Annotated in this window: 105 protein-coding genes, 1 tRNA gene and 1 pseudogene (1 of these 107 running past the window's edge); 63 read left to right on the top strand and 44 right to left on the bottom strand. The window is 68.3% G+C overall.

Features of this window, described 5'->3' with window-relative positions; genetic code table 11:
• Positions 1-194: the 3' portion of a prephenate dehydratase gene (gene pheA / locus M1M07_RS08295; protein ID WP_248673843.1), read on the top strand. The gene continues 721 nt to the left of window position 1, outside the view; the window shows 194 of its 915 coding nt (coding positions 722-915); its start codon lies off the left edge, out of view; it ends in the stop codon at positions 192-194.
• Positions 191-853, top strand: a complete 663-nt coding sequence (locus tag M1M07_RS08290; protein ID WP_248673842.1) for a histidine phosphatase family protein — start codon at positions 191-193, stop codon at positions 851-853. The genes pheA and M1M07_RS08290 overlap by 4 nt, the downstream gene beginning before the upstream one ends.
• A 1-nt stretch (position 854) precedes the next feature.
• Here the strand turns inward: M1M07_RS08290 and M1M07_RS08285 are convergent, their stop codons facing one another.
• The 3 genes from M1M07_RS08285 to M1M07_RS08275 are packed head-to-tail and all read right to left on the bottom strand — an operon-like array spanning position 855 to position 3,317.
• Positions 855-1,706 carry an ESX secretion-associated protein EspG gene (locus M1M07_RS08285; protein ID WP_248673840.1) on the bottom strand — a complete coding sequence of 284 codons (852 nt, stop codon included), beginning with the start codon at positions 1,704-1,706 and terminating at the stop codon, positions 855-857.
• Complete coding sequence (locus M1M07_RS08280) at positions 1,703-2,968, bottom strand: PPE domain-containing protein (RefSeq protein ID WP_248673839.1); 1,266 nt, start codon at positions 2,966-2,968, stop codon at positions 1,703-1,705. The genes M1M07_RS08285 and M1M07_RS08280 overlap by 4 nt, the downstream gene beginning before the upstream one ends.
• Positions 2,969-3,008: 40 nt before the next feature.
• Complete coding sequence (locus M1M07_RS08275; protein ID WP_197250621.1) at positions 3,009-3,317, bottom strand: PE family protein; 309 nt, start codon at positions 3,315-3,317, stop codon at positions 3,009-3,011.
• A gap of 162 nt (positions 3,318-3,479) precedes the next feature.
• Between M1M07_RS08275 and M1M07_RS08270 the strand changes: the two genes are divergently transcribed.
• The gene (locus tag M1M07_RS08270; RefSeq protein WP_197250622.1) at positions 3,480-4,112 is read left to right on the top strand and encodes a TetR/AcrR family transcriptional regulator; all 633 of its coding nucleotides are present in this window, start codon (positions 3,480-3,482) and stop codon (positions 4,110-4,112) included.
• A 39-nt stretch (positions 4,113-4,151) separates the two neighbouring features.
• On the opposite strand, the gene M1M07_RS08265 is transcribed toward M1M07_RS08270, so the two are convergent.
• Both M1M07_RS08265 and M1M07_RS08260 read right to left on the bottom strand, forming a co-directional pair.
• Complete coding sequence (locus M1M07_RS08265; protein WP_248673838.1) at positions 4,152-4,934, bottom strand: enoyl-CoA hydratase; 783 nt, start codon at positions 4,932-4,934, stop codon at positions 4,152-4,154.
• A 16-nt stretch (positions 4,935-4,950) separates the two neighbouring features.
• Positions 4,951-5,922, bottom strand: coding sequence for an NADPH:quinone oxidoreductase family protein (locus tag M1M07_RS08260; protein WP_248673837.1), 972 nt, complete (start codon positions 5,920-5,922; stop codon positions 4,951-4,953).
• 176 nt (positions 5,923-6,098) lie between these two features.
• Between M1M07_RS08260 and M1M07_RS08255 the strand changes: the two genes are divergently transcribed.
• The 7 genes from M1M07_RS08255 to M1M07_RS08225 all read left to right on the top strand — a co-directional run bounded on the left by M1M07_RS08255 (position 6,099) and on the right by M1M07_RS08225 (position 12,619).
• On the top strand, positions 6,099-6,899 hold the full coding sequence (locus tag M1M07_RS08255) for a crotonase/enoyl-CoA hydratase family protein (RefSeq protein WP_197250624.1): 801 nt from the start codon (positions 6,099-6,101) through the stop codon (positions 6,897-6,899).
• 78 nt (positions 6,900-6,977) lie between these two features.
• Positions 6,978-8,171: an acetyl-CoA C-acyltransferase gene (locus M1M07_RS08250; protein WP_197250625.1), complete on the top strand. Its 1,194-nt coding sequence runs from the start codon at positions 6,978-6,980 to the stop codon at positions 8,169-8,171.
• Between the two features lie 28 nt (positions 8,172-8,199).
• Positions 8,200-8,961 (top strand): 3-hydroxyacyl-CoA dehydrogenase, encoded by a 762-nt coding sequence (locus M1M07_RS08245; RefSeq protein WP_197250626.1) that lies wholly within the window; start codon positions 8,200-8,202, stop codon positions 8,959-8,961.
• 27 nt (positions 8,962-8,988) lie between these two features.
• Entirely contained in the window at positions 8,989-9,615 is a 627-nt protein-coding gene (locus M1M07_RS08240) for a TetR/AcrR family transcriptional regulator (RefSeq protein ID WP_248673836.1), read from the top strand.
• Positions 9,616-9,631: 16 nt separating this feature from the next.
• Complete coding sequence (locus M1M07_RS08235; RefSeq protein WP_308200784.1) at positions 9,632-10,615, top strand: nitronate monooxygenase; 984 nt, start codon at positions 9,632-9,634, stop codon at positions 10,613-10,615.
• 23 nt (positions 10,616-10,638) lie between these two features.
• A complete protein-coding gene (locus M1M07_RS08230) occupies positions 10,639-11,796 on the top strand; it encodes an acyl-CoA dehydrogenase family protein (protein ID WP_197250630.1) in 1,158 nt (385 codons plus the stop codon).
• A 64-nt stretch (positions 11,797-11,860) separates the two neighbouring features.
• On the top strand, positions 11,861-12,619 hold the full coding sequence (locus M1M07_RS08225; protein WP_248673835.1) for an SDR family NAD(P)-dependent oxidoreductase: 759 nt from the start codon (positions 11,861-11,863) through the stop codon (positions 12,617-12,619).
• A 21-nt stretch (positions 12,620-12,640) separates the two neighbouring features.
• On the opposite strand, the gene M1M07_RS08220 is transcribed toward M1M07_RS08225, so the two are convergent.
• Positions 12,641-13,702, bottom strand: coding sequence for a phosphotransferase family protein (locus M1M07_RS08220; RefSeq protein WP_248673833.1), 1,062 nt, complete (start codon positions 13,700-13,702; stop codon positions 12,641-12,643).
• A gap of 130 nt (positions 13,703-13,832) precedes the next feature.
• On the opposite strand from M1M07_RS08220, the gene M1M07_RS08215 reads away from it, so the two are divergent.
• The gene (locus M1M07_RS08215) at positions 13,833-14,120 is read left to right on the top strand and encodes a putative quinol monooxygenase (protein WP_197250633.1); all 288 of its coding nucleotides are present in this window, start codon (positions 13,833-13,835) and stop codon (positions 14,118-14,120) included.
• Between the two features lie 59 nt (positions 14,121-14,179).
• Here the strand turns inward: M1M07_RS08215 and M1M07_RS08210 are convergent, their stop codons facing one another.
• On the bottom strand, positions 14,180-15,157 hold the full coding sequence (locus M1M07_RS08210; protein WP_197250634.1) for a nitronate monooxygenase family protein: 978 nt from the start codon (positions 15,155-15,157) through the stop codon (positions 14,180-14,182).
• A 40-nt stretch (positions 15,158-15,197) separates the two neighbouring features.
• Complete coding sequence (locus M1M07_RS08205) at positions 15,198-15,599, bottom strand: nuclear transport factor 2 family protein (RefSeq protein ID WP_248673832.1); 402 nt, start codon at positions 15,597-15,599, stop codon at positions 15,198-15,200.
• Positions 15,600-15,772: 173 nt separating this feature from the next.
• Between M1M07_RS08205 and M1M07_RS32690 the strand changes: the two genes are divergently transcribed.
• Positions 15,773-15,901, top strand: coding sequence for a hypothetical protein (locus M1M07_RS32690; RefSeq protein ID WP_269437518.1), 129 nt, complete (start codon positions 15,773-15,775; stop codon positions 15,899-15,901).
• A gap of 75 nt (positions 15,902-15,976) precedes the next feature.
• Here M1M07_RS32690 and M1M07_RS08200 read toward each other — a convergent pair whose 3' ends face one another.
• Together M1M07_RS08200 and M1M07_RS08195 are read right to left on the bottom strand one after the other, a co-directional pair.
• Positions 15,977-16,327 carry a metallopeptidase family protein gene (locus M1M07_RS08200; protein ID WP_197250636.1) on the bottom strand — a complete coding sequence of 117 codons (351 nt, stop codon included), beginning with the start codon at positions 16,325-16,327 and terminating at the stop codon, positions 15,977-15,979.
• Positions 16,324-17,403, bottom strand: a complete 1,080-nt coding sequence (locus M1M07_RS08195; protein ID WP_197250637.1) for a septum formation family protein — start codon at positions 17,401-17,403, stop codon at positions 16,324-16,326. Before M1M07_RS08195 ends, M1M07_RS08200 begins: the two co-directional genes overlap by 4 nt.
• Before the next feature lie 96 nt (positions 17,404-17,499).
• On the opposite strand from M1M07_RS08195, the gene M1M07_RS08190 reads away from it, so the two are divergent.
• Positions 17,500-17,844: an ankyrin repeat domain-containing protein gene (locus tag M1M07_RS08190; RefSeq protein WP_197250643.1), complete on the top strand. Its 345-nt coding sequence runs from the start codon at positions 17,500-17,502 to the stop codon at positions 17,842-17,844.
• 11 nt (positions 17,845-17,855) lie between these two features.
• Positions 17,856-19,118 (top strand): serine--tRNA ligase, encoded by a 1,263-nt coding sequence (gene serS / locus M1M07_RS08185; protein ID WP_248673831.1) that lies wholly within the window; start codon positions 17,856-17,858, stop codon positions 19,116-19,118.
• 133 nt (positions 19,119-19,251) lie between these two features.
• On the opposite strand, the gene M1M07_RS08180 is transcribed toward serS, so the two are convergent.
• A complete protein-coding gene (locus tag M1M07_RS08180; protein ID WP_248673830.1) occupies positions 19,252-19,734 on the bottom strand; it encodes a PaaI family thioesterase in 483 nt (160 codons plus the stop codon).
• 91 nt (positions 19,735-19,825) lie between these two features.
• Here M1M07_RS08180 and M1M07_RS08175 point away from each other — a divergent pair, with 91 nt between their 5' ends.
• Positions 19,826-21,016, top strand: a complete 1,191-nt coding sequence (locus tag M1M07_RS08175; protein ID WP_197250640.1) for an MFS transporter — start codon at positions 19,826-19,828, stop codon at positions 21,014-21,016.
• Positions 21,017-21,037: 21 nt separating this feature from the next.
• Here the strand turns inward: M1M07_RS08175 and M1M07_RS08170 are convergent, their stop codons facing one another.
• Positions 21,038-22,588, bottom strand: a complete 1,551-nt coding sequence (locus M1M07_RS08170; RefSeq protein ID WP_248673829.1) for a Rieske 2Fe-2S domain-containing protein — start codon at positions 22,586-22,588, stop codon at positions 21,038-21,040.
• 155 nt (positions 22,589-22,743) lie between these two features.
• Here M1M07_RS08170 and M1M07_RS08165 point away from each other — a divergent pair, with 155 nt between their 5' ends.
• The gene (locus tag M1M07_RS08165; protein WP_197250642.1) at positions 22,744-23,547 is read left to right on the top strand and encodes a lysophospholipid acyltransferase family protein; all 804 of its coding nucleotides are present in this window, start codon (positions 22,744-22,746) and stop codon (positions 23,545-23,547) included.
• A gap of 4 nt (positions 23,548-23,551) precedes the next feature.
• Entirely contained in the window at positions 23,552-24,376 is an 825-nt protein-coding gene (locus tag M1M07_RS08160; RefSeq protein ID WP_248673828.1) for an HAD family hydrolase, read from the top strand.
• A 10-nt stretch (positions 24,377-24,386) separates the two neighbouring features.
• Here the strand turns inward: M1M07_RS08160 and M1M07_RS08155 are convergent, their stop codons facing one another.
• On the bottom strand, positions 24,387-26,426 hold the full coding sequence (locus tag M1M07_RS08155; RefSeq protein ID WP_248673827.1) for an N-acetylmuramoyl-L-alanine amidase: 2,040 nt from the start codon (positions 26,424-26,426) through the stop codon (positions 24,387-24,389).
• A 309-nt stretch (positions 26,427-26,735) separates the two neighbouring features.
• On the opposite strand from M1M07_RS08155, the gene M1M07_RS08150 reads away from it, so the two are divergent.
• From M1M07_RS08150 to M1M07_RS08080, 15 genes are all read left to right on the top strand, one after another.
• The gene (locus M1M07_RS08150; RefSeq protein ID WP_248673826.1) at positions 26,736-28,292 is read left to right on the top strand and encodes a SpoIID/LytB domain-containing protein; all 1,557 of its coding nucleotides are present in this window, start codon (positions 26,736-26,738) and stop codon (positions 28,290-28,292) included.
• Between the two features lie 137 nt (positions 28,293-28,429).
• The gene (locus tag M1M07_RS08145) at positions 28,430-29,206 is read left to right on the top strand and encodes a MerR family transcriptional regulator (protein WP_248673825.1); all 777 of its coding nucleotides are present in this window, start codon (positions 28,430-28,432) and stop codon (positions 29,204-29,206) included.
• Between the two features lie 71 nt (positions 29,207-29,277).
• Positions 29,278-30,498 carry a UDP-galactopyranose mutase gene (gene glf / locus M1M07_RS08140; RefSeq protein WP_248673824.1) on the top strand — a complete coding sequence of 407 codons (1,221 nt, stop codon included), beginning with the start codon at positions 29,278-29,280 and terminating at the stop codon, positions 30,496-30,498.
• A 2-nt stretch (positions 30,499-30,500) separates the two neighbouring features.
• A complete protein-coding gene (locus tag M1M07_RS08135; protein ID WP_307846243.1) occupies positions 30,501-32,429 on the top strand; it encodes a glycosyltransferase in 1,929 nt (642 codons plus the stop codon).
• Entirely contained in the window at positions 32,416-32,973 is a 558-nt protein-coding gene (locus M1M07_RS08130; protein WP_231610686.1) for a phosphatase PAP2 family protein, read from the top strand. The genes M1M07_RS08135 and M1M07_RS08130 overlap by 14 nt, the downstream gene beginning before the upstream one ends.
• Positions 32,970-33,875, top strand: a complete 906-nt coding sequence (locus tag M1M07_RS08125; protein WP_197252612.1) for a decaprenyl-phosphate phosphoribosyltransferase — start codon at positions 32,970-32,972, stop codon at positions 33,873-33,875. The genes M1M07_RS08130 and M1M07_RS08125 overlap by 4 nt, the downstream gene beginning before the upstream one ends.
• Before the next feature lie 82 nt (positions 33,876-33,957).
• Positions 33,958-35,805, top strand: coding sequence for a flagellar motor control protein ZomB (gene zomB / locus M1M07_RS08120; protein WP_308200785.1), 1,848 nt, complete (start codon positions 33,958-33,960; stop codon positions 35,803-35,805).
• Positions 35,806-36,087: 282 nt separating this feature from the next.
• Entirely contained in the window at positions 36,088-37,098 is a 1,011-nt protein-coding gene (locus M1M07_RS08115; RefSeq protein ID WP_197252613.1) for an alpha/beta hydrolase family protein, read from the top strand.
• 250 nt (positions 37,099-37,348) lie between these two features.
• Positions 37,349-39,211, top strand: coding sequence for an alpha/beta hydrolase-fold protein (locus tag M1M07_RS08110; RefSeq protein WP_197252617.1), 1,863 nt, complete (start codon positions 37,349-37,351; stop codon positions 39,209-39,211).
• 191 nt (positions 39,212-39,402) lie between these two features.
• Positions 39,403-39,972, top strand: coding sequence for a DUF732 domain-containing protein (locus M1M07_RS08105; RefSeq protein WP_197251575.1), 570 nt, complete (start codon positions 39,403-39,405; stop codon positions 39,970-39,972).
• An 18-nt stretch (positions 39,973-39,990) separates the two neighbouring features.
• Positions 39,991-40,950, top strand: a complete 960-nt coding sequence (locus M1M07_RS08100; RefSeq protein WP_197251609.1) for a cutinase family protein — start codon at positions 39,991-39,993, stop codon at positions 40,948-40,950.
• A gap of 147 nt (positions 40,951-41,097) precedes the next feature.
• The gene (locus M1M07_RS08095) at positions 41,098-42,099 is read left to right on the top strand and encodes an LLM class F420-dependent oxidoreductase (RefSeq protein ID WP_197251576.1); all 1,002 of its coding nucleotides are present in this window, start codon (positions 41,098-41,100) and stop codon (positions 42,097-42,099) included.
• A 188-nt stretch (positions 42,100-42,287) separates the two neighbouring features.
• Positions 42,288-44,177: a long-chain-fatty-acid--AMP ligase FadD32 gene (gene fadD32, locus M1M07_RS08090; RefSeq protein WP_197251577.1), complete on the top strand. Its 1,890-nt coding sequence runs from the start codon at positions 42,288-42,290 to the stop codon at positions 44,175-44,177.
• Between the two features lie 50 nt (positions 44,178-44,227).
• The gene (pks13, locus tag M1M07_RS08085) at positions 44,228-49,201 is read left to right on the top strand and encodes a polyketide synthase Pks13 (protein WP_248673851.1); all 4,974 of its coding nucleotides are present in this window, start codon (positions 44,228-44,230) and stop codon (positions 49,199-49,201) included.
• A gap of 7 nt (positions 49,202-49,208) precedes the next feature.
• Positions 49,209-50,750, top strand: coding sequence for an acyl-CoA carboxylase subunit beta (locus tag M1M07_RS08080; RefSeq protein ID WP_248673823.1), 1,542 nt, complete (start codon positions 49,209-49,211; stop codon positions 50,748-50,750).
• 160 nt (positions 50,751-50,910) lie between these two features.
• Here the strand turns inward: M1M07_RS08080 and M1M07_RS08075 are convergent, their stop codons facing one another.
• Together M1M07_RS08075 and M1M07_RS08070 are read right to left on the bottom strand one after the other, a co-directional pair.
• Positions 50,911-54,177 (bottom strand): arabinosyltransferase domain-containing protein, encoded by a 3,267-nt coding sequence (locus M1M07_RS08075; RefSeq protein ID WP_231610327.1) that lies wholly within the window; start codon positions 54,175-54,177, stop codon positions 50,911-50,913.
• Positions 54,178-54,283: 106 nt separating this feature from the next.
• Entirely contained in the window at positions 54,284-57,562 is a 3,279-nt protein-coding gene (locus tag M1M07_RS08070; protein ID WP_248673822.1) for an arabinosyltransferase domain-containing protein, read from the bottom strand.
• 119 nt (positions 57,563-57,681) lie between these two features.
• On the opposite strand from M1M07_RS08070, the gene M1M07_RS08065 reads away from it, so the two are divergent.
• Complete coding sequence (locus M1M07_RS08065) at positions 57,682-60,528, top strand: FAD-binding and (Fe-S)-binding domain-containing protein (RefSeq protein WP_248673821.1); 2,847 nt, start codon at positions 57,682-57,684, stop codon at positions 60,526-60,528.
• A gap of 87 nt (positions 60,529-60,615) precedes the next feature.
• Here the strand turns inward: M1M07_RS08065 and M1M07_RS08060 are convergent, their stop codons facing one another.
• The 5 genes from M1M07_RS08060 to M1M07_RS08040 all read right to left on the bottom strand — a co-directional run bounded on the left by M1M07_RS08060 (position 60,616) and on the right by M1M07_RS08040 (position 63,691).
• Positions 60,616-61,062, bottom strand: coding sequence for a hypothetical protein (locus M1M07_RS08060; protein ID WP_248673850.1), 447 nt, complete (start codon positions 61,060-61,062; stop codon positions 60,616-60,618).
• Positions 61,063-61,277: 215 nt separating this feature from the next.
• Positions 61,278-61,781, bottom strand: coding sequence for a hypothetical protein (locus M1M07_RS08055; RefSeq protein ID WP_231610323.1), 504 nt, complete (start codon positions 61,779-61,781; stop codon positions 61,278-61,280).
• Positions 61,782-61,941: 160 nt separating this feature from the next.
• Positions 61,942-63,102 carry a hypothetical protein gene (locus M1M07_RS08050; protein ID WP_248673820.1) on the bottom strand — a complete coding sequence of 387 codons (1,161 nt, stop codon included), beginning with the start codon at positions 63,100-63,102 and terminating at the stop codon, positions 61,942-61,944.
• Positions 63,099-63,374 carry a hypothetical protein gene (locus M1M07_RS08045; protein WP_197251584.1) on the bottom strand — a complete coding sequence of 92 codons (276 nt, stop codon included), beginning with the start codon at positions 63,372-63,374 and terminating at the stop codon, positions 63,099-63,101. The genes M1M07_RS08050 and M1M07_RS08045 overlap by 4 nt, the downstream gene beginning before the upstream one ends.
• Entirely contained in the window at positions 63,371-63,691 is a 321-nt protein-coding gene (locus tag M1M07_RS08040) for an SAV_915 family protein (protein WP_248673819.1), read from the bottom strand. Before M1M07_RS08040 ends, M1M07_RS08045 begins: the two co-directional genes overlap by 4 nt.
• Positions 63,692-63,816: 125 nt before the next feature.
• On the opposite strand from M1M07_RS08040, the gene M1M07_RS08035 reads away from it, so the two are divergent.
• Complete coding sequence (locus M1M07_RS08035; RefSeq protein ID WP_248673818.1) at positions 63,817-64,248, top strand: DoxX family protein; 432 nt, start codon at positions 63,817-63,819, stop codon at positions 64,246-64,248.
• On the opposite strand, the gene M1M07_RS08030 is transcribed toward M1M07_RS08035, so the two are convergent.
• Complete coding sequence (locus M1M07_RS08030; RefSeq protein WP_248673817.1) at positions 64,226-66,178, bottom strand: arabinofuranosyltransferase; 1,953 nt, start codon at positions 66,176-66,178, stop codon at positions 64,226-64,228. The two genes, M1M07_RS08035 and M1M07_RS08030, sit on opposite strands and share 23 nt — an antisense overlap.
• A 204-nt stretch (positions 66,179-66,382) precedes the next feature.
• Between M1M07_RS08030 and M1M07_RS08025 the strand changes: the two genes are divergently transcribed.
• Positions 66,383-66,703: a hypothetical protein gene (locus M1M07_RS08025; RefSeq protein ID WP_197251588.1), complete on the top strand. Its 321-nt coding sequence runs from the start codon at positions 66,383-66,385 to the stop codon at positions 66,701-66,703.
• Between the two features lie 55 nt (positions 66,704-66,758).
• Here the strand turns inward: M1M07_RS08025 and M1M07_RS08020 are convergent, their stop codons facing one another.
• Genes M1M07_RS08020 through M1M07_RS08010 form a run of 3 tightly spaced genes read right to left on the bottom strand, consistent with a single transcriptional unit; the run spans position 66,759 to position 69,372 of the window.
• A complete protein-coding gene (locus M1M07_RS08020; protein ID WP_197251589.1) occupies positions 66,759-67,520 on the bottom strand; it encodes a decaprenylphospho-beta-D-erythro-pentofuranosid-2-ulose 2-reductase in 762 nt (253 codons plus the stop codon).
• Complete coding sequence (locus tag M1M07_RS08015) at positions 67,520-68,944, bottom strand: FAD-binding oxidoreductase (RefSeq protein ID WP_248673816.1); 1,425 nt, start codon at positions 68,942-68,944, stop codon at positions 67,520-67,522. Before M1M07_RS08015 ends, M1M07_RS08020 begins: the two co-directional genes overlap by 1 nt.
• A 50-nt stretch (positions 68,945-68,994) precedes the next feature.
• Complete coding sequence (locus M1M07_RS08010) at positions 68,995-69,372, bottom strand: VOC family protein (RefSeq protein WP_197251592.1); 378 nt, start codon at positions 69,370-69,372, stop codon at positions 68,995-68,997.
• Here M1M07_RS08010 and M1M07_RS08005 point away from each other — a divergent pair.
• The gene (locus M1M07_RS08005; protein WP_269437587.1) at positions 69,371-69,916 is read left to right on the top strand and encodes a GtrA family protein; all 546 of its coding nucleotides are present in this window, start codon (positions 69,371-69,373) and stop codon (positions 69,914-69,916) included. The two genes, M1M07_RS08010 and M1M07_RS08005, sit on opposite strands and share 2 nt — an antisense overlap.
• Before the next feature lie 24 nt (positions 69,917-69,940).
• On the opposite strand, the gene M1M07_RS08000 is transcribed toward M1M07_RS08005, so the two are convergent.
• From M1M07_RS08000 to rfbA, 3 genes are read right to left on the bottom strand one after another with little or no spacing between them, the layout of a single operon-like run.
• The gene (locus M1M07_RS08000) at positions 69,941-70,414 is read right to left on the bottom strand and encodes a GtrA family protein (RefSeq protein ID WP_197251593.1); all 474 of its coding nucleotides are present in this window, start codon (positions 70,412-70,414) and stop codon (positions 69,941-69,943) included.
• Positions 70,411-70,998, bottom strand: a complete 588-nt coding sequence (rfbC, locus tag M1M07_RS07995) for a dTDP-4-dehydrorhamnose 3,5-epimerase (protein WP_197251594.1) — start codon at positions 70,996-70,998, stop codon at positions 70,411-70,413. Before rfbC ends, M1M07_RS08000 begins: the two co-directional genes overlap by 4 nt.
• A 2-nt stretch (positions 70,999-71,000) precedes the next feature.
• Positions 71,001-71,873 (bottom strand): glucose-1-phosphate thymidylyltransferase RfbA, encoded by an 873-nt coding sequence (rfbA, locus tag M1M07_RS07990; RefSeq protein ID WP_197251595.1) that lies wholly within the window; start codon positions 71,871-71,873, stop codon positions 71,001-71,003.
• A gap of 65 nt (positions 71,874-71,938) precedes the next feature.
• Between rfbA and rfbB the strand changes: the two genes are divergently transcribed.
• A complete protein-coding gene (gene rfbB / locus M1M07_RS07985; RefSeq protein WP_248673815.1) occupies positions 71,939-72,955 on the top strand; it encodes a dTDP-glucose 4,6-dehydratase in 1,017 nt (338 codons plus the stop codon).
• Here rfbB and M1M07_RS07980 read toward each other — a convergent pair.
• Complete coding sequence (locus M1M07_RS07980) at positions 72,913-73,881, bottom strand: NAD(P)-dependent oxidoreductase (protein ID WP_197251597.1); 969 nt, start codon at positions 73,879-73,881, stop codon at positions 72,913-72,915. The two genes, rfbB and M1M07_RS07980, sit on opposite strands and share 43 nt — an antisense overlap.
• Before the next feature lie 2 nt (positions 73,882-73,883).
• The gene (locus tag M1M07_RS07975; RefSeq protein ID WP_197251612.1) at positions 73,884-74,885 is read right to left on the bottom strand and encodes a glycosyltransferase; all 1,002 of its coding nucleotides are present in this window, start codon (positions 74,883-74,885) and stop codon (positions 73,884-73,886) included.
• Positions 74,886-75,041: 156 nt separating this feature from the next.
• Here M1M07_RS07975 and M1M07_RS07970 point away from each other — a divergent pair, with 156 nt between their 5' ends.
• Entirely contained in the window at positions 75,042-75,881 is an 840-nt protein-coding gene (locus tag M1M07_RS07970; protein WP_197251598.1) for a glycosyltransferase family 2 protein, read from the top strand.
• A gap of 6 nt (positions 75,882-75,887) precedes the next feature.
• Here M1M07_RS07970 and M1M07_RS07965 read toward each other — a convergent pair whose 3' ends face one another.
• Positions 75,888-78,125 (bottom strand): hypothetical protein, encoded by a 2,238-nt coding sequence (locus M1M07_RS07965; RefSeq protein ID WP_248673814.1) that lies wholly within the window; start codon positions 78,123-78,125, stop codon positions 75,888-75,890.
• 194 nt (positions 78,126-78,319) lie between these two features.
• Between M1M07_RS07965 and M1M07_RS07960 the strand changes: the two genes are divergently transcribed.
• Both M1M07_RS07960 and M1M07_RS07955 read left to right on the top strand, forming a co-directional pair.
• On the top strand, positions 78,320-80,221 hold the full coding sequence (locus tag M1M07_RS07960) for a glycosyltransferase (protein ID WP_248673813.1): 1,902 nt from the start codon (positions 78,320-78,322) through the stop codon (positions 80,219-80,221).
• Between the two features lie 3 nt (positions 80,222-80,224).
• A complete protein-coding gene (locus tag M1M07_RS07955) occupies positions 80,225-81,736 on the top strand; it encodes a glycosyltransferase family 39 protein (RefSeq protein ID WP_197251601.1) in 1,512 nt (503 codons plus the stop codon).
• An 18-nt stretch (positions 81,737-81,754) separates the two neighbouring features.
• Here the strand turns inward: M1M07_RS07955 and M1M07_RS07950 are convergent, their stop codons facing one another.
• On the bottom strand, positions 81,755-82,603 hold the full coding sequence (locus M1M07_RS07950) for an ABC transporter permease (RefSeq protein ID WP_248673812.1): 849 nt from the start codon (positions 82,601-82,603) through the stop codon (positions 81,755-81,757).
• Between the two features lie 53 nt (positions 82,604-82,656).
• A complete protein-coding gene (locus M1M07_RS07945) occupies positions 82,657-83,220 on the bottom strand; it encodes a TetR/AcrR family transcriptional regulator (protein WP_197251603.1) in 564 nt (187 codons plus the stop codon).
• An 88-nt stretch (positions 83,221-83,308) separates the two neighbouring features.
• On the opposite strand from M1M07_RS07945, the gene M1M07_RS07940 reads away from it, so the two are divergent.
• From M1M07_RS07940 to M1M07_RS07915, 6 genes are all read left to right on the top strand, one after another.
• Entirely contained in the window at positions 83,309-83,755 is a 447-nt protein-coding gene (locus M1M07_RS07940) for a DUF1772 domain-containing protein (RefSeq protein WP_248673811.1), read from the top strand.
• Positions 83,756-83,830: 75 nt separating this feature from the next.
• A complete protein-coding gene (locus M1M07_RS07935) occupies positions 83,831-84,448 on the top strand; it encodes a hypothetical protein (RefSeq protein ID WP_248673810.1) in 618 nt (205 codons plus the stop codon).
• Positions 84,449-84,637: 189 nt separating this feature from the next.
• Positions 84,638-85,927, top strand: coding sequence for a TerD family protein (locus M1M07_RS07930; RefSeq protein WP_248673809.1), 1,290 nt, complete (start codon positions 84,638-84,640; stop codon positions 85,925-85,927).
• Between the two features lie 392 nt (positions 85,928-86,319).
• Positions 86,320-86,646 (top strand): hypothetical protein, encoded by a 327-nt coding sequence (locus M1M07_RS07925; RefSeq protein WP_248673808.1) that lies wholly within the window; start codon positions 86,320-86,322, stop codon positions 86,644-86,646.
• 210 nt (positions 86,647-86,856) lie between these two features.
• Complete coding sequence (locus M1M07_RS07920; RefSeq protein ID WP_197251608.1) at positions 86,857-87,069, top strand: molybdopterin-binding protein; 213 nt, start codon at positions 86,857-86,859, stop codon at positions 87,067-87,069.
• Between the two features lie 79 nt (positions 87,070-87,148).
• Entirely contained in the window at positions 87,149-87,295 is a 147-nt protein-coding gene (locus M1M07_RS07915; RefSeq protein ID WP_248673807.1) for a hypothetical protein, read from the top strand.
• 9 nt (positions 87,296-87,304) lie between these two features.
• Here M1M07_RS07915 and M1M07_RS07910 read toward each other — a convergent pair whose 3' ends face one another.
• Positions 87,305-87,895: a PDDEXK nuclease domain-containing protein gene (locus M1M07_RS07910; RefSeq protein WP_248673849.1), complete on the bottom strand. Its 591-nt coding sequence runs from the start codon at positions 87,893-87,895 to the stop codon at positions 87,305-87,307.
• Between the two features lie 64 nt (positions 87,896-87,959).
• Positions 87,960-88,355, bottom strand: a pseudogene (locus M1M07_RS07905) (DUF1016 N-terminal domain-containing protein); the annotation flags it as partial.
• A gap of 447 nt (positions 88,356-88,802) precedes the next feature.
• On the opposite strand from M1M07_RS07905, the gene M1M07_RS07900 reads away from it, so the two are divergent.
• The gene (locus M1M07_RS07900) at positions 88,803-89,090 is read left to right on the top strand and encodes an anthrone oxygenase family protein (protein ID WP_248673806.1); all 288 of its coding nucleotides are present in this window, start codon (positions 88,803-88,805) and stop codon (positions 89,088-89,090) included.
• Positions 89,091-90,232: 1,142 nt separating this feature from the next.
• Here the strand turns inward: M1M07_RS07900 and M1M07_RS07895 are convergent.
• Entirely contained in the window at positions 90,233-91,573 is a 1,341-nt protein-coding gene (locus M1M07_RS07895) for an APC family permease (RefSeq protein WP_248673805.1), read from the bottom strand.
• Between the two features lie 554 nt (positions 91,574-92,127).
• On the opposite strand from M1M07_RS07895, the gene M1M07_RS07890 reads away from it, so the two are divergent.
• From M1M07_RS07890 to M1M07_RS07865, 6 genes are all read left to right on the top strand, one after another.
• The gene (locus M1M07_RS07890) at positions 92,128-93,582 is read left to right on the top strand and encodes an APC family permease (RefSeq protein ID WP_248673804.1); all 1,455 of its coding nucleotides are present in this window, start codon (positions 92,128-92,130) and stop codon (positions 93,580-93,582) included.
• Entirely contained in the window at positions 93,579-94,025 is a 447-nt protein-coding gene (locus M1M07_RS07885; RefSeq protein ID WP_248673803.1) for a hypothetical protein, read from the top strand. Before M1M07_RS07890 ends, M1M07_RS07885 begins: the two co-directional genes overlap by 4 nt.
• 3 nt (positions 94,026-94,028) lie before the next feature.
• Entirely contained in the window at positions 94,029-95,375 is a 1,347-nt protein-coding gene (locus M1M07_RS07880) for a dipeptidase (RefSeq protein ID WP_248673802.1), read from the top strand.
• A 258-nt stretch (positions 95,376-95,633) separates the two neighbouring features.
• On the top strand, positions 95,634-96,026 hold the full coding sequence (locus M1M07_RS07875) for a hypothetical protein (RefSeq protein ID WP_248673801.1): 393 nt from the start codon (positions 95,634-95,636) through the stop codon (positions 96,024-96,026).
• A gap of 59 nt (positions 96,027-96,085) precedes the next feature.
• Entirely contained in the window at positions 96,086-96,373 is a 288-nt protein-coding gene (locus M1M07_RS07870) for a hypothetical protein (protein ID WP_308200783.1), read from the top strand.
• A gap of 178 nt (positions 96,374-96,551) precedes the next feature.
• Positions 96,552-99,053, top strand: a complete 2,502-nt coding sequence (locus M1M07_RS07865; protein WP_248673800.1) for a response regulator — start codon at positions 96,552-96,554, stop codon at positions 99,051-99,053.
• Between the two features lie 72 nt (positions 99,054-99,125).
• Here the strand turns inward: M1M07_RS07865 and M1M07_RS07860 are convergent, their stop codons facing one another.
• From M1M07_RS07860 to M1M07_RS07845, 4 genes are all read right to left on the bottom strand, one after another.
• The gene (locus M1M07_RS07860) at positions 99,126-100,907 is read right to left on the bottom strand and encodes a long-chain fatty acid--CoA ligase (RefSeq protein ID WP_248673799.1); all 1,782 of its coding nucleotides are present in this window, start codon (positions 100,905-100,907) and stop codon (positions 99,126-99,128) included.
• Between the two features lie 243 nt (positions 100,908-101,150).
• On the bottom strand, positions 101,151-102,047 hold the full coding sequence (locus M1M07_RS07855; protein WP_197251802.1) for a glycosyltransferase family 2 protein: 897 nt from the start codon (positions 102,045-102,047) through the stop codon (positions 101,151-101,153).
• Positions 102,040-102,897 carry an ABC transporter ATP-binding protein gene (locus M1M07_RS07850; protein WP_197251813.1) on the bottom strand — a complete coding sequence of 286 codons (858 nt, stop codon included), beginning with the start codon at positions 102,895-102,897 and terminating at the stop codon, positions 102,040-102,042. Before M1M07_RS07850 ends, M1M07_RS07855 begins: the two co-directional genes overlap by 8 nt.
• 78 nt (positions 102,898-102,975) lie before the next feature.
• The gene (locus tag M1M07_RS07845; protein ID WP_197251803.1) at positions 102,976-103,545 is read right to left on the bottom strand and encodes a bacterial proteasome activator family protein; all 570 of its coding nucleotides are present in this window, start codon (positions 103,543-103,545) and stop codon (positions 102,976-102,978) included.
• A 155-nt stretch (positions 103,546-103,700) separates the two neighbouring features.
• Between M1M07_RS07845 and M1M07_RS07840 the strand changes: the two genes are divergently transcribed.
• Positions 103,701-104,906, top strand: coding sequence for a cysteine desulfurase-like protein (locus tag M1M07_RS07840; protein WP_248673798.1), 1,206 nt, complete (start codon positions 103,701-103,703; stop codon positions 104,904-104,906).
• A gap of 12 nt (positions 104,907-104,918) precedes the next feature.
• Here M1M07_RS07840 and M1M07_RS07835 read toward each other — a convergent pair whose 3' ends face one another.
• A complete protein-coding gene (locus M1M07_RS07835; RefSeq protein WP_248673797.1) occupies positions 104,919-105,902 on the bottom strand; it encodes an NAD(P)H-quinone oxidoreductase in 984 nt (327 codons plus the stop codon).
• Between the two features lie 186 nt (positions 105,903-106,088).
• Between M1M07_RS07835 and M1M07_RS07830 the strand changes: the two genes are divergently transcribed.
• Positions 106,089-106,493: a MarR family winged helix-turn-helix transcriptional regulator gene (locus tag M1M07_RS07830; protein WP_248673848.1), complete on the top strand. Its 405-nt coding sequence runs from the start codon at positions 106,089-106,091 to the stop codon at positions 106,491-106,493.
• A gap of 25 nt (positions 106,494-106,518) precedes the next feature.
• Positions 106,519-106,603: transfer RNA gene (locus M1M07_RS07825), tRNA-Ser, on the top strand.
• A 63-nt stretch (positions 106,604-106,666) separates the two neighbouring features.
• On the opposite strand, the gene M1M07_RS07820 is transcribed toward M1M07_RS07825, so the two are convergent.
• Entirely contained in the window at positions 106,667-107,782 is a 1,116-nt protein-coding gene (locus M1M07_RS07820; protein WP_248673796.1) for a site-specific integrase, read from the bottom strand.
• On the bottom strand, positions 107,769-108,302 hold the full coding sequence (locus M1M07_RS07815; RefSeq protein WP_248673795.1) for a helix-turn-helix domain-containing protein: 534 nt from the start codon (positions 108,300-108,302) through the stop codon (positions 107,769-107,771). Before M1M07_RS07815 ends, M1M07_RS07820 begins: the two co-directional genes overlap by 14 nt.
• 128 nt (positions 108,303-108,430) lie before the next feature.
• Between M1M07_RS07815 and M1M07_RS07810 the strand changes: the two genes are divergently transcribed.
• From M1M07_RS07810 to M1M07_RS07780, 7 genes are all read left to right on the top strand, one after another.
• Positions 108,431-108,628: an AlpA family transcriptional regulator gene (locus M1M07_RS07810; RefSeq protein ID WP_248673794.1), complete on the top strand. Its 198-nt coding sequence runs from the start codon at positions 108,431-108,433 to the stop codon at positions 108,626-108,628.
• Between the two features lie 13 nt (positions 108,629-108,641).
• Entirely contained in the window at positions 108,642-109,658 is a 1,017-nt protein-coding gene (locus tag M1M07_RS07805) for a hypothetical protein (RefSeq protein WP_248673793.1), read from the top strand.
• 1,088 nt (positions 109,659-110,746) lie between these two features.
• The gene (locus M1M07_RS07800) at positions 110,747-110,923 is read left to right on the top strand and encodes a hypothetical protein (RefSeq protein ID WP_248673792.1); all 177 of its coding nucleotides are present in this window, start codon (positions 110,747-110,749) and stop codon (positions 110,921-110,923) included.
• A complete protein-coding gene (locus tag M1M07_RS07795) occupies positions 110,920-111,204 on the top strand; it encodes a hypothetical protein (protein WP_248673791.1) in 285 nt (94 codons plus the stop codon). Before M1M07_RS07800 ends, M1M07_RS07795 begins: the two co-directional genes overlap by 4 nt.
• Entirely contained in the window at positions 111,201-111,422 is a 222-nt protein-coding gene (locus M1M07_RS07790; protein WP_248673790.1) for a hypothetical protein, read from the top strand. The genes M1M07_RS07795 and M1M07_RS07790 overlap by 4 nt, the downstream gene beginning before the upstream one ends.
• Positions 111,419-111,784 carry a hypothetical protein gene (locus M1M07_RS07785; protein ID WP_248673789.1) on the top strand — a complete coding sequence of 122 codons (366 nt, stop codon included), beginning with the start codon at positions 111,419-111,421 and terminating at the stop codon, positions 111,782-111,784. Before M1M07_RS07790 ends, M1M07_RS07785 begins: the two co-directional genes overlap by 4 nt.
• 229 nt (positions 111,785-112,013) lie before the next feature.
• Complete coding sequence (locus M1M07_RS07780) at positions 112,014-113,147, top strand: phage major capsid protein (protein WP_248673788.1); 1,134 nt, start codon at positions 112,014-112,016, stop codon at positions 113,145-113,147.
• Between the two features lie 73 nt (positions 113,148-113,220).
• On the opposite strand, the gene M1M07_RS07775 is transcribed toward M1M07_RS07780, so the two are convergent.
• Positions 113,221-114,048 carry a hypothetical protein gene (locus tag M1M07_RS07775; protein WP_248673787.1) on the bottom strand — a complete coding sequence of 276 codons (828 nt, stop codon included), beginning with the start codon at positions 114,046-114,048 and terminating at the stop codon, positions 113,221-113,223.
• Positions 114,049-114,373: 325 nt separating this feature from the next.
• Positions 114,374-115,153 (bottom strand): enoyl-CoA hydratase/isomerase family protein, encoded by a 780-nt coding sequence (locus M1M07_RS07770; RefSeq protein WP_197251805.1) that lies wholly within the window; start codon positions 115,151-115,153, stop codon positions 114,374-114,376.
• Between the last annotated feature and the right edge of the window lie 190 nt (positions 115,154-115,343).

Genomic DNA, 115,343 nt, shown 5'->3' with positions numbered 1-115,343 from the left:
TCTTCCACTTGGACTGCGTGGGACACATCGACGACGCGCTCGTCGCCGAGGCACTCAAGGCCCTGCACCGATTCGCGCAGGTCCGGTTCCTCGGGTCGTGGGCGGCGGTCGCCGACAACGGTGTGCCACCGGTGTCGGACGAGGCGGATGCGCAGTGGCTCGACGCGCTGCGACGGGGAGAGGAAGACCGGTGAGCGGCAGATTGATCCTGGCCCGGCACGGGCAGACGGTGGCGAACGTGGCGCGGCGGCTGGACACCAAGCTGCCCGGCGCCGAACTGACGGAACTGGGTATCGCCCAGGCACACACACTCGGCACCAACCTGGCCGACCGGCCCCCGGTGCTGCTCGTCGCCTCCCGGGCGATCCGCGCCCGGCAGACCGCCCACCAGATCGAACTCGCAGCCGGGGTCGCCGCGACCGTCCGCGAGGGACTGCACGAGGTCCAGGCCGGCGACCTCGAGGACCGCAGCGACGAGGAATCCCACAAGCTGTTCATGAAGGTCTACGAGGCCTGGCACAGCGGCGACCTGCGCTCACGGGTGCCCGGCGGTGAATCCGGCCTCGACGTGATCGACCGCTACGTGCCGGTCGTCGAAGACCTGCGCGAGCACTACCTCGGCGACGGATCGGGTGACGTCGTGGTGGTCAGTCACGGTGCCGCGATCCGGCTGATCGCCGCGTACCTCGGCAAGGTGCCGGGCAGCTTCGCGACCAGCAACCACCTCGCGAACACCCAGACCGTCGAACTGGTGCCGCGTCCCGGGGGCGGCTGGGAATGCGTGCGGTGGGGTACCTTCCAGGCGCCCTTCCACGAAACCGGAGGCGCGGGCGCCGACGACCCGATGGGCTGAGCTACCGGTCCGGCCGGTCGCGTCCGAGCCGGGCCACCAGGTCGCCGAGCGCCTGCCGCAGGAACCCGGCGGTGCCGGAACTCAGCGTCGTCCACGCGGTGCCGTCGGGAGCGACCGACGACGTGCCGACGACCCGCCCCGCGGTGGTCTCGAAGACCGTGACGGGCCCGCCGGCCGGGGCCGTGGACCCGTCTCCGTGTCGGAACCCGACGATCTCGGCGAACGTGCTGCACCGCCCGAGCGCCGGCCCGAGGACAGCGGCTTCCGCCGCCGGCACCCCGGCCTCCGCCAGCAGTCGGGTGGTGCGCGCACCGTCCCCGGCTCCCTCGTTCAGTGCCGCGGACAGTCGCGCGGTGGGCAGGCTGACCCCGGTGGTGCGCGCCGGTTCGGCCGGGCCGAGCATCTGCACGATCGGGGACACGGAACCGGCGTCGACGTCGTCGAGGACGAAACCGCCGGGCACGGCCCGCACGGTCACCGTCCGCGAGCCGGCGCCGGACACCCCGGCCTCGGCGCTGCCGTGCGCGAGGCACAACCGGTCGACGGCGCCGTCGTGGAGTCGCCGCACCGCGATCTCCCACGCCGGCCGGCCCAGGGTGCGCAGCCGGTCGACGATCACCGGGTGCGCCACTCCGGCCCGGACCAGCCCGCGCGCGGCGAGTCCGTCGGCGGCCCGGGTGAGCGCGACCTGCCGCTCGGTGTCGCTGTCGTGGTGATGACGATGCATCAGCACGACCGGCACCTCCGGTACCGCCGCCATCCCGAGCAGGGCGTGCAGTTCGTCGTCGCTGACCGGGACCGGTCCCGGCGACGCGGATCCGGCGAGGACGCCGAGCGTGTCGATGGCGATCACCGGCCCGGTTCCGGGTCGGCGCCGAGCACGGCGGGGATCACGGTGCGGCCGTCGGCGAAGTGCTCGACGGTGGGACGGAAGTCGGTGCGGGTCTGCTCGCCTCGGTCGTCGTCACTGCCGCCGTCCGCCGCTCGGGCGGCCGCCGATCCGATGCCGTGTGCGGGAGCGGCCGGGCCGCCGATCGGGTCGCCGGAGACCCGGAGGTCGCCGCGGACCGGGCCGGTCGCGGTGCCGGTCGCGGTTCCGCCGCCGGCGGCTCCGATCGAGGAGATCCCGGCCGCGGTTCCGCCCGCGGCGGCGAGCCCTCCTGCTGTCGGAATCGCGCCGAGCCCCGAAGGACCGGCGATCGTTCCGGATCCGGTGATCGTCGCGGAGTGCACCGCGGCCGGTGCGGACCCGGCGCCGAGACCGGTGCCCGGCGTGTACGTCGACGTCGCGACGGTGGATGCGTGTCCTTGCCCGAACAGCGATGTGACCTGCGGCGCCGCCGATCCGGCGACACCGCCCCCGCCGGACGCCGCGACCTCGGCCGCGACCCGTCCGGCCTCTCCGCCGACGCTGCGGAGCACATCCCCGTTGCCCAGGGCGTCGCCGACGCGCGATGCCACCGAGTGGGCACCGTCGACGACGGACTGCACCGGATCGGAGAACTGCACGTGCTCGGTGCGTCCCGCGCGGGAGGCGACCGCCGCGAGTTCCTGCACACCGATCGATACGGGCGCGTCGGCGGTCAGCGACGGCGGGGCGGTGAACCGGTCCGGGACCGCGGCGAACACCGTCGCCGCCTCGTAGGCCTCCATCGCGGCGGCCGCCCGCAGATCGAGCGCCTTCTCCGCGGCCTCCGCGGCCGCAGCAGCACCGTTGACCGCGCCGCCCGCCGTGTAGGCGGTGGCCTTCGCGGCCTGGACCGCGGCGATCTCGGGCAGGCTCGGCATCGCGATCAGCGCGGTCGCGTACGCCGCCGACCCGACCGCGGCCTTCTGCGCCGCCGCGGTGGCCTCCCCGACGACCGATTGCGTCCACGCGATGAACGGGCCGAGAGAGGTGATCGCGGAACCGCCGGTCGTGCCCTCCCAGCCGAGACCCAGTTCCGCCGCGACCCGGGTGAGGGTGAGGTCCGCGTCCGCGAAGGCCGCGGCGACCGCGGCCCAGGCCGGTCCGGCCGCGCCGATCGGCAGCGGTCCCGTCCCCGTGGTCAGGCTCGTCGAGTTCACGGTGGCGCCCCGCGGCAGCCACACCACCCCGGTCATTCCGAGCGTCATCGGTTCTCTACCTTTCTGACTGCGCGTCCGGAGAAGTCGGTCACATCGTGGCGTGCAGGGCGACGACCCGGCGTGCCTCGAGATCGGTGTAGTGCGCGGCCTGGCTGCGGATGGTCAGCGCTGCGGTCCGCAGTTCCTCGATGCCCTGGACGGCCGCCGGCCTGAAGCTCGCGGCAAGCCCGCCGAAGTGCTGCGAGATCAGCCGCGACACCTCTTCCGAGCCGGGTGGGGACACATCCAGAGCCGGATCCGCGGCCTGGACGGACGCTTCGAGACGCAGCGCGAGCGCCTCGAGTTCGGCGGCGGCGAGGAGCAGAGCGTCGGGATCGACGCGAATGTGGTCGGGCACGGGCCGTTCTCCTGACATCTCGGGTGCGTGTGTGGGCGCGGGTGGCGATCCCTGCGCCGTCGAAGGGTTGGACGCGTCGCGGTCCGGATCGGTTCCGTTCGATTTGTGCCGGTATCCTCGAGCCCGTCAGTGACAGAGCGATCGATAGGTTGGGATGCGGTAATGGGAACTTCCACCGGCGACACCGTCACCGACGGGGTGGCCGTGCCGGATTGGCGGAAGCTCGAGGAGACCGAGCTGACCCCGATCCTGTCCGCCGCGCTCGACGCGTTCTACGAGACCGGCTTCCACGGCACGTCGGTGCGCGAGATCGCGCGGCGCGTGGGCGTGACGGTTCCGGCCCTGTACTACCACCACGAGAACAAGGAAGGGCTGCTCATCGCGCTGCTGGAGCTGTCCACCAGCGATGTGCTCGCGCGGGCGCACGCCGCGGATGCCGACGGCGGCGACGATCCGGTGAAGCGGCTGTCCAACGTCATCGAGGCCATCGTGCTGCGCATGACGCTGCGCGCGCGCCTCGCGGCCCTCGAGGGCGAGTCGCGGTACCTGAGCCCGGAGAACCGGCAGCGTTATCGCGCGGTCCGCAAGGGTGTCGAGCAGCTGGTCCGGAGCATTGTCGAGGAAGGGGCCGCGGCCGGCGTGTTCGACGTCGACGACCCCGCGGAGACCACCCGCGCGCTCCTCGGTATGTGCCAGTCCATCCCGCGCTGGTACCACTCCCAGGGCACACTCACCCCGGAAGAGGTCGCGGCGAAGTACGTGGCGATCGCTTTGAAAACGGTCGGGGCGGCCTGACCGTCGCCGGCCCGGCCGCCCCGTGACCCGATCGCCGGGTCAGCGTTTGCGGTAGACCGCCGGTCGCTTCTCCATGAACGCGGTCGCGCCCTCGCGGAAATCGTCGGCGGCGAGCAGAACGAGCTGACCTGCGCGCTCCCGCGCGAACGCGGCGTCGAGTTCGGTCAGCGTCGCATCGTTGATCGCGGCCTTCGTGGAACCGAATGCATCCGAAGGCCCGTCGGCGATCCGCTGCGCCAGCGCCTCGATCGCGTCGGCGTATCCCTCGTCGGGGTAGGTGTCGGCGATCAGGCCGGCCGCGACGGCCTCGGGGGCGGGCAGGCGCTCGGCCAGCAGCGCCATCTTCAGCGCGCGGGCCCGCCCGATCGACGCGGCCACCAGCGCCGACGCGCCGCCGTCCGGCATGAGCCCGACCTTGGTGAACGCGAGCAGGAAGTACGTCGACTCGGCGGCGACCGTCAGATCACACGCCAGAGCCAGCGAGACGCCGACACCGGCCGCGGGTCCGTTGACGGCCCCGATCACGGGACGCGGGAACGCACGAATGGCCGCGACCGCGCGGTTCGCGGCGTCGATGATCGCAGGGCTCGGAGGACCTGTGAGGTCCCTGCCCGAGAGGTCCGCGCCGGTGCAGAATGCCCGGCCCGCGCCGGTGAGGACCGCGACGCGCACGGACGCGTCGTCGGCGTGCTTCTCGAACGCGTCGGCGACCGCCTCGACGGTTTCGGTGGTGACCGCGTTCATGCGGGCGGGGCGGTTGATCGTGACGCGCAGGACGCCGTCGTCGACGAGGCTGTCGACGCCGGGGATGTCGGTGCTCATGAGGGCTCCTGTCGGTTCAGGGTTGGAGGGAGAGCGCGACCTTGCCGGTCGCGGTCCGGTCGGCGAGGGACAGCAGTGCGTCGGCTGCGCTGGTCATCGGGTGGAGCGTAGGTTCGGGGAACTGCAGTGCGCCGGATCGCAGCAGCGGTTCGAGCTGCGACCACTGCCGGGCCGGGTAGTCCGGGAACGTGCGGACGTATTCGCCCCAGCCGGCGCCGACCACCGACGTGTTGCGCAGCAGAAGGCGATTGACCTTGACGGTCGGGATCTCCCCGCCGGTGAAACCGAGCACGACGACCCGCCCGTTGGGGGCGAGGCTGCGCAGGCTGTCGGTGAAACGGTCGCCGCCGACGGGGTCGAGGATGATGTCGACGCCGCGGCCACCGGTCAACTCGAGGACACGGTCCTTGAAGCCGTCCGCCGGGACGACGTGGGTGGCGCGATTGGCCCGGGCCACTTCGGCTTTCGCTTCGGTGCTCACCACTGCGACGGTCTCGAGACCCAGCGCCGCCGCGACCTGGAGGGCGGCGACGCCGACGCCGCCCGCGGCGCCGTGCACGAGCACGGTTTCACCGGGGCGGTAGCGGGCGCGTTCGTCGAGCGCGAAGTGGACGGTCAGGTAGTTCATGAGGAATCCCGCGCCGGCGGTCAGCGACACCGAATCCGGCAGGGGGAACACGGAATTCACGTCCACGGCGACGGTCTGCTGCCAGGCGCCGCCGACGGCGAGGACGGCGACGCGCTGTCCGGCGGTCAGGCCGCTGTCCGCCGGTGCGGAGCGCACGATGCCGGCGCCCTCGACGCCGAGGACGAACGGCAGGGGGCGCACCACCTGGTAGGAGCCGCTGGTCTGCAGCAGGTCGGGGAACGAGACGCCCGCGGCGTGCAGATCCACGATCACCGAGCCGGCCCAGGCGTCGGGTTCGGGGATGTCGACCAGGCGCAGGCCGTCGGGGCCGGTCGTCTCGGTCAGTTGAACTGCCTGCATCGGGGTCTCCTCGTCGATGGGTCGACCGTCGCGGACGTGCACCGTGGTCCGCGACACAAGGCTCATCCTTACCAGAGCCCACCGATCGTGCGCTAGGTAAGCCGAGCCGTTGACCGAGCGATCGATCCGTGGTAGTCCTTTTAGCGATCGATAAGTAGAGCCTGGGAAGGAAATCGATGGCCGACGAAGCGACCACCACCGAACCCGCCGCGCTGTACGAGCGCCGCGGCAACGTCGCCCTCATCACGCTCAACCGCCCCAAGGCGCTCAACGCCGTCAATGCGGCGCTGTCCACCGCCGTCGGCACCCTGCTCGAGCAGGCCGAGGCGGACGACGACGTGCGCGTCGTCGTGATCACCGGTGCGGGCCGCGCGTTCTGCGCCGGTGCGGACCTCAAGGCGCTCGCCGCGGGCGAGAACACCGCCGCCGACGGGCATCCCGAGTGGGGCTTCGCCGGCTACGTCCAGCACTGGATCAGCAAGCCGACCATCGCCGCCGTCAACGGATTCGCGCTGGGTGGCGGCACCGAGCTGGTGCTCGCGTCCGATCTCGCCGTCGTCGACGAGGAGGCCAAGCTCGGCCTGCCCGAGGTCAAGCGCGGCCTGTTCGCCGCCGCGGGCGGTGTCATCCGCCTGCAGCAGCAGATCCCGCGCAAGATCGCGCTCGAACTCGCCCTCACCGGCGAACCGATCACGGCCGCAGAGGGCAAGGAGCTGGGCCTGGTCAACCGGATCGCTCCGGCCGGCACCGCGCTCGAGGTCGCCCTCGAGCTCGCCGAGAAGATCGCCGCGAACGCGCCGCTGTCGGTGCGCGAGTCGAAGGCGATGATCCACCGGACCGCGCACGCCGACGACTGGGGTTCCGCCGCGTGGGACGCCAACATCGCCTCGATGAAGGTCGTCTTCACCAGCGAGGACGCGAAGGAGGGCCCGACCGCCTTCGCCGAGAAGCGTGAACCGGTCTGGAAGGGCCGCTGATCCCACGAACCCGGTCCGGCGTCACGTCCCCTGCCGAGGCGCCGGACCGTATCCAACTTTCCCCGAAAGGAATTCGTCATGACCACTGCTGTCATCGTCGACGTCGTCCGCACCGCGGTCGGCAAGGGTAAGCCCGGCGGCGCCCTGTCCGGCACCCACCCCGTCGAGCTGCTCGCGCACGTGCTGCGGGAGATCGTGCAGCGCAACGGCATCGACCCCGCGCAGGTCGACGACGTCATCGGCGGCTGCGTCCAGCAGGTCGGCGAGCAGGCGCTGAACATCTCGCGCTCCGCTCTGCTGTCCGCGGGCTTCCCCGAGTCGGTCCCGGCCACCACGATCGACCGCCAGTGCGGCTCGAGCCAGCAGGCCGCCCACTTCGCCGCGCAGGGCGTCATCGCCGGCGCCTACGACATCGCGATCGCGTGCGGTGTCGAGTCGATGAGCCGCGTCCCGATGGGCACGGCCTCGATCGGCAAGGACGCCAACGGCCCGGGTGTCGCTGCCCGCTACCCCGAAGGCCTGGTCAACCAGGGCATCTCCGCCGAGCTGATCTCCGCGAAGTGGAAGTTCGACCGCGACGCGCTCGACGCGTTCTCCGCGCAGTCGCACCAGCGCGCCGCCGCCGCGATCGCCGCCGGGCACTTCGACAAGGAGATCGTGCCGATCACGGTCACCAACGCCGCGGGTGAGCAGGTCGAGCACAAGGTCGACGAGACGGTGCGCGCCTCGACCACGGTCGAGGGCCTGGCGGGCCTGAAGCCGTCGTTCTACACCGAGGAGTACGCGGCCCGGTTCCCCGAAGCGCAGTGGATCATCACCCCCGGCAACTCCTCGCCGTTCACCGACGGCGCGTCGGCCGCCCTCATCATGAGCGAGGAGATGGCGAACAAGCTGGGCCTGACCCCGCGTGCCCGCTTCGTGTCGTTCTCCGTCCTCGGCGACGACCCGCTGTTCATGCTCACCGCGCCCATCCCGGCGACGAAGAAGGTGCTCGCCAAGGCCGGCCTGACCATCGACGACATCGACGCCTACGAGGTCAACGAGGCCTTCGCGCCCGTCCCGCTCGCCTGGGCGCACGAGCTGAACGCCGATCCCGCCAAGCTCAACCCGTGGGGCGGTGCCATCTCGCTCGGCCACGCCCTCGGCTCCTCGGGCACCCGCCTGCTCTCCACCCTGGTCAATCACCTCGAGGCCACGGGCGGACGGTACGGTCTCCAGACGATGTGCGAGGGCGCGGGCATGGCCAACGCCACCATCATCGAACGACTCTGATCCGCAACACGATTCGAAAGGTGTGAACATGATCGTCAACGACAGCGTTGCCGTCGTCACCGGCGGTGCCTCGGGCCTGGGCCTGGCCACCGTCAAGGCTCTGGTCGCCGACGGCGCCCAGGTCGTCATCATCGACCTGCCGTCGTCCAACGGTGAGACCGTCGCCAAGGAACTCGGCGACCGCGTGCGTTTCGCCGCCGCGGATGTCACCGACGAGGCCGCCGTCGCCGAGGCGCTCGACCTGGCGGAGTCGCTCGGCCCGCTGCGTGTCGCGGTGAACTGCGCCGGCATCGGCAACGCCATCAAGACCGTCAGCAAGAACGGCGCGTTCCCGTTCGACGACTTCAAGAAGGTCGTGAACGTCAACCTGTTCGGCACGTTCAACGTCATCCGCCTCGCCGCGGAGCGCATCGCCAAGACCGAGCCGATCGACGGCGAGCGCGGCGTCATCATCAACACCGCCTCGGTCGCGGCCTTCGACGGTCAGATCGGCCAGGCCGCATACTCCGCGTCCAAGGGCGGCGTCGTCGGCATGACCCTGCCGATCGCCCGTGACCTCGCGTCGCTGCTGATCCGCGTCGTCACCATCGCGCCGGGCCTGTTCAAGACCCCGCTGCTCGGCTCGCTGCCGGAGGCGGCCCAGGCTTCGCTCGGTGCGCAGGTTCCGCATCCGGCCCGCCTCGGCGATCCCTCCGAGTACGGCGCTCTCGCCGCGCACATCGTCGCCAACCCGATGCTCAACGGCGAGACCATCCGTCTCGACGGTGCCATCCGCATGGCCCCGCGCTGATCAGACGAATGTGAGAGGACGGGGCCGATGACTGCGCAACCCGAACCGGAGTTCTCCGTCGACTGGCGGGTGTTCGAACCGCTGCAGCTCGGCCCCATCCTCGAACATGCCCTGGAAGCCTTCGGCGAGAACGGCTTCCACGGCACCACCGTCCGCGACCTGGCCCGCCGGGTCGGCGTGACGGTACCCGCGCTGTACTACCACCACGAGAACAAGGAAGCCGTTCTCGTGACGCTGCTCGACGCCGCCGTCCTCGACCTCATCGACCGTGTCCGCGCCGCGGTCGAGGACGGCGGCGCCGACGCGGTCGCCCGCTTCGCCAACGCGGTCGAGGCGATCGTTCTCAACATGACCTACCGCGCCAAGCGCTCCAGCCTGGATTCCGAACTACGGCACGTGTCCCCGGAGAACCGGCGCACCTACGCGGCAACCCGGAAACGGCTCGAGCTCATCGTGTTCGACCTCGTCCGTGACGGCGTGGAGCAGAACGTGTTCGACGTCGACGGCATCGAGGAAACCGTGCGCGCGCTGCTCGGCATGTGCCAGTCCATCGCCCGCTGGTACCAGATCGACGGGCCGCTGACGCCGGACGAGGTCGCCGACCGATACCGAAACATCGCGCTGCGCATCGTCGGATACCGCAGCCCCGCCTGATCCCAGGAGAACCACTGTGCTGTCCACCGCCTTCACCGAGACCTTCGGAGTCCGCCACCCCATCGTCCAGGGCGGCATGCAATGGGTCGGCCGCGCCGAACTCGTCGCCGCCGTCGCCAACGCGGGCGCGCTCGGTATGATCACCGCGCTGACCCAGCCCACGCCCGAGGATCTCGCGAAGGAGATCGCCCGCACCCGCGAGCTCACCGACCAGCCGTTCGGCGTGAATCTGACGATCCTGCCCGCGATCACCCCGCCACCCTACGACGAATACCGCCAGGTCATCATCGAATCCGGTGTCAAGATCGTCGAGACGGCCGGTTCCAATCCGGGCCCGCACCTGCCCGACTTCCATGCCGCCGGTGTGAAGGTGCTGCACAAGTGCACCAGCGTCCGGCACGCGGTCAAGGCGCAGGACATCGGGGTCGACGGCATCAGCATCGACGGTTTCGAATGCGCCGGTCACCCCGGTGAGGACGACGTGCCGGGCCTGGTGCTCATCGCCGCCGCGGCCGAGCAGATCACCATCCCCATGATCGCGTCGGGTGGATTCGGCGACGGCCGCGGTCTCGTCGCGGCGCTCGCGCTCGGTGCCGACGGCATCAACATGGGCACCCGGTTCATGTGCACCGCCGAATCCCCGATCCACCAGCGGATCAAGGAAGCCATCGTCGCGGGGAAGGAAACCGACACCGAGCTGATCTTCCGCCCGCTGCGCAACACCGCGCGCGTCGCGAGCAACACCGTCAGCCGGGAGGTCGTCGAGATCCTCGACCGCGGAGGGAAGTTCGAGGACGTGCGCGAACTGGTCGCCGGTGCCCGCGGCCGCCTCGTGTACGAGAACGGTGACCCCGAGGCGGGCATCTGGACCGTCGGAACGGTCCAGGGCATCATCCACGACATCCCCACGGCCGGTGAGCTCGTCGAGCGCATCGTCACCGAGGCCGAAGCACTGATCTCCGAGCGTCTCGCGGGCATGATGTCGCGCGTGAACGCCTGACCACAGAAATATTGGGGGACACCATGAAACGCACACTGTTCGAAGCCGACCACGAGGCGTACCGGGAGACCGTGCGCGAGTTCCTCGCCCGCGAGGTCGTGCCGAACTACGAACGTTGGGAAGAAGAGCGACTCATCGACCGCAACGTCTACCTGGAGGCGGGCAAGTCCGGGATCCTGGGTCTCGGTGTGCCGGAGGAGTTCGGCGGCTCCGGCGTCACCGATTTCCGGTTCCGGCACGTCGTCCAGGAGGAGATCGCGCGCACCGGCACCACGTCCTTCGGCGCGACCCTCGCACTGCAGGACGACATCGTCATTCCCTACATCCTGCATCTCGGTACCGAGGAGCAGAAGGCCCGCTGGCTGCCGCGCATGGCGGCCGGCGAGGTGATCGGCGCGATCGCGATGACCGAACCGGGCGCCGGATCGGACCTGCAGGGCGTCAAGACCACCGCCGTGCGCGACGGTGACGAATGGGTCATCAACGGCCAGAAGACGTTCATCACCAACGGTATCCACTCCGATCTGGTGATCGTCGTGTGCCGGACGGATCCGGGTGCCGGCGCCAAGGGATTCTCGCTCATCGTGGTCGAGCGCGACACCCCCGGATTCAGCCGTGGACGCAAGCTGCACAAGGTGGGCCTCGCGGCCCAGGACACCGCCGAGCTCGTCTTCGAGGACGCGCGGGTGCCGGCGGAGAACCTCCTCGGTGGCGAGGGTCGCGGGTTCTTCCACCTCATGGAGAACCTGCCGCTCGAGCGTATCGGCATCGCCGTCTCCGCGATCACGTCGGCCCGCGCCGCGTACGAGTGGACCAAGCGGTATGCGTTCGAGCGCAAGGCATTCGGCAAGCCGATCGGCGACCTGCAGAACACCCGTTTCGTGCTCGCCGAGATGCTCACCGAGATCGAGGTCACCGAGTCGCACATCGACCGGTGCGTGCTCGCGCTCAACGCCGGCGAGCTCACGGCGGTGGATGCGTCGAAGGCCAAATGGTGGGCGACCGAACTGCAGAAGCGTGTCGTCGACCGCGGTGTGCAGTTGCACGGTGGTTACGGCTACATGATGGAGTACCCGATCGCGCGCGCCTACGTCGACGCCCGCATCCAGACGATCTACGGCGGCACCACCGAGATCATGAAGGAGATCATCGGCCGCGACATCGCGTCCGAATTCGCCTGATCCCGTTGGGTGATGGGAGCCCGGGACCGACTGGGTTCCCATCACCTCCACGTGAGGAGTGAGCATGTTCGACCTGACGGGTAAGCGTGCGCTGGTCACCGGCGGATCCGCCGGTATCGGTTTGGGTATGGCCCGCGGGCTCGCCCGTGCCGGGGCGGATGTGGCGCTGTGGGGCCGCAGTTCCGGCAAGCTCGAGGCCGCGGCGTCGGGTCTCGCGGAGTTCGGTGGCCGGATCGTCACCCGATCGGTCGACGTCGCCGACGAGCAGGCGGTCGTCGACGCGACCGCCGCCACCGTCGAGGAACTCGGCGGGCTGGACGTGGTCGTCGTCAACGCCGGAATCAGTGTGCCGCTGGCGAAGTTCGTCGAATCGACCACCGAGAACTACCGGAAGGTGATGGGCACCAACCTCGACGGCGCGTACTTCACGCTGCGCGAGACCACCAAGCACCTGGTCGCCCAGGGCACCGGCGGATCGGTGATCGTCACGTCGAGCCTCGGTGCGCACGAGGGCGCGGGACGAAACCAGGCCTACGGCGCGTCCAAGGCCGCTGTCCTCGCCCTCGCCAACGGGTGCGCGGTCGAGTTGGCGCGCTACGGCATTCGCGTCAACAGCGTGCTGCCGGGCTGGGTCGCGACGGACATGACCGGATCGCTACAGGAGTCCGACAACTTCAACTCCCACGTCATCTCCCGGGTGCCGCTGGGACGCTGGGCGACTCCCGAGGACTTCGAGGGCATCGCCGTGTACCTCGCGAGCGACGCGTCCGGATTCCAGACGGGCAGTTCGACATTGATCGACGGCGGATACAGCATTTTCTGACGAGGCGGATCGGGCGGGTATTCAGCCCTGCCCGATCCGTTCGAGAGCGCGGCGGAACAGACTCAGCGTCGTCGCATGCAACCGCTGCCCGACCTCGGTGTCGGCCTTGCCCGCGAATGCCCGCGCGTAGGTGCCCTCGAGGATGATGCCGAGTTTGAAACACGCCAGCACCACATACCAGTCGAGAGCGGAGAGATCCCGATCCGATTGCGCCGCATAACGTTCGACGAGCTCTTCGCGCGTCGCGAGACCGCCCGCGTCGCCGAGGGCACCGCCGATCGTGCTCTCGTCGTTGCCGTGCTCCGGCCAGGTCGCGAGGAGCCAGCCGAGGTCGAGCAACGGGTCGCCGATCGTGCACATCTCCCAGTCGAGGATCGCCGCGACCTCCGGTGACGACGGCGAGAACATCACATTGCCGATGTGGTAGTCGCCGTGCAGAATTCCCGGTGTCCACCGCTGCGGCACCGACCGTGCCAGCCAGTCCGCGATCGCGTCGACACCCGGCAGCGGTTCACCTGGATACCCGTCGAGCGCGGCGTAGGACTCGAGTTCGCGCAGCCACCGGGGGACCTGCCGTTCGACGAAACCCTCCGGGTGCCCGAAATCGCCCAGGCCGATGGCGGTGTGGTCGACGGACGCGAGGGTCGCGAGGGCGTCGATCATCGACAGGCCCATTCGGTGCCGGATCTCCGGATCGGAGGCGTGCGGTTCGGGTAGCGCCACGAACGCGTTGAAGCCGTCGACCGGTTCGACGAGGTAGAACGCGGCACCGGGCCAGACGTCCTCCTCGGGGCACGCCGCGATCAGACGCGGATGCGGAACGTCGGTGCCGGACAGGGCGTCCAGTATCCGCATCTCCCGGCGCAGCACGTCGTTCGTGCGCGGTCGCAGATGGCGCGGGCCGCGCCGCACCACGAACGAGCGGTCGCCGCGGGTGAACCGGACCATCAGGTTCTGGGTTCCGCCGGTCAGCTGCTCGAGGTCGGTGACCGGGCCGGGTCCGAAGCCGCGGGCGCTCATCCAGTCGTCGAGCGCGGTGATCTCGTCACCGGCCAGTGGCGAATCGGTCGTGGTGTCGCTCATCGCCGTGACCTTAGCGGCCGCGCGCCACGTAGTGGGAAAAAGCGGGCAGACCCATTGCGTGAGCAAAGGTCTTCGGTAATTGTTGGGTAAACCGGTGACACCGGACACACTCTCCCCGAAAAGGATGAACATGTCACTCACTGCCCTGCTGGAACTCGAGTTCAAGCCCGACGCCCTCGACGACGCGAAGAAGGTCATGGAGCGGGTGCTCGGCGAGACGCGTGAATTCGACGGCTGCCTCGGCATCGAGATCCTGGTCGACAAGGGCAACGAGGCCCGCTGGGTCATCGTCGAGAAGTGGCAGTCGGAGGAGCACGACACCGCCTACCGCAAGTTCCGCGCCGGCCCCGGAGCGATCACCGATCTCGGTCCGCTGCTGGCCGGTGCGCCGAAACTCACGCACTACAACGAACTCTGACAGTCACGCGGGCGTGGGACGTCACCGTCCCACGCCCGCGGTCTGTCTTCTTCCGGCGTTTACAGGGCCAGGCGCGCGCGAGCGTCGGCGTATTCGGCGCGGAAGCGGTCGACGACATCCGCGACGGACGTGACGGCCTCGATCGATCCGACGCCGTGCCCGGCGCCCCAGATGTCCCGCCACGCCTTCGGACCGCGCGCGCCGCCGTCCGTGGCGGTCTCGGCCCCCAGGTTCATCTTCGACGGATCCGAGGTCTCGAGATTGTCCGGGTCCATGCCCGCCGCGGCGATGCTGCCGCGCAGGTAGTTGGCGTGAACGCCGCTGAACAGGTTCGTGTAGACGATGTCGGACGCGGTCGAATCGACCAGCATCTGCTTGTAGGCGTCCGACGCGTTGGCCTCGGTGGTCGCGATGAACGCCGAGCCGACGTACGCGAGGTCGGCGCCGGCGGCCTGCGCGGCCAGGATCGAGTTGCCGTGCGCGATCGACCCGGACAGCAGCAGCGGACCGTCGAACCAGGTGCGGATCTCCTGGATCAGCGCGAACGGCGACTGGGTGCCGGCGTGACCGCCCGCCCCGGCGGCGACCGCGATCAGACCGTCCGCGCCCTTCTCGATCGCCTTCTTCGCGAACCGGTTGTCGATGACGTCGTGCAGCACGATGCCGCCGTAGGAGTGCACGGCGTCGTTGACGTCCTGCCGGGCGCCGAGCGAGGTGATGACGATCGGCACCTCGAACTCGACGACGGTCGCGAGGTCCTCGGCGAGCCGGTCGTTCGACTTGTGGACGATGAGATTCACCGCGAACGGGGCCGCCGGCGAATCGGGATTGTTGGCGTCGTGCTTGGCCAGTTCCTCGGTGATCCGCATCAGCCATTCGCGCAGCTGCGACTGTGGGCGCGCGTTGAGCGTCGGGAACGAACCGACGATCCCTGCCTTGCACTGCGCGATCACCAGGTCCGGGTTGGACACGATGAACATCGGTGACGCGACGACGGGCAGACGCAGACGGTCGCGAAGGACGGGCGGCAGACTCATCGAGTTTCTCCTGGGGGTCCGAGATTTTGAGGGTCGGGGGTCAGGCTTGGCCGAGTTGGGCGGCCATGCGGGGGATCAGTGCCTGCAGGCCCTTGATCGGGCGGACCATGACCGTGAATCGGGTGATGCGGTCGTGTTCGTCCCACTCGATCATGTCCACCCCGTTGACCTGGACCCCGTCGAGATCGGCGACGAACTCGAGCACCGCCGAGTTCGGGGCGTACCACTCGCCGACGAAGTGGAATCCGGTGCCGTCGCCGAACACGGTCACCGCCGCACGGAGGTAGGCGAGCGTCGCGGCCTTGCCTTCCTGCGGGGTGAAGACGACGGGAGACCGGAAGACGGCGTCGTCGGCGATCAGCGCGTCGAGCGCGGCGAGGTCCTTCGTCTCGGTCACGCGGTGCCAACGTTCGACAACAGCAGGGCGCTCGGTGTTCGTCACGGTGGTCGCCTCTCGGTCGCGGGATGCTGCCGAGCGTAGGGCCCTCACCGTTAAACAGTCAATGGTGACCGTTCATCAGGGTCGCGGGGAGCGGGTCGATGGTCGGTCCTCGAAGGGCCGTTCGCGAGTGCAGCCCGAGGGGCCGGAGACCCGACAATGTAAGGTCCTACGGCATGGGTGACATTCTCGAAATCGTGGGCGTGGCTGTGGTGATCATCGTGGTGCTGCAGGTGATCTTGGGATCGCTGGCACTGCTGTGGATCTCGACGGTCAACCCGCACTTCATGCAGCGCAACAAGTGACGCGCTGAGCTTGTAGAACAGCAAGGCTCGTAGAACAACAGGCTTGTAGAACACGCGCTGGGGCGGCCGGTCCGGTCAGCCCCAGCCCAGTTCGTGGAGGCGGTCCTCCTCGATTCCGAAGTAGTGCGCTATCTCGTGGATCACGGTGACCGCCACTTCGTGCACCACATCGTCCTCGGACTCGCAGATGTCGAGGATCGCGTCCCGGTAGACGGTGATCGTGTCCGGCAGCGACCCGGCATAGTGCGAGTCGCGTTCCGTCAGCGCAATCCCGTGGTAGAGGCCCAGCAGGTCCGGCTCCTCGTCGTGCCGCGCATCGACGAGCACCACCACGTTGTCGATCGCCTCGGCGAGCTGCTGCGGAATCAGGTCCAACGCCTCGGAGACCAGTTCCTCGAAGCGTTCCTCGTCCATCCGGACACTCATCGCGTGCCGCCCGGGAGCGGAGCCGCACCCGGCAGCGGGGTCGGCAGCGACCGCCCCTCCGGCACCGGCGGCGGCGGGACCGGCGGCTGGCCGTCGATCAGGATGTCGCCCTTCGCCGAACCGGTGATCGACGCGAATCCACCCCCGTCGACCTGCTTGCCGACCGAGCAGTTCACCTTGCGGCTGCCCGCGAGCCAGCTGTCGAAGTCCAGGTTGTCCCAGAACAGCGTCAGCGTCTTGTTGCGCAGTGCCTCCGGATCGCCCAGGTAGGCGTTGGTGGTCTCGGTGCACGTCGTCTCGAGGTACTTGTCCTGGTCCTCCGTGCTCGGCACCCCGCCGGGGAACTGGGCGGACATGTCCACCACCGCGGCGACCTCGAACGCGTGCGGTTGCGCGCAGTCCACCGGATCGGCGGGCACCCCGTTGTTGATGCCGATGCAGGTGCCGACCTCCCACGCGCGGGACTGGTCCTGATCGGCGACGCGACCCTCGATCGGCAGCAGATTGCCGGTCGTCGACGAGAACTGCAGCCCGCAGCGCAGGGTGCGTTCGCCGGCTTCCCAGCCCGCTTCGCCCGGATTGATGAGGCCGACGCTGAACTTGCCGTGCGGGTCGAAACGCCCCTGCAGGTAATCCATGGCGGCGGGCGCGCAATGTTCGTCGCGCAGTTCCGTGAACCGCAGGACCGACGGGAATCGCGAGCCCGGACCCCACTCCGCGCCCGGGAACACGCTCAGGTCGATGTCCTCGACCACCTCGAACAGGTGGGTCTGTTCGCAGTCGACCTTCTCCAGATCGCTGGCGTCGATCGCCGACCAGGTCAGGCAGTCCCCGGCGACCGCGGTACCGAACGCTTCACCGGCCACCGCCCCGGTCGTGCGCAGCGCGCTGCCCGTGGGGGTCTCGTCGTCGGAGTCGCCGAACCCGGCGAACACGGCGGTCGCGACGGCGGCGAGAACCGCGCCCGCGGCGACCAGTATCAATGCGCGACGGGTCAGCTGCGCTGACGGTGCGCGACGGGTCAGCTTCGCGGACGGCGGGCGCCGCGTGGACTGCTGTTCTTTCTCCTCGGCCATCGTCATCCATCATGCCTGGCGCCGGTGTGGGGAGTAATTTCGGTGTTCGTGACGGACGATCCGATCGATCCCGAAGTCCAGGAAATCGCCCAGCGGATGTTCGACGCGGCGCGGGCCGGTGACGCGGACACGCTCGCCGCCTTTCTCGATGCGGGCGGCCCGGTGAATCTCACCAACGGCACCGGCGACACCCTGCTCATGCTCGCCGCCTATCACGCGCATCCCGGGGCCGTGAATCTCCTGATCGAGCGGGGTGCCGACGTCGACCGGCTCAACGATCGCGGGCAGTCGCCCCTCGCGGGCGCGGTGTTCAAGGGGGCGGAAGAGGTGGTGCGGGCGCTCGTGGCGGCCGGTGCGGACCCCTACGTCGGCTATCCCACCGCGGACGATGCCGCGCGGATGTTCGGGAGGGACGACTACCAGCAACTCTGGCACCGGTAGGCTTCCCTCTCGTGATCGACCTCAAGTTCCTCCGCGAGAATCCCGATGCCGTCCGTGCCTCGCAGCGCACCCGAGGTGAGGACCCCGGTCTCGTCGACGCCCTGCTGGAGGCCGACGAGACCCGCCGCGCCGCGGTGCTCGCCGGCGACAACATCCGCGCCGAGCAGAAGGCGCTGGGTAAGAAGGTCGGTCAGGCGTCCCCCGAGGAACGCCCCGCCCTGCTCGCCGGAGCGAAGGAACTCGCCGCGAAGGTCAAGGAGCTCGAGGCCGAGCAGCACGCCGCGCAGGAAGCCCTCGACCGCGCGCACCTGGCGATCTCCAACATCGTGCAGGAAGGTGCCCCGGCCGGCGGTGAGGACGACTTCGTCACCCTCGAGACCGTCGGTGAACTGCCCACCTTCGACTTCGAGCCGAAGGACCACCTGACGCTCGGCGAGTCGCTGGGCCTGATCGACATGGAACGCGGCGCGAAGGTGTCCGGCGCGCGCTTCTACTTCCTCACCGGCTACGGCGCGTTGCTGCAGCTCGGGATGCTGCAGCTCGCCGCGCAGAAGGCCACCGCCAACGGCTTCACGATGATGATCCCGCCGGTGCTCGTGCGTCCCGAGATCATGCAGGGCACCGGGTTCCTCGGTCAGCACGCCGACGAGGTGTACCACCTCGAAGAGGACGACCTGTACCTCGTCGGCACCTCCGAGGTGCCTCTCGCCGGCTACCACTCGGGCGAGATCCTCGACCTGTCCGCGGGCCCGAAGCGGTACGCCGGCTGGTCGTCGTGCTTCCGCCGCGAAGCGGGCAGCTACGGCAAGGACACCCGCGGCATCATCCGCGTCCACCAGTTCGACAAGGTGGAGATGTTCGTCTACTGCAAGCCCGAGGACGCCACCGACGAGCACCAGCGCCTGCTGGCGTGGGAACGCGAGATGCTCGCCGCGATCGACGTGCCCTACCGGGTCATCGACGTCGCCGGCGGCGACCTCGGTTCGTCCGCCGCCCGCAAGTTCGACTGCGAGGCGTGGGTGCCGACGCAGGAGCGCTACCGCGAACTGTCGTCGACGTCGAACTGCACGACCTTCCAGGCCCGCCGCCTCGGTGTCCGCTACCGGGACGAGAACGGCAAGCCGCAGATCGCCGCGACCCTCAACGGCACCCTCGCCACCACGCGCTGGCTCGTCGCGATCCTCGAGAACCACCAGCAGGCCGACGGCTCCGTGAAGGTGCCGGCAGCGCTCGTTCCGTTCGTCGGGCGTGAGGTGCTCGAGCCGATCGGCTGAGGTCGCGCCGCCTTCGGCGAGCCGACGTGCCGGCCGCCTTGGGCGAGCGAATGTATCCCTCGTCTCCTTCGACCGACCGGGTGTGCCACTCGCTCGGTCGAAGGTGGGGTACGAACTGGGGTGGCCCTCCGGGTCAGCCCAGGATCATGCAGGTGGTCGAACCGCTCGCCACGAGCCTGCCCTGCTCGTCACGGGCCTCGCCGCGCGACGTCGCGGTCCGGCGTCCCGAATGCTCGCAGAAGCCCTGCACCCGGATGAGGTGTCCCGGCTGCACCGCCCGCAGGTAGCGCACCTGCAGGTCGAGGGTGGTGTAGCCGACGCCCGGGGCGAGGGTGCTCGCCACGGAGAAGCCCATCGCGGTGTCGAACAGTGTCGCGACGACCCCGCCGTGCACGCTGCCCACGGCGTTGCAGTGGAACTCCTGCACCTCCAGCGTCACCTCGGCGAATCCCTCGCGCGCATCCGTGACCGTGAAGCCGAGCGTGCGCGAGGTCGGGTGGTGCGGGATGCTGCCGTCGATGAGTCCGCGCAGGAAGTCGAGGCCGTGCATGTCACGATTGGCAGCCGAGGTGGGGGCGGGGTCGTCCCACGTGTAGGTGCGTTTGCGATCGGTCACAACGTCGACCGTAAATCACTGGATGAGGCGGCGCCGAGGTGGGACGATTCTGTGCATGTCCCGTCGATGTTGACTTGCACCGACCACATCGTTGACCGTCCGCGCCGTCGCGTATTCCGCGACGCGCGAACTGGTGCCGCTCTACGGCGTGTACGGCCTGCTGTTCGAGGACAACGGCCTGTCGACGGCACAGATCTCCTCGCTGTTCGCGGTGTGGTCCATCGCGGCGTTCGTGACCGAGGTGCCGTCCGGGGCGTGGGCCGACATCGTGCCGCGCCGGACCCTGCTGTTCGGTAGCGCCGTCCTTCTCACCGCGTCGTTCACCCTGTGGATGCTGGTGCCGAGCTACTGGGGCTTCGCGGCCGGCTTCGCGTTGTGGGGGCTGGCCGAGTCCATGAAGTCCGGCACGTTCGAGGCGTTGCTGTACGAGGAACTGGCGGCACTCGGCGCGCGGGACCGGTACGCGACCGTCCAGGGGTACGTGAACTCCGCCGAGGTGACCAGCGTGTTCGTCGCGACCGCGTCGGCCGGTCCGCTCTACGCCCTTGGCGGTTACGGGCTGGTCGGGTGGGTTTCGATCGCGATCACCGTCGTCGACGGCCTGCTGGTGTTCACGCTCCCGCCGGCACCCCGGACGGTTCGGGTCGACAGCACCGAACCTGCACCGGACGACGGTGGCACCTTCGTCGCGCGCTACGTGGGGGTGCTGCGCGCCGGGACGCACGAGATCCGCACCGACGTGGTCGTCCGGCGGGCGGTGCTGCTCACGGCAGTGCTGATGTCGTTCCTGGCGCTCGAGGAGTACTTCGGCCTGCTCGCCCGTGACGGCGGTGCGTCGACCGCGCAGGCGCCGCTGCTGGTGTCGATCACGGTCGTCGGGCAGATCGTCGGGGCCGCGGTCGCCGGACGGACCGCCGTCATGACCGGGCGGACCATGGCCGTCGTGCTGTGCGCGGCCGCGGCGCTGCTCGCGGTCGGGGCGGTCGCCGGGGGAGTCGCGGGATTCGTCGCGATCGGCATCGGATACGGCATCCTGCACAACGCGGGGATCGTCGCCGAGGTGCGGATGCAGGACGCGATGTCCGGATCGGCGCGCGCGACCGTCACGTCGGTGGCCGGTCTGACCAGCGAGGTCGCGTCGCTCGCCCTGTTCGCGGGCTTCGCGGTGGGGTCCGCGTGGCTGTCGCTGTCGATCCTCGTCGCCGCGGTCGCGGTGCCGGTGCTGCTGACCGCGGTCGCGGCACCGCACATGCTGCCCCACCGCCCCCGCCCCGCCGGGTGACGGGGCAGGGGCGGGACAGGATCAGAGCTTGGTGCAGCGCAGCTCGTGGCCCTTGGACGTCTTGCAGCGGCCCGTCTCGAGGTCCCACTGCCAGCCGTGCAGGTTGCAGGTCAGAGTGGTGCCGTCGACGACACCGAACTTCGACAGGTCGGCCTTCAGGTGCGGGCAGCGACGCTGGACCTCGTAGCCCCCGATCTCGATCGACGCCGAATCGTCGTGTGCCTCGGCGAACCAGCCGTCCGCGTACGCGATGCGCTCGTCGGTCAGGCACTTGAAGAACGTGTAGAGGAACTCGTTGTAGCCGCCCACGCGCCACGCCGTGAACCGGGTGGACAGGAAGATGGTGTTGACCCAGTCCGGCTCGTCGTCGCGCAGCACGGTGCGCACGAGTTCCGGCGCGATGCGGAAGCCGTAGCGGTACTTGCCCTCGCCCTCGATCGGTTCGCGGACGACCCGCTTCGGGAAGTCGAGCACGACGGTCTCGTCACCCATCACGAGCCCGACCGGATACCCGATGCCGTCGCAGATCAGATCGGACTGCGCCATGATCGGCTCGAACTTCGCCTTGAGCGCCCCGATCAGCGGCTCGCCCTCGGCCGGCGCCCACGTCGCCTTCTCGGCCTCGATGATCGGCGCGAACCGCTGCGCCATCTCCTCGATGTAGGCGGCCTTGTCGGTGAAGATCCGATCGACCTGCTCGTCCGGGATCGGATGCGTGAGGGTCATCCGATCGCTGCCGGTCAGATCCACGACCGAACCCGGAATCATCAGCAGGCCGCCGTCGCGGCCGTGGATCCGCAGCTGCTCGAGGAACACCTGCTGGTCCGGGAAGATGTTGCCGACGTCGCCGTGGTCGTCGTTGAGGTCGCGCAGCTCGGGATCGAGGAACACCGGGGGGCCCGCGGACGGCACGATCCACGTCGCCCCGACCTGCTCGATGTAGGAGCGGCAGCGGTCCATGCCGCGCTGGCGCTTCTGCTTGCCGAAGTTGCGCTTCGTGCCGGCCGGGATGTCGTAGACCATCGGGTACCAGATGGCACCGGAGTACTGCAGCAGGTGGATGTCGATGTGCCCGAACGCCTCGAGCATCGGATCCATGTCGATCGGCCGCGCGTCGTTCATGTTGAAGACGGTCGTCGTGCCGTCGGACACCACGAGACCGGAGTCGCCGATCGGGCCGTCGGCGGGCGCGCGCAGCGCGATGATCATGACGTCGAGCGAGCCCTTGGGTCCGGTCACGGTGTGCTTGACGGAGTCGGTGGTCTCGAAGAACTTCGTGAAACCGAGCGCTTCGAGCTCACGCTTGAGGTCCGGCACCGGGTAGTCCGGCAGCAGCACGGTCGCGTCCTTGCTGACGTGCTTGCTCAGCGTTCCCGGGTCGAAGTGGTCCTTGTGCAGGTGCGAAACGTACAGGTAGTCGACATCGCCGAGGGTGTCCCAGTCGAGCTGCGTGTTGTCCGGGAAGGGCACCCACGATGCGAAGTACGCGGGGTTGACCCACGGGTCGCACAGGATCGATCCCGCCTCGGTCTGGATGTGGAACCCGGCGTGTCCGACGCTGGTGATCTGCACTACGTTGCCCTCCTGAACTGGCGACCGGCGTGCCTACCAGGGTAGGCGGCGCCGTTCGGCTCACTTCGGCCAGGCAGTTCGGCACTGTCCCGGGCGGGGTCGATTCGGGTGTCGTGGTCGGTGCAGATCCGGCGGTTCCGGCTACTCTGGCCGTCGTGGAACCCTTCTACCGGACCATCATCGGCGTGGCGCGCACGCTCTTCGCTGCGCAGGGCCTGAAGTTCACCATCACCGGGGAGGAACACATCCCGGCGACCGGCGGCGCGGTCATCGCGATGAACCACACCGGATACATGGACTTCACCTACGCGGGCATCCCGGCGCGCGCCACCAAGCGGTACATCCGCTTCATGGCGAAGAAGGAGGTGTTCGACAACAAGATCTCCGGCCCGATGATGCGCGCGATGAAGCACATCCCCGTCGACCGCGGCGACGCCGGCGAGTCCTACCGCCGCGCGGTTGAGGCGCTCCGCTCCGGGGAACTCGTCGGCGTGTTCCCCGAGGAGACGATCAGCCGCAGCTTCGAGCTGAAGGACTTCCGGTCCGGTGCCGCGCGCATGGCGCTCGAGGCGGGTGTGCCGATCGTGCCGATGATCATCTGGGGCTCGCAGCGCGTGTGGACGAAGGGGCATCCCAAGCGTCTGGGCCGCACCAACACGCCGATCGTCATTAAGGTCGGTGCCCCCGTCGTCCCGCACGAACCGGCCTCGGAGACCACCGCGGAACTGCACGCGGTGATGGAGAAGATGCTGCACGAGGTGCAGCAGGGCTACGAGCACGAGCCGGGTGCCTACTGGGTGCCGCGCCGGCTCGGCGGATCGGCGCCCGGTCGCGAGGAGGCCGACGCCGAGGACGCCCGCGTCGCCGCGGAACGTCGCGCCCGCAAGGAACGCGAACGCGCCGAACGGGAAGGCCGCGCGGCCGGACCGGGCACCGACTCCGGGACTCCGGGACAGTGACTTGGTGAGTTCTCCCGTTCCGAGCCTCGTCGCCACCGATGTCGACGGCACCCTGATCGACGACGCGAACCGCGTGTCGGAGCGGACCCGTGCCGCCGTGCACGCGGTCGTGGAGTCGGGGACGCCGTTCGTGCTGGCCACGGGCCGGCCGCCGCGGTGGATTCCTCCGGTCGTCGAGGAACTCGGATACGCCCCGCTGTCGGTGTGCGCGAACGGCGCGGTGATCTACGACAGTGCGACCGACCGCGTTCTCCACACGACGCTGCTGTCCGCCGAGGAGCTGGCGTGGATCGCGGACGTCGCCCGCCTCGCGTTGCCCGGTGCCGGGCTGGCCGCCGAGCGGGTCGCGGCGAGCGCTCACGACGCGGCGAGCCCCCAGTTCGTCAGTGCCCCGGGTTACGAACATGCGTGGTTGAACCCGGACAACACCGAGCTCGCCGAGCACGAGGTGATCGCCGAGCCCGCCATCAAGCTGCTCATCCGGATGGCGACGGCGACGAGCCGGGAGATGGCCGACGCGCTCGTGCCCGCGCTCGCGGGCCTGGTGGACGTGACCTATTCGACGGACAACGGCCTGATCGAGATCTCGGCGTCGGGCGTGACGAAGGCGTCGGGTCTCCGGGCGGCGGCCGAGCTGCTCGGGGTGCCCGAGGACGGCATCGTGGCGTTCGGGGACATGCCCAACGACATTCCGATGCTCACGATGGCCCGGTACGGGGTGGCGGTCGAGAACGCCCATCCCGACGCGAAGGCCGCCGCAGACGAAGTGACCGCCACCAACGCCGAGGACGGGGTTGCCCGTGTCCTCGAGCGCTGGTGGCGGCCGTGAACTTCTTCGCTCAGGGAGCGGGAGCCGGTGCCGGCTCGGGCGCCGGGGCCGCTTCCGGGGCGGGTGCCGCATTCGCAGACGCTGCCTCGACCGGGGGAGCGGTCCGCAGCGACTCCTCGTAGGCGTCGTTGTAGGCGCGCAGCACCTTCGTCACGGCGCCGGTGATCTCGTTGAAGATCAGCGACCCGTTCTCGAAGTCCGAGCGCCAGCCGTCCGGTACCCGGTATTCGTCGCTGATCGGCAGGCCGAGTTCGCCCTCGTCGAGCCCGTACTGCTTCCACGCCTTGTAGATCTCGCCGAGCACCGTCCACACCCCGCCGTTCGGTGAGGTGTAGATCGCACCGTTGACGAACTCCGCGTGCTCGAATCCGCCCTTCGCCAGCAGGACACCCGTGAGCGCGGCGCCCAGTCGGCCGAGTTCGCCGCCCTCGGCGATCCACTTCTGCGCGAGCGGGGAGTTGTCGGTCAGCCGCAGCAGCTCGGTGATCAGGCCCTGCGCGTTGTCCGCGGATCCGGTCGACGGGGCTCCGGCGGAGTTCGGCGGGATCGGGGTCGAGCTGTCACCTGCGAGCACGGCGGTGTCGGGCTCGGAAGTCGACGGCGACGACGGCTTCGACGGCACCGACAGTCCGGTTCCGGCCGCCGCGGCGGCGGCGATGTCGCGGATCTTGCTCATCTGGGCGTATCCGGCGTCGCCCGGGCAGCTGGTGCTGCCGACGTCGCGGTGCGCGAAGATGATCGGCAGATCGACCGCGGCTCCCTGCGGGTAGGGCGTGAACGACGTGCCCTCCGAGTACATGGTGGTGCGGCCCTTGGGATCCAGACCGGCCTTCTTCAGCCGCCACCCGAGGAACTTGCCGACCGCGTCCAGCGTCACCTGCGGGGGCGTCACGCTCGAGAAGTCGCCCATCATGGCGATACCCATGGTGTTCTCGTTGAACCCACCGGCGTGAGCGCCCTGGACCGGACGGTCGAGACCGCCGGCGCGGCCTTCGAAGATCTGCCCGTAGCGGTCGACGATCACGTTGTAGCCGACGTCGCACCAGCCGAGGGTCTGCGCGTGGTACGCGTAGATGGCCCGGACGATCTCGGCGGACTCGGCCTTCGAGTAGTCGTTGCTGCCGGCCGTGTGGTGGACGGTGGCACCGCCGAGGGAGTCGTCGTAGGTGGGTTCGTCGCAGCGCAGCGACTCGTCGGCACCCCACTGGGCGCGGGTGATGACCTTCAGTCCGCTCCCCGCGATGGGCTCGGCGACGTCCGAGAGGTACGCATCGGCGGCACCGCTGCCCGGGTTGATGAGCACCGCGGTGACATCGTCGGTGGGCGCGGCGGCAGGCTCCTGCGCGCGCAGCGGACGCGACGACGACGCCGGGACGTACCCGAGCTCGGGGGCCGGATCCTGAGGTGCGGCCACGGGAACTTCGGCAGGCGCGGGAGCTTCGGCGGGTGCGGGGGCCTCGGCGCCCGCGAGCGTCGGTTCGGGTCCCGGACGCGGCGTGAGCAGCACCTGCACCGCGCGCGTGAGACCGACATAGATCGGTTCGGTTCCGCCGCGGCTGTCGGCGACGTTGTCCCGCCGGGTCGACTCGATCGGCTCGGTGGCCGTCCACGGGCTCCAGCTGCCGTCCTCGTTCCGGGAGCGGATCAGGGCGTCGGTTGCCGCCACGTCGCGCGCGGCCAGCGCGACCATGCTGAACGGGCTGTCGCGGGTGATCTCCTTGACCGTGGCGCCGATGCGATCGACGAGCCCGGTCGCGTCGGGGTTCGGTGCGGGCGTGATGGCGGGCAGACCCTCGACGAGTTCCTTGATGCTGAGGTCCGGAAGGTTGAGTCCGGTCAGATCCTGGAGCGGAATGACGACGTCGGGCGCGTTCGCGAGGACGACCTCGGCGATCTGCGGTGCGATCGCGGCGATCGCATCCGTGGTCTCGTTCGCGGTGCGGACGTCGGACGTTCCGTTCGTCAGGCCGGACACGGCGAACGGCGTGGCCACCGCAAGGGCTGCGACGGCACCCAGGACGATCGACGGCTTCGGGCGGCGATGCGGCACTGTTGCTCTCCCCTTGTGTGTTCTGCGTTCGTGTTCGGCGTTCCTGTGTCGGTTGTTCGGGGGCAGGTCTCAACGGACCGAATACTCCGTTACAAGCCCGACTCCCTGAGGCATTTCGGTCTCATTTTGTGCAACTTGTGATTCTCATGTGACTGGTGTGTCTGTTGTTGCCTTGTTCAGTCACTCTTGCAACACTAGTCGCAGTAAACCTTAAGCCTCAACCTGAGCTTGAGGATTTGTTCGAGTCCGATCGTGCGAACTGTCCGTTCGCGCGGCACCCCGGAGTGAGACAACGAGGGAGCGCAGCGCATGTCACGACAGCCGAACCGCCGCAGGGGACGAATCCGCAGAAGTCGCATCATCGTCGGTCGGCCCCTGCGCAGCGGTTGGAAGCCCGCGGTCGCGCGTGCCGCCACGCTCGGTCTCGCGCCCGCACTCCTGATCGGCGCCACGATCGGCGGCATCGTGCACGTGCGGTCCGGCGCACCCACGGTCGAGCAGGCCGTCTCCGCCGACACCCCGTTCACGTTCACCGGTTACGGCCACGGCCACGGCCGCGGCATGGGCCAGTGGGGTGCCTACGGATACGCGCAGGACGGGTGGACCGCGGAACGGATCGTCGGGCACTACTACGGCGGCACCACGCTCGGCACCGCCGACGTCACGCCGATCGCCGTGCGACTCGTCGGCCAGGACGACGTTCCCCTCGCGGTGTTCTCCGACGCCGGGCTCGTCGTCGCAGGTCAGCAGGTCGGGCCCGGTGATGCCGCGCACCTGACGCCGACCGCGGACGGCGGCGCCGACGTCGTCGTCACCGCCGGCTGCTCCGGTGAGGTGCGGTGGCAGGGCCGCGCCGATCTGCCCTGGGTCGACCCCGTCGACCTCGCTGAGGACCGGCCCGCGAACGAACACCTCAAGCTGTGCGCCGACGGCACTTCCTACCGCGGCGCCATCGGGGTGGTGCTCGACGGCAACGCCGCCCGCACCGTCAACCGGCTCTCCGTCGAGGACTACCTGCGCGCGGTCGTGCCCGTCGAGTCGCTGCCCGGCTGGGCCGACACCGGCGGCGCCGAGGCGCTGCGCGCCCAGGCCATCGCGGCCCGCTCCTATGCCCTCGCCGAGCAGCGCCACGAGAAGTGGCAGACCTGCGACACGCAGAGCTGCCAGGTCTACGGCGGATCGGCGAAGGAGGACCCGCGCACCGACGATGCCGTGCGCACCACCCGCGGCATGGTGCTGATGCGGGACGGCAAGGTCGTGCGCACCGAGTTCTCGGCGTCGACCGGCGGCTACAGCGCGGGCGGCGACTTCCCGTCCGTCGAGGACCTCGGCGACAAGGTGGCACCGAACCAGCAGTGGGCCAAGACCCTCACCGCCGGCGAGATCGGCAACGCGTTCGGAGTCGGGGAACTGCAGAACTTCGAGGTGCTGACCCGCAACAACCTCGGTGCCGACGGTGGTCGCGTCACCCGGGTCCGGGTCGTCGGCTCCGACCGCAGCATCGAGACCACGGGCGCCGAGGCCCGCGCCAAGCTGGGGCTGCGGTCCGACTGGTTCACCGTCAACGAGGGCGCGGAATCGACCGTCCCGCCGAGCACCCCGGCCCCCGAGACGGGCCCGGAGGTCGCCATCACGCCGTTCGGCACCGACCAGAGCCCGGCGATCCAGGAGAAGTACAACGAGCTGGGCGGGGTCTCGGGCGAACTCGGTTCTCCCGTCGGACCCGAGCTGATGCTGCCCGACGAGCGCGGCAAGTTCCAGGTCTTCACCAACGGGGTCATCCTGTGGACACCGGAGTTCGGGGCCCAGGTGTTCGACGCCTCCATCCTGCGGCAGTGGCTGCCGGGAACCGGTAGCGCCGAATAACACAGCCACCCATCACGGGGACGAGGCGGCCGCCGACGGGTTCCACCCGCCGGCGGCCGTTTTCGTCGTCCGGTTCTCGCTGTTGACATTGACGCAACGTCAAGATGCACGCTGGATGTCACGAGGAAGGGAACGCCGTGACACAGCGTGAACAGACGACACAGCGTGAATGGTCCATTCAGGAACTGGCCCGCGCGGCCGGGGTCACCAGCCGAACCCTGCGGCACTACGGCGACGTGGGCGTGCTCCCGCCGAGCCGGACAGGGGCGAACGGCATGCGGTTCTACGACCGCGACGCGCTGGTGCAGCTGCAACGCATCCTGCTGCTGCGGGAACTCGGCCTCGGCCTGCCCGCGATCCGCGAGGTGATCGCCGGGCAGGCCGACACCACCGAGGCGTTGCGCACCCACCTCGAGCTGCTCGAACTCGAGCAGCGCCAACTGGGGCGCCGCATCGAGGCGGTGCGCACGACCATCCGCAAGACGGAGGCAGGTGAGGAACTGATGGCAGAGGAAATGTTCGACGGTTTCGACCACACGCAGTACCGCGACGAAGTGATCGAACGGTGGGGCCGCGACGCCTACGACAGCAGCGACCGCTGGTGGCGGGAGATGACGGACGAGCAACGTCGCGACTGGCAGGCGGTCGCGGCGAGGCTCGGCGCCGACTGGACGGCCGCCGTGCAGGCCGGTCTCGACCCGGCCGGCGACCGCGGACTCGAGCTCGCGCGACGGCACGTCGAGTGGCTCGGATCGATTCCGGGGACGCCGGGCTACGGCAAGACCGAACCCGACCGCGACTACGTGCTGGGACTGGCCGACATGTACGTCGCCGACGAACGGTTCGCGGCGAACTACGGCGGCACCGCCGGAGCCGAATTCGTCCGTGCGGCGCTGCGCGCACTGCTCGCCTGACGTGCGTGTTTCCGGTAGCTGCGGCTACCGGAAACACGCACGAGGACAGCGGTCGCCTACCCTGGTCTTCCGTGACTGCTGCATCAGCGCCCCAGCCCTCCACCGGTGACCACGACCTGATCGTCGTCGGATCCGGATTTTTCGGACTGACGATCGCCGAGCGCGCCGCAACGCAGCTCGGGAAGCGAGTACTGGTCGTCGAGCGTCGCCACCACCTCGGTGGCAACGCCTATTCGGAGCCCGAACCCGAGACGGGTATCGAGGTCCACAAGTACGGCGCCCACCTGTTCCACACGTCGAACAAGCGGGTCTGGGACTACGTGAACCAGTTCACCGAGTTCACCAACTACCAGCACCGCGTCTTCGCGATGCACAAGGGCCAGGCCTACCAGTTCCCGATGGGCCTGGGTCTGGTCTCGCAGTTCTTCGGCCGCTACTTCACGCCCGACGAGGCCCGCGCCCTGATCAAGGAGCAGTCGGCCGAGATCGACTCGTCGCAGGCGAAGAATCTCGAGGAGAAGGCGATCTCCCTGATCGGCCGTCCCCTCTACGAGGCGTTCGTGCGGGACTACACCGCCAAGCAGTGGCAGACCGACCCGAAGGACCTGCCCGCCGGCAACATCACCCGCCTGCCGGTCCGGTACAACTTCGACAACCGCTACTTCAACGACACCTACGAGGGTCTGCCCGTCGAGGGCTACACCGCGTGGCTCGAGAACATGGCGAAGGACGAGCGGATCGAGGTCCGGCTGAACACCGACTGGTTCGAGGTGCGCGACGAGATCCGCGCCGCCAGCCCGGACGCCCCCGTCGTCTACACCGGTCCGCTGGACCGCTACTTCGACTACGCCGAGGGCAAACTCGGCTGGCGCACCCTCGATTTCGAGACCGAGGTGCTGCCCACCGGCGACTTCCAGGGCACGCCGGTCATGAACTACAACGACGCGGACGTCCCCTACACCCGCATCCACGAGTTCCGGCACTTCCACCCGGAGCGGGACACGTACCCGACCGACAAGACCGTGATCATGCGCGAGTACTCGCGGTTCGCCGGTGACGACGACGAACCGTACTACCCGATCAACACGCCGGAGGACCGCGCGAAGCTCACCGCCTACCGCGACCTCGCCAAGCAGGAGGCCGCGCAGAACAATGTGCTGTTCGGTGGCCGCCTGGGTACCTACCAGTACCTGGACATGCACATGGCGATCGCCAGCGCGCTGAGCATGTTCGACAACACCCTCGTTCCGTTCTTCGAATCCGGTGTGCCGGTCTCGGGGGACGCATCGTGAGCGTGGGGGAACTCGAGGAGAACGTGCAGGGGAACACCGTGAGCCCGGACAATTTGCTCGGCAAGTCGCTGCTGCAGCGCATCATCCTTCCGCGACCCGGTGAGCCGCTCGACGTGCGCACCCTCTACCTGGAGGAATCGCCGACCAACGCGCGTCGCGCGCACGCCCGGAGCCGGACCACGCTGAACATCGGCGCGGAGTCCGAGGTCTCGTTGTGCACCTACTTCAACGCGTTTCCGGCGAGCTACTGGCGACGCTGGAGCACGCTCGGGTCCGTCGTGCTGCGCCTCGAACTGTCCGGGCACGGCCGGGTCGACGTCTATCGCAGCAAGGCCGACTCGAGCCGCATCCACGTGCAGGGCCGTGAGTTCACCGCTGCCGGTGACGCCGCGACGATCGTCGAACTCGAGACGGACCTCGGCCCGTTCGAGGATGGCGGCTGGATCTGGTTCGACATCACCACCGACACCGACGTCACGCTCGTCTCCGCCGGTTGGTACGCGCCGGTCGAGGCGCCCGGCAAGGCGTCGGTCGCCGTCGGCATCCCGACGTTCAACCGTCCCGCCGACTGCGTGAAGGCGCTGCGGGCGCTCGCGTCGGATCCGCTGGTCATGGACGTCGTCGACGCCGTGATCATCCCCGACCAGGGCACCCGCAAGGTCCGCGACGAGGACGACTTCGCCGAGGCCGCCGCGCCGTTCGGCGACCGGCTGGTCATCCACGACCAGGCCAATCTCGGTGGTTCCGGTGGCTACAGCCGCATCATGTACGAGGCGTTGAAGACCACCGATTCTCCTTACATCCTCTTCATGGACGACGACATCGAGATCGAACCGGACTCGGTGCTGCGCGCGCTGGCCCTGTCGCGGTTCGCGAAGTCCCCGATGCTCGTCGGCGGCCAGATGCTCAATCTGCAAGAGCGCAGTCACCTGCACACGATGGGCGAGGTCGTGAACCGGTCGATCTTCATGTGGTCGGCCGCCCCGAACGTCGAATACGACCACGACTTCGCGGCGAAGCCGCTGCGCGACCGCGAGAACTCGAAGCTGCTGCACCGCCGCATCGACGTCGACTTCAACGGCTGGTGGATGTGCATGATCCCGCGCGTCGTCGCGGAGGAGATCGGCCAGCCGCTGCCGCTGTTCATCAAGTGGGACGACGCCGAGTACGGGCTGCGGGCGCGCGCCGCCGGCTACCCGACGGTGACGATGCCCGGTGCCGCGATCTGGCACATGGCCTGGTCCGACAAGGACGACGCGATCGACTGGCAGGCGTACTTCCACCTGCGCAACCGGCTCGTCGTGGCGGCGCTGCACATGCCCGGCGACGGCCGCGGCCTGGTGCTCGACACGGTCAAGGCGACGATCAAGCACCTCGTGTGCCTCGAATACTCGACCGTCGCGATCCAGAACAAGGCCATCGAGGACTTCCTCGCCGGACCGGACAGGCTCTTCGAGCTGCTCCCGACCGCCCTCGGCCAGGTGCACGCGCTGCGGAAGAACTTCTCCGACGCGCGGGTGCTGCCGTCGTCGACGGAGCTGCCGTTGCCGTCGGGTGCCGGGGTGGGTGCGGTCGGGCAGCCGCGCGGACCGATCGGGAAGCTGTCGCGGCTCGCGAAGGGCGTCGCGCACAACCTGCGTCCGGCCGCCGAGACGCATCACGAGCAGCCTCAGATGAACGTTCCGACGATCGATGCCCGCTGGTTCCTGCTGTCGCAGGTCGACGGTGTGACCGTCACCACCGCGGATGGGCGCGGCGTCGTCTACCGTAAGCGCGACCGAGCGCAGGCCGGGGCACTGTTGTCCGAGGCGCTGCGACTGCGGCGCGAACTGGCACGACGGTTCCCGGAGCTGAAGAAGCAGTACCAGGATGCGGTTCCTGCCCTGACGAGCAAGGAGGAGTGGGAGCGTGTCTTCGCTGTCGAGCAGTGATCGAGCTGCCCGGAAGACCGACGCCTGGACGACCACCGAGTCGGAGATCCGGATCCTGCAGGCCGTGCAGGCCACCGTCGGTTCCCGGCCGCAGGCAATCGCGATCGCCCGCAGCATGTCGCACTTCGGTGAGCACGCCCTCGGCTGGGCCGCGATCGGTGGTGTCGGCGCACTCGTCGACCGTCGTCGTCGCCGGCAGTGGGCGGGTGTCGCGGTCGGAGCGGTCGGTGCGCACGCGGCGTCGATCGTGGTCAAGCGCATCGTGCGCCGGCCGCGGCCCGACGATCCGACGGTCGCGGTGAACGTGTCGACGCCGAGCCGATTGAGCTTCCCGTCGTCGCACGCCACCTCGACAACCGCGGCCGCGGTCCTGCTCGGCCGCCTGACCGGGCTACCCTTGCCCGCGGTACTCGTCCCGCCGATGTTGCTGTCGCGACTCGTCCTCGGTGTGCACTACCCGACGGATGTCCTGGCCGGCGCCGCCCTCGGCGCCGTTTCGGCCGCCGCGGTCGTGCGGGCAGAAAAGAAGTTTGGAGAACGATGAGCGAGGAACCGGCCACCGTCACCCGGCCGCCCCAGAACCTGCCTGCGGGCATCGTCAAGGCCGTCCGGCCGCGCCAGTGGGTCAAGAACGTACTGGTGCTCGCCGCGCCGCTCGCCGCGGGTTCGGCCACCGAACTCGACGTCCTCGGGCCCGTCGCGCTGGCGTTCGTCGTGTTCTGCATGGCGGCCTCGGGTATCTACCTGGTCAACGACGCGATGGACGTCGAGGCCGACCGGGCCCACCCGACCAAGCGGTTCCGGCCGATCGCGGCGGGTGTCGTCCCGGTCAACCTGGCGTTCGGGCTGGCCACGGTGCTGCTGGTCGGGTCGATCGCGCTCTCGTTCCTGGCGAACTGGCAGCTCGCGGTCGTGATGGCCGTGTACATCGGCATCCAGCTCGCATACTGCTTCGGGCTCAAGCACCAGGCCGTGCTCGACATCTGCATCGTCTCGTCCGGCTTCCTGATCCGCGCGATCGCCGGTGGTGTCGCGGCGGGGATCCCGCTGTCGCAGTGGTTCCTGCTGATCATGGCGTTCGGGTCGCTGTTCATGGCGGCCGGTAAGCGGTACGCGGAGCTGCGGCTGGCCAACAAGACCGGCGCGAAGATCCGCAAGTCGCTCGAGTACTACACCGAGACCTACCTGCGGTTCGTGTGGACGCTGTCGGCGACCGCGGTCGTCATCTGCTACGGCCTGTGGGCGTTCGAGCGCGACATGGTGGCCGAGTCGAACTGGTTCGCCATCTCGATGATCCCGTTCGTGATCGCGATCCTGCGGTACGCGGTCGACGTCGACGGCGGCGAGGCGGGGGAGCCGGAGGAAATCGCTCTCGGCGACCGGGTTCTGCAGTTGCTCGCGATCGTGTGGATCGTGGTGGTCGGTGGTGCTGTCTACCTCTTCTGACGTCGCTGCAGACGTCGAGTCGTCGGCGCGGCAGGGCGGACCGGGCCACCGCGTTCCCGGTACTCCCGGCTGGGCCCGCGGGATCTTCGCGGCGGGTGTCGTGGTCACCGGCCTGCTCATGTTCTGGGGCGCGTGGGAGCGCCGCTGGATCGCCGACGACGGCCTGATCGTGCTCCGTACGGTGCGGAACCTGCTGGCCGGCAACGGCCCGGTGTTCAACATCGGGGAGCGCGTGGAGGCCAACACGTCCACGTTGTGGACGTACCTGGTCTACGTGTTCGGGTGGTTCACCGGGGCGCGCCTCGAGTACGTGGTGCTCGGGCTGGCGCTGGTCCTGTCGACCGCGGCGGTGGTCGTCGCGATGTTCGGCACGGCCCGGCTCTACCGCTGGCGGCTGCGCGAGGCGAGAGGCACGCTGCTGCTGCTTCCCGCGGGCATGCTCGTCTACATCGCGGTTCCGCCCGCACGCGACTTCGCGACGTCCGGGCTCGAGAGCTGCCTGGTGATCTTCTGGATCGCGCTGCTGTGGCTGCTCATGGTGCGCTGGTCCACGACCGAGACGCCGGGGACCGCCGGGGTGCTCGGGACGGCGTTCGTCGCCGGACTCGGACCGCTGGTGCGGCCCGAACTCGCGGTCCTGGCCGTCATCGCGCTGGCGATGCTGTTCCTCGCCGCCGACCAGACGTGGCGCGTGCGTGCCGCGATGGTCGCGGTCGCGGGTGCGGTGCCGGTCGGCTACCAGATCTGGCGCATGGGCTACTACGGCCTGCCCTACCCGAACACCGCCGTCTCGAAGGACGCGGGCGGCGCCAAGTGGGCGCAGGGTTTCGAATACCTGGGCAATCTCGTGAACCCCTATCTGCTGTGGTTCCCGCTGCTCCTGCTGCTGATCGTCGTGGTGGTGATGTTCTCGACGAGCCGCCGGGACGACGCGACCCTCGGCGAGCGCGTGCGCGGCCTGGCATCCGGCGACGCGCGCACCCTGCTCGCGCGGGGACAGCGGGCGCTGCGCACCCCGACCGCGGTGGTCGTGTTCGTGCTGGGCAGCGGCGTGCTGCTCGCGCTGTACTCGTTGCGCGTCGGCGGCGACTTCATGCACGGGCGGGTGCTGCTGCCGCCGTTGTTCTGTCTTCTGATCCCCGTCGCGGTCGTGCCGTTGCGTCTGCCCGAGAGCGGCGAGCCGCGCCGGGCGACGACGATCGCCGGTGCGGTCGGGGTGCTGTGGCTCGGCACGGTCGTGTGGTCGGCGTTCGCCGCCGGGACCACGGGCATGACCGAGGGAGCGGTGGTCGGTCGGTCCGGAATCGTCGACGAGCGCGCGTTCTACGCCATGAACACCGGTCACGCGCATCCGATCCGGGCCGAGGACTACCTCGACTACCCGCGGATGCGGGCGATGGTGGAGGCGATCGAGAACACGCCGAACGGTGGGGTGCTGCTGCCGACGCCGTCGTTCGACGCATGGGATGTGGTTCCGCCGCCGGAGCCGATCCCGCCGGGCGGCGCCGGGCACACGGTGTTCTTCCTCAATCTGGGGATGACCAGCATGAACACGCCGCTGGACGTGCGGGTGATCGATCAGATGGGGCTGGCCTACCCGCTGGCCGCGCACACCGAACGGCTCGAGGACGGCCGGATCGGGCACGACAAGGTGCTGTATCCGGACTGGGTGATCGCGGATGCCGGGATGGTGAACGTGCACCCGTGGCTGCCCGGCTACCTCGACGAGGATTGGGTGGCGCAGGCCGGGGTGGCGCTCACGTGCCCGCAGACCCGGGAGGTGCTCGATTCGTCGCGGGCGGAGCTGACGTGGCCGCTGTTCAAGCGGAATCTGAGCCATGCGTTCGAGTACGCGAAGTATCGCTTCGACCGCGTCCCGAAGTACGAGATCCAGCGGTGTGGCCTGGAGCTTCCCCCGCCGCGCGGGTGAAACGACGGGTCACTTCTAGATCGTTCGCTTGGGTTCCGAGTCCGATCTCGATAGGATCACGCCAAATTACGAGTATATAACGGTCGAGGGGTTGGGGGACCGGAGCTCGCGGGCGACTTTCGTTGTGTGAGCAGGGGAGCGGAGGGTTTGTCACAGCTTCCGTAGTCATTTACAGTCTTGACCGCAGTGTGACTTGTGGCGCCGCTCCGCGGACCGCCACCGCCGAAATCCGACGGGGAACGCGTAGGCGTACGCCGCAGATCGAGAAAGTGAGCATTGTTCATGCGTTTAGTCCCGAGGTTGTCGCAGCGCCTCCGCAAGCGTGTGGTCGGTACCGCCGCTGCTGCGCTCGTGCTGCCGGTCGCGGCCGGTGTCGCCGGAACCACCGCAGCACTGGCCGCCCCCGCGCAGTCCGCCCCGATCGCGCACAGCGCGCCGGCCGGCGGTTTCGAGGAGGTCTTCGTCGACTCCGACATGGGCCCGATCAAGGTGCAGATCCAGTGGGCCGCCCGTGGTGGCGACGCCGCGCTGTACCTGCTCGACGGCCTGCGTGCCCGGGACGACGCGAACGCGTGGACGTTCGAGACGAACGCGCTGCAGCAGTTCGCCAACGACAATGTCTCGCTCATCATGCCGGTCGGCGGTGAGTCGAGCTTCTACACCGACTGGTACGCCCCGAGCAACCTCAACGGGCAGGACGTCACCTACAAGTGGGAGACCTTCCTGACCGAGCAGCTGCCCGAGTACCTCGCCACGCGCGGTGTCTCGCCGAACAACAACGGCATCCTCGGCCTGTCGATGGGTGGCTCCGCTGCTCTGACGCTGGCCGCGTACCACCGCGACCAGTTCAAGTTCGCGTCGTCGCTGTCGGGCTACCTGAACCTGTCCGCTCCGGGCATGCGTGAGGCCATCCGCGTCGCGATGCTCGACGCCGGTCGCTACAACGTGGACTCGATGTGGGGCCCGCCGTGGAGCCCGGCCTGGCTGCGCAACGACCCGTTCGTCTTCGCGCCGAAGCTCGAGGGCCTGTCGCTGTACATCTCGGCGGCCAGCGGCCTGCCCGGCCAGCACGACAACCCGAAGGGCCTGACCGGCTTCTACAACACCGGCAACGCGATGGGCCTCGAGGCGCTGTCCCTCGTCCAGACCCGCGCCTTCCAGGTGAAGCTGGCCACGCTCGGCATCCCGGCCACGTTCGACTTCCCGGCCCGCGGTACCCACGCGTGGAAGTACTGGGAGGACGAGCTGTGGAAGGCCCGCCCGCAGATCCTGGACGCCCTGAACGCGCACTGACGCTTCGAACGCGCACGTAATCGGCGCACACTGCCGACACCATGCCGCCCGATCGCCCCGCAGGGGGTGATCCGGGCGGCATGCGTCGTTGTGAACAATTTTCTCACCAGTCACAGCGCGCCGTCACCGATCCTGGGACTTTCCCGTGTACAAACGATCTTCGGACGCAGTGGAAGCGACCTTCGTACACGAAGGGGTTGGACAGGCTCCCGCGAACCGGCCCCGGCAACGCAGGAAGTGAGCGATGCACATGCGAACAGTGATCGGTGGTCCCCGAGTGAAGCGACGCATCCTGGCCGCACTCGCCGCGACGCTGGTTGCGCCGATGGCGGCGGGACTGACCACCGCCGCGGTCGCATCCGCGGAACCCGCCCGGACCGAGCCCGCCACCACGCAGGCCCCGGCGTCGGGTGTGAACGTCCGGCGCGTCGACTGGCTCACCGATCGCCGCGTCGCCGTGTGGATCGAATCTCCGTCGATGGGCACCCCGATCCAGGTCCAGTTGCTGCTGGCCCGGGACTGGAACATCCGGCCCGACGCGCGCTTCCCCGTCGTGTACATGCTCGACGGGATGCGCGCCCGCGACGACGAGAACGGCTGGACCCTCGAGACGGACGCCGAGGCGTTCTTCGCGGACAAGAACGTCACCGCCGTGCTGCCCATCGGTGGCCAGTCCAGCTTCTACGCGGACTGGGTCGACCAGAACAACGGGCAGAACTACAAGTGGGAGACGTTCCTGACCAAGGAACTGCCGCAGGTCCTCGAACGCGACTGGCGGGCCACGAGCACCCGCGGTGTGGTCGGCCTGTCCATGGGCGGTACCGCCGCGATGTTCCTGCCCGCCCGCAATCCCGGCTTCTTCCAGTTCGCGGCGTCGCTGTCGGGCATCCTCACCACCACGACCCTCGGTATGCCCGAGGCCATCAAGTACGCCATGCAGGACGCGGGCGGCTTCGACGTCGATGCCATGTGGGGTCCGGCCGGTAGTGAGAACTGGGAATCGCACGATCCGTATCTGCTCGCCGACAAGCTGCGCGGCGTGAGCCTGTACGTCTCCAGCGGCAGCGGCAGCACCGGGCCGTACGACCAGCCCTCGGGCGTGCCCGGCGTCAGCACCAACTACGCGGGCATGGGCCTCGAGATCCTGTCACGGCTGACCTCGCAGGCGTTCGCCACCAAGCTCAACAAGCTCGGAATCCCCGCGCAGGTCGTGTACCGCCCGTCCGGCACCCACTCGTGGCCGTACTGGGAGTTCGAGCTGCACCAGCTGTGGCCGCAGCTCGCGAACACGCTCGGGGTGCCGGTGGACAAGCCGTCGTGCTCGGCGGCCGGGTCGATCGGCGACACCGTCGCGGCCAACCCGTGGCTCGGCGACTGCCTCACCGCCGAGTACCCGGTGGCCGGCGGCCGGGTCCAGGACTTCCGGTTCGGCCGGGTCTTCGCATCCGACGCGGGCACCTTCCCGGTCGCCGGTGCCATCGGCGGCGCCTACCAGGGCAGTGGCGGTCCGGCGGGCCCGCTCGGCTTCCCGAAGACCGGGGAGAACGGCACCCCCGACGGGCGCGGCCGGTTCAACCACTTCCAGCACGGTTCGATCTACTGGACGCCGCAGACCGGCGCCCACGCGATCCGCGGTGTGCTCCTCGACGAATGGGCGCGACAGGGCTGGGAGGGCGGCCCGCTCGGCTACCCCGTATTCGACGAGATCGTGACGCCGAACAAGCCGGGTCTGGTCCAGGGCTTCGAGATCGGCTCGCTGTACTGGAGCGAACCCACCGGCGCCCACGCCGTGCAGGGCCTGATCATGGGCAAGTACGCCGAGATGGGGTACGAGAACAGCTGGCTCGGCTTCCCGAAGACCAGCGAGATCCCCGTCAAGGACGGTGGCCGCTTCAACGCGTTCGAGGGCGGCAACATCTACTGGAGCCCGCTGAGCGGTGCCTGGCCGGTGCGCAACGGCCCGATCTTCGACGCCTGGAGGGACGCCGGCTACGAGAACGGCCGACTGGGCTTCCCGATCAGCGACGAGTTCCCGATCGAGGGCGGGGTCCGACAGAACTTCCAGGGCGGGTTCGTCACCCGGGTCGGTGACGTCACCGCGGTGAGCCCCTAGCCACGACCCTCCAGGACCGGTCTCGACCGCGCGGTCGGGGGCACCTATCGTCGGGCGGTGATCGGAGCGACGGCTTCGGTCGCCGCCCGAAGCTCTCTGTAGCCTGGGGCGGGGCCGGCCCGTCCGGCCCCACGACCCTGTTCGCCCGTCAGACCGTTTGCTCACGAAACCGGATGCGAGGACACCACCACATGCCTGCACGGACCCGTTCGCGTTCGACCCGCGTGGTCGGCGCCTGCGTTGCCGCACTGACCGCCGCCGCTGTGCTGGGCGCCTGCGGAAGCGACGATTCCACCGCGACGAGCACCCCGTCGGCGACGACGTCCGCGACGGCCGCGACCACGTCGGCATCCGCGACGGCGACGACGGGCGCCGAGGGCACCGCAGCGGAATCTCCCGCCGTCGAAGCACCCGTGACGAGCCCCGGCGAGGCCGCGACCGCGCCGCCGGCCGAACCCCAGACCGCGCCGGGCTTCCCCGGCCCGACCGAGGTCCCCACCGATTCGCGGGACGCGGCGTTCCTGGACGCGCTGCGCGCGGAGGGTGTCGAGCCGTCCGGCGACGGCAGCAGCGCGATCAACACCGCCAACTACATCTGCGGTGCGATCGCCCAGGGCGGCAGCGAGGACGAGATCAAGACGATCGTCACGGCCCTGGTCGGCAGCGACGCCGTCGCCTCGGGGATCGAGATCACCGAGGAGCAGGCCGCCGAGACCGCGAACGTCTACATCGCGACCGCCAAGTCGACCTACTGCAGCTAGGGGAGGATCCACAGCATGATGGCCAGGACGAAGACGAGGCGGCGCGGACGCGTCCTCGTCGTGATCGTTGCGCTTCTCGTCCTGGTCGTCGTGCTGGCGCTGTGGTACATCTTCGCCGGGCGGCTGCCCACGCCGGTCCCGCCGATCCCGCCGACGCCGGAGCAGCCGCAGTCGCAACCCGCGGAGTGCCCCGACGTCCAGGTGGTGTCGGTACCCGGCACGTGGGAGTCCGCGGTCGGCGACGATCCGTACAACCCGACCGCCAATCCGCTGTCGTTGATGTTGAACGTGACCCGGCCGTTGCAGCAGCAGTTCGATCCGCAGCGCGCGGACGTCTACACCGTGCCGTACGTCGCGCAGTTCTCCAATCCGATCGCGCTGCCGCCGGACGGTCAACAGTCGTACAACAACAGCCGCACCGCGGGTACCGCGGCGATGGAGGACATCCTGACGCGCCGCTTCGCCGAGTGCCCGCTCACGTCGTACATCCTCACGGGCTTCTCCCAGGGCGCGGTGATCACCGGTGACGTCGCGGCGAAGATCGGGGCCGGGAACGGGCCGGTGCCCGCGGATCGCGTGCTCGGTGTCGCGCTCATCGCCGACGGCCGGCGCGACCCCGACGCGGCCCCGACGATCGGCCCCCCGGTGTCCGGGGTGGGCGCCGAGCTGGCGCTGGCCGGGCTCCGGCTGCCGGGTATCACCCTGACCGGTCCCCGGCCGGGTGGGTTCGGTGAACTCGCCGACCGGACCGTGCAGATCTGCGCGCCCAGCGACGGCATCTGCGACGCCCCGCCGGACGCGCTCAATCCCGGCAATCTGCTCGCGAGTGCGCCGCGGCTGCTCGAGTACTACAACAACCCGGTGCATGCGATGTACAACACGTTCGTCGTCGACGACGCCGGCACCACGGCGACGCAGTGGGTCGCGAGCTGGGCCGCGGACAAGATCAACGCGGCGCCGACGCCTCCGGAAGAGTGATCCGAGGGTCTGGTTACCGGGCGGTAGTGTCGGGGGTCACGACCCGTTACAATCTCTCCACCGTCGGCACTTAGACTCGACAATCGGGCTGCGTCCGGAGTGTCCGGGCCGTGGCGCACGGACACAGCACACTGGAGAGAAGGTTCGATGAGTGCGACCGACGGCTCCGCAGCACTTCAGCCGCGGAAGTTCCGCTTCGCCGCGGGTGGGGAGGGCAACGCCGAGGAAGGCGGGGCCAGGCGTTTCGTCGAGCTCGCGCAGCGGGCCGAGGAGCTCGGCTACGACAGCTTCATGATCCCGGATCACCTGGGCAACCAGGTCGGACCGATCGCCGCGCTCGGCGCCCTCGCCGTGGCGACCGACCGCATCCGGATCGGCACCGCGATGCTCGCGAACGGATTCCGCCACCCCGCGATCCTCGCCAAGGACGCCGCCACCATCGACGTGCTCTCCGGCGGCCGCCTCGAACTCGGGCTCGGGGCCGGTTGGATGAAGGACGAATTCGACAAGGCGGGCATCGCCTACGACCGTCCCGGTGTGCGGATCGAGAAGCTCGAGGAGACGCTGCAGATCCTCGACGTGCTGCTGCGCGGCCGGGAATGCACCTTCGAGGGCAAGCACTACCGCATCGACGGCCTCAAGGGCAGCCCGCGGCCACGTCAGGGCCCGCGGCCACCGATCGCGGTCGGCGGGGGTGGTCCGCGCATGCTCGCCCTGGCCGCCCGGTACGCCGACATCATCTCGGTGGCGCCCCCGACCAACAGCGACGGCAAGTTGTTGCTGTCCGGCATCACGATGGCAAGCACGATCGAGCGGGTGGAGACGATCCGGAAGGCCGCCGGTGATCGTTTCGCCGACATCGAGTTGAACTGGACCATCACCATGATCCTCGTCACCGACGACAAGCAGCAGGCCGCGGAGATGGCGCTGGGTGCGCTCGATCAGGGGTTCCCTCCGAACATCGAGGTCGACACCCGCCTGACGGTCGACGACATCCTCGAATCCCCGTATCTGGCAATCGGTTCGCACGAGGAGATCGCCGATCGGATCCGTGCGGTGCGCGCCAAGACCGGCATGTCGTACGTGGGCGTCTTCCCGACTCAGATGGAGGCGTTCGCGCCGGTGATTCCCCTGCTCGCGGGGGAATGACGTAGTGAGGATCTGTAACATATTCGTGATCTCGGACCGATGAACTGGTCCGACGGGTTGCACGTTCGCAGGCCACTCGGCAGCGAATGTGCGACGGTCCGTGTTACGCGGGCCAACGAATCGCGAAGTAATGAACGGGGCGCAACCATGTCGGGTGGTTGTGGGATCGCTTCGACAGGGAGAAGGAATTGAGCGTCGGTTTCGAAGAGTTCATCGATGAGAACGGTCATATCGTTCTGCCCGAGGGCAACACGCTGCTCGATCACCTCGAACAGCACACGAACGGTAACGGCGACGATCTCGCCTACCGCTACATCGATTACTCCCGCGAGCGCGACGGAGAGGTGCACGAGCTGACCTGGCGTCAGTTCGGTGTGCGGATGCGAGCGATCGCGTCCCGTCTCCAGCAGGTCACCAAGCCGGGCGATCGTGTCGCGATCCTGGCGCCCCAGGGCCTGGACTACGTCGTGTCGTTCTTCGCGGCCATCTACGCCGGCGCCATCGCGGTGCCCCTGTTCGACCCGGACGAGCCGGGCCACACCGACCGCCTGCACGCCGTGCTCGGCGACTGCACGCCCAGCGCGATCCTGACGACGACGTCGTCCGCTGCGGGCGTCCGCCAGTTCTTCCGTCCGCTGCCGGCCGCGCAGCGCCCCCGGGTCATCGCGGTCGACGCCATCCCCGATTCGGTCGCCGACACCTGGACGCGCCCGGAGATCGGGACCGACGACATCGCCTACCTGCAGTACACCTCGGGTTCGACCCGGGTTCCGGCCGGCGTGGAGATCACCCACCGGTCCGTGCTCACCAACGTCGTGCAGATGGCCGACTCGATCGAGCTCAACGAGTCCTCCCGCGGCGTGACCTGGCTTCCGCTGTTCCACGACATGGGTCTGCTCACGGTGATCCTGCCCGCGATCGGCGGCAAGTACATCACCATCATGAGCCCGCGCGCGTTCGTGGCGCGGCCCGGCCGCTGGATCCGCGAACTCGCCGCCGTCTCCGACGGTGCCGGCACGTTCGCCGCGGCCCCGAACTTCGCGTTCGAGCACGCCGCCGCGCGCGGCCTGCCGAAGCCGGGGGAGACCCTCGATCTGTCCAACGTGATCGGGCTGATCAACGGCAGCGAGCCGGTCACCACGTCGTCGATGCGCAAGTTCAACGAGGCGTTCGCCCCGTACGGCCTGCCGAAGACGGCCATCAAGCCGTCCTACGGCATGGCGGAGGCGACCCTGTTCGTGTCCTCCACCAAGAGCACCGACGAAGCGAAGGTCATCTACGTCGACCGCAGCGAGCTGAACGCGGGCCGCATCGTGAAGGTGGACCGCGAAGCACCGGGCGCGATCGCCCAGGTGTCCTGCGGCTACGTCGCCCGCAGCCAGTGGGCCGCGATCGTCGACGCCGAGACCGGCGCCGAGGTCCCCGACGAGCACGTCGGCGAGATCTGGCTGCACGGCGACAACATCGGCATCGGCTACTGGGGTCGCAAGGACGAGACCGACGAGACCTTCCACAACCGGATCACGTCCCGTCTCGAGGAGAACAGCCACGCCGAGGGCACCGCGCCGGACGCCAACTGGCTGCGCACCGGCGACTACGGCGTCTACATCGACGGCGAGCTGTACATCACCGGTCGCGTCAAGGACCTGGTGATCGTCGACGGCCGCAACCACTACCCGCAGGACCTCGAGTTCTCTGCGCAGGAGGCCAGCTCGTCGCTGCGCCCCGGCTTCATCGCGGCCTTCGCGGTCCCGGCCAACCAGCTTCCCGTCGACGTGTTCGAGAACGAGGCCTCCGGCCTGAAGTTCGACGCCGACGACGCTTCCGAACAGCTGGTCATCGTCGCCGAGCGCGGCCCGGGCGCCGGCAAGGCCGATCCGCAGCCGATCGCCGACGCGGTCCGCGCGGCGATCTCGAGCCGCCACGGTGTGACGGCACGCGACATCCTGCTGGTTCCGGCCGGGTCCATCCCGCGCACGTCCAGCGGCAAGATCGCGCGCCGGGCCTGCAAGGCCGCCTACATCGAGGGAACGCTGCGCGGGGGGTATCAGCAGCAAGCATTCCCCGATAGCGTGTAACAATTGTTCTCTTTCCCGGGTAGCGTGGTGGGTTGATGGCTGACACTGAAATGACCGTCGCGCAGCTGCGCGAGTGGCTGCGGAACTGGATCGCCGACGCGACCGGGCAACCGGCGTCACAGATCTCCGACGATCGTCCGATGGAGGAGTTCGGCCTCTCGTCGAGAGACGCCGTGGCCCTCAGCGGCGAGATCGAAGACCTGCTCGGCGTCACGCTCACCGCGACGATCGCGTACCAGCACCCGACCATCGCGTCGCTGGCCACCCGCATCATCGAGGGCGAACCCGAGATGCCCGCCGCCGCCGACGACGCGTTCTACGCGGTCGGCGGCGTCACCGGCGCCAAGGACATCGCGATCGTCGGCATGTCCGCCCGGCTGCCCGGGCACGTGGACACCCCCGCGCAGATGTGGGAGCTGCTCGCCGAAGGCCGCAGCGGCATCACCGACCTGCCCGAGGGCCGCTGGTCCGAATTCGAGGGCGACCCGGTCGTCGCCGAGGCCATCGCGAACGCCAACACGCGCGGCGGTTACCTCGACGACGTCAAGGGCTTCGACGCCGAGTTCTTCGCGATGTCTCCCCGCGAGGTCGAGATGGTCGACCCGCAGCAGCGGCTCGCGCTCGAACTCGCGTGGGAAGCGCTCGAGCACGCCCACATCCCGGCGAACGAGCTCAAGGGCGGCTCCGTCGGCGTGTTCATCGGCAGCTCGGCCAACGACTACCAGCTGCTCGCGGTCGCCGACCCGTCCGCGGCCGACCCGTACGCGATCACCGGCACGTCCACCGCGATCGTCGCGAACCGGGTGTCGTACTTCTTCGACTTCCGCGGCCCGTCGGTCACCATCGACACCGCGTGCTCGTCGTCGCTCGTCGCGGTGCACCAGGCCGTGCGTGCCCTGCGCGGCGGCGAAGCCGACGTGGCCCTCGCCGGCGGCGTGAACATGCTGCTCGCGCCCGCGGGCACCCTCGGCTTCGACGAGACCGGCATGCTCACCGCCGACGGCAAGATCAAGGCCTTCTCCGCCGACGCCAACGGCATCGTGCGGTCCGAGGGCGGCGGGCTCGTCGTCCTCAAGCGGCTCGAGGACGCCGAACGCGACGGCGACAACATCCTCGCCGTCATCGCCGGGACGGCCGTCAACCAGGACGGACGTTCCAACGGGCTGGTCGCCCCCAACCCGGAGGCGCAGGTCGACGTGCTGCGCCGCGCCTACCGCGACGCGCAGATCCTGCCGTCCGGGGTCGACTACATCGAGGCGCACGGCACCGGCACGGTGCTCGGCGACCCGATCGAGGCCGAGGCGCTCGGCAAGGTCGTCGGCCGCGGCCGCGACGCCGACAAGCCGGTCCTGCTGGGCTCGGCCAAGACCAACTTCGGGCACCTCGAGGCCGCCGCCGGTGCCGCGGGCCTGATCAAGGTCGTCCTCGCGATGCAGGAGAACCACCTGCCCGCGTCCCTGAACTACACCGCCCCCAACCCGTACATCCCGTTCGAGCAGGCCCGCCTGAAGGTGGTCGCGGAGGGCGCCGACTGGCCGCGCTACACCGGCGCCGCCGTCGCGGGTGTCTCCGGCTTCGGGTTCGGCGGCACCAACGCGCACGTCGTGGTGCGCGAATACACCGGGCACGCCGGACTCGAGGAGTCCGAGGCCGAGGTCGAGGTCCTGCCGGAAGAGGTCGAGACCCCCGCCGCCGAGACTCCCGCCGCCGAGGCGCCGGCCCGCGAACTGCCCGTGCTGCTCCCGGTGTCCGCGGCGCTGCCGTCGCGTCGCCGCCGGGCCGCCGCGGACCTCGCGGACTGGCTCGAGACCGAGGTCGGCAGCACCACGCCGCTCGCCGACGTCGCACGCACCCTCTCGCGCCGCAACCACGGCCGCTCGCGTGCCGTCGTCATCGCGAACGACCGCGCCGAGGCCATCGCCGGACTGCGCGCGGTCGCGGCCGGCAAGCCCGCCCAGGGCGTCTTCAGCTCGGACACCCCCGACACCAAGGGCCCCGTCTGGGTGCTGTCGGGCTTCGGTGCCCAGCACCGCAAGATGGCCAAGCAGCTCTACCTCGAGAACCCCGTGTTCGCCGCCGCGGTCGACGAGGTCGACGAACTGATCTACGACGAGTCGGGCTACTCCATGAAGGAGAAGTTCCTCGACGACGCGCAGGACTACGACGTCGAGACCGCCCAGGTCGGCATCTTCACCATCCAGATCGGCCTGGCCGCGTTGCTGCGCCACCACGGCGCCGAGCCCGCCGCGATCATCGGGCACTCGATGGGTGAGGCGGCCGGCGCGTACATCTCCGGCGGCCTGTCGCTCGAGGACGCCGTGCGCGTCATCTGCGCGCGCTCGCGGCTGATGGGCGAGGCCGAGGCCGGCCTCGAGGGCGACGACATCCGTCTCATGGCGCTCGTCGAATACAGCGCCGACGAGATCTCCGCCGTGCTCACGGACTTCCCGCATCTCGAGGTCTGCGTCTACGCGGCGCCCACGCACACCGTCATCGGCGGACCGCAGGACGAGGTCAACGCGATCGTCGCGCGGGCCGAGTCCGAGGAGAAGTTCGCGCGCGTCCTGCAGACCAAGGGCGCGAGCCACACCTCGCAGGTCGATCCGCTGCTCGGTGAGCTCGCCGCCGAACTCGCCGGCATCGAACCGCACCGCCTGAAGGTGGACGTGTACTCGTCCGTCGATCAGGAGACCCTGTACCGCGCGGGCCACGAGGGCATTCACCCGGTCGAGTACTGGACCAAGGGCCTGCGGCACAGCGTGTACTTCACGCAGGCCGTGCGGCAGGCGCTGGCCGACGGATACACCACGTTCCTCGAGCTCAACGCCAACCCCGCGACCCTCATGTCCGTCGCCGCCACCGCGTTCGACGCGGGCGTGCAGGACGGCAAGTTCATCCAGACGCTCAAGCGCAAGGAAGACGAGTCGCTCGGCGTGCTCACCGCGCTCGCGCAGCTCTACACGTACGGGCACGCGGTGGATCTGCGCAGCCTGCTGCCGGACGGCGAGTACGCGGACCTGCCGCGGACCGCGTTCCTGCGCAAGGAGTTCTGGCTGAAGACGCGCATCGGTTCCGGCGGCAACAGCCGGGTCCCCGGCGCCCGCGTCGCCCTGCCCGACGGTCGCTTCGCGTGGGAGGTGCAGGCTTCGGCCGTCACCGATCCCGCGACCCTCGCGACCGCCGCAGCCGCGCAGGTGTATGCCGACGTCACGCTCGTCGCGAGCGTCCCGCACGCGCCGGTCCCGGCCTCCGGCACGCTCACCACGACCCTCACCCCGCATCCCGGTGGCGCCTCCCTGCAGGTCCACGCGAAGGATGCCTCCGGGTTCACGCTCGTCCACGAGGCCGTCGTGTCCTCCGGCGAGGTGCTGCCGGAACCGGTCGTCGCGCCCGTCGAACGTGCGGCCGACACCGTCGAGGAACTGCCCGAGGTCGCCGAATCCTTCGGCGACAGGTGGGATCCGGAAGGTTCGGAGAGCCTCGAGGACCGGCTCGCGCTGATCGTCGCCGAGTCGATGGGCTACGCCCCGGAGGATCTGCCGGTCGAGATCCCGCTCATCGACCTGGGCCTGGACTCGCTGATGGCGGTCCGCATCAAGAACCGCGTCGAGTACGAGTTCGACATTCCTCAGCTGCAGCTGTCCGCCGTCAAGGACGCGAGCCTGCGCGACGTCGCCAAGTACCTGCGGTACGCGGTCGAGAACCGCGAGGAGGTCGCCGCGCTCGCCGCGCAGCAGGCCGCCGAGAAGGCCGCCGAAAGGGCCGCGGAGGAAGCCGAGGACGCCGCGAATACGGTCACGGTGCCGCCGGTCGAGGACACCACCGTCATCGCCGAGGCCGAAGCGATCCTCGCCGAGGCCGAAGCCGAGGCTGCGAAGGCCGAAGCGTCACCGGCTGAGGCGGCCCGGACCGACATCACCGATCAGCAGGCCGTCGCGGAGGCGTCCGGTCAGCACGTGCCGCCGCGCGACGCCGCCGAGCGTCTGACGTTCGCGTCCTGGGCGGTGATCACCGGCGAATCGGCCAAGGGCATCTTCGACACGCTGCCGATCCTCGACGACGAGACCGCCGAGCGGCTCGCCGCGCGCCTGACCGAGCGGTCCAACGGCGAGATCACCGTCGACGACGTGCTCGACGCCGAGACCATCGAGCAGCTCGCCGAGACCGTGCGGCAGCACCTCGAATCCGCCGACCGCATCGACGGCCTGGTCCGTACGCTGCGGCCCCGTCCCGAGGGTTCCGACGCCGTGCCGGTGTTCGTGTTCCACCCCGCGGGCGGGTCCACCGTGGCCTACGAGCCGCTCCTCAAGCGTCTGCCCGCCGACACCCCGATGTACGGGTTCGAGCGGACCGAAGGCCCGATCGAGCAGCGTGCCGCCGAGTACCTGCCGTTGATCAAGGAGATCCAGGGCGACGGCCCGTACGTGCTGTACGGCTGGTCCCTCGGTGGCGTGCTCGCCTACGCGGTCGCGCGGATGCTCCGCGCCGAGGGCAAGGACGTGCGGTACGTCGGCCTCATCGACACCGTCATGGCGGGCGAGAAGGTCGAGGACACGCCGGAGGAGATCACCAAGCGCTGGCAGCGGTACGCGAAGTTCGCGAAGAAGACCTACGGGGTCGATGCGCCGCTGCCGTACGAGCAGCTCGCCCAGGCCGACGACGAGGGCCAGGTCCGCATCCTCATGGACCTGCTCAAGCTCAGCGGCGCGAAGATCCCGGGCGGGATCATCGAACACCAGCGCACGTCCTGGCTCGACAACCGTGCCATCCAGACCGCGAGGCTCGAGCCCTACGACGGGAACGTGGTGCTGTACATGGCCGACAAGTATCACGATGACGCGATAGACCTCGAGCCGGCGTTCGGAACCCGGCAGCCCGACGGGGGGTGGGGCGAGGTAGTCCGCAACCTGGAGGTGATCCACGTCGGTGGTGACCACCTGCAGATCGTGGACGAGCCGTACATCGCGAAGGTGGGGGCCGACCTGACCCGGAAGCTGGCCGAGATCGCGGCTACGAGGAGCTGAACGAGTAGTGACCACCACGGCAGAAAAGCTGGCCGACCTGCGCAAGAAACTCGAAATCGCGAAGGAGCCTGCGGGCGAGGCCGCGATTGCGAAGCGCGCGAAGAAGGGCATCCCGAGCGCACGGGAACGCATCGACATGCTGCTCGACAGGGGCAGCTTCATCGAGATCGGTGCGCTCATGCGGACGCCCGGGAACCCGGACGCGTTCTACGGCGACGCCGTCGTCGTCGGCCACGGGACCGTCGACGGGCGGCCCGTCGCTGTGTTCTCCCACGACCAGACCGTCCTGGGTGGCAGCGTCGGTGAGATGTTCGGACGCAAGGTGTCGGCGGTTCTCGAGCACGCCCTGAAGGTCGGCTGCCCGGTCGTCGGCATCAACGACTCCGGTGGAGCCCGCGTCCAGGACGCGGTGACCTCTCTCGCGTGGTACGGCGAGATCGGCAAGCGCAGCGAACCGCTGTCCGGGCTGGTCCCGCAGATCTCGGTCATCGTCGGCAAGTGCGCCGGTGGTGCCGTGTACGCGCCGATCAACACCGACGTCGTCGTGGCGACCGAGGACGCGTACATGTTCGTCACCGGCCCCGACGTCATCAAGGCCGTCACCGGTGAGGACGTCAGCCTCGAAGAGCTCGGCAGTGCCCGCAAGCAGGCCGAATACGGCAACGTGCACCACATCGCCCCCGACGAGAAGGCGGCGTTCGAGTGGGTGCGGCAGTACCTGAGCTACATGCCGTCGAACGCGCAGGAGAAGCCGCCGGTCATCAACCCGGGTCTCGAACCGGAGATCACCCCCGACGATCTCGAGCTCGACACGTTCATGCCCGACGCCGACAACGCCGGCTACGACATGCACGACGTCCTGCTGAAGATCTTCGACGACGGCGAGTTCTTCGAGATCCGGTCGCAGGTCGCGCCGAACATCATCACCGGCTACGCACGCGTCGACGGACGTCCGGTCGGTGTCGTCGCGAACCAGCCGATGTTCCTGTCCGGTGCGCTCGACGCGGCGGCCGCCGACAAGGCGGCGCACTTCGTGCGGGTCTGCGACGCCTACGACATTCCGCTCGTGTTCGTCGTCGACACCCCCGGCTTCCTGCCGGGTGTCGAGCAGGAGAAGATCGGCGTCATCAAGCGCGGCGGTCGCTTCCTGTTCTCGTACGTCGAGGCGTCGGTGCCCAAGGTGACCGTGGTCGTGCGCAAGTCGTACGGCGGTGGTTACGCGGTGATGGGTTCCAAGCAGCTCGGCGCGGACATCAACCTGGCGTGGCCGACGGCCCGCATCGCCGTGATGGGTGCGGAGAGCGCGGTCGCGGTGATCGGCCGCCGTCAGATCGAGGCCGCCGGCGACAACGCCCCGGCCGTGCGCCAGCAGCTCATCAACTTCTACAACGAGCACGTGGCGACGCCGTACATCGCGGCCGAGCGCGGCTACGTCGATGCGGTGATCGAGCCGTCGACGACCCGCCTCGAGATCCGTCGCGCGCTCAACCTGCTGCGCGACAAGAAGGTCTTCAAGAACCCGCGCAAGCACCACCTCCTCCCGCTCTGACGCTCCCCGGTGACGGAACCTTCGCGGAAGGTTCCGTCACCGGTGGATGCGCTCAGGGATTCGGAATTCGCCTGCGCTACAGCACGAGCGGATTCGCACTCAGCGCGTAAACAGAAAGTCGGCCCGTACGGAAGTTCCGTACGGGCCGACTTTCGTCAGGTCACTCGTAGACGCGGAGGGTGCCCGGATTCCACAGGCCGGAGCGGGTGACCACGGTGGCTTCCTCCTCGGCGGGAGTCGCGTCCGGGTAGAACGGCGTGTACCGCTCGAGCGAGCCCCAGTCGCGCGCCCAGTCGTCCTTCAGGTACGTCGGCACCTGCTGGGGGCGGGCCAGCACCTCGGTGAACCCGAGGGGGCCACCGAACTCGGCGGCCTGCCACGTGTCGGTCGACGACACCGCGAGCGGACGGTCCGGCAGGATCCGGTAGTTCGGCATCTCGGCGATGCCGTAGCGGTGGTCGAACGGACGCTGGCACGGGAACTGCAAGCCCACCGCCCAGTCCAGCAGCACCGGCTGCTCGGACCCGACGACCGAGTTGAGGGTCTCGAGCGTCGGCACGCGCGGCGGCGTGAACGCCAGCCACTGGTCGCCGGTGAGGTTCGGGTCGTTCGCGACGATCCGCACCACGTTCGTGTCCTCGGGCAGGTCCGCGAGCGGCACCCGCAGGTTCCGCCACGTCGGGGCCGGGCCGATGTCGCGCGGCAGATAGGTGCCCTGCACCTCGACCGTGCCGTCCGGCTGCCGGGTTCCGTACTCGACCAGCATCGACTGCCCGTAGGTGGTGGCGCCGGTGTCGTCGACGGACCAGATGCGGCCGGCCGCGGAGATCACGATGAGCGGTGCGTCGTCGCTGCGCTCGGGCAACTGGTACCAGCTCGACGTGAGCATCGCCGGTTCCTGGATGCCGGTCTGGTAGCTGCCCAGCACCGGCGTGACCGCCGGGTCCAGACCGAACGGCAGCTTCGCTGTGCTGCCGTTGACGGTGCGCGCACCCGATCCGCCGGTGGTGCCGCCCCCGGACCCGGTCTCGAAGGTCGGTCCGACGCTCTGGTTGGCGGTGTTGCCCTGACCCGGCTTGACCTCGACGTAGTCGGCGGTCAGGTCGGACGGAATCCCGTCGGGGCTGAAGCCGCGCGGTGCGGCACCGGCCAGCGCGTCACCGTCCTGCGGCGGGTTGGCCGGGTCGATGATCGGTTCGAGCCGTCCCTGGTTGGGATCGACCTCGACGAGCACGTCGTCGGCGAGACCGCACGTCTGCCCGGCGAGCGCCCCGATGTTGGAGCGCGCCAGCGAGTACGCCGGATACTGCGAGACCGCGCCCTTGAGCAGCGACAGCACCTCGAACAGCACCATGATGCCCGCGACGACGGTCAGCGGTGCCGCGGCGAACGCGCGGATGCGCCGGCCCTTCGGCGACGTCGGTTTCTCCGGCGGCGGCGCGTAGCCCTCGCGCAGATACTGCCAGGCGACGAGCGCGAGGGACAGTGCGAACAGCACCAGGAACAGGGAGCTGGACTGGCGGCCGTTGAGCGAGACCGTCTTGTCGAACCACGGGATGCCGTAGCTCGACACGTACCACCAGCCGTTGATGCCCGCGAACGACACGGCCAGCACGAACAGCAGTCCGGCCAGGAAGATCGTGCGGTTGCGCCGCGACCGCAGCGCGCTGGCGGACACGACCACCGCGGTCAGTGCGCCGAGGGATCCGGCGATGCCCGCGTACGCCCCGAAGTGGTGGGTCCACTTCGTGGGGTTGAACATCATGAAGAAGATCGTGCCGAAGACGATGCCGATGAGCCGCCACGACGGGCTCACCGCGACGCCCGGGATGCGCCGGCGGCGCAGCAGCACCAGCAGGCACGTGAAGAGGCACAGCAGCATCGTGAGGAACGCGAAGCGGCGCGACAGCGACCCGTCGACGGTCTGCACCATCAGGTAGTAGTAGCGGAGGAAGTCGTTCCACCACTCCTCGTTGGGGCCGATGATGGTGCGCACGCGGGTGGCCTCGAGGACCGACGCGAGGGTCTGGTCGGAGAACACGACGACGAGCACCAGCGTGCCGGCGGCGAGGATCGGCGCCACCAGCGGCAGGGTCCCGAGCTGGCGGTGGCGACGCACGACGATGCGCGTCATGGGCCGGATACCGGCGAGCAGCGCGGCCACACACATCAGGCCGGTGGGGGCGGCGGCGAGCGTGAACGCGCCGACCAGCACCGCCGACGCGGCGGGCAGCAGCCGGCCGGTGGCGATGGCCCGTTCGATGGAACACCAGGTCAGCAGGGCGCCGAGCGCGACAATCGGCTCGGGCCGCAGGCCGTTGTTGTAGGGCAGCCAGAACGCGAGGAACACCAGGCCGCCGGTCCACAGCGCGATCCGGTTGGTGCGGACCGCCCGGCCGAGACGCGGCACCACCTCGCGGCTGATGACCATCCAGCACAGCATCGCGGCGACCAGCGCGGGCAGGCGCATCCACGGGCTGGCCGTCGAGATCTTCGCGAACACCGCGAGCACGTCGTAGTACCAGCCGAACGGTGCCTCGGGGACGCCGAACCAGCGGAAGTAGTTGGCCATGTAGCCGGAGTGCTCGGACGCCCGGGCCATCGTCAGCAGATAGCCGTCGTCCGAGGTGTTCGCGCCGAAGAAGTGCCAGCCGATCAGCGTCGCGAAGACCACGATGTCGACGCCGGTGAACTTCCACCACCGGGCGGGCAGGAACCGGCGGTGTCCGCGACCGTCCGTGACGTCGAGCTTGGCGAGGGCACCCAGGGCCAGCGCCGTGGACAGCACCGCCAGGATCATCGCGAGCAGCTTCACGACCGTCGGAGACGACGAGAAGCGCGAGTCGACGTCGAAGGTGACGTTGAGACCCGGCACGTCGGCGCTAAGGTCGCTGAACACACCGACGACGAGCGGACGCAGGTCACCGGTGAGTTCGCCGGCGCGGGGGTTGCCGTTCTCGTCGCTGAGGCCGACGAACTCGGCGGTGGTGCGGTCGACGTCGGAGAAGATCGTGATCTCGCGGCAGGCGCTCGACTCGACCTCGCTGCGCGGCGCGGTCGCGACCACGACGTTGCGGTCGAGCACGTCGACGTTCTCCTCGCCGACCCGCACGAACATCGCGTTGAGCGCGGCACCCTCGCCGTCGGCGGGTGCGGTCGAGAGCAGCATGCCGCCGCCGTCGGGCAGTTCCGAGACGGTCGTGCACGGCAGGGTCGCGGACAGTCGCAGCGGTACCTGCGACATCAGCGGTGAGGTGACCGCCTCGGTCGAGCCGTTCTGCGGCCACGACACCGTTGCTTCGGTGACCTTCACCGGCAGGAACGGGGTGGCGATCGCGAGCAGTGCACCGAGCAGACCTGCGACGATGGCGACGAGGCGCGCAGTGCGGTACTGCGCGCGCAGGTCGGTCACGACCGGTGGCCGCAGGGCGGCAGGAGGAACGGTGGTCGTCGTCACGTCGTCGGGCACGATTGTCGATGTTATCTGCCGGTGACCTGTGGCGACACGCCCCCTTACCTGGGCGTAGCCTGGGTCACTCGATCAGATCCGGAACACCGTCACGAATCGGACCGGGCGACCACAACCCGGAACGGGTGACTTCCGTGACCTGGATCTCCGCCGTCGTCGCGGTCGGATCGATCGGGCTGTAGCGCTCGAGCGAACCCCAGTCGCGGTCCCAGTCGTGGTTCAGATAGGTCGGCATCGTCTGCGCGGTCAGCAGCAGCGGGATCCAGCCGAGCGGGCCGCCGCCGATGTGGTCCTGCCAGCCGTTGGTGGAGTCCGCCCCGACCCGGTCCGGGAGGATCCGGAAGTCCGGAACCTCGGCGACCCCGTAGCGGTGGCCGAACGGGCGCTGGCACGGGAACGCCAGGCCGACGGACCAGTCCAGCAGCACCGGCGCCTGATCCCCGACCACCGTGTTCAGCGTCTCCAGCTGCGGCATCCGCGGGGGCGTGACCGCGACCCACTGGCCGGGCGCGAGGTCGCCGTCGGTGACGACCAGGCGCACCGCGTCCGCGTCGGCCGGGATCTGTTCGCGCGGCACCCGCAGGTTCCGCCACGACGGGGCCGGCCCGATGTCGATGGGCGCGACCGCGCCGATCGGTTCGACGGTCCCGTCTGCGGTACGGCCGAATTCGAGCCGCACGTCCTGACCCGGGGTGATGACCCCGTCCGGGTCGACGTACCGCACGCGTCCGGCGGCGGTGACGACGAGCAGCGGCGTCGCGTCGGTGCGTTCCGGCAGCGCATACCAGCCGGATTCGAGTTCGGCGCTCTGCTGCACGCCGGTGCGGTAGCTGCCCAGGACCGGGGTGGTCGCCGGGTCCAGGCCGAACGGCAACGCGACCGTGCTGCCGTTGACACCGGTCTCCCCGCGACCGCCGCCGGTGCCGGCACCGGTCGAGGTGCTGGTGCCGCCCTCCTCGGGTTCGACGGTGTTGGCGCCACCGCTGGTGGTGGTTTCCGGGTCGGCGGTCAGGTCCAGCGCCACCCCGTTGGGGGTGAAGCCTTCGTCGCGGCCCGCGCCGAGCGCATCCGCGACGGACCCCTCGAGCGGAACCAGCGCGGTCGCGTTCGGATCGGTTTCGACGAGCACCTCGTCGGCGAGACCGCACCCGCCGGTCAGCGACGCGATGTTGGACCGGGCGATCGAGTAGGCCGGTCCCTGCGCGACCGCGCCCTTGACCAGCGACAGCACCTCGAACAGCACGACGCCCGCCGCGACCACGGTCAGCGGCGCGGACGCCAGCGCCCGCACCCGCCCGTTGCGGTCGGGCTTCGCGGTGGTGAACGGTTCGCGCAGGTGGAACCACGCGGCGACGACCAGCGCGACACCGGTGAGAGCGAGCAGCGCGGTGGAGAAGGCGCGGCCGGAGATCGACGGCGGCTTGTCCCACCACGGGATGCCGTAACTCGAGACGTACCACCAGCCGTTGGAGCCGGTGAACGCCATCGCCAGCACGAACAGCACCCCGGCCGTGAACAGGGCACGGTTGCGCGCCGAGCGGATGCCCGCGGCGCCGACCCCGACCGCGGCCAGCGCCGCGACCGATCCGGCGAGGCCCGCGTACACACCGAAGTGGTGGGTCCACTTGGTGGGCGTGGCCATCATCAGCAGCAGCGACGCGAACACGATGCCGAGGATCCGGCGCGACGGACCGATCGCGGTGCCGGGGATGCGGCCCTTGCGCAGGATCAGCATCACGCACACGACCAGGCACAACAGCATCACGAACACGCCGAAGCGGCGGGCCAGCGACCCGTCCGGCGACACGGTGAGCAGCGCGTCCCAGCGCAGCCGCTCGTCGAACCACGGCACGTTCGGGCCGACCGCGGACCGCACCCGGGTCGCCTCCAGCACCGACGCGAGGGTCTGGTCGGCGAACACCGCGACCATCACCACCGTCCCGGACGCGAGGATCGGGGCGAGCGGCGCGAACCAGCCCACCAGCTGCCGCCGCGCCATCAGCGTCTTCACGAGCGGGCGGGCACCGGCGATCAGCGCCGCGACCGCGATGAGGCCGGTCGGTCCGGCGGCGAGCGAGAACGCGGCGATGAGCACCGCGATCGCGGCGGGCAGCATGCGTCCGGTCGCGATGGCCCGTTCGATGGAACACCAGGTCAGCAGGGCGCCGAGGGCGATGATCGGTTCGGGGCGCAGGCCGTTGTCGTAGGGCAGCCAGAACGCGAGGAACACCAGCCCGGCCGTCCACAGTGCGATCCGGTTGCGCCGCACCGCGACGCCGAGCCGCGGCATCACCTCACGGCTGATGACCATCCAGCACAGGATCGCGGCGATCAGCGAGGGCAGGCGCATCCACATGCTCGCCGTCGACACGTTCGTCATCAGCACGAGCACGTCGTAGTACCAGCCGAACGGGGCTTCCGGCACCCCGAACCAGCGGTAGTAGTTCGCCATGTACCCGGCGTGCTCGGAGACCCGGGCCATGTTGAGGATGTAGCCGTCGTCGGAGGTGTTGGCGCCGATGACGTGCCACACCAGCAGGGTGCCGACGACCACGACGTCGACGACGGTGATCCGCCACCACCGGGCCGGCAGCACCCGGCGGGCACCACGGCGATCCACCCCGTCGATCCGGTGCAGCGCGACGAGCGAGAGCAGCGTCGACAGGACGCACACGATCATCGCGACCTGCTTGACGGTCGTCGGCGTGGAGGTGAAGCGCGAATCGAGCTCGGCGCGCACCGACAGCCGCTCCGCAGCCGGCCCGGTCGTCAGATCCTGCGCGGCGCCCTGCAGGTCCGTGAAGATCCCGACCATCTGGGGGCGCACATCGCCCTCGACGGTCGTGACGGGTTCGTCACCCGGGCCGACGATCTCCGCGGCGGTCCGCTCCGCGTTGGCGGCGACGGTCACCGCCGTGCACGGCTGATCCGTCGGGGCCGACACCAGCACCGAATTGCGCAGAACCGCCTCGATGCTGCCCGGGGCGCCGTCCCGGCCCGGCACCGACCGGATCACCAGCGCGTTCTCGGTGGCGTCGGGGGCGTCCGGGGGAACGGTCGAGACGAGGGTGCCGCCGTCCTCGCCGAGCAGGCCGACCGCCGAACACGGGACGCTGACGCGCAGCTCCAGCGGTGAGTACGTGATGAGGGGGACTTCGAGGTTGGTGAGGCTGCCGTTCTGCGGCCAGTTCACGCTCGCGGATTCCTGTTTCACCGGCAGGAACGGCAACGACAGGGCGAGGACGAACCCGAGCAACCCGGTGACGATCGCGACGATGCGGGCCGTGCGTACGGTCGCGCCGGGGGAAGCGGTCGTTTCGGGCGAAGGGGAATCGGCGGGCACAAAGGTCGATGCTAGGCGAGTACGCGGCAGTGGGGGACCGTGCCTGTTCAGCAGCACCTGCGTGGCACGCGCCCGGATCGCGCTCGAGCCCGCGAGACGTCGGACTAGCATCGTCCGGTATGGCCCGCGCGACCGATCCCGTCGACGCACCGCCCGCCCGAGGCGGGGCCGGGCCGCTGCACGACGGAGATCTCGTCGCGGCGCTGCGTTCCGCGGGCGTCGCCGAGGTGTGCGGTGACACCACCACCCGGGCCCTCTACTCCTCCGACGCGTCCCTGTACCGGGTACCGCCGCTCGCGGTCGTGCGGCCCCGCGCCGCCGACGAGATCGCCGCGGTGCTGGCGGTGTGCCGCGAATACGGCGTCCCGCTGACCGCGCGCGGCGCCGGCACGTCCGTCGCGGGCAACGCCGTCGGGCCCGGTGTGGTGATGGATCTGTCCCGGCACCTGAACGAGGTGCTGGAGGTGGACCCGGCGACGCGTACCGCGCGGGTCCAGCCGGGCGTCGTGCAGGCGCAGCTGCAGCGCGCGGCAGCTCCGCACGGACTGCGCTTCGGCCCCGACCCGTCCACCCACAACCGCTGCACCATCGGCGGGATGATCGGCAACAACGCGTGCGGAGCCCGCACCCTCGGATACGGGCGCACCGTCGACAACGTCGTCGGCCTCGAGGTGATCGCCGGGACCGGGGATGTTCTGTCGCTGCCGGGTGCCGGCTCGCTGCTCGAGCAGTTGCGGACGGTCGCGACCGGTCATCTGGCCACGATCCGCACCGAATTCGGCCGGTTCGGGCGGCAGGCGTCCGGTTACGGGCTCGAACACCTGGCCCCCGAGAACGGATTCGACGTGCGCCGCATGTTCGTCGGCAGCGAGGGCACCCTCGGTGTGGTCACCGAAGCGACCGTGCAGCTGGTCGCCGACCCGCCGGTGCGGACGCTGGTGGTGCTCGGCTACCCGGACATCGCGGCCGCCGGCGACGCCGCGCACGGTGTGCTCGCATTCGGTCCGACCGCGTGCGAGGGGCTGGACTCGCGGATCGTCGAGGTGGTGCGCACCCGGCGCGGTCCCGGTGCGGTGCCCCCGCTCCCGCGCGGCGCGGCGTGGCTGTTCGTCGAACTGTCCGGGGACGAGGCCGGGGAGGTCCGAGCCCGCGCTGCGGCGCTGGAGAAGGCCGGGGGAGCGGTCGACTCGCTGCTCGTGGAGGACGCGGTGCGCGCGGCCGCGTTGTGGCGGATCCGGGAGGACGGTGCGGGACTGGCCGGACGCAGCCCGGCGGGTCTGCCCGCGCACGCCGGGTGGGAGGACGCGGCGGTCCCGCCGGAGCGGGTCGGTGCGTATCTGCGCGAATTCGAGTCGCTGCTCGAGGGGTACGGGATCACCGGGTATCCGTACGGCCATTTCGCCGACGGCTGCCTGCACATCCGGCTGGACATTCCGCTCGAGGTTCCCGGACTGCTGCGGGAATTCCTTTTCGCGGCAGGACAACTCGTCGCGTCGTACGGAGGGTCGATGTCGGGGGAGCACGGCGACGGCCGCGCCCGCAGCGAACTGCTGCCCCTGATGTACTCGCCTGCGGCACTCCGGTTGTTCGGTGCGGTGAAGACGGTGTTCGATCCCGACAACATCCTCAACCCGGGGGTGCTCGTCGACCCGGCACCGGTCGATCGTGACCTGAGAGTGCCTGCCGCACAGATCATCCGGAAGGACCTGGCGTTCCGGTACGAGGACGACGACGGTGATTTCACCCGCGCCGTGCACCGCTGCACCGGCGTCGGCAAGTGCCGCGCCGACACGACCGCGACCGGCGGGGTGATGTGCCCGTCCTATCTGGCGACACGCGAAGAGAAGGACTCCACCCGCGGGCGGGCGCGGGCGCTGCAGGAGATGCTCAACGGCGGTCTGGTCACCGATTCGTGGCGCTCCCGCGAGGTGCACGAGGCGCTCGATCTGTGCCTGTCCTGCAAGGGTTGTGCCTCCGACTGTCCCACCGGCGTCGACATGGCCACGTGGAAATCCGAAGTGCTGTACCAGACTTACCGGAACCGTCCGCGCCCGGCCGCTCACTACTCGCTGGGACGGTTGCCGCACTGGGTGGCGTTGGCGAGCCGCGCCCCGCGCCTGGTCAACGCCGTGGCGCAGATGCCCGGGGTCGCGGCCGCCGGGTTGACGGTAGCCGGACTGGATCGACGACGCAGCGTCCCGCGGTTCGCGACGCGCACGTTCCGGCGCTGGTTCGCCGACAGCGCGGCCTCGCGGTCGCGGACGGGTGATCCGGTGCTGTTGTTCGTCGACACCTTCACCGACTACTTCACGCCGGAGGTCGGGATTGCCGCCGTGCAGGTGCTCGAGACGGCCGGATTCCGGGTGTGTGTCACCGAGCGGCAGCAGTGCTGCGGTCTCACCTGGATCACCACCGGACAGCTCGACGCTGCACGAAAAATACTGGGCCGTACCGTCTCCGAGCTGTTCCGCATAGGGGTGCCGATCGTCGGGCTCGAACCGTCGTGCACCGCCGTCCTGCGTTCGGACACCGTGGATCTGCTCGGGTCGCAGTCGGCGCGGGTCGTCGCACGGTCCACGGTGACGCTCGCCGAACTGCTCGCCGACCGGCCGCTGCCGTCGCTGGCCGGCACCACCGTCGTCGCGCAGCCGCACTGCCACCATCACGCCGTGATGGGCTGGGACACCGACGCCGACCTGCTGCGGCACGCCGGTGCGAACGTGACCCGGCTCGGCGGATGCTGCGGTCTTGCAGGGAACTTCGGCGTCGAGCGCGGCCACTACGAGGTGTCCGTCGCGGTCGCCGGGCACCAGCTTCTCCCGGCGGTCGAGGCGGCGGCCGACGACCACGTCGTCCTCGCCGACGGCTACTCGTGCCGCACCCAGATCGCCGATCTCACCGATCGTCGCGGGCTGCACCTGGCCGAGCTCCTCGCCTCCCGCATTCCCCCGTCCTCCGGGTCCTGACCTGAGCCTCCGCCGAGCGGGAGGTTGTGTGCGATATTCCCGAGGATTTCGCGCACAACCTCCCGCTCGGGTGGTCACAGGCCATGTTCACCAGAGTCGTCTTCGGTCGGCGCGTTTTCTGGTGGGGCGTGGTCCGAGTTCGTAGGGGATCTGCAGGATTCGGCGGGTTCTGGCGTTGATGTCGCAGTCGCCGGATGCGATGGAGTGGAGGATGCCGTTGCAGACGAGGTCCCAGAGGTCGGGGTTGGCCTGGATCTGCGCGAGCGACAAGCTGCGTATCGCGTTGCCGTGTTTGTCGTCGAGGAACAGGGATCGGGCGGCATCGCCGGCGTTGAGGCGAATACGAGTGAGGTGGTAGGTGTCGACCCACGAATTCTGCTTCTGCACCCAGGAGGCTCCGGCCGCGGTCCAGCGATCGCCCATGAGGTACATGAACCAGGCAGAGACTCCCATAATCGCCCAATAGCCCCACCAGGAAATCCATTCCAAGCCCCAGTTCTGCGCGGTGCCGTACAACGCTTGTACTGCGAACATCACTACGACCCCGCCGAACCGGTCGAAGAACCTCGGCTGAGCGCACTCGAGCATCGGGCCGAACTCGGCGGGTGGCGGGGCAGGCCGAGTGCGTGGCAGTCGGTCGCTGGGAGTGTTCGGGCGTTCATGCCCCACCCGTGGCGCGCGAGGAGGCCGGGGTTCGCCGGTACTCGGGTCGGGCATCGGCGGCAGTTCGATGCCGGAGTTTGGGGCGTTCACCAGAGTCGTCTTCGGTCGGCGCGTTTTCCGGTGGGGCGTGGTCCGAGTTCGTAGGGGATCTGCAGGATTTGGCGGGTTTTTGCGTCGATGTCGCAGTTGCCCGACGCCACGGAGTGCAGAATGCCGTTGTAGACGAGGTCCCAGAGGTCGGGGTTGCCTTGGAGCTGGTTGATTTTGAAGGAGTGGATTTCGTTGCCGTGCGCGTCACGCAGACGCAGGACGCGGTTGGTTCCGTCAGCAGAGAAGCGGATGCGGGTGAGGCGATAGGTGTCGACCCAACTGCTGCGCCACTGCACCCAGGTGGCACCGCCAGCGGTCCAATGATTCCTCGTGGCACGGAACATTATCCAGGATCCGACGATGAGCAGTGCCCAGTACCACCACCAGCGGAGCCATTCGAATCCGCCCGTTCGAACGATCGCGAAAACGACAAGTATTCCCGCCATTGCTGCGGCCGCACCGTACTGAAGGCGGATGCTCGGTTGGATCCACTCGAGCATGGGTCCGTGGCCGCTGGGCAATGGGGGCGGATTTCGGGGTTGGCGGTACTGCGGTGTCTGCTCCTTTCCCTGATGGATTCGGGGTGCGCGGGGTGGACGAGGTTCGCCGGTTACCGCGTCGGGGATCGGGGGCAGATCGGATGCGTGCATTTTGTGGTCCTCAGAAGAGATTGCCGACCCAGCGTGCCGCTGAGCCGGCGGCGCCGGAGATGTCGTCCCAGTGTTCGATCACTTCACCGACTCCGAACGCGACGCCGACGCCGGCCCCTACGGCAAGCAGTGTGACCGGCCCGCCGGCTGCACTGGCGAGGATCAATTCAGTTGCGACGGTTCCCGCGACGAATCCGCCGACATCCTTGGCGACGGCTTTGACCGCTGCGTCGCTGTCTTCAGCGTGGTAGACGTCGAATCCTGTTTGGCCGATGGTCAAGAGCAAGCCTGCTCCCGGAACCTTTGATCCGAACTTGGCGAGTGCTGAACCCTCAGTGAAAACTACATCCAAGTTTGTACCGAGAGCGTTGACGAGGCCATTGCCACCAAGTCCCGCGAGCAGCCGGGAGTTTTCCGCGGCAAAGCGGGCGGCGTCGTCGGCTCCCCCCTGGAATGCTCGCATTGCCCTGGCCGCGGCCGCTTCCGGATACGGGTCGCCCAGTCGGGCGGCTTCCGCTGCGAGTTCACCGAACCGGGACACCAACGATGCCTGTTTCGCCGCGATCGGTCCCCACTTCGACAGTTCGTTGACTGCGGTTCCGATGTATCCGGTGACGACGAACGCCAAGAGCCAACCCCACTGCGCCTCGGCATCTTTCAGGATCGTTGTCGGACCGCGGAGCGCCTCCGCGAACCTGCTGTGCGCCACGCCCTCGATTTCGCGACCCTCGGCGACGAGCTCGAGCGCGGCGTTGTATGCCGCCACCTGACGGGCGCGAAGGACCTGCGGTGCAACGTCGTACGAATTCGGATCGATCTCGATCGGTTCACCGATGCCGATCCCGAACTCCACCGGCAGACCTGCTTCCGCCGCGGTAGTTTCGGCCTGCGTCATGCGGGCACGAGCGGTGACGAGCTGGTCGGCGAAGGTGCGCAGGGCAGTGGCGATCGCGTCGGTTTGGTCGGCGACCTCGGTGGTCCCGGAGATGATGCTGTCCAGGCGTTGTCGGAACTCGTCACCGGTGGTGCCGATGAACTCGTGCTCCGACTCGGTGCGACCCGCGCGAGCCGACGCCAGTTGCCGGTTCACGCCGGCAGCGACAGCGGCGAGCGAGTCGGCGCAGGTGTAGCAGGTCGCGGGGTCGCCGAAGACCCGGGTGTCGATGCTCACCGCTGACCGCCCTGGGCGATGTTCTGCGTGTTGTGTGCTTCGAGTTCCTGGTAGTCGCGCAGATTGTTCTGGGTCAGATCGGCTGCGTTGGCCAGCGACCGCACGGCCAGATCCAGCGCGGACGCGAGCGCACCCAGGGATTCCGCGAGCAGCGCGGTGGATGCTCCGGCGTCGGGCAGATCGGCACTCTCGGAGCCGAGTTCGTTGATCCCGTCGGCTCCGGTGGCCAGGTGCCGGGCCACCGCGTTGAGATCCCCGATTTCGATGCTCACGAGGCGTCCGCCCGTCCGAGCGGGTCGCGCAGCCAGCTGCGTGGCTGCGTGTACTCGTCTTCCGACGGGGGAGGGGGCGGTGGTGGCTGTTTGCCGTCGAGGAGGACGACGTCGTAGCCGGTGGTGCGATGGATTTCCTGCAACCCGGCGCTGTCGACGCCCATCCACGCCTGGCGTGGGCCGCAGCAGCGGGTCAATTCTGGGAGGGAGGTGTACGCGGGCAACGCCAATCGGCCGTCGGGCAGTGCCCGCATCTCCAGCTGAACCTGCCCTGAACCGTCGCGCCGACGGGTCGGCACATACAGAATTTCCCCCATCGAATCCCCCGATTCCGCCGCACCCCCGTACGACCTGCCCGGGACGATACCGCAACCGCGATGAGTTTCCGTGCGCTGCCCGGTCTGTACACGCGACCGTACTGATGCGACCTCAGGAGACCGTCATGACCTCGACTTCTACGTTCACGAGCACCGCCCCCGCCGATGGTGCGCCGTCGAAAGGCGCCCGGATCGCCGGGCTGATCGTCAGCGGACTCGTCGTGCTGTTCCTGCTCTTCGACTCGGTGATCCACGTGCTCAACACGTCCCAGGTGCAGGAGGCCATGGCCGACCTGGGATTCGATCCGAGCCTCAACCGCGTGTTCGGCATCGTGCTGCTCGTGTGCCTGATCGCGTACGTGGTTCCGGCGACCTCGATCCTCGGTGCCGTGCTGCTCACCGGCTATCTCGGTGGCGCGGTCGCGACGAATCTGCTGACCGAGCAGCCGATCGTGAGCACGACCCTGTTCCCGATCTACACCGGCATCTTCGTGTGGGGCGGCCTGTGGCTGCGCGACCTCGGGGTCCGGCGGATCATGCCGATCCGGCGCGGGTGACCACGACGAACGGGCCGACCTCGGTCACCGTGAAACGCGGATCGTCGAACAGCGCCTTCGGGAACGTCACCGTGTAGCGGCGCACGTTCGGGTCGTTCGGGTACACGTCTTCGGCCAGCCGGAGCGTGTACCCTTCGGCGTTCTGCCGGAACACCACCGCGTCGGGGGCCCGCCACGGCGCGGCGTCCCATGCGGCGAGCAGTTCGTCTGGGGTCTCGAGTTCCGACCATTCGGCGATCGCCGCGGCTCGTGCCGGGAAATCGGCGAGGGGATTCGCGTAATGCGAAGTGAGAGCCTGGAATCCGTAGTACGGGTAGTAGGCGAGGAAGGTGGTGTCGGCGGTGAGGACCACGATGTCGTGGCGGTCGCGGCCGAGCTGCGAGGTGATGGTCTCGTCCACTTCCGCGAAGTACGACGCCGCGCCGGGCGGTCGCTGGTCGGCGCGTTCGCCGTTGCCGTCGGTGTCGGTGTAGGCGACGGTGATCTCCCCGGCGAGGACCTGCGGGATGTTCTGGGTGAACGCGACCGCGCCGAGCGCGCCGACGGCGACGAGGGACCAGCGCACCCGCGGATTGTCGCTGCTGGCCAGCACGATCCAACGGGTGAAGTCGACGAACGCGAAAGTGCCTGCGGCGCCGAGCAGCACCAGCAGGATCACCTCGAGCCGGAACGCCAGGAGCGTGGTGCCGACGGCGGTCAGCGCCAGAGACGCGAGGTACCACAGGTATACGGCGACGACACCGAGCCCGAGTGCCTGCGCCCGCCGCGACGACGATGCCCGGCCGACGAGCCACACGGTGCCGAGCAGGCACAGCAACCCGATGAGCGAGGCATGGAACATCGGCAGCGGCAGGCGCGCACCGGCTTCGGGCAGGTAGTGGGTCGCCGTGCCGGACCCGGCGAGTTGCGCACCGCCGAGCACCTCGAGCAGGAACGGTAGCCACACGATGAGCGCGACCACGACCGCGATCGCAGCCATGACGGCCAGGCGGACGACGACGGGAACTACCGCCCGCCACGTGCCGGCCGCGCGCCACGCGAGCGCCGCGGCCACCACGGCCATCACCACAACTGCGAACGCGGCCAGCCCCAGGTAGAGGGTGTAGAAGGTGGCGGCCAGGCCCAGGAACAGGCCGGTCCCCAGCACGGCGCCCCATCCCTGCCGCGTCCCTTGCGGTGTGCCTTTGTGGCGGTCAGGGCCGCCAGAAAGGCACACCGGCGCGAAAGCGCCCCACGCCAGCACCAGGGCGGCGGGCAACAGCAGCGCGATGATCGCCCCGTACGGCTCGGGGGAGCCGTAGGCGAGCACGATCGCGGTCGTCGCGGTCGCGACGAGCACCGCCAGATCCGACCGCACCAGCTCCGACCACAGCACGACGGCCACCGCCGCCGTCACCGCCAGTGACGCGATCGCGTACGGCTTGAACGCCTCCCAGCCGTCCATGCCGAGCACGTTCGCGACGCGACCGCCCACCCAGAACCAGCCCGCCGGATAGAACGGCGGCAGATCCGCGTACGTCATGTCGTGCAGCGCTGCCGAATCCGTGAACCGCGTCAGGTACTCGGTGCGGAACTCCTGGTCGACGGAGACGCCGTGCAGATACAGCTTCGTCGCGGCAAGCGGCATCCCCAGCGTCGCCGTCACCAGGCCCGACAGCCCGGCCCACGACAGCACCCGCGCCACCCACGGCCACCGGCGCCGCCGCAGCATCCACACCGACACCGCGAGCACCGCCAGCGCCGCGACCTGCAGCACCGTCGTGATCGCCTGCGTCACGTTCGACGAATTGAACGCCGGCCACTGCACCCGCGCGAACGCGAACAGTCCGACCGCGGCGACCACTGCGGCGACGACTGCGGCGCACGCGAACTGCGTGAGCGCCGAGACGACGCGGCGTGCGGGGGCTACTTCGGAAGCGGTGAGCACCATCCGAGCATAGGGGGACGCGTGGTGCCGCCCGCGGCGCGGCAACCGCAGATTCGAGTAGTGCCAACGCTGGCCTCGAGCCCACCTGACCTTGCATGCTGGATGGAAGCGACGGTGGCCGGACACGCCACCGGCAGGAGCATGTCCGCCATCGCGTCAGGGGGTCGCCCGGAAACACCGGGTGAAGTCGAACGGAAGGCTGGACTCATGAGACGAACATCCGTGCGCGCGTTGTTCGCTGCACTCGTGGCAGCACCGCTCCTCGTGGCCGGGGCCGCACAGGCAGCGGCAGACCCGGTGATCCTGCCGGGACCTCCCGGAGGCCCCATCGACGGGAATTTGTCCGACAACGAAGGCGTCGAGTCCTATCAGTGCGTCATCGTCGGGCAACCGGGCGTCGGCTACGCGTCGAACGCACCAGGTCAAAGCGGCGACGTGAACGGCGTCTTCACCAACGAAGGTTACGTCAACCACGCCTGTTACGGGCTGAACGACGGATTCTCGACCGGAGTCGGCTACCTGCAGTAGAGACGCGACCGCCCCGCCGGATATCGAACCCGGCGGGGCAGCGGTGAAAAGAACTCTAGACCGGCAGCTTACGGAAGATCGCGCGCGGGATGTGCCGCAGCACGACCATCACGAAGCGGAACGGCCCCGGCGCCCACACGATTTCCTTGCCCTTGTCGGACGCGGCGACGGCCAGCGCGGCCACGTCCTCCTTGTTCACGGTGAGGGGCGCTTCCTTGACGTGGGCGCTGAACTTGGTGCGCACCATGCCCGGTCGCACCACGGTGACCTTCGGCCCGAACGGGGCGAGTGCCTCACCGAGACCGAGGTAGAAGCCGTCGAGACCGGCCTTCGTCGAGCCGTACACGAAGTTGGCGCGCTTGACGCGCTCACCGGCCACCGACGACATCGCGATGATCCGGCCGAAACCCTGCGCCTTCATCTTCTCGCCGACCAGCACACCGACCGACACGGACGCGGTGTAGTTGACGTTCGCGACGAGCACGGCCTTGCGCTGGTTCTGCCATAGCTCCTCGGGGTCGCCGTCGAGCGCGAACGCGACGATCGCGATGTCGACATCGCCACCCGCCCACGCCTCGTCGATCACCTTCGGGTGGCTCTCGGTGTCGAGGGCGTCGAAGTCGACCAGGTCGACCTTCGTCGCGCCCGCGGCCTTCACCTGGGCGACCGCGGACTCGCGCAGCGGATCGTTCGGCAGCGCCGCGAGCACGACGCGGGCCGGTGCCTTGCGCAGGTACTCCTCCACGATGGCCAGGCCGATCTCGGAGGTGCCACCGAGCAGCAGCAGGGTCTGGGGGTTGCCGACGGCATTGATCATCAGTGGAGTTCCAACCTTCTGGACATATCGGAGGCGAAGACGTTGGTGGGGTCGACCGAGCGGCGGACCTTGAGCCACTCGCCGATGCGCGGGTACATCGCGTGGAACGTCTCGGCGGTGGTGCGCGAATCCTTCGCCGTGTAGAGACGACCCCCGAATTCGAGGACGCGCTTGTCGAGCTCGGTCACGAACTCGTTCAGGCCCGCCTTGATCGGGAAGTCGACGCAGATGTTCCAGCCCTTCATCGGGAAGCTCAGCGGCGCCTTGTTGCCCTCACCGAACAGCTTGAACACGTTGAGGAACGAGTAGTGCCCGGACTTCTGAATGTCGACGATGATGCGCTTGAACTCGTCGACGGCCTCGGGCGGCACCACGAACTGGTACTGCAGGAAGCCCTTGGAACCGTAGGCGCGGTTCCACTCACCGAAGAGGTCGAGCGGGTGGTAGAACTGCGTCAGATTCTGGACCTGGCCGGTGGCGTTCTTCGTCTTCCGGTAGTACAGCTCGCCGACGATGCTGAAGTCGAACTTGTTCGCCAGACCGTTCGGGAAGACGTCGGGGAGTGTCAGCAGGGTCGGCGCGTTGAACCGCAGCGGATCCTTCTGCAGCTTCTTCGGCAACTGATCGAGCTTGGCCAGCGAACCGCGCGACACGGCGGCACGGCCGAGCTTCGGCGGCGCCGAGATCGCGTCGAACCACGCGCTCGAGTAGTCGTAGTTGTCCTCGGAGCCGTCGCTGTGGAGGGCGATCGTCTCGTCGAGACCCGAGGTGCGCACGCTGTCGGCGATGAAGTACGCCGTCTCGGTCGGCGTCATCTCGATGGTCGCGCGCAGGATGATGCCGGTCAGGCCCATGCCGCCGACGGTCGCCCAGAACAGCTTCGAGTTGCGGCCGCCGGGGGTGATCGTGCGGACCTGGCCGTCGGCGGTGAGCAGATCCATGGAGCGGACGTGGTTGCCGAAGCTGCCCGCGCTGTGGTGGTTCTTGCCGTGGATGTCGGAGCCGATGGCGCCACCGATCGTGACCTGCCGGGTGCCCGGCAGCACCGGAACCCACAGGCCGAACGGCAGCGCGGCCTTCATCAGCTGGTCGAGGGTCACGCCCCCGTCCACGGTGACGAGCCGGGAGTCCCGGTCGATCGTGTGGATCTTGTTCAGCGCCGTCATGTCGACGACGAGGCCACCGGCGTTCTGCGCGGGGTCGCCGTAGGAGCGGCCGAGGCCACGGGCGATGACGCCGCGACGCAGGTGCGCCGGCTTCGACTCGTTCTGCTCCGCGACCCGGGCGACCGCTGCGGCGATCAGCTCGACGTCGGGGGTGGACAGCACTTCCGCGGTGGTCGGCGCAGTGCGCCCCCAGCCGGTCAGAGTGCGGGTCTGGGTTGGGAGCGGCGCAGTCGCCTGCTCTGCAGCTGTCGTGGACATCGGCATAGAGGCTACCCGCGCGTCTGGGCAGGTCCGCAAGATGCCGTTTGTCACCCGCCGTACGGTCGCGTGATGATCTCGAGGCTGTGACCGTCCGGATCGTTCCAATACACGCCGCGCCCGCCGTCGTGCGTATTGATTTCGCCGGACCGTCGGTGCATCGGATCGGCCCAGTACTCGAGGCCGCGTTCGCGGATGCGTCCGAAGATCGCGTCGAAGTCGGATTCGCCGACGAGGAAGGCGTAGTGCTGGGGCCGGACGGGCCCGCTGTCGCTCATGAAGTCCAGCGAGACGTCGTTGTCGACCTGCACGACCAGGAACGGGCCGAACGGTTTCGGGGCGGCGAGCCCGAGGATGTCGGCCAAGAACCGGGCCGAGGCGTCGCGGTCGCTGGCGTGGACGATGGTGTGGTTCAGTTCGACGGCCATGCCCCGATCGTGCAACCTCGAGTCGGCTCGAGGTCAAGGCTCGCGTGACCTGGGCGTTATTCTCGACGTCGTGCCCGAAACCCACGACGTGTCCGAGCCCGAGCACCGGGCACCCCTGCCGGTTGAGATTCCCGTCACCGAGAACATCGCGGACGAAGCTCTCGACCTGAAGACCCAGATCGTGCGGTTCGTGCTCACCGGCGGGCTGTCGGCGATCGTCGACTACGGCCTGTACGTGCTGCTCATGGCGCTCGGCGTCACCCGCGACCTCGCGAAGGCGATCTCCTTCGTCGCCGGCACGACGACCGCCTACCTGATCAACCGCCGCTGGACGTTCAAGGCGGAACCGAGCCGCGCGCGGTTCGTCGCGGTGGTGATCCTGTACGCGGTCACGTTCCTCGCGCAGGTCGGGATCAACCGTCTGCTCAACGAGTCGCTGCCCGACCAGTGGTGGCGTATCCCGTTCGCGTTCGTCGTCGCGCAGGGCACGGCGACGGTGATCAACTTCGTGGTGCAGCGCGCGGTGATCTTCCGCATCCGCTGATCGGCCGGCAGTCGGCCCTGCCGCTCAGCCGCGCTTGGCCCGGCGGAAGGAGAAGTCCCGGTAGCCGAAGAAACTCGCGGTCGCGGTCACGAGGGTGATCACGATCTGCGACGGGATCGGCGGGAACCCGAGCACCGAGACGGCCACGGTCATCAGGGCGAGGTTCAGCAGGAACGCGCTCAGGTTGACCGTCACGAACCGCCACAGGTCCCGCAGCACGTGTCCGCGCACCCGGAACACCAGGTAGCGGTAGGTCGAGAAGGCACACAGGACGTTCGACGCGTAGCCCGCGACGATCGCGAAGTGGTAACCGAGGGTGTCGCCGACGGCGAGCTGCCAGACGATGAACCACGCGGTGCCCAGCGCGGTGTTGAACGCGCCGACCAGCAAAAACGCCACCGCCTGGTTCCGGAACAGGCGCATGAGCGGGCCGGGCGCCCCCGACATCCCGCCGGGTGCGCGGACAGGATCGGGAGCGGACACCGGCTTCGCACTCACCCCTGGAACCGCGGCAGCGAACCCGCCGCGACCGCGTCGGCCAGCGACGGGGCCGCCTGGTCCTTCGCCGAGAGTTCGTAGCGCAGCGGTTGTCCGTCGCGGCCCGTGGTGGGCCAGTCGATGCCGATCTGCGGGTCGAAGGGGTTGATCTCGTGTTCGCGCTCGGGGTTGTAGGTGGTCGAGCACAGGTAGGCGACGGTCGAGCCGTCGGCGAGGGAGCAGAAGGCGTGGCCGAGACCTTCGGTCAGGAAGATCGCGCGGCGGTCGACGTCGTCGAGCAGGACCGCGTCCCACTGTCCGAAGGTGGGGGAGCCGACGCGCAGGTCGACGGCGACGTCGAGCACCGCCCCGGCGACGCAGGTGACGTATTTTGCCTGGCCCGGCGGGACGTCGGCGTAGTGGATGCCGCGCAGCACCCCGGCGGCGGAGACCGAGCAGTTGGCCTGCGCCAGCTCGAGTGGGCGACCGGCGGCGTCGGTGAAGGTGGGTTGCTTGAACCACTCGTAGAACACGCCGCGGTCGTCGCCGAACTGGCGAGGGGTGATCTCCCAGGCCCCGGGGATCTTCAGTTCGCGGTAGTGCACCGTCAGTTTCCTTCCCGGTCGAGCAGGTCGAGCAGATAGCTGCCGTAGCCGGACTTGACCAGCGGCGCGGCCAGGGCGCGCAGGTCGTCGTCGGTGATGAAACCGAGTCGCCACGCGACTTCTTCGGGGGCGCCGATCTTGAGGCCCTGGCGTTGCTCGATGGTACGGACGAAGTTGCCGGCGTCGAGCAGTGAGTCGAAGGTGCCGGTGTCGAGCCAGGCGGTGCCGCGGGGGAGTACCTCGACCTGGAGCCGGCCGGCCTCGAGGTAGGTGCGGTTGATGTCGGTGATCTCGTATTCGCCGCGGTCCGACGGACGCAGGCCGCGGGCGATCTCGACGACGTCGTTGTCGTAGAAGTACAGACCCGGAACCGCGAAGTTCGACTTCGGGGTGGCGGGCTTCTCCTCGAGCGACAGCGCCCGGCCGTCGGCGTCGAACTCGATCACGCCGTAGGCACTGGGGTCGGAGACGCGGTAGGCGAACACCGCACCGCCGTCGAGGTCGGCGAAGCGGGTGAGCTGGGTGCCGAGCCGGGGGCCGTAGAAGATGTTGTCGCCGAGGACCAGGGCGGCGCCGCCGTTGCCGATGTGGTCGGCGCCGAGGACGAACGCCTGGGCCAGGCCGTTCGGTTCCGGCTGGACCTTGTAGGTCAGGTTCACCCCGTAGCGGGAGCCGTCGCCGAGCAGCCGCTGGAACTGCGGCGCATCCTCGGGGGTGGTGATGATCAGGATGTCGCGGATCCCGGCGAGCATCAGCGTCGACAGCGGGTAGTAGATCATCGGTTTGTCGTAGACCGGAACGAGCTGCTTGCTCACTCCCAGCGTGATCGGATGGAGCCGAGACCCGGTGCCGCCGGCGAGAATGATTCCGCGCATGAGGGACAGTCTCCCATCCCGGGGCGGACGCGAACCAACGAGCGCGCCCCCGGTAGGGTTGCCGCATGCGGCTGCTCGTCACCGGCGGTGCCGGATTCATCGGCGCGAACTTCGTGCACCAAACCGTCGCCGAACGCCCCGACGCGCAGGTGACGGTGCTCGACAAGCTCACCTACGCCGGCAACCGCGCCTCCCTTGACCCGGTCGCCGACCGGATCCGTTTCGTGCAGGGCGACGTCGCCGACGCGGACCTCGTGGATGCGCTGGTGGCCGAGTCGGACCTGGTGGTGCACTTCGCCGCCGAATCGCACAACGACAACTCCCTCGCCGATCCGTCGCCGTTCGTGCAGACCAATCTGATCGGCACGTTCACCCTGCTCGAGGCGGTGCGCCGGCACTCGGTGCGCTACCACCACATCTCCACCGACGAGGTGTACGGCGACCTCGAACTCGACGACCCGGCGCGGTTCACCGAGGCCACCGCCTACAACCCGTCGAGCCCGTACTCCTCTACCAAGGCGGGCTCGGACCTGCTGGTCCGGGCGTGGGTGCGCTCGTTCGGGGTGGCCGCGACCATCTCGAACTGCTCGAACAACTACGGGCCCTATCAGCACGTGGAGAAGTTCATTCCGCGGCAGATCACCAACGTCATCGACGGCGTCCGGCCCAAGCTGTACGGCACCGGGGAGAACGTGCGGGACTGGATCCACGTCGACGACCACAACCGCGCGGTGTGGACGATCATCGACAAGGGCGAGATCGGGCAGACCTACCTGATCGGAGCGGACGGGGAGACGAACAACCGCACCGTCGTCGAGACCGTGCTCGAGCTGTGCGGCAAGGACCGTACCGACTTCGATTTCGTCACCGACCGGCCCGGCCACGACCTGCGCTACGCCATCGACGCGACCCGGCTGCGCACCGAACTCGGCTGGGAACCGTGCTACCGCAACTTCCGGGAGGGTCTGGCCGCGACCATCGACTGGTACCGCAGCCACGAGGACTGGTGGCGTCCGCAGAAGGACGCGACCGAACAGGCCTACGCCCGCTCCGGCGAGCGCACACTCGGCCGCGCCGACTGACCCATCGCGCGTCGCGTCGACTCCAGCGTCGCGGCGATCCCGGCCGGCAGCGGCCGATGGCTGCGACGGTCCAGCTCCGGCCACACCACCGACCGTAACCGCAGGTCCCGGCCCTGCACCGACGCGAGCGGCGACGACGCCAGCACCACATTGGGGCGACGCCGGAACACCGTGCGGCAGGCGCCGAGGATCGCGCCGATCGTCACCGACCGGCCCGACGCGAAGATCTTGATGCTGACCCCGCCCGGTTCGGCCTCCGCCCGGTCCAGCGCGTCGGCCACCATTTCTCCCGCGTCGGCGACGAACAGGTAGTCCCGCAGGGTGTCCATCGAGACGTAGATCGAGACCGGCGTCCCGGTGAGATAGCCGCGGCACAGGTGCGAGATGAGTCCCTGCGGTTTGTCCAGGTTCTGGCCCGGCCCGTACAGGTTCGCGAAGCGCCCGATCACGGCGGTCGCGCCGGTCTCGCGGGCGAAATCCGCGATGACGGCCTCGGCGGCCAGCTTGGCGTGTCCGTACGGACCGAGCGGGGCCGTGGGGGTGTGCTCGGAGTGCGGCGCGCCCGTCGCGGCCGCGTACACCCCACCCGCCGACGACGCGTGGAACACCGTCCCGTTCTCGGCGCTGCCGCCGGACGCGCGGGCGAGGCCGTCGAGCACGTCGCGGAGCAGGTCGTTCTCGGCCGCGAAGGCTTCCGGAGTCGTCCCGTTCACGCCCGCACCGGCGCACCACGCGACCCGCCACCGTCCGCCCCGGGTGCTCCGGACGAACCGGTCCGCATCGGCCAGCAGCACGGATCGGGCCTGCTCCGACTCTTCCCACGGCACCGTGCTCGTCGTCACCGGGACGTCGCGGCGACGCAATTCGCGGGTCACCCACGAACCGAGCAGTCCTCCGCTTCCGACGACCCAGGTCGGTGCCGGCACGGTTACCCGCTCCGGAAGGATTCGAGGTCGGGATAGCGCTGGGTGCGGCCCAGCGGGCCGGCCTCGGGATCGCTGACGATCAGATAGGGCGGCTTGCCCATCGCCGTCTTCACCGCCACCCCGACGTACTCGGCGATCACCCCGAGGGAGAACAGCACGGCCCCGAATCCGAGCAGCAGGATGACCGTCGTCGACGCCCAGCCCTGCACCGGGATGCGGTTGCCGAAGAACAGGGAGGACACCAGTACCCACACCGCCCACAGGAAACCGCCGGTGGCCAGGACCACGCCGAGCAGGCTCACCATGCGCAGGCCCTTGGTTCCGCTCGACAGCACCATCCGCCAGAAATGCGAGAGCAGGGTGCGCAGCCGGTAGCCGGAAGCCCGACCTTGCTCTTCGCGCAGCTCGACCGGGCTGGTGGTCACCTTCCCCGCGATCCAGCCGAGCGCGACGTCGAGGTAGGCCTCCGACCCCGCGTAGGCAGCGAGGGACCGTCCCACCTCGCCCAGCACCAGGCGGAAACTCTGATAGTCGGTGCTGTCGGACACGGCCAGCGCCCGGGACAGGAACCACTTGGATCCCCGGGACGCCGCGTTCCGCAGCGCGCCGTGCGGCGCCGGATTCGTCGGTTTCGCGTACACGACGGTCGCGCCCTCGTCGAGCGCGGTGTCGAGCAGGCCACCGATCGCGGCCGGGTCGTGCTGGCCGTCCTCGTCGAGCGTGACGATCCACTCGCCGCCGCTCGACGCCATGCCCGCGAGGGTCGCCGGATGCTGGCCGAAGTTCCGGCTGAGCCACACCCCCGCGACGAACGGGTACTTCGTGGACAGTTCGCGGATGACACGAGCCGAGTCGTCGGGGCCGTTGTCGTGGACGAGCAGGACCTCCTCGACGACCATGGGTCGACCGCCGGGGGTCAGCGTGACCTCGGTCCACGGAACGATCTGCTCGAGCAACGTACCGAGGGTGTGTTCGCCCTGGTAGACCGGCACGACAATCGACACGCGGTGTGGCGTGCCCGTCGGCGCCGGGTTGTCGCTGCTCACAATTCGGCAGTTTATACGTCGGGTGGGGCAGTTTCCGGGCACGAACCGTACCGATGTACGGTGTCGCCGTCCACCGGCCTGCCCGCGCGGGCCCCACAGAGAACGGGATGAGCAGTGACGAGGCCGAAACTCTCCGTCGTGATTCCGGCCTACAACAACGCGCCGTTCATCGAGGCCACGGTCGAGTCCGTGCTCGCCCAGGACTTCGGGGATTTCGAGCTGATCATCGCCGACCACAGTTCCCCCGACGGCACCGCCGACCTGCTCCGCAAATACGAGGACGACGCGCGCGTGACCCTGCTGTCGACCCCCGCGGGCGGCGGCGCTCCCCGGAATTGGCAGCGCGTGACCGCCGAGGCCACGGGGGAGTACGTCAAGCTGGTGTGCGGCGACGACCTGCTCTATCCGGGTGCCCTCTCGGCCCAGGTGGCGGCGCTGGATGCGCATCCGTCGGCGGTGGCGGTGGCGTCGCAGCGGGACATTCTCGACGCGCGCGGCGAGAAGATGATCGCCGGACGCGGGCTCCAGGGACTGTCGGGCCTGGTGCCGGGTGCCGAGGCGATCCGGCGCACGGTGCGGCTCGGCACCAACGTGTTCGGTGAGCCCATGTGCGTGACGATGCGGCGCGACGTTCTCGAACGGGCCGGCGGATGGGACGGCCGCTTCCCGTACCTCATCGACATGGCCTCCTACTCGAAGGTGCTGTTCCACGGCGATCTGTACGCGCTGCGGCAGGTCGTCGGCGGGTTCCGGGTCAGCGCCGGTCAGTGGAGCGTGGCGCTCGTCGCCGAGCAGGCCCGGCAGGCGAAGGCCTATCACCGGTGGGTGGCCGAACAGCTGCCCGGCGGGCTGCGGGCGGCCGACGTGTGGCAAGGAAATCGTCGCGCCGAACTCTCCGCGCTGCAGCGGCGGGTGTTCTACACCCTGTTCCGGTCGCGTCTCACCCCCCTGTAGCGGCCACTACCCGGTAGCGGCCGCGACCCGCGCCTGGGCTTCTTCCGCGTGTTCCTTCCGGGTCTTCCGCCGGTCCCGCAGGTACAGCAGTTCCATGACCGCGGCGCCGGCGATGCCCAGGCCCAGTCCGACGAATCCGATTCCCTGTCCCGGCGGGGTCCACCTCACGACGAGGTCCCCGGCCTCGGTGCCGGCGGGAATGTCCACGGCCAGGAACATCTCGTCCACCGACCGCGCTTCCAGCGGCCGGCCGTCCAGCGTGACCGTGTAGCCGGGCCAGTTCAGGCGGGCGAAGACGACGCGACCGCCGTCTGCCGAATCGACGCGGACCCGGCTCGTCGCGTAGTCCTCGACCACCGAGGTCGCGGTGACTCCCTCGGTGAAGGAGATGCGCCCGTTCCGGCCGCTGATCGGCCCGTCGATCCGCTCGAGGATCACCGCGTCGACGGCATCCGCGGACCCGGGCGGGGACTGCACCCACCGCCAGCCGGGCGGTGCCGGCTCCGAGTCGGCGTCCGGGTACTGCCGGCGCTGGAGCACCACCCGATCCACGAGCATGAGGTCCACGTAGGTCCGGCCGGTGCTCGGCTCGGTGGCGAAGGCTGCGGCGAACGCGTCGGCGCAACTCGATCCGTCGTGCCGCATGCACAGGTGGAAGGCGAATTCCTCGAAGCCGATGGGGGTGTAGGCGTTGACGTAGGTCTCGTCGAGGGACTTGGCGAAGTTGCCGAACACGAGGGACCGATAGACGCCCTCCGGGTTCGCCGTCCACGACAGCACCAGGGTGCGGTCGCCGAGTTGCAGCGTGGTCCCCGGCCGGTCCGGGAAGTTCGCCTTCGCGACCGACTGCCGGGCCGGCAGATCCCACGCGAGCGGGTGCGGGGTCGTCGACGCCACCTGGAAGTACACGACCGGCAGGGCCGAGAGCAGCAAGATCGTCGTCACCACCCACTCGCCGGCGTGGCGCGCGGTCCACAGGACGAGGGCCCCGACGAGGAGGACGGCGGCGGCCCAGAGCACGTGACGATTCATGAACTCCGGGGACGAGGACCCGGAGCGCAGCGTCATCACCAGCACGAGCGTGGCCGCCGCGCCCGCTCGGGCCGGGAGGTTGCGGAGCGTGCCGTGGCGGCTGACCAGCACGCACACCACGACGAGTGCCGCGAGGGCGAACATCGGCAGCAGCCGCGCCGGCCAGCGCAACGGCCCCATCACGCTGGGTCCCGCGGTCGCGATCAGCATCGCGGCGAGGAAGATCAGCGCGCCCGCGAGGCTGCGCACCGAGCGGTGCACGGCTTTCCAGTCCACGAAGGCGAGCGCCGGGACGGCGAACCAGGCGATGTAGGTGACGGGGAACGGCTGCACTTCCCCGAACCAGGCTTCGATGGCGGGCAACGCCGAGGGAATGCCGGAGTTGAGGGTGTCCGACCAGGGTGCCGTGAGGAAGTTGTCGTTCTGGAAGCCCTGGTCGGAACGCCAGGTCACGGAGCTGGACAGAACCCCGGGCAGATAGGTGATCAGTCCGCCCGCGGCGGCGCAGGCGGCGACGATCGCCAGTTTCAGCGACGGCCGCCACGACCGCCGATGGATGCGTTCGCCGATCACGAGGCAGCCGGTGAGGATCCCGGCGACGAGGGCGGGAAAGACGTAGCCGACGCTGATCGCGAGATAGAGGAAGACGAATGCCGGCAGGGGACCGGAGCGGCCGCGCAGGTAGCGCAGCGAACTCGCCCACGCCTGTGCCACCCAGGCGGAGCCGGTGAGGGCCGTGACCCAGGTCGCCTGGTCGAAGAACAGCGCGAATCCGGTGAAGGGAACCGCGGCGCCGGCCACCGCGGCCCAGGGCGCGCGGGCGCCGTACTCCAGGCAGATCCGGTACACCCCGAGCGCCAGGAGGACGGAGAACGCCCACTTCACACCCGTCGCGAGCAGCACCATGTTGTCGACCGACGGTGAGATCAGGTTGACGAGCAGCTGCGGCGGATTCCAGAGCCCGCCCTGACCCTCGACCGGGTAGTTGCCGGCCATCCACTGTTCGGGCACGAGACTCGGGAACTGTCCGGTCCGCAGGATCCGGCCGAGGAAGATCCAGTTCGGTACCGCACCCGATTCGGTGTCGTCGGTGTAGAACCACCGATCGTCGGCCGCCAGGATCACCAGGTAGGTGACCGTCACCATCGCCGTCACCACGGTGCCCCAGAGCCACCGCTGCCGTCGCGTCGTGAGCTCGACGGCGGACGTCACATGTGCTCCAGGGGTCGGACGGGGCTGGCCAGAGGCTCAGAATAACGCGGGGGTTCTCGGGAAATGCCCGACCCGGCGGGCGGCGATTCGCGGTCCGGTCTGCCGCTGCCAGGCACGTTGGTAGCCTTGGACAAGTTGTGTCCTGGGGGAAGACAAGGCTCTGAGAGCAAGGCTCTGAAAGGTATTCGGACGGAATGGACAAAGCCGAAATCGCTGCGATCGAACCGACAGGAGGGGTCGGCGACGCGGCCGACGGTTCGTCCGTCCTCGAGCGTCCTGCCGCCCGGCAGACCGCTCAGCGAGCGCTGTTTGCGGGGCCGTCCCCGCTGGTCAGCGACGACATGTACGTCACCGTCAAGGGGACCGTGGACCGCGAGCGGACCCGCGTGCGCCTCGGCCGCCGGAGCCGTATCGAAACGGACACCTACTTCGGCAGGTTCCCCGCCAGCTACTGGCAGCGCTGGACCGAGGTCACCGAGGTCGCATTCGAAGCCGAGATCGACGGCGACGGCCGCATCGAACTGGTCGCCACCGACACCCTGGGCCGGCGACGGATCGTCGCCACCACCCCCGTGTCGTCGAAGGGCACGTCCACCACGGTGACGGTGTCCACCCCGATCGACCGGTTCGTCGACGGTGGTGCCCTCTTCGCCCGGATCTCCACGAGCTCCGGCGAGCTGACCGTCGAGAACGCCCGCTGGACGGTTCCCACACCGAAGTCCCTGCGCAAGGCCGCGGTCGTCATCTGCACCTTCAACCGCGCCGACGACTGCGCGGCGACGCTGGCCGCCATGGCGAACGACCCGACGGCGATGGCCGACGTGCAGTCGATCCACGTGGTCGATCAGGGCAACGACCGGGTGGAGACCCGGCCGGAGTTCCGGCGCGTCGCCTCCGAACTCGGCGACCGACTCGTCTACATCACGCAGCCCAACCTGGGCGGTGCCGGCGGATTCACCCGTGGCCTGTACGAGGTCGCCGGGGCGTCGCGCAATCCCGGGGCCAACATCGTGTTCATGGACGACGACGTCCTGTGCGAACCGGAGGCGGTGGTCCGGCTCAACACGTTCGCGAACTGCACCGTCGAACCCGCGATCGTCGGCGCGCAGATGCTGTACCTGCTGCATCCCGACCGGGTCCACGTCGGTGCCGAGGTCGCGGACCTGCAGCGTCTCCAGGCCGGTATCGAGGTGCAGAACGCGTTCGCGGACAAGAGCACGCTCAAGAAGCAGCAGGAGATCCGCGTCGACGCCGGTTACAACGGCTGGTGGTCGTGCCTGATCCCGTCGGAGGTCGTCGAGAAGGTCGGCTACCCGCTTCCGTTGTTCTTCCAGTGGGACGACATCGAGTACGGCTACCGCTCGCGGGCGAACGGTGTCGCGACCGTCACGCTGCCCGGCGCCGCGGTGTGGCACGCGGATTTCGCGTGGAAGGACTGGGACGAGTGGCATCGCTACTTCAACCTCCGCAACGCCATGATCACCGCCGCGCTGCACACCGAACTCGACGGCAAGGCACTGGCCAAGCAGCTGCGGACCGACCTGTTCCGCTACCTCGTCTCCATGCAGTACGGCATGGCGTTCACCTTGATCAAGGCCATCGAGGACTTCCTGCGAGGACCGGAATTCCTGCGCGACGGGGGCATGGAGGCCGCGGCCGCCATCCGTCGTGAGCGCGCGGAGTACGGGGAGACCATCCGCCACAACGCGAACAACGTGCCGGACCTGCGTGCGGCCGACATGTTCATCACCCCGGCCGGACCGCACCCGCGCAAGAGCCTCGAATGGGCGGTGCTGGCCAAGCGCGCCCTCAACCAGTGGCGTGGCACTCTTCCGGCCGATCCGGTCGCGATCCCGTCGTCGGACGCGCACTGGTGGCACGTCTCGCTGTTCTCGCACGCCGTGGTCACCGACGCCTCCCAGGAAGGTGTCCGCGTGCGCAAGCGGGACAAGAAGCGGGCCGTCGAACTGCTCCGGCGCGGTATGAGCGCGCTGCAGGCGCTGAAGAAGGAGACGCCTGCGGTGTCCCTGCGGTATCGCGAAGCCGCGCCGCAGCTCACCAGCCGCGAGAACTGGGCCCGCCTGTACGGGCAGTAGCCCATGGCCGATCGGACCACGGCGGGCGCGCGGGACGCTGTCCTCGTCGCACTGCTGGGTTCGATCGTCGCAGCGTGGGGGTCGTGGCGGCCCTCCTTCTGGTACGACGAGCTTGCCACCCTGTCGGTGGCGCAGCGCTCCCGCGTCGACCTGGACCGGGTGCTCGGCAACGTCGACGTCGTCCACGGCCTCTACTACGTGGCGATGCGGTACTGGTTCGCCGTGTTCGGGGCCTCGGAGTTCTCGGCACGGGTGCCGAGCGTCCTGGCCGTGGGCGCGGCGGCCGGCGGCGTCGTCGTGCTGGGCCGGAAACTCGGCGGCCGACGGCTGGGCGTGATCGCGGGTGTCGTCTTCCTCGTGCTCCCGCGCGTGACGTGGGCTGCGGTCGAGGCCCGCAGCTACGCCCCGTCCGCGGCCGCCGCCGTGTGGCTGACCGTGCTGCTCATCGTAGGGTGCGAGTCCGGCCGGGTCCGATGGTGGCTGCTCTACGCCGCCGTGCTGGCGCTGTCGGTGGTGCTGTTCGTGTACGCGATCGCGCTGGTACCGGCCCACCTGATCACCCTGGCGCTGCGGGGCGACCTGCGGCGTCGCGGGCTCGCGTGGCTGGGGGCGGTCGTCGCGGGCTCGGCTGTGGCCGTCCCGCTCGTGGCGGAGGCGTTCGCCCAGGCCGGGCAGACCACGTGGATTCCGCCGATCGACCGGAACCTGCCGCGGATCGCCTGGGAGTACCAGTGGTTCGTGGGCGCCCCCTGGTTCGCGGTGGCGTTCACGGTGTTGATCGTCGTGGGGCTCGTGGCGGCTCTACTACGACGCACGCGGGTACGGCGACACGGTGTTCTCGTGGTAGCCGTGCCGTGGATCGTCGTGCCGATGGCGATGCTCGTGACGTACTCGCTCGTCGCGTCCCCGGTCTACCTGGACCGGTACCTGACGTTCACGACCCCGGCGGTCGCGCTGATCGGTGCCGCTGCCGTCGCGGCCGTGGCCGTCCGGACGTGGGCGAGTGTCGCCGTCACCGGTGCGCTGGTGCTGCTGTCCGTGCCGTCGTTCGTCGCGCAGCGCGGCCAGTGGTCCGACCCGAGCGGCATGGACTTCAGCACGGTCAATCACGACGTCGCCGGTCGGCTGGCGCCCGGTGACTGCGTGCTGTTCGGGGGCGCCGCGTGGAATCCGGCGTCGCAGCGTCTGGTGATCACGGCCCGGCCGGAGACCTTCGCGGGCACCCGTGACCTGGGCCTGGGACGGACCGCCGCCGCGGAGGGCTGGCTGTGGGACGAGAACCTGCCGTTCCCGGCGGTCGCGGGGCAGCTGTCCACGTGCGAGGTGGTGTGGTTCTTCGCGGACGCCGAGCGGACGACCGAGCAGCGGATCTACCACACGTCGAACCAGTGGTGGACGCTCCCGCCGCACCGGTTCGAGTCGACGCCGGAGTACGCCGGGCTCGTGCAGGCCGGGTTCCGGATCGACGACCGCCGGCAGTTCGACGTCAGCCAGGTGATCCGTTTCGTGCGGTGACGTTCACCGCGGGTGCACTCAGACCCAGTAGGCGACGCGCGAGCGGTAGTTGCGCAGTACGACCAGCGCCAACGCCCAGCCGACGACGGTCACACCCAGCACGATCAGCCAGTGGTAGAGCTGCTGGTCGCCGCCGAGCAGCGGCGTGCGCACGATGTCGAGGAAGTGGTACAGCGGGTTGATCTCGGCGATCCGGGCGCGGCCCTCGTTGCCGGTGCCCTGGAGGGTCTTCTCCGTCCAGATGATCGGCGTCATGAAGAACAGCAGCTGCACGAGGCTGCCGAGCAGCGGCGCGATGTCGCGGTAGCGGGTCGCCAGGATGCCGAACACCAGCGACACCCACACCGCGTTGATCGCGATCAGGGCGAGGGCGGGGATCGCGAAGACCGCCGTCCACTTCAACGGCTGCGGATAGATGATCAGGATGACGAAGTAGATGACGATGTTGTGGGCGAACAAGATCATCTGCCGCCACACCAGCCGATACACGTGCACGCTCAGCGGCGTCGGCAGCTGTTTGATCAGGCCCTCGTTGGACATGAACACGTCCGCGCCCTCGAGGATGGATCCCTGGATCAGGTTCCAGATGATGAAGCCCAGCGTGACGTACGGCAGGAACTCGGCGAGGTCGAGGTTGAACAGCGTGCCGTAGAGCAGACCCATCGCGACCGCGGACACCGCGGTCGCGATCGTGATCCAGAACGGGCCGAGTACCGACCGCCGGTATCTCTGCTTGATGTCCTGCCATCCGAGGTGGAGCCACAGCTCACGATGGTTGAAACCTTCGCGAAGGTCCTTGAACGCACGCTTGAATGTGCGCGAGGACGATTCGATCGGGGCATCGTCGAGGACGGAAGGGGCAGACACGGGTACCGAGGGTACTCGGCGCGCGGGTGAGCCATCCCCGGCGAGGGCATCGTTCATGCTCCGGCGAAGCGTTCCACGAGCACGTCGATGCGCCGGGATGTGTCCTGCGCGGGGATGCGGCCCGAGCGGGTGAGGCCGACGAGGCCGTGCAGGGCGGCCCAGAAGACCTCGGTGAACAGCTCCGGATCGACCGCGCCGGACAGAGGTCGCAGAGTGTCGAGCAGGACCTGGAACGCGTCGCGCAGCGGTGCGGGAGTTTCGGCGTCGGCGAACTGCAGATCGGTGGTGAGCTCGAACATCGCCTCGTACACGGCGGGGTGGGCCTGTGCGAAAGCGAGGTAGGTGGTCGCCAGCGTGCGTGCCCCGGGCTCTTTGCGGACGGCTTCGGTGAGTTCGGCTCCGAGCTGGGTGAATCCGTCCAGCGCGACCGCTGTCACGATCTCGTCCTTGCCGCGGAAGTGGCTGTAGAGCACGGGCTGGCTGTATTCGATCTGCTCGGCCAGCCGCCGGGTGGTGACCGCGCCCCAGCCTTCGTCCTCGGCGAGCCGGCGGGCGGTCGAGATGATCAGGCGGTGACGGGCGGCTCTGTCGCGGGCTCTGCGTTCGTTGACCGGCATTGTCGAATTCTAGCATTGCTAGTTCTTGGATCAGTGCTAGTGTTGTCATCGACAGAAGAACTAGCACTGCTAGGTACTGGAGGTCCCCATGTTGGACACGGTTTCCGTCGTCACGGTTGTCGTCGTCGGTTTGCTGGTGGGGGTGGAGTTCGCGGTCGCGGTGTTCGTGAACCCGATGCTTGCGCGGCTCCCGGGCGACGGCGCACTCATTGCACGCAGTGACGGCGCCCGCGTGCTCGGTCGCGTCATGCCGTTCTGGTACATCGCCTCCACAGTTCTCGGAGCGTTGTGGTCGATCCTCGCGTGGGGCGAGCCGCACGCATCGCTGGTGATCGTGGCGACGGCGCTGCTGGTGCTCAGCGTGGTGATGTCCGTTGTGCTGCTCGTGCCGATCAACAATCGCGTGGCCGCGTGGGCAGGCGGGGGAGCGCCGGACGACTGGCAGGACCAGGTCGGGCAGTGGGATCGCTACCACTACGCGCGGGTCGCCGTCCTCGTCGGCGCGTTCGTCCTCCTGGTGGTCGCGCTCGCGTGACGTTCCGTGAGAGGTCGAGAGCGACGTCTATACAGTTCTGCTGTCTCTACGAGCAGAACAAGGTGGTAGCGCCGAGTGAGTACCGGTCACGGCAACAGCGAGAACGGGTATCCCTCGGCATCCGAGGAGAACTTCCGCGAACTCGCGAGCGACGAGGACGTACTGATCATCTGCCTCGACCTCGTCGCGTTGTATCTGGACCTGGCCTTCGACGATCCGGCCTCCGGTGAAGTCGAGCGATGGACGCTGAGTTGTCTGCCGGCCACCGATCGAGGGCGACGGTTGTTCACGCTCAATATCGGACCGGTGGAAGTTCTCCACGTCGAGAACCCATTCATCGAGGACCGGGATATCGACGTGTGGTCTGTGTCGGTGTATGTCTCCCGTTCGGCGCTCGAGAGTCGGACGGGAAAGACGTTCGACGAATTGACTTCGCAGTTTCCGAATCTGCGATTCCACCGCTCCCAGCTCGCATCGGCTGAGGGCGACGCCGTCGTCATCAGGATCAACCTGCTCGACGACGCCTCGAATGAACAGTTCGTGACACTCATCGATGATGCAGAGTTGGTCAGGCGCCTCGCCGACAGGTTGGTCGCCAAGGGGAAGGGGCCGTACGGCCGCTACCACAATCGGTGGTTTGCCCAGGCGGTCCTCGATCATTTGCGTGAGGCGTGGGACGAGGTGCCTGCGTAGTCCCATCGTCTCGACGAGTGATGTTGGGGTGCAATATATTTCGATCTGAAGGGCGAGGCTCGAACGGTCGAAAGGGCTACCGCCTGAGGTAGTCGCCGTAGGAGCGTGAAGCCACGGTGCAGGTTACGTTGTATGTGCTGCAGTCGACTTCGCTGCGGATGGGATGACGGCAGAAGCAGGAGATCGCGGATGAGTGCAGTGATCAAGGGGTCGAAGACCGACCTTGTCGATCTCGGATATGAGGTCGTGCTCGTCACCGGTGGTCCTGTGGGCGCGGTCGATCTCACCGCCGTACTCCTCACCGCCGAAGGACGGGTGCGATCGGACGAGGACTTCGTCTTCTTCAACAACCCGAAGGCCCCCGGCGTCCGGCTCACCTCCGACACGTCCGCGACCGTGGACCTGTCGGCTGTCCCCGCCGACATCCACCGAGTGCTCATCGCGGCGAGCACCGAAGCGCAGGGGCGGCGATTCGGTGACGTGCCCGGGCTCCGCGCGGAGATTCGGGGCGCTCGACAGACCATCGAGTTCACCCCGCCCGACCTGACCACCGAGACCGTTCTGCAGGTCGTCGCGTTCTATCGTCGCGGCGCGGGATGGCGTCTCGACGCGGTCGGTCAGGGCTATCAGGACGGTCTGGCGGCGTTCGCGACCGACCATGGGATCGTCGTCGACGAACCGGGATCTGCTCAGCCGCAATCTGAGTCGGCAACTGTGTCGGCTGTTGCGGCCCCGCCTCAGCCGGCAGCGCGCCCGATCTCGTTCGAGAAGGTTCAGGTCTCCCTTACGAAGGATTCGGCGTACAAGACCGCCCGGATCGACCTGCGTAAGTCCCAGGGCGATCCGAACTGGGTGCTCACCGTCGGCCTCGAATGGGACGGCCGTGGAGCCATCTACGACCGATCCGGGAACGTGAAGAAGTTCGGCGAAGGCGATCTCGACGTGTACTTCTACTGCCGCAACGAACACACCAACGAGTACCTCGTGATCAGCGGCGACCGCGGCCACCGCGGCGATCTCGGAACGTGGCCGTACATCCATCACTACGGCGACAGCAAGGGTCCGGGGCGCGGCAAGAAGCCTGCCGTCGAACAGGTTCGGGTGCTCCCCAACGAGAACGGGGATCTGCTCGTCAACATCTATCAGAGCGTCGACAACGGCACCGGCGCGATCGACACGTTCGGCCGGCCGCGCGTCGCGATCCGATACGGCCGGGCCGGCAAGGACGGGCTGCCGGGTCCGGACGCCGACGAGATTCTCGTGTACGTCGGGAACGGGAAGAACGCCTACTGGGCGACCGTCGCGCACATCGACGTGCAGGACGGTGTGCTGACCGTCGACGGCGAAACCCGTTACAGCAGAATCGGAAGCGAGCGCATGCCCGGGCTCGATTCGAAGGGCACCTGGGTACGGAGCCCGAAGGGTGGTCCCACGGGTCGGAGCAAGAAGCGCAACGGCGGCCTCGGTCTCGACCGTTAGCAGGGGGCGTGCCCACGATAGATTCGGACGCCCTGCGGGCGGCTGCTTTGAACCGGCCAGCACTTCTGGCCCCACGTCGGGTGGTGACGTGTGGCTTCGGCTGGACCCGGTCGTTCGTGCCGACCCGTGCGATCGGGTGCTCCGCCACCAGCTGCGGAGGCTGAAGATGCTGGTGCCCTGTCGGTTTCGGGTTCGGCTCCGTGACCGGAGACCCGCAGCGTCGATGCGCTGACGTCGGACTGCGGGAGGGTGCTGGGAGAAACGAGCCAAGAAAGAATCGACCTCGGGACGTCGATAAAGCGCCGCGCTACCGCGCGTTCTGGGAGGCCGTATCGGATACAGATCCGGCTCCACCATCCTTGACATGATCTTCGTTGTCGGCAAGGTGCTCTGTGCAGGTATGCGGCGCACGAATTGGCCGAAGGCCGAGGCCATCACGCGCCCGCATCTTCACCTGCATCCCGAAGACCGGCTACGTCGGCGTCGGTGAAGTAACCAGCGAAGCCCAGCCAGCCGACGAGGCAATTCTCACCGTCTACGGGAACGAACTGCCGTCCCGCAGCCTTGAGCTGAGCAGGCCCTACCGCCATGAGATCCACGACGAGAAGGACGGTGAGGACTACAGAGGCTGGGTCTTACCGGTCCGGTGGATCACGACCACCTTCACCCTCGCCGACCTTCCCTACATCATTCCGGCAACGGCTGGATTGTCCACCTGATCCACCCTGATTTGAGCTGTGCTGTTTGACGATCCTCAAACAGCACACCCGCAACACCCCGGCGCCCGATTGGCGTCCCGCGGTATCCGGCCATGTGCAGTGCAGCGTGCCGGCCGCCTTCTGTCGACCCGGTCGTCGTCCTTGACGGTGGGGTCGGCGCGCCCGTCGACCGTGCTCTGTGTGCCGGTGAGGCATTGAGGTCCACCTTCGATGCGTTTGTCCACCCGCAACCAGCTCACCGGCACGGTCACGGAGGTCACCGTCGGCGCCGTGATGGCAACTGTGAAGGTCAAGCTCGACGGCGGTGAGCAGATCGTGACCGCCCCGATCACCAAGGAGGCCGTCGACGAACTCGGTCTCGCGGCCGGAGTCGCAGCGACGGTGTTGGTCAAGTCCACCGAGGTCATGCTCGGGTTCGAATAGTCCCGCCGGCGACCGGGTCGGGCGCACCCCGGGTGCCTGTAATCCGGTGCAACCACAGCCGATCTGGTTGAATGCGGCCGTGAAGTCCGCACCGAAAGCAGCGTCCGGGGTCGTGTTCGACTGCGACGGACTGCTGACCGAAATCCTCATCGGGTATGCCCGATGCTCCACCGTGGGCCGTGATCTGCGGGCGCAGCGCACATCCCTCACACGCCTCGGCCGGTAGGCAGGATCCTTACGGGCGGGGGCTCAGTGTCCGGCACGTGTCCCGTGGCGACCGTCGTGGGCGGTGACTTCGAGGGCGACGCGGGTGAGGGTCTCTTCGGCGGGGAGAGCGGCCTGGGCGGATGCCGTCAGGTCGTATCGGGAAAACAGCGACAGGGTACCGGTACCGGACGACGGTGTCGTTCTTCTCGGCCACGAGGAGCATGCCCACCGTCGGTTGGTGTATGTCGTGGAGCCGCAGTCGATCCTCGACCAGAGCAACGTAGAAGCCGAGTTGCCCGGCATCACGCGGGTCGAACTTCGTTGTCTTGAGCTCGATGACCACGTAGCGCAACTGCTCGACGTGGAAGAACAGCAGGTCGACGTAGAAGTCGTCCCCGTCGACGTCGAAATGCACCTGGCGACCGACGAATGCGAATCCCCGACCCAACTCGCGCAGCGTGTCGATGATCCGCGCGACCAGACGCTCCTCGAGTTCCCGCTCGCTCGCGTCGCCGCCGATCGCAAGGGAATTCCAGCGCGAACGGATCCTTGGTGAGCTGCTGCGCCAGCTCGGAGTCCCGCTGTTCGAGCACGGAGCCGAAGTTCGAGGGCGCAGCACCCTGACGGTCGTGGAGGCGGGTGGTGATCTGATGAGCGAGCACCGAGCGTGACCACCCGTGCTCGACGTCCCGGGCGGCGTACCACTCACGCAGGTCCTGGTCGTCGAGCTTGTCGAGAAGTTCGGCGATGTGACCCCACGGCAATTGTCCAACGGGTCGTTGGATGATTGCTTCTTCGTCGGGCCATGCCTCGGCGAAGCGTCGCATGTAGAACAGGTTCGCTCGCGAGAAGCCCTTCATGGTGGGGAACTCGGCGCGTAGGTCCGCGGCGAGTCGGGACAGCACCTTGGTTCCCCAACGCTCGGTCTGCTGGCGATCCAAGATCGTGCGGCCGATCTGCCAGTAGAGGCCTATCAGCTCGGTGTTCACCTTCCGCTGCGCCTGATACCGCGCCTGGTGTACGCGGCGCTTGAGTTCCTCGAGCGTAGCGGCGTAGCCCGTGGGTTCGAGCTCTGCCATGCCTCGAGCATTGCACCCGCCTCCGACCAGTTCGTTCGAGGATCCCCGAGCCGGTACACCGCCATGGCGGCCAGGGACTTGACCCACGTGAGCCAGGACGGACTTCGGTCCTGATCGGACATGGCTGCTCGGAGATACCGACTGCTGCCGCGCGGACCGTGTACCGGGTCCGAGGCGATGGGCGTGCGGTGCGTGCATGGCGTGCACGCACCGAAGAGACATTGTGCGGTCGCGCTTGCAGATCCCGGCATGCCGACCGGGGTGGTCACAATCCGTCCAGCACGGCGAACAGGTCCCTCGAACAGGGTGTCGGCGGCTGTTCGATCTCGTCGAAGACCTCGGTGAGGTCCTCGAGGGTCTTGTGGTCGCGGCGCGCATTCCGGAGTGCCGACTACCAGTCGACCAGCCGTCCTTCATTCACTGGATGCAATCCCCGAGGGTGGCGTGATGCCGCCCTGGTACGCAGCCGCGACCGCTCTCGGAGTGCTGTGGTCGATCCTCGTGTGGGGCGAGCCGCGCGCATCGCTGGTGATCGTGGCGACGGCGCTGCTGGTGCTCAGCGTGGTGATGTCCGTTGTGCTGCTCGTGCCGATCAACAATCGTGTCGCCGCCTGGGCGGGTGGGGGAGCGCCGGACGACTGGCAGGACCAGGTCGGCAAGTGGGATCGCTACCACTACGCGCGGGTCGGCGTTCTCGTCGGCGCGTTCGTTCTGCTGGTGGTCGCGCTCGCGTGAGGTTCCGTGGGATTCCTGCACGGGCAAACACGAATCGACGCGGACGCCCTGCGGGCGGCTGGATTGAACCGACCGGAGACCCTACGGGTCGCTGAGTCTGCTCGGCCCCTTCCCCAACGCTGCCCGGTCGCCATACCCCGATAGACCGTCTCGGCCAGCACTCCTGGCCCCACGTCGGGTGGTGACGTGTGGCTTCGGCTGGACCCGGTCGTTCGTGTCGACCCGTACGATCGGGTGCTCCGCCACCAGCTGCGGAGGCTGAAGGTACTGGTGCCCTGTCGGTTTCGGGTTCGGCTCCGTGGCCGGAGACCCGCAGCGGCGATGCGCTGACGTCGGACTACGGGAGGGTAGCGACGGGCACGGTCATGCCTCGGTTACCGGAACGGCCCTCGTGCACAACCGTGTAAGTGAAACGCCTGTGGCCCCTCGACCGGCGGGGTCGAAGAGCGGAAGTGTCAGGACGTCGACAGGGGATCGAGCGGAGTCGCTCGCCGATGCGCGCCTCGATCGGGCGCGTGGATAGAATCCAGCCTACGGTGCATGACAGTCCTGTCTGTCGTGTGCCCAGACCCCGGATCGGTGTTCCCGCACCGGCCGGGGTCGAACTGTTTTCAGATGATCTTGGGATGGTCCCACGCGAGGTGGGGGCGGTCAACTCGAACACGCGTTCGTGCGCGAAGTTTGGACGACTCCTGGCCTGCGAGTGTCGAGTTCGGGCTGGGGCCCAGTCGGAACGCGAATACGCTGGGGCGATGGCACGCCCTTCCGACTTCATCAAGCAACTCACATCGACGACGATCTACCACCCCGACGGGACGACGGAGACACGGAAAGCTCCTGCCGTGTGGACACTCGCCCACCGTGGCTTCAGCGGATCCGGTCGCCTCGATGTGTGGGTCTTCCGCGCCAAGGGTGCCGCGCTGTATGCCGGCGCCGTCCTCGCGATGGAGCGAGAAGGACGACGATCAGGGGTGCGAACACGACGATGCCGATACCCACTGCCCGGCAGGCAAGGTCGAATAACTTGCTGCCCTGCAGGGATTCCGATGGAAGTGACGATGGCTGTCGCATAGACGAGAAGTCCCACGAGCTCGCCGGAGTACCACGACCGCGTGGGATCGGGGGCGACCCGGTCTCTGCGATCACTTACGGTGTGCCCGTATCCGCGACCAGATCAGCTCCAGCACGATCGCCAATCCCAGCGTCGCCACCATTGCGGCAAACGTCTGCGGGGCGGTCCGCAGGGTCTGCACCACGAATACGACGAGCACGATTACGGTCAACGCGATTCCGGTGACGAGGATGCCGGTTGCCGCTGCAATCTCCCGCCGGAGCCGGAAGGCGCCGATCGACGTGACGAGGAAGATCGCGAGGGCTACCACACTGCCGAGGGAGGCGATCGCGCTCAGATCGACGGACAGGGCCAGAACCAGAATCAGTGCGGCTGAGATGGTCAGCCCTCGGGTGCCACCGACCCATGCTCGACGACCGAATACCGGTGGGAACATGCCGGATTCGGCCAACTTTCTGGTGGATCCGGCAGCCGCAAAGAGGTTGGCGTTGACCGACGACGAGGTCGCCAGCAGTGCGGCGAGGGCCATGATCGCGAAGCCGGCGTCGCCGAGAGCGGGTTGGGCGGCCACGGCAAGGGCGGTCTCGCCATGCGCGATGACCTCGTCCACCGGCAGCGTCCCGAAGACTCCGACGGAAATCAGAATGTAGAGGGTCACGGTGATGCCCAGCGACAGGTACATCGCGCGGGGCAGGTTGCGGTGCGGGTCGGGAAGGTCCCCGCCGGTGAAGCTGACGACGGTGAATCCGAGGTAGGCGAAGAACGTCAGTGCCACACTCGACACGATGTCCACCGTCGGGGGATAGGTGGAGGGGGCGAGCAGGGCTGGTTCGAGGTCCGCGAGGGTAACCACGATGAAGACCGCGAAGACGGCCAGCAGCAGCACCACGATCGTGGTCTGGACTCGATCGATGAAGGTTGCGCCGGCGATGTTGACCGCGACCACGAGCACGATCACTGCGGCGGTGAGGACCTTGCCCCACACGACGGAGTCGTCGAAAAACAATGCGGCACCATAGCTGCCGAACGAGACGGCGACCATCGCGGTCACGATGAGAGCGGCGAAGTAGAGAAGCCAGGAGGCAATGGCGGTGGTGTGGCCTCGACCGTACGCCTGCAGCAGGAAAGTCACGATGCCACCGGAGGACGGATATCGCGCACCGAGCTTGGCTACCGCATAGCCCTGCAAGGTGGCCACAATTCCCGCCAGCAGGAACGACACCCACACAGCCGACCCGGCCACCGCCCCGGCCTCGCCGAGGAGCGCGAAAATCCCCGCCCCGACCATCGAGCCGACCCCCAGGAAGGCGGCACCGCGCACGGTCATCGACCGCACCGCCACCGAATCGTCTCTCCCTGCGCCGGCCTCCCCGTCGCCGCCGCCGGGCACCTGAGAAGCCTTCTCGTCCATGCCGTCCATAGTTCCCCACGGCAGGACCGTCGGAATCGGGTTTGGCCACCGAAAGATCTGCATGGTGTCGACCGTGCTCACCCTGGCGCTTCCGGGGATGGGTCGTGCTCGATGCACGATCCCGGCGGATCCGTTCGGCGAGACTGTCGATCACCGACACCGAATCTTCGGATCCGCGAGATGAAACGCTCATTCGTCCCGAAGCCGGCAGCGGTCGTATTTACCCGAATTCGCTGCGGTGTCCGGCTGAGCAGGCGCAAGATTCGGTAGTTGCGGGCATACGGGAAATGCGGCGATGAGCGGCCTGGGGAGGACGACCGTGGTCGATGAAATCCATATCGCGGAACTCAAGCGGCGATGCCGATGCCGTGAACGGTGCGGCTGCGGTCTCGCTCGTCGAATGGTCCGATGGCGCCGAGGAACAGAGCACCTACACCGACACCGCAGGTCCACCACAGGGGCGCTCGATCGCGCCGTGACGAGGAAGGCACTGGGATGACATGCAACCTCGGGGCTCACAGCGCCCGGCACCGGATCTCCCACAGGTGGATCTCATGAGTGCCCCGGACATCCCGGCCGACCGGCCGCCCACCGAGTCGAAGGCACGGACCCGCGTTCCGGCCGGGTCCTGGATCTCGTGGCTGGCTCTGGCGTTGATGACCACCAGTTCCGTTGCCAGTCTGCGGCCGTCGCCGACGATGGCCGTCTACGGTCTCGCCTGCGTCTTCTTGTACGTGGTGCCCGCGATCGTGTTCCTGCTCCCGACATCGCTGGTATCGGCCGAATTGGCGTCCGGATGGGAGGGCGGAGTCTACAACTGGGTCGCTCTCGGGATCTCCAAGCCGATGGGCTTTCTGGCGGTGTGGTGCCAGTTCGCGATGACGATCTTCTATTACCCGAGTCTGCTCGGATACGTGGCCAGCACCCTCGCGTACGTCATCAATCCGGCTTTGGCCAGTAGCGGCGTGTGGACCGCCCTGGTCATCATGATCTGCTACTGGTCCGGGGTCTACATCTCCTCCCGCGGCACCAAGGGCGTTGCGGGCCTGGCCAGCGGCGGACTGATCATCGGCACCCTGATCCCGGGGGTGCTGCTGGTGATCCTGGGCGCCGTCTTCCTCGGGCAGGGGAACCCCTCGGCTGCTCCGATGACGGCCGATCATCTGCTGCCGGCCTGGGCCGGACTGGCCAGCCTGGTGTTGATCGTCAACAACTTCCTGTCCTACTCCGGGATGGAGATGAACGCCGTTCACGTCTCCTCGTTGCGCAATCCCGCCAAGGAATTTCCGAAGGCGATGTTCTTCGCGATGGGGCTGGTGCTGTTGATCTTCATCCTGCCCGCACTGGCCATCAGCTGGGTGGTGCCCGCCGAACAGCTGTCCCTGACTGCCGGTGTGATGCAGGCATTCGACGCCGTGTTCGCACAATTCGGCTGGCAATGGCTGACCCCGGTGATCGGAATCATGCTGGTGGCCGCCTCTCTCGGCGGCATGCTGACGTGGTTGGCGGGCCCCTCGAAGGGCCTGCTGCTGATCTCTCGGCAGGAAGGCTACCTGCCGCCGTTCCTGCAGCGGGTGAACAAGCACGGAGTGCAACAGAACATCCTCGTCACGCAAGGTCTGGTCACCACGGTGATCGCCCTCTTGTACGCGTTCATCCCGGACGTGTCGAGCACCTACTGGATCTTCTCGGTGATCACCACCCAGGTGTATCTGATCATGTACCTGCTGATGTTCGTCGCCGCGGTCCGGCTGCGCCGCAAGTTTCCCGACCACCCCCGCGGCTACCGGGCTCCGATGCTCGTCGGGCTCTGCGGCGTCGGCTTCGCCGCCTCGCTCGCTGCTCTGCTCATCGGCTTCATCCCGCCCTCGCAGTTCAGTTCCGGCAACGCCGGGGTCTACTTCCTGATCGTCGCCGCCGGCGCGCTCGGTCTCGGCCTGCTGGTGCCCTACCTGTTCTACAAATCCCGCAAGCCTTCGTGGAAACAACCCGAGGAGAGCTCGTCATGACCACCGCGGAGGAAACATGGAATCGCCGTGACCGCATGATCATCTACGGGGTCGTCGCATTTGTCATCGTCATCCTCACCGTCATTGCCCTGCTCCTGTTTCCCTATGTCTCGTCGAGCCGAGAAGCCGAGGCCAAGGCCGACCAGCTCATCGCCGCCCTGGACCAGGCCGGCGCCCGCACCCCCTCGCGCGACCAGATCGTCAGGGTGCTCGGCGAAGACGGCGGGGCCGTCTGCGCCAATCCCGATGCTCCGTTGACCCGCGCCACCTTGCTGTCCCAGATGGTCAACGGAGCAGGCGGACCGGGCACCCGACCGGTCATCGTGGACGATCGGGTCGTTCAAGGAGAACTGCTGATCATCGAGATCTACTGCCCCGAAAAACTACCCGAGTTCCAGCAGTTCGTGGACGACCTCGAGACCAGCGATGTGGCAGGGGAGTAACCGATGGATCTGACCGAGCGCATCAGCGATCTGATGCCGCAGGTGAAGGAAGAACTGACCGAACTCGTCGCGATGCAATCGGTGGCCGATCCCCGCCGATATCCTCCCGAAGAATGTCACCGTGCGGCGGAATGGGTACGGCAGAAATTCGACCGACAAGGCTTCGCAGATGCCCGCCTGGAAGAAACCACCGACGGAAGTCACGCCGTGGTCGGGACGAGGCGATGCTCGAACCCGCAGGCCCCGACCGTGCTGCTCTACGCCCACTACGATGTCCAACCCCCGCTCGACGACACCGCTTGGGACACACCACCGTTCCAGCTCACCGAGAAGAACGGGCGCTGGTACGGACGCGGAACCGCCGACTGCAAAGGCAACATCCTCGTTCACCTGACCGCGCTGCGAGCTCTCGGCGGTGAACTCCCCGTGCACCTCAAACTCGTGGTCGAGGGGTCGGAGGAGCAAGGCACCGGCGGCCTGGAAGCGTTCGTCCAGGACAACGCAGATCTCCTGCGCGCCGACGCGATCCTCGTGTGCGACACCGGCAATGCCGACGTGGGAAGACCCGCCGCCACCGTCAGCCTGCGCGGAATGGTCAACGTCGTCGTCACCGTCGAAGCGCTCACCTCAGAGCTGCACTCCGGCATGTTCGGTGGGGCCGCCCCGGACGCCCTTGCCGCTCTGGTCGCCATGCTGGCAACCCTGCGAGATGCCAAGGGCAACACCACTATCCACGGTCTGGACAACAACCAGACCTGGGCCGGCGAGCGCTACCCACCGGAACAGTTCCGCACCGACGCCGGCATGCTCGACACCGAATCCGTGCTCGGCGACGGCACCGTCTCCGACATGCTCTGGGCGCGTCCGGCCCTGACCATCCTCGGCATCGACTGCCCGCCGGTGGTCGGCTCGGCGGCGGCGATCGCGCCGCGGGCCCGCGCCCGCCTGAACCTGCGGATACCCCCCGGACTCGAAGCCCCACAGGCACAGAAGGCCCTCATCGACCATTTGCGTGCCGCCGCACCGTGGGGGGTCGCCGTCGAGATCGAGGTGGAAGCCTCCGGATCGCCGTTCCGGGCCCGCGCCGACGGACCCGCCTATCAGGCCCTCGCAGCAGCCATGCAGCAGGCCTACGGTCGGCCCATGGTCATGCTGGGACAAGGCGGATCCATCCCGTTGTGCAACGTCCTCGCCGACACATACCCCGACGCCGAGATCATCTTGATGGGCGTCGAAGAACCACGGGCCCTGATCCATGCCCCCAACGAAAGCGTCGATCCCGCCGAGATCGCGGCGATGTCGGCGGTCGAGGCCCAATTCCTGCAGAACTACGCGAGCATCCATCCGTGAGACGAAGGAAAGGAACGATCAGGTTTCGAGTTATCGCTGGTCCAGCACGGTGCGTAGAAGGAACCGCAGGGGCAGCGGTACTTCTCGTCGTCGTGTCCGAGTGCTCGTTGTGAGCAGGTGCGGCGCGACGATTCTGCTACCGCCAATGAGCCGAAGTTCCTGCGATAGAGGCATGATTCGGCGCACACTTGCCTCGTCGCGTCCGTTGGCAAAGGGAGACGAACTGTGTCACAGCATGCGCGTACCGATCAGGAAAGCATGTCCGTCAAACAGGGGATCGCCGCGGGAACCTCGGTCGGGGCCGCAGTCATCATGGTTACGATCGGTGTCCTGCAGTTCTTCCAGGGACTTGCCGCGGTGGCCGAGGACGAACTGCTCGTCCAGGGCCAGGAGTACACGTTCAAGTTCGACTTCACCACGTGGGGATGGATCCACATCGTCCTCGGTGTGGTCATGGTGGTCGTGGGCATCGCCTTGATCACCGGCGTCACCTGGGCGCGGGTGGCGGCGATCGTCATCGCGGCGTTGTCGATCCTGGCGAACTTCATGTGGCTGCCGTACTACCCGGGGTGGGCGATCGCGATCATCGCGCTCGACGTGGTGGTGATCTGGGCGATCTCGACCTGGCAACCGCGCGCCGCCTACCGCTGAGTCGAAGGCTCCACCCGGCAACCCGCTTGTCCGATGCGCACCGGTCACCACCGTCGCCGATGCTGGCCACCCTCGGCCGGCCACCGACCGGTGCCGGCTGGGCAGTGGAGATGAAGTGGGACGGGCAACGCACGATCGCCGTCGTCCGCGACGGCGGGTGCCGCCTGTTCAGCCGCAACGGCAAAGACGTCACCGCTTCGTTTCCCGAGCTGCCCGAGGCACTTGTCGAAGCATTCGAGCACCGGGACGGCGTCGTGGACGGGGAGATCGTCGCCCTCGACGAGAAGGGGCGGCCCTCGTTCGCCCGATTGCAGCGCCGCATGGCACGTGCACCGATCGGCTGGTAAATGCCGTGCCCGGAACGGGGAGGATCACGACGGTATCGCAGAGAGCTTCGACTTTCTGGCCGTCCGGGGCGGGTGACGTTCGAGTTGCTTCGGCTCGCCCGACGCTTCCAGAGGACGCGCACTTGTGCGTTCCGGTGGTCCGAGCGCGGCCTCGATGCGAAAATTCGAAGGTTCCCGCATGCAGGACAAGCGGAGGAGTTCGACGTTGGAAGCGGAGCTCCCATCGTCCGGCTGGACGGCCGAACGGATGTTCGCCGGCCCCGGCGACGCCCGCGAGCGGCACCGGAACACCGATTGGTCGGCGACCGCACTCGGGCCGGTGGAGACCTGGCCCATGGAACTGCGGATGGCGGTGAACACCGTGCTGCCGTCGGAAGTGCCGATGCTGGTGTGGTGGGGGCCGGAACTGATCCAGATCTTCAACGACGCGTTCGTTCCCATCCTCGGCGACAAGTACCCCGCTGCGGTCGGGCAGCGGGGAGCGGACTGCTGGCGGGAGATCTGGGACGCGGTTGGCTCCCTCGCCGAGGAAGCGTGGGCCGGCCGGGCCACCTTCACCGAGAACGAACGGCTGTTCCTGCAGCGTCACGGTTTCGTCGAGGAGTCGTACTGGACGTTCTCCTACAGCCCGATCTTCGACGACACCGGAGCCGTGGCGGGGGTGTTCGTCGCCACCGCCGACACCACCGCGGCGGTGTTCGGTGATCGTCGCCGCGAGGCCATCAGCCGCCTCGGAACCGTCGCGATCTCGGATGCCGGCAACTCTGTCGCCGACATCTGCGAAAAGGCGCTGGCGGCGCTCGCCCTGAGCGGGGCCGACGTTCCCGTCGCCGCGGTCTATCTCGACTCGCGCACCGAGCACCCCGAGCGGGCCGTACCGCACACCTGGGACCGGGTCGCCGACCTCGGGACGATCGGCGACGTCGATGGACTCCTCGGGCCCGATGCCCAGCGGGTCCTCGACGAGGTAGCGAGGAGCCGCGAACCGCTCGTCGTCACCGGCGTCGCCGAACGCTCGCCCGGCGTCGTCGACCCCACGCGCCTGCTCGGCGCGCAACCGTTCGACACGGTGGTGCTGCTACCGCTGACCGTTCCCGCCCGCGCCACCGCGATCGGGGTGCTGGCGGTCGGTTTGAACCCCAACCTGGCATACGACGACAACTATGCGGCCCTCGTCCAGCTGATCGCCGCCAGAATCTCAGGCCTGCTGCGCGACAGCCTCGCCTTCGATGCCGAACGTCGCCGCGCCGACGCGCTCGCCGAGGTCGACAAGGCCAAGACCCGTTTCCTGGAGACGGTCAGTCATGAGTTCCGCACGCCGCTGGTGCTGCTCCTCGGACCGCTGCAGAGCGTCCTCGACGACGCCGACGCCCTCACCGACGAGCAGCACGAATCCCTCGAAACCGCGCGGCGCGCCGTGATGCGCCTGCAGCGACTCGTCGACGTTCTGCTGGAAGCGACCCGCGCCGAGTCGTACAAGGTGCGTCCGCGTCTGCAGCCCACCGATGCGGCGGCACTGACCGCGGCGTGTGTCGAGCTCTACGAGCCGATCGTGCGCGACGCCGGGCTGACTCTGGTGACCCGGATCGACGATGCGGCCGCCGAAACGATCGCGCTCGACCCGGAGATCTGGTCGCACATCGTGTTCAACCTGCTGTCCAACGCCGTCAAGTACACGCTCGACGGGTCGATCACCGTCGAGTTGGGCATCGACGGCGACCGGTTGGTGCTGTCGGTGACGGACACCGGTGTGGGGATACCTCCGGACGAAGCGACCCGAGTCTTCGAACGATTCCACCGGGTGGAGGGCGCGGCCGGTCGCACCGCCGAAGGCGTGGGCTTGGGTTTGTCGCTGGTGTCGGACTGGGTGCAGGCTCTCGGCGGGACGGTCGCGGTGACGAGCGCGCCCGGCGCCGGAAGCACGTTCACGGTATCGGTGCCGCGCGTTGTGAGCAGCGAGAAACCTGTTGCTGCAGAAGGTGTTCCGGCCTCGATGGGCGGGTCATATCTTGCCGAGAGTGCGCAGTGGGTGAACGAGCCGACCGACGCCCCCGTGGCGGATGCCGCCGGCGGCAGGCCCCGCATCCTGGTGATCGACGACAATGCAGACCTGCGGAACTACCTGACAAGTTTGCTGGGCCAACAGGATTGGCGCGTCGATGCGGTGGCCGACGTCGCGACCGCACTGAAGCACATTCAGGATTCGCCGCCGCACCTCGTTCTCAGCGATGTGATGTTGCCCGGTCCGGACGGACTGGCGTTGCTGAAGCAGTTGCGCAACGATCCCGCCACCGCCCGGCTGCCGGTGATTCTGCTGACCGCGCGCGCCGGAACCTCGGCGGCGGTCGGTGGTCTGCAGGACGGCGCCGACGACTACATCACGAAGCCGTTCGAGCCCGACGAGTTGATCGCCCGGGTGCGGGTGAATCTGGAACTGTCCCGTTTGCGGGAAGAGATCATCGCGTTGAAGGAACGCGAATCAGGCCAGCTGCGTTCGGCTTTGGAGAGCCGAACCACGCTGAGCGAGGCAGTAGGTCTGATCATGGCGACGTTCCGGTGCGACGCGGATACCGCCTTCGAGAAACTCGTGGCCTTCTCGCAGCATCGCAACGTCAAGCTGCGCGTGATCGCACAGGAGATCGTCGAGGCCCACACCTCGTCGGTGCGCGAAGGGGGCTGATCGGGACGACTCCGTTCCGTGTGGATCCGTGGCCGCCGGGCGAACACGAATCCACACGGGACATACTGTGCCTCAGTTCTTCTCGTACAGCTTGTCGATCTCCTCGGCGTATTTCGCGTCGATCGGCTTGCGCTTGAGCTTCATCGTCGGGGTCAGCTCGTCACCGGACGGTTCCCAGATGTTCGGCAGCAGCTTGTACTTCTTGATCTGTTCGACGCGGGCCAGCTTCGAGTTCGCGACCTGCACGGCCTTGTCGACCGCTTCGACGACGAGCGGATTCTGCACGAGCTCCTCGTGTGTTCCCGTCAGACCGTGTTCGGCGGCGAACGCGGCGAGCGCATCCGGGTCCAGCGCGAGCAGCGCGACGTTGTAGGGGCGGTCGTTGCCGATCGCGACGGCGCCGCCGAGCATCGGGCACGCGGCCCGCAGCGCACCTTCGATGTTGGTGGGCGACATGTTCTTACCGGCCGCGTTGACGATCAGTTCCTTCTTGCGGTCGATCAGCTTCACGTAGCCGTCGGCGTCGATCTCGGCGATGTCACCGGTGTGCAGCCAGCCGGCGGCATCGATCGCTTCGGCGGTCTTCTCCGGGTCGTTCCGGTAGCCCTTCATCAGCAGCGGGCCGCGGACGAGGAGCTCGCCGTCCTCCGCGATCTTGATCTCCACACCGTCCACCGCCTGTCCGACGGTGCCGATGCGGATGGCGTCCGGTCGGTTGAGTGTCACCACGGCCGACGTCTCCGACATGCCCCACACCTCGGAGCACGGGATACCCAGGGCCAGGACGAATTCCAGGACCTCGGGGGAGATCGCGGCGGCACCGGTGACGGCGGCGCGCACCTGGTCGAGGCCGAGCTTCTTGCGGATCGCGGAGAGCACGAGCTTGTCGGCGAGCGCGTGCTGGAGCTCGAGCACCTTGGGGACCGGCTTGCCGTCCGACCTCAGGCGCGCATGCTTGCGTCCGACGTCGATGGACCACAACGCGAGCTTCTTCTTCACCGGGCTCGGCTCGTCGGCGAGGGTCTTGTCGATCGCCGCCTTGAGCTTGTACCAGACCTGCGGCACCGCGCCGAACATCGTCGGGCGGACCGTCGGCAGGACCGCGATGGCCTGCTTGAGGTCGTCGAGCGTGGTGATCTGCATGCCCGTGTGGACGGACGTGTAGTGCGCTCCCCACCGGTTCGCGATGTGCGCGTCCGGCAGATACGACACGAGCCGGTCGTCCGGGCCGGGGTTGAGGATCGGGGCGGTCGCCTCGATCTCCGCGATGAGGTTGGCGTGGGTCAGCTCGACGCCCTTCGGCGGACCGGTGGTGCCGGACGTGTAGATCAGGGTCAGCAGGTCCGACGGCTCCACCGCCTGCCACGACGCGTCGAAGTCGAACGACGGATCTGCGGCGGCCTCGAGTTCGTCGAGCGTGATGGTCCCCTCCGGGTGCCCGTCGACGCACACCAGCGTTTCGACGGCGGTGCCGGGAATGGCCTTCTGCAGTACCGGGACGAACTGCTCCTCGCAGATCATCACCTTGTTGCCGGCATTGCCGAGCACGTAGGTGATCTGTTCGGCGGTGAGGGAGTTGTAGATCGAGAACGCGGCGGCCCCCGCGTGCATGGCGGCGGTGTCAACGAGATGGAACTCGGGCCGGTTGGTCAGCATCAGGCCGACGGTGTCGCCCCGTTTCACGCCGAGCCCGGCGAGACCTGCGGTGAGTGTGCGGACCTTGTCGGCGTAGGCGCGCCAGGTGTAGGTGACGGAGTCGTCCGGGGTGCGCAGGGCAACCCGGTCGGGATACTTCGCGGCGGTCGCCTGGAACGCCTGACAGAGAGTGGTTGGTGCGGTCGTACGAGTTGTCATCGCTGTCCCCCAGAAGATTGTGACGAAGAGCATAAAACGGACTGCGCACGCATGTAATCGGATTGTGAGACGCCACTGCGCCGGGCGGCGCGGGCGTGGCTTGCGGCGGCAGATTACCCAGAATGGGCATTGTGGCACAAGTCACACGAATGCGGCAGCGGTGCCGCGAAAAGGGGGGGGACACCCGGCAGCGCGAATGTCCGGAATCAGCGGACCGGCAGGCGAGACCTGCCGGTCGCCGCATCAGGGCCGGTCGAACTGTTCCTCGCGGCCCAGCTTGCGCAGACGCATCCACTCGCGCAGACCCGCCGGGTCGCGTCGGGTGACCAGGAAATACCAGCCGAACCGCACCCATTCCTGCGGCAGCAGCCTGCGCATGCCGGGCTGCGACAGCAGGTAGCCGCGGTTGCGGTAGGTGAAGAAGCGCTTCGTCTCGTTGTCCGGATACTGCGTGTGCATGCGGCCACCGAGGATCGGCTTGAACTCGTCCGCCCCGTCCGGATGCAGGTAGGCGGTCTGCAGGCACGTGCCGAAGGGCAGGCCCGACCGCACCAGCCGGCGATGCACCTCGACCTCGTCGCCGCGCACGAACAGCCGCAGATCCGGCACGCCCACCGCGTCGATCGCCGCGGCGGTGAACAGGGCACCGTTGAACAGCGACGCGATGCCGGGCAGCAGATCCTCGTCGCCGAGTTCGCTGCGCCGACGTCGCCACACGACGCCGCGACGCAGCGGGAACGCGAGCCGATCGGGGTCGGCGATGTCGCACACCACCGGAGACACCTCAGCCAGGCCGTGCCGATGCGCGCACGCCAGGAGGGTCTCGAGCACCTCGGGGCCGTCGGGGCGGCCGTCGTCGTCGGCGAGCCACACCCGGTCCGCGCCGAGCGCGAGCGCGTGCAGGATGCCGAGGGCGAACCCACCCGCACCGCCGAGATTGTGCTTGGACCCGATGTAGGTGGTCGGCAGAGGCGCGGATTCGACGAGCAGGCGCACCTCGTTCTCGTCGGCGTTGTCGACGACGATCAGATGGTCGAGCGGCCGGGTCTGCGACGCCAGCACCTTCAGCGAATCGCCGAGCAGTTCGCGACGCTTGTGGGTGACGACGACCCCGATGATCCGTTCCGGGCTGTCAGGCACCGGCGGCACCCGTCGCCGCTGTGCCGTTGGACACGACACCGTTCCGTTCCGCGCGTTCGCGTTCGAGTTCTTCGATGATCGTGCGCACGTGGTCGCCGGCGTCGTTGCCCTCGTAGGCGCGCACGACCTCTTCGATGCCGCCCTGCTCGCGGATCCGGCCGTGGTCGATCCACATCGCCTGGTCGCACAGCTGGGCGAGGAATTCGTTGGAATGGCTCGCGAACACGAGGATGCCGGAGCGCGCGACGAGTTCCTGCAGCCGGACGCGGGCCTTCTTCATGAACTCGGCGTCGACCGCGCCGATGCCTTCGTCGAGCAGCAGGATCTCGGGGTCGATGCTGGTCACCACACCGAGGGCGACGCGCACCCGCATGCCGGTGGAGTAGGTGCGCAGCGGCATCGACAGGTAGTCACCGAGCTCGGTGAACTCCGCGATGTCGTCGACCTTCTGCAGCATCTGCTTGCGGGTCATGCCCAGGAACATGCCGCGGATCAGGATGTTCTCGTACCCGGAGATCTCCGGGTCCATGCCGACACCCAGATCGAAGACCGGGGCCACGCGACCGCGGACGCGGGCGGCCCCGCGCGTCGGTTCGTAGATCCCGGACAGCAATCGCAGCAGCGTGGACTTGCCGGCGCCGTTGTGCCCGACGAGCCCGACGCGGTCGCCTTCCTTCAGCGACATCGTGATGTCGCGCAGTGCCTCGACCACGACGACGTCCGAGTCGTTGCGGCCGATCGCTCCGCCTGCCTTACCCAGGAACGCCTTCTTCAGCGAGCGGGTCTTGGCGTCGAAGATCGGGAAGTCGACGCACGCATTGCGCGTTTCGATGCTGACCCGGCTCACGATGCTGCTCCAGAGACTGACACGGGTTCCGAGGGTACCGGGCGCGCCCGAGAGCACGCCCGGCCCGGACCCCGAATGGGACTACAGGTACTGCCCGGTGCCCGGGCTGCCGGGGTTGTGCTGCTGGCGTTCCTCGGGATTGTGGGGGTTTCCGCCCAGCCCGGGGGGCAGTGCGCCCTGGCGCATCTGCTCGAGCTGCGCCCGCGCCGCCATCTGCTGCGCGAACAAGGCGGTCTGGATGCCATGGAAGAGCCCCTCGAGCCAGCCGACGAGCTGAGCCTGCGCGATGCGCAGTTCCGCGTCGGACGGCACCGCGTCCTCACCGAACGGCAACGCGAGGCGTTCGAGCTCCTCCCGCAGTTCGGGAGCGAGGCCCTGCTCGAGTTCGCTGATGGACGACTTGTGGATCTCCTTCAGGCGGGTGCGGCTCGCATCGTCGAGGGGAGCCGCCCGGACCTCCTCGAGCAGTTGCTTGATCATGGTGCCGATCCGCATGACCTTGGCGGGCTGTTCGACCATGTCGGTGAGGGATTCGGCGTCGCTCTCCTCGGTCTTCGCGGCCGTGTCACCGTTGGTGCCGGGCTTGGGGACCGCGACCGGCCGACCGTCGGGACCGATCACAAGGACGGGCTCGTTCTCCGGATGCGTCATACCTCCATCTTGTCTCCTCGGCGGGCGCGGTGTCGCCCCACCCCGGCTGAGGTGCGGAATGTCCGCTGTTCCCCGGCCGGTCGTCGCGTACTCCACGTCACGTTCGTCCGGGCGCGGACGTCACTTCATTGACAGCGGGATTTAGAGTGTCACGCATGGCTTACGACGTTGCCCGGATCCGGGGGTTGATTCCCTCGCTCGGCGACGGGTGGACCCATTTCGATCCGCAGGCCGGCATGCAGATCCCCGACGCGGTCTCCCGCACGGTGTCTACGGCGTTCCGGAATTCCACCGCGTCCTCGTCGGGCAGGCACATGTCCTCCCGCCGCAGCGGATCGATGCTGCAGGCGGCGCGGGAGGCGATCGCCGATCTCGTCGGCGGTGAGCCCGCCGGCGTGGTGCTCGGTTCCGACCGCGCCGTGCTCCTGGCGTGGCTCGCCGAGGCGCTGAGCTCACGGCTCGGCCTGGGCACCGGGATGGTGCTGTCGCGGCTGGACGACGAGGCGAACATCGCACCCTGGCTGCGGGTCGCCAGCCGGTACGGTGCGCAGGTCCGCTGGGCCGAGGTGGACATCGAAACCTGCGATCTGCCCAGCTGGCAGTTCGAGGAGCTCATCACGTCGACCACCCGGCTGGTCGCGCTGACCGCCGCGTCGTCGATCGTCGGATCGGCCCCGGACGTGCGGGTCGTCGCCGACCGCGTCCACGAGGTCGGGGGCCTGATGGTCGTCGATGCCGCGGGCGCAGCCCCGTACGCGCACATCGACATGGACGATCTGAGCGCGGACATCCTCACAGTCAACGCGTCGGCGTGGGGCGGACCGCAGATCGGTGCGCTGGTCTTCCGTGATCCCTCGCAGCTCGACCGGATTCCGTCGATGTCGCTCGACCCGAACGCTCGCGGCCCGGAGCGGCTCGAGGTCGGCGGCCACCAGTACGCGCTGCTCGCCGGGCTCGTCACGTCCGTCGACTTCCTCGCGTCCCTGGACGACGAAGCGACCGGCACCCGCCGCGAAAAGCTCATCACGTCGATCAGTTCGATGCAGGACTACCAGGACCGGTTGTTCGACCGGCTGACCCGGCAGCTCGACAACCTGCCCGGTGTGATGGTGATCGGTCGCGCCGAGAGCCGCGTGCCGACGCTGAGCTTCACGATCCCGGGTCTACCGGCCGAGAAGGTCGCGGCGCACCTCGCCGACCGGCGCATCGCGACCGTCACCACCGGACGCGGCTCCAGCCGGCTGCTCGATTCGCTGGGCGTCGGTGAAGAGGGCGGTGCCGTGAGCATCGGCCTCGCCCCGTACACCACGCGCTACGAGATCGACCAGCTCGTTCGCGAGTTGCGCGCGATGACGGAGTGAGACCGGGCTGCTTCACCGGTTGATCGTGAGCACCACCTTGCCGACGGTGTCGGATGCGTCGAGCATCTCGTGTGCCGCGGCGGCCTCGGTGATCGGCAGTTCGGCGTGCACGATGGCGTGCACCTTGCCCTCGGCGATCAGCGGCCACAGGTTCTCGCGGACCGAGGCGACGATCTCGGCCTTCCCGGACTTGCCGGTGTCGGGACGCCCGCGCAGACCCGTCGCGAGGACGTGCCCGCGCTTGGCGAGAAGCTGACCGAGGTTCAGTTCGCCCTTCGATCCGCCCTGCATGCCGATCACGACGAGCCGCCCGTCGGGCGCGAGCACGTCGATGTTGCGGGGCAGGTACTTCGCGCCCATGTTGTCGAGGACGACGTCGGCGCCACCGAAGGTCGCGCGCACCTCCTCGACGAAATCCTGGGTGCGGTAGTCGATCGCCAGATCGGCGCCCAGCTCGCGGCACCGGTCGAGCTTGCCCGCCGACGCGGTGGTCGCGACCTTCGCGCCGAGGGCCTTCGCGACCTGGATGGCGTGGGTGCCGATGCCCCCGCCGCCGCCGTGCACGAGGAACACCTCGCCGCGTTCGAGCCCGGCGGCCATGACCACGTTCGACCACACCGTGCACGCGACCTCGGGCAGCGACGCGGCGGCCGCGAGATCCATGCCGTCGGGCACCGGCAGCAGCTGCGACGCCGGGACCGCGACCTGCTCGGCGTAGCCGCCGCCGGACAGCAGTGCGCAGACCCGGTCGCCGATGCTCCAGTCCGTCACGCCCTCGCCGAGTTCGGCGATCACACCGGAGCACTCGAGGCCGAGGATGTTGCTGGCCCCGCGCGGCGGTGGATACAGGCCGCGACGCTGCAGCAGGTCGGCACGGTTGACGGCGGTCGCGGCGACGTCGATGAGGACTTCACCCGGACCGGCGACCGGATCGGGCTGCTCGTCCCATCGGAGGACCTCGGGCCCGCCGGGTTCGGTGACAACGATTGCGCGCATGCGTTCGAAACTATCGTGTCGTCGTTCCTGTTCGCCGGAGATGTCGGGTACTGCGTGCATGTGTTGCGCAAAACAGACCTACCGGTCGGGAAAGTCGGGGGTGCTGACTACAATTCCCGCGTGAGCGCCGAACACGACGAGCCGAACTGGTTGACCGCCGAGGAACAGCACGCCTGGCGAACCTATATGGACGGCAACTACCGGCTCATGGATGTTCTCAACCGTGACCTGCAGGAAGCCCACGGCCTCACCCTCGCCGAATACCGCATCCTGGTCCTGCTGTCCGAAGCCCCGGACGGCCGGCTGCGCATGAGCGACCTCGCCGACGGCGTGCTCTCGTCCCGCAGCCGCCTCACCCACCAGATCCGCCGCATGGAGGACGAGGGCCTGGTGTCGCGCTGCGCCTGCGCCGAGGACGGTCGCGGGGTGCTGGCCGCCCTCACCGACGAGGGACGTGCCCGCCTCACCGAGGCCGCGCCCACCCATGTCGCGAGCGTCCGCCGCAATCTGATCGACCTGCTCAGCAAGTCTCAGATCAAGACCTTGGCCCAGATATTCACCAAGGTCGCGGCGGCCGTCGGCAACAGGTGATCATCCTATGGTTAGGATTTGCCACGGAAGCGTGGCAGAGCGGCCGAATGCACTCGCCTTGAAAGCGAGCTTGGGTAACACCAACGGGGGTTCAAATCCCTCCGCTTCCGCAGATAGGAACGGTCCCGATCTAGGCTGTTTAGCCTGGTCGGGACCGTTTTGTTCAGTGCGGTCTATTCGCCGGTGGGCATTTGTGCCCACATTTTGCCCACTCTCTGCGTAGATCGTGCGCTATCGAGGGCGTGACCGATCGCGTCCAGATCGGAGTCGAACAGGTCCGCGTAGGTGTCCAGCGTCATGGCGGCGGACGCGTGGCCGAGCATTCGCTGAAGCGCCTTCACGTTCACACCTGCGGCTACAGCCAGAGATGCGGCGGTGTGCCGGAGGTCGTGTGGGGTCACACGTTCAATGCCAGCGCGCTCGACTGCCTTGGTGAACCAGCCAGTCGTCGAGACGGGGCGGCGTAGGTGTTGACCATCGCGTCCGGGGAACACGAGGTCGTGACGATTGCGTCCCTCGCATTGGCGGGCCAGCTCGTCGACGAGGAACTGAGGGATTGGCACTATTCGGTGTTGGTGGTTCTTCGGGGTGCCGACGTGCACGGTCCTTCCCACCTGGACGGCGTTGTCGACCACGTGAAGGCGTCGCCGTAGTAGGTCGAGGTGTTCGACGCGTAGTGCGGTCGCCTCACCCCACCGCAGGCCACAGTAGGAAAGCAGAAGCACAAGCACTCGGTGTTGGCCTGCCTCCTCTGCGAGCCGTTCGACATCGGCATGTGTGAGGTAGACGCGTCGCTTACCGGTCTTCCGGGGCAGATTCTCCACTCCACGCGCAGGATTGCGTGCGAGGCGACGGGCTTTCACTGCCGAGTCCAGCAGGCCCGCCAGGATGCCGTATGCGCGGATAACGACAGTTGCGCCGCGCTCACGGTTCATGTCGGCAATCCAGTGCTCAACCGCGTCGAGATCGATATCTGCAATGCGGGTGGTTCCCCAGCGGGGCTGGACGTGGACGCGCCACGACGTCTCGAGGGACCGGTAGGTCGACGGTTTCAGATCGGACTGCTTGCGGTGCAACCATTCGGGTGCCAACTCGTCGACGGTGATCTGCCCGAGCTTCGGTGCGACGTACTCCCCACGCAACTTTTCGACCTCGACGGTGGCGGCGAAGTCCTGGGCATGTCTCTTGCTGGTGAATCCGCGCTTGTCGGTCTGGCGGCGGTCGGGGGTGCGGTAGCGGACGCGCCAGCGTCGGCCGGCCTTCGTCTCGTAGCTCTCAATCGTCGCCACGGTCAAGGTCCCTCGGGGTGCTTTCGCTGCTGTGGTCGGCTCCGGTGCGCTTCATCGCGACTCTGAGGGGATTGGTAACGAGGGCGTCCCGTAGTTCGTCATCGGTCATCTGCCGGAAGGTCCAGAGTGGACGCGTTCGGTGCAACCAATCGACGTCGACGGGTACCTCGGAATCGAGTGGGTGTGGCGCCTGGGCGGTGACCCATCGCCACAGGTCGAACGCGGTTGTCGGCTGAACGCCGCTCGCTTCGACTTCGGTGCTTGCGTCGTCGACGTGCGGCATGAGCAGTGTCGACGGGGTGACGTCGAGGGCCGCAGCGATCGCGACCAACTCATCGACGGTGACGCGACGGCTGTACGCCTCGATCTGACTAAGGGTGGTGTGGCTGATAGGGCGGCCAGCGTCTGAAATGCGCGCGGCGAGTTGGCGGAGCGTGAGACCGGACCTGGACCGCATTCGCGCAATGTTCGCGGCTACTGCCTCTCCGGTCGGCCCCAAGTCGACACGTTGGGTTCCCATAGCGCACACCTTACGTCCGTGTGGAAGGACCGGGTGTTGATAGTTCCGACTTCCATACATACGATCCCACATACCTTCATTTGTAAGGAAATGAAGGTATGTGTAAGGAATTCGATACAGGAGGGCGTATGGCCGACGAGCGATTGGCGACGGGGGATGAGGTGGCGGAGTATCTGCGGACATCACGCCAGCAGATGGCGACGTGGAGGTACCGCGGAACCGGACCCAAGTACGTGAAGGTCGGAAGGCGTCCGCTCTATCGGTGGTCGGACGTTGAGGCGTGGCTCGATGCCAACACCAAGACGCGTACCGACGACGCCGCGTAAGGGTGGTGGAGATATGTCGAAAAAAATTGTGCCCGAACAGGATTGCGGCCTGTCCGGGCACAAGAAGAACGCGTTCCTGGTTGGTCACGGTTCGAGGAAGAGTGTATCGCAGTCGGGTGGTGAGAGGGAGGGTGCTTCAGGGCGCCAGGAGACAATTCCGTTCGTTGCTGCAGCAGGAGCGGCCTACGGACATATCGCGGGGTTGATCCTCTGCCTGATCCGATACAGGTGCAATGTGCCGGGGCCAGACCGAATTGAAACAGAGGACGGGCGCCTGTGGCGTGTCAGCTATGCGTCGATCGCATCCGCGCTCGGCATGAGTCGGCAGCAGGTGCAGCGGGCTGTTCCAAAACTTGAGGAGGCCGGGGCGGTCGTCGTGGAGTACCGGCCGGAGCAATACGGCGACCAACGGCGCTCGTTCCGCGTCGTGCCCGATCCGAGTATCTGGCTCGACGATCCAGACTCTCTGAACTGCGAGAGTTCGGAATCGAACCGGTCCGATAACTCGACGACGTGCGAGAGTTCGGAATCGGTCTCTGAGAGGGTTCGGAATCGAACGGGGACCAGTTCGGAATCGGTCTCTGAGAGGGTTCGGAATCGAACAGGGACCAATTCGGAATCGAACTCTCTTCCTCTCTCTGAAGAAGTAGAAGAAGGAGGGAAAGAAGAGGCGGGGTCCGGGCGTACGCGTGCGTCGCGTGACGTCGCGGGTCTTGACCCCCTCCTGGAATCAAATGAGGAAAGGGCGGGCGCCTCGGACGCTGACGCGTCCATCGCTCCGGGCGAGCGTCCGGCGGAGCGATGCCAGCGGCACGACGGTCTGGGCTGGGTCGAGGAACGGTGCGGCGACTGCGCGCGCGCCAAGGCGGACGCGAAGCGATGGGACGCAGGCGAGGACGAGCGGCGCGCGGCAGCGGTGCGGACCAAACGGCGTGCAGTCGAGGAGTGCGGGCGGTGCGATGAACTCGGGTGGGTCGACCTCGGTGACTCCGTAGCGAAGTGCACGCATCCGGAGGTGGTCGCGGCGTGAGCGGTGACGTCATAGCGCTCGACCACCGTCGACGGGCCGGTGCGCTCACAGGTGGGTGGCGTGTCCCCTCCGGGCCGGTCGTGGATGCGTACGAAACAGACGGGGCGCTGTGGATCGCCTGCCGATGCGGAGCTGGTGAAGGGCAGGCGTGCATCGGGCCGGAGGGTCTCCTCCGTCGAGTCCCGTGCGTCTCTCGCCTGCGGGCCGCTGCACGGCGGACTGAGGGGCAGCAGCACACACCAGGACTGGCGGACCTGACCACCGTCCGGGCCACTCCATAGATCGGAGCGTGGGGGCGTGACCGTGAAGGGATGCACACATGAGGCACGACAGAACCGGGGAACTCGTCGACGACCAGGTCGACACCTGCGGCTGCGTCCTGGGCTGGCAACCGCCGGACCCGGACGGACGACCGCGACCGTGTCCACGCTGTCGACCGTGGCTGTGTCGGCGCAGCGTCGACGGACGGACACAGTGGGCGGTCGACCGGACACGGCTACCAGTGGCAAGCCAGCGCGTAGCGGTGGCGCGGCAGAACGAAAGTAGGTGAGCGAGCAATGGTCGATCCGATCGAGGTCGAGTGTCGGCGCAGGTTCCGACTCCGGGCCGGTGACCAACAGGGCTGCGGCGCGACACCCGGTGAACCGTGTCGCGAGATCGAGGAGGAGTCGCTACGCGGCAAGTACCACGGGGTACGACAGTCGGCGGCTGACCGGGCATACCGGCGTCGATTCAAGGGCACCAATGAACGCTGGTGACCTCGACACAGTCGGCGCAGGGGAGGGGGCTTTCCGATCGCAGAGCATCGGGCGACCGGAGGGGAGGTGTCCGGTTCCGCTGCTCTCTCCCCGACGGGGGCACCCCATCGCGCACGTGAGGACTGGCGGGTCTGGCGGCTGCGGTTCAGGTTCCCGGTGCTCGGTGATGGTGCTCGGTGGTGGTGCGTGCTCTGGCGGCGTCGTCGGCGTCGCGTTATTGACTGGTGCCGAGGGTGGACTGGGCCGGGAATGGGGTTCGGTCGCTCTGCGGGGCAGCTAGACGGTATTACGCGGATATTCGCAGGTAGAGCAATTGGAAGGGTGGACGTGATGAGTGAGGAACAGACCTCGGCGTATGAGGGTGACGGGCCGGTGGTGCTTTCAGGTGCGGAGCTGGTGGACTCGTCGGAGCTGTGGGGGCAGGCGGGTTGGTATCTGTCGGTGGGTGACCTGATGTTCGACGGCGGGCGGATCCCGACCGGTCGCGGCCTGGGTTGTGCGCGATGAGCGGGGCGGATACGTCGTTGGTCGACGTGGTGCGGGCCTCGCGGTTGGTCCTGGCGTCGATCGACCAGGACTCCGACCATTACCGGGTGGTCCTGGCGGAGTGTGCCGCGGATCCGTACGGCGACGGTGTCGACCGGCTGATCGGTGCGCTGGCGTCGCAGGTGTCGACGCTGTCGTCGATCGTGACGGGCGGGGATCCGTCGCGGTTCCTGCTCGACATCCTGGCCACGGCGACGGCTCCGGGTGCGGAGGAGTCGACGGATCCGGAGGGCGGGTCATGATCGCGGCGGCGGCGTTCGGTGCGGTCCGGCCGGAGCTAGTCGGCGTGGTGGAGCTGGTGTCGTCGCGGACTCGTCGCAGCGGCTGCACTGTGGCGGCGCTTCATGCTCGCCTCGACCAGCTCGAGGAGCGTAGGGGCCTGCCGATTCCGGAGCCTGCGGAGGATCGGCCGGCCTCGCAGCGGGAGATGGCCGGCCAACTGGTGGAGGTGGTGTCGTGATCGTGTCGGGTCGGGTGCTCGAGGTCGACGGGACGTCGTTTCGTCTGCGTCTCGACCAGGTCGTCGGCGTCGACGGGCTGCGGGATTCGGGGTTGCTGACTGTGTCGGCGGACCTGCTGGATCCGTTCGCGGTCGTCGGCGGGGTCGACTCGGTCGAGGTCGACGGGTCCGGCGGGATGATCGTGTCGGGTGAGGTCGACGCGGTCGACGGGTCGCGGTCGACTCGTCGGGTCCGTGGGTTGTTGGCGGGTCGGCGGGTGTCGCGGTTCGAGGTCGAGGGGCGGTGTCTGCGGCTGCTTCATGCTCACCTCGGCGGGGGTCTGCCGGTCGCGGGTGTCGAGCTGGTCGGCGTGGGTTCGTAGGCTGGGGGTGTCGTTCCCCAACGACACGTCCACCCTGCGGTGGTCCCGATCGGATTGTGGTTGATTCCCTTCTGTCCGGTCCGGTCGGGACTGCTTCAGGTGTCCGGGGCCGCCTCGCCTGTGTTGGGCCGCTAGTCGGTGACAGCCTCCCAACGGGTGCCGCGTAGAACGTGCGACGCGTAATCCGTTGGTGCACTTCATTTTTCGGGGTGCGTATGTGGAGGTAAACATGGGTGCTCGACAGAAACTCGCGGCGGCTCTCGCTCGCGTGAAAGAGCTTCAAGACGTGACCGGTCGTGAGTACACGGCGGCGGAGCTGGCGGAGATCGACCGGCTCAAGTCGGAGATTCCGGCCATGCGTGCGGAGGTCGACCGACTCGACCGGGTGAAAGCGGATATCGACGCTATCGCGGGTGACGTGGGCGACGGTGAACCTCGTCGGGGGTTCCTCGACCTTCGCTCGAAATCCTTTGTGCGCGAACTGGCTTCGGGGATGCTCGCCGACACGGGTGTCGGCCGTAAGGCGCTGGTGAGTGGCGGGTCCGTCGCTCCGGTTCAGATCGTCTCGGATCCGGTGCCGGAGGGTCGACCGGCTACCGGCCTGCTTCAAGTCATCCCGGTGATCGGGGACTCTCCGGCGCGGTTCGAGTATCTGCGTCAGGTGCAGCGGGAATTGAACGCTGCCCCGGTCGCGGCCGGTGGCACCAAACCGACCTCGATCCTCGGTCTCGAAAAGATCGAGGCATCGTTGCACGTCGTCGCGCACGTGTCGGAGCCGATCGACGTCTACATGCTGCAAGACTTGCCGACACTCGAGACGTTCGTCGGGTCCGAAATGGCGTACGGCGTGCAACGTGCACTCGAGGCGGAGATGGTCAACGGCACCGGTGACGCTCCATCGCTGGCGGGCCTGCTCACTGCTACCGGTGTGCTGTCGCAGGCGTTCGCGGTCGATGCGCTGACGTCGACGCGTAAGGCGATCACCCAACTCGAGGACGATGGTCTGATTCCGTCGGCGTTCGTCATGTCTCCGACCGATTGGGAGGCAATCGAGCTGGCGCGTACGGACGGCGGTAACGGCAAGCTCGAGATGGTCGACCAGCCGGTCGACCGTGCAGCTCGTCGACTGTGGGGCGTCCCGGTCGTGACCTCGCCGGAGGTCGCGGCCGGCCGATCCCTGCTGCTGTCGCAGGACTCGGTGGCACTGCGGGTCGACAAGGGTCTGCAACTGCGGGTCTCGGAGAACGTCGGTACCGACTTCGAGACGAACCAGGTTCGCTTCCGTGCGGAGCTGCGCGCGGAGGTTCAGCTCAACCGTCCGGGCGGCGTCGCCGTAGTCGAAATGGCAGGTTCTGGGGTCTGACGTCACCAAGCTGTGCTTTAGACGGCTGATCGGGAGGTTTGGCACTCACCTGGTGAGGCCAAACCTCCCGTTCTCATGCCTCCGCGGAAGCGGTGGGTAATTGTGGTTCGGGACGGCTGTCGATGAATCGCGCGACCACCTCGCGTGCGAGCCGGATGCATTTTCTGCGATCGTCAGCAGTCAGGAAATCTGCGGCGCCATGTCGCCGCGCCTTTGCGGCTTCTGCCAGCTCGCCCAGCTCTTCGCGTGTGACGTTCAAAGTTGTCCGGAGCCGCTCCCATGTCTTTGTTTTTGTTGCGGACGCTTGGGGGTCGTCGTCTGGGTCCGTGAAGCACTGGCGAATGCTCTCTACTGCTCTGTACGCGTAGAACGCGGCATCGTCGGGGTAGAGCAATGCGGAGCGCAGGTCGGCAAGCGCGTAGCGAACGTGAGGTACCGCAGCAGCGGCGTGTAGGTACTTCGTGATCTTGTCCGGCCCCACCCGGTTGCCTTCAACGGTTGAGAATTCAGACTGTGAAAGACGGTTCCACACGAGCCAGCTTGGCCGGGGAGTGGGCTGATCGGGCAGGTCCACATACCCATTAAGCAGCTCAACTTCGAGTGCGGCCCCTAGATGAAACCCGAGTGTGTCGAGAGCCGCGCGAATCCATGTTGAAGCTTCTTGCCATTGCGCATTGAACCAATCTGCCCGCTCGAATTCAGACAAGCGGTCTAAGTCCTCGGCGTCGTTCGTTTGAAGCGTCACGCTGAAGGCGGAGTCCTGAACGCTGATAACCAGGATCCTGTCACCACGACTAAGTCGAATCGGAGCGTCGTAGACCCACTGCCCTGCGCGAGGATGGATCAGGCCGGTGAATCTGACAAGAATCATCTCCAAAGAATGCCGTATGTCGATCTTCAATGCAGCACGGTACTTCGATGCCCACACTTTGCCCACAGTTGAGTGGTCACACCGGCTATCACGAACTATCTAGTGCTAGGAATTTGACCTGGTAGATGAGGTTTTGTCCTTCCAGTCAGGGTATGTGAAAGGGTTCAAATCCCTCCGCTTCCGCCACGAAGCCCCTCACCTGTTGCAGGTGAGGGGTTTCTTGTTGGTTCTGCGGGGTCGCGTCACCCCCCGCCGTTCCGAGCGAGCGGCACGCTCAGTCGATTGAAGGAGACGGGTGTACCACTCGCTCGGACAACGAGGGGGCCGGCCGCCCGGGTCGGAAAGGGGCGGGCCGTCAGCCGGGCAGGTTCTCCGGAATCCAGTTCGGGTTCCGCTTCTCCATGAATGCCCGCATCCCTTCCCGAGGTTCGGGTGAAGTCTCGAGCGCGCCGAGCATCGTCTCGTAGTCGAAGAGTCCGTAGCGCTCGTTGAGCATGCGCTTGACCTGGGCGCGTGCGATGGGGGAGGTCTGCAGGATTTCTCGCGCCGCCTGCAATGCTGCCTCCCGGAGGTTCTCGTGCGGCACGACGCGGGAGATGACGCCCAGACGCTGGGCCTCGGCGGCGTCGAACCGACGCGCCGAGAGCATCAGGTCCCGCGCGACCGCGACGCCGACGTGCGCGGGCAGCGCGGCCGCGAAGGTCGCGTCGGGGATGCCGCGGAGCAGTTCGGGCACGCGGAAGGTCGCGCGGTCGCTGGCCACGGCGATGTCGGACATCATCGCGACCAGCAGACCGCCCGCCTGGCAGATGCCGTTGACGGCGGAGACGACGGGCGCGCGGCTGTCGCGGATGGTGAGGAACGGCAGGATGTCGTGCCCGATGCCGTCGGGCAGGTTGTCGCCGGGTTCGGCGCGTCCGCCCAGGTCGCCGCCCGGTGCGAAGACGTCGTCGACGCCCGTGATGATGAGCGCGGCCAGGTCCGGATCGGAGTTGACGAGCCGGACCGCTCGTTTGAGCCCGTAATACATCGCCGGGGTGAAGGCATTGCGCGCTGCCGGCCGATCGATGATGCACCAGCCGATCGCGCCCTCGCGTTCGAAACGCAGGCCGCCGGCTCCCAAGTCGTCTCCCATGGGTGCAGCATATCCAGTTCTCGTGAAATGAGAACGGGATATCCGACACGGTGCTCCCGAGGCCTGTGTAACACCGCGATACGGGGGGTAAGTGCGATTCCGGACCACCCTCCGAACCGATCGAAACGGCTCGCCACACCCTTCGAGGTGCTTGACCCCGGTAAGCCGTGGAGGGTTGGGTGGGCGGACC

Origin of the sequence: Rhodococcus sp. HM1, from assembly GCF_023218075.1 — a bacterium.
Classification (GTDB): Bacteria; Actinomycetota; Actinomycetes; order Mycobacteriales; family Mycobacteriaceae; genus Rhodococcus.
This window is presented reverse-complemented; position numbering and strand designations above follow the sequence as displayed.

Excerpts from the sequence above, each read along its gene's own strand:
- M1M07_RS08280 (WP_248673839.1), bottom strand. The coding sequence starts at position 2,968 with ATGACGCTCGGAATGACCGGGGTGGTGTGGCTGCCGCGGGGCGCCACC.
- M1M07_RS08270 (WP_197250622.1), top strand. The coding sequence starts at position 3,480 with ATGGGAACTTCCACCGGCGACACCGTCACCGACGGGGTGGCCGTGCCG.
- M1M07_RS08265 (WP_248673838.1), bottom strand. The coding sequence starts at position 4,934 with ATGAGCACCGACATCCCCGGCGTCGACAGCCTCGTCGACGACGGCGTC.
- M1M07_RS08260 (WP_248673837.1), bottom strand. The coding sequence starts at position 5,922 with ATGCAGGCAGTTCAACTGACCGAGACGACCGGCCCCGACGGCCTGCGC.
- M1M07_RS08255 (WP_197250624.1), top strand. The coding sequence starts at position 6,099 with ATGGCCGACGAAGCGACCACCACCGAACCCGCCGCGCTGTACGAGCGC.
- M1M07_RS08250 (WP_197250625.1), top strand. The coding sequence starts at position 6,978 with ATGACCACTGCTGTCATCGTCGACGTCGTCCGCACCGCGGTCGGCAAG.
- M1M07_RS08245 (WP_197250626.1), top strand. The coding sequence starts at position 8,200 with ATGATCGTCAACGACAGCGTTGCCGTCGTCACCGGCGGTGCCTCGGGC.
- M1M07_RS08240 (WP_248673836.1), top strand. The coding sequence starts at position 8,989 with ATGACTGCGCAACCCGAACCGGAGTTCTCCGTCGACTGGCGGGTGTTC.
- M1M07_RS08230 (WP_197250630.1), top strand. The coding sequence starts at position 10,639 with ATGAAACGCACACTGTTCGAAGCCGACCACGAGGCGTACCGGGAGACC.
- M1M07_RS08225 (WP_248673835.1), top strand. The coding sequence starts at position 11,861 with ATGTTCGACCTGACGGGTAAGCGTGCGCTGGTCACCGGCGGATCCGCC.
- M1M07_RS08220 (WP_248673833.1), bottom strand. The coding sequence starts at position 13,702 with ATGAGCGACACCACGACCGATTCGCCACTGGCCGGTGACGAGATCACC.
- M1M07_RS08215 (WP_197250633.1), top strand. The coding sequence starts at position 13,833 with ATGTCACTCACTGCCCTGCTGGAACTCGAGTTCAAGCCCGACGCCCTC.
- M1M07_RS08210 (WP_197250634.1), bottom strand. The coding sequence starts at position 15,157 with ATGAGTCTGCCGCCCGTCCTTCGCGACCGTCTGCGTCTGCCCGTCGTC.
- M1M07_RS32690 (WP_269437518.1), top strand. The coding sequence starts at position 15,773 with ATGGGTGACATTCTCGAAATCGTGGGCGTGGCTGTGGTGATCATCGTG.
- M1M07_RS08200 (WP_197250636.1), bottom strand. The coding sequence starts at position 16,327 with ATGAGTGTCCGGATGGACGAGGAACGCTTCGAGGAACTGGTCTCCGAG.
- M1M07_RS08195 (WP_197250637.1), bottom strand. The coding sequence starts at position 17,403 with ATGGCCGAGGAGAAAGAACAGCAGTCCACGCGGCGCCCGCCGTCCGCG.
- M1M07_RS08190 (WP_197250643.1), top strand. The coding sequence starts at position 17,500 with ATGTTCGACGCGGCGCGGGCCGGTGACGCGGACACGCTCGCCGCCTTT.
- M1M07_RS08150 (WP_248673826.1), top strand. The coding sequence starts at position 26,736 with ATGTCACGACAGCCGAACCGCCGCAGGGGACGAATCCGCAGAAGTCGC.
- M1M07_RS08125 (WP_197252612.1), top strand. The coding sequence starts at position 32,970 with ATGAGCGAGGAACCGGCCACCGTCACCCGGCCGCCCCAGAACCTGCCT.
- M1M07_RS08115 (WP_197252613.1), top strand. The coding sequence starts at position 36,088 with ATGCGTTTAGTCCCGAGGTTGTCGCAGCGCCTCCGCAAGCGTGTGGTC.
- M1M07_RS08110 (WP_197252617.1), top strand. The coding sequence starts at position 37,349 with ATGCGAACAGTGATCGGTGGTCCCCGAGTGAAGCGACGCATCCTGGCC.
- M1M07_RS08105 (WP_197251575.1), top strand. The coding sequence starts at position 39,403 with ATGCCTGCACGGACCCGTTCGCGTTCGACCCGCGTGGTCGGCGCCTGC.
- M1M07_RS08100 (WP_197251609.1), top strand. The coding sequence starts at position 39,991 with ATGGCCAGGACGAAGACGAGGCGGCGCGGACGCGTCCTCGTCGTGATC.
- M1M07_RS08095 (WP_197251576.1), top strand. The coding sequence starts at position 41,098 with ATGAGTGCGACCGACGGCTCCGCAGCACTTCAGCCGCGGAAGTTCCGC.
- pks13 (WP_248673851.1), top strand. The coding sequence starts at position 44,228 with ATGACCGTCGCGCAGCTGCGCGAGTGGCTGCGGAACTGGATCGCCGAC.
- M1M07_RS08065 (WP_248673821.1), top strand. The coding sequence starts at position 57,682 with ATGGCCCGCGCGACCGATCCCGTCGACGCACCGCCCGCCCGAGGCGGG.
- M1M07_RS08060 (WP_248673850.1), bottom strand. The coding sequence starts at position 61,062 with ATGTTCGCAGTACAAGCGTTGTACGGCACCGCGCAGAACTGGGGCTTG.
- M1M07_RS08055 (WP_231610323.1), bottom strand. The coding sequence starts at position 61,781 with ATGCTCGAGTGGATCCAACCGAGCATCCGCCTTCAGTACGGTGCGGCC.
- M1M07_RS08040 (WP_248673819.1), bottom strand. The coding sequence starts at position 63,691 with ATGGGGGAAATTCTGTATGTGCCGACCCGTCGGCGCGACGGTTCAGGG.
- M1M07_RS08035 (WP_248673818.1), top strand. The coding sequence starts at position 63,817 with ATGACCTCGACTTCTACGTTCACGAGCACCGCCCCCGCCGATGGTGCG.
- M1M07_RS08030 (WP_248673817.1), bottom strand. The coding sequence starts at position 66,178 with ATGGTGCTCACCGCTTCCGAAGTAGCCCCCGCACGCCGCGTCGTCTCG.
- M1M07_RS08025 (WP_197251588.1), top strand. The coding sequence starts at position 66,383 with ATGAGACGAACATCCGTGCGCGCGTTGTTCGCTGCACTCGTGGCAGCA.
- M1M07_RS08020 (WP_197251589.1), bottom strand. The coding sequence starts at position 67,520 with ATGATCAATGCCGTCGGCAACCCCCAGACCCTGCTGCTGCTCGGTGGC.
- M1M07_RS08015 (WP_248673816.1), bottom strand. The coding sequence starts at position 68,944 with ATGTCCACGACAGCTGCAGAGCAGGCGACTGCGCCGCTCCCAACCCAG.
- M1M07_RS08005 (WP_269437587.1), top strand. The coding sequence starts at position 69,371 with ATGCCCCGATCGTGCAACCTCGAGTCGGCTCGAGGTCAAGGCTCGCGT.
- M1M07_RS08010 (WP_197251592.1), bottom strand. The coding sequence starts at position 69,372 with ATGGCCGTCGAACTGAACCACACCATCGTCCACGCCAGCGACCGCGAC.
- rfbA (WP_197251595.1), bottom strand. The coding sequence starts at position 71,873 with ATGCGCGGAATCATTCTCGCCGGCGGCACCGGGTCTCGGCTCCATCCG.
- rfbB (WP_248673815.1), top strand. The coding sequence starts at position 71,939 with ATGCGGCTGCTCGTCACCGGCGGTGCCGGATTCATCGGCGCGAACTTC.
- M1M07_RS07960 (WP_248673813.1), top strand. The coding sequence starts at position 78,320 with ATGGACAAAGCCGAAATCGCTGCGATCGAACCGACAGGAGGGGTCGGC.
- M1M07_RS07955 (WP_197251601.1), top strand. The coding sequence starts at position 80,225 with ATGGCCGATCGGACCACGGCGGGCGCGCGGGACGCTGTCCTCGTCGCA.
- M1M07_RS07945 (WP_197251603.1), bottom strand. The coding sequence starts at position 83,220 with ATGCCGGTCAACGAACGCAGAGCCCGCGACAGAGCCGCCCGTCACCGC.
- M1M07_RS07940 (WP_248673811.1), top strand. The coding sequence starts at position 83,309 with ATGTTGGACACGGTTTCCGTCGTCACGGTTGTCGTCGTCGGTTTGCTG.
- M1M07_RS07930 (WP_248673809.1), top strand. The coding sequence starts at position 84,638 with ATGAGTGCAGTGATCAAGGGGTCGAAGACCGACCTTGTCGATCTCGGA.
- M1M07_RS07920 (WP_197251608.1), top strand. The coding sequence starts at position 86,857 with ATGCGTTTGTCCACCCGCAACCAGCTCACCGGCACGGTCACGGAGGTC.
- M1M07_RS07900 (WP_248673806.1), top strand. The coding sequence starts at position 88,803 with ATGCCGCCCTGGTACGCAGCCGCGACCGCTCTCGGAGTGCTGTGGTCG.
- M1M07_RS07895 (WP_248673805.1), bottom strand. The coding sequence starts at position 91,573 with ATGGACGAGAAGGCTTCTCAGGTGCCCGGCGGCGGCGACGGGGAGGCC.
- M1M07_RS07890 (WP_248673804.1), top strand. The coding sequence starts at position 92,128 with ATGAGTGCCCCGGACATCCCGGCCGACCGGCCGCCCACCGAGTCGAAG.
- M1M07_RS07885 (WP_248673803.1), top strand. The coding sequence starts at position 93,579 with ATGACCACCGCGGAGGAAACATGGAATCGCCGTGACCGCATGATCATC.
- M1M07_RS07880 (WP_248673802.1), top strand. The coding sequence starts at position 94,029 with ATGGATCTGACCGAGCGCATCAGCGATCTGATGCCGCAGGTGAAGGAA.
- M1M07_RS07875 (WP_248673801.1), top strand. The coding sequence starts at position 95,634 with ATGTCCGTCAAACAGGGGATCGCCGCGGGAACCTCGGTCGGGGCCGCA.
- M1M07_RS07870 (WP_308200783.1), top strand. The coding sequence starts at position 96,086 with ATGCTGGCCACCCTCGGCCGGCCACCGACCGGTGCCGGCTGGGCAGTG.
- M1M07_RS07865 (WP_248673800.1), top strand. The coding sequence starts at position 96,552 with ATGCAGGACAAGCGGAGGAGTTCGACGTTGGAAGCGGAGCTCCCATCG.
- M1M07_RS07860 (WP_248673799.1), bottom strand. The coding sequence starts at position 100,907 with ATGACAACTCGTACGACCGCACCAACCACTCTCTGTCAGGCGTTCCAG.
- M1M07_RS07845 (WP_197251803.1), bottom strand. The coding sequence starts at position 103,545 with ATGACGCATCCGGAGAACGAGCCCGTCCTTGTGATCGGTCCCGACGGT.
- M1M07_RS07840 (WP_248673798.1), top strand. The coding sequence starts at position 103,701 with ATGGCTTACGACGTTGCCCGGATCCGGGGGTTGATTCCCTCGCTCGGC.
- M1M07_RS07835 (WP_248673797.1), bottom strand. The coding sequence starts at position 105,902 with ATGCGCGCAATCGTTGTCACCGAACCCGGCGGGCCCGAGGTCCTCCGA.
- M1M07_RS07830 (WP_248673848.1), top strand. The coding sequence starts at position 106,089 with ATGGACGGCAACTACCGGCTCATGGATGTTCTCAACCGTGACCTGCAG.
- M1M07_RS07815 (WP_248673795.1), bottom strand. The coding sequence starts at position 108,302 with ATGGGAACCCAACGTGTCGACTTGGGGCCGACCGGAGAGGCAGTAGCC.
- M1M07_RS07810 (WP_248673794.1), top strand. The coding sequence starts at position 108,431 with ATGGCCGACGAGCGATTGGCGACGGGGGATGAGGTGGCGGAGTATCTG.
- M1M07_RS07805 (WP_248673793.1), top strand. The coding sequence starts at position 108,642 with ATGTCGAAAAAAATTGTGCCCGAACAGGATTGCGGCCTGTCCGGGCAC.
- M1M07_RS07800 (WP_248673792.1), top strand. The coding sequence starts at position 110,747 with ATGAGTGAGGAACAGACCTCGGCGTATGAGGGTGACGGGCCGGTGGTG.
- M1M07_RS07795 (WP_248673791.1), top strand. The coding sequence starts at position 110,920 with ATGAGCGGGGCGGATACGTCGTTGGTCGACGTGGTGCGGGCCTCGCGG.
- M1M07_RS07790 (WP_248673790.1), top strand. The coding sequence starts at position 111,201 with ATGATCGCGGCGGCGGCGTTCGGTGCGGTCCGGCCGGAGCTAGTCGGC.
- M1M07_RS07780 (WP_248673788.1), top strand. The coding sequence starts at position 112,014 with ATGGGTGCTCGACAGAAACTCGCGGCGGCTCTCGCTCGCGTGAAAGAG.
- M1M07_RS07770 (WP_197251805.1), bottom strand. The coding sequence starts at position 115,153 with ATGGGAGACGACTTGGGAGCCGGCGGCCTGCGTTTCGAACGCGAGGGC.